Annotated in this window: 116 protein-coding genes (2 of these 116 cut by a window edge); 76 read left to right on the forward strand and 40 right to left on the reverse strand. The window is 45.7% G+C overall.

The window, feature by feature from the left end:
• The 3 genes from OO774_RS03485 to OO774_RS03495 all read right to left on the reverse strand — a co-directional run.
• A protein-coding gene (locus tag OO774_RS03485; protein ID WP_263837333.1) for a DJ-1 family glyoxalase III crosses the window boundary here: on the reverse strand, positions 1–430 show its 5' portion. Its footprint begins 170 nt before the window's first position; 430 of the gene's 600 nt are visible here — the first part of the coding sequence; it begins with the start codon at positions 428–430; its stop codon lies beyond the left edge, outside the window.
• Positions 427–1,317 carry a 2-dehydropantoate 2-reductase gene (gene panE / locus OO774_RS03490; protein WP_264904717.1) on the reverse strand — a complete coding sequence of 297 codons (891 nt, stop codon included), beginning with the start codon at positions 1,315–1,317 and terminating at the stop codon, positions 427–429. The genes OO774_RS03485 and panE overlap by 4 nt, the downstream gene beginning before the upstream one ends.
• A gap of 109 nt (positions 1,318–1,426) precedes the next feature.
• On the reverse strand, positions 1,427–2,218 hold the full coding sequence (locus tag OO774_RS03495; protein WP_264904719.1) for an outer membrane protein OmpK: 792 nt from the start codon (positions 2,216–2,218) through the stop codon (positions 1,427–1,429).
• 323 nt (positions 2,219–2,541) lie between these two features.
• On the opposite strand from OO774_RS03495, the gene OO774_RS03500 reads away from it, so the two are divergent.
• From OO774_RS03500 to OO774_RS03515, 4 genes are read left to right on the forward strand one after another with little or no spacing between them, the layout of a single operon-like run.
• A complete protein-coding gene (locus OO774_RS03500; protein ID WP_264904721.1) occupies positions 2,542–3,138 on the forward strand; it encodes an LON peptidase substrate-binding domain-containing protein in 597 nt (198 codons plus the stop codon).
• Positions 3,135–4,493 carry a DUF4397 domain-containing protein gene (locus tag OO774_RS03505; RefSeq protein WP_264904723.1) on the forward strand — a complete coding sequence of 453 codons (1,359 nt, stop codon included), beginning with the start codon at positions 3,135–3,137 and terminating at the stop codon, positions 4,491–4,493. Before OO774_RS03500 ends, OO774_RS03505 begins: the two co-directional genes overlap by 4 nt.
• Positions 4,494–4,537: 44 nt before the next feature.
• Positions 4,538–5,122 carry an RNA polymerase sigma factor gene (locus OO774_RS03510; RefSeq protein WP_264904725.1) on the forward strand — a complete coding sequence of 195 codons (585 nt, stop codon included), beginning with the start codon at positions 4,538–4,540 and terminating at the stop codon, positions 5,120–5,122.
• On the forward strand, positions 5,119–5,778 hold the full coding sequence (locus OO774_RS03515) for a ChrR family anti-sigma-E factor (RefSeq protein WP_264904726.1): 660 nt from the start codon (positions 5,119–5,121) through the stop codon (positions 5,776–5,778). Before OO774_RS03510 ends, OO774_RS03515 begins: the two co-directional genes overlap by 4 nt.
• Before the next feature lie 74 nt (positions 5,779–5,852).
• Here OO774_RS03515 and OO774_RS03520 read toward each other — a convergent pair whose 3' ends face one another.
• From OO774_RS03520 to OO774_RS03535, 4 genes are all read right to left on the reverse strand, one after another.
• Complete coding sequence (locus OO774_RS03520; protein ID WP_264904727.1) at positions 5,853–7,205, reverse strand: MFS transporter; 1,353 nt, start codon at positions 7,203–7,205, stop codon at positions 5,853–5,855.
• A gap of 70 nt (positions 7,206–7,275) precedes the next feature.
• Positions 7,276–7,821 (reverse strand): peptidylprolyl isomerase, encoded by a 546-nt coding sequence (locus OO774_RS03525; protein ID WP_264904728.1) that lies wholly within the window; start codon positions 7,819–7,821, stop codon positions 7,276–7,278.
• Positions 7,821–8,390: a YajG family lipoprotein gene (locus OO774_RS03530; protein WP_264904729.1), complete on the reverse strand. Its 570-nt coding sequence runs from the start codon at positions 8,388–8,390 to the stop codon at positions 7,821–7,823. Before OO774_RS03530 ends, OO774_RS03525 begins: the two co-directional genes overlap by 1 nt.
• 43 nt (positions 8,391–8,433) lie before the next feature.
• Positions 8,434–9,588, reverse strand: coding sequence for a methyltransferase (locus tag OO774_RS03535; RefSeq protein ID WP_264904731.1), 1,155 nt, complete (start codon positions 9,586–9,588; stop codon positions 8,434–8,436).
• Positions 9,589–9,854: 266 nt separating this feature from the next.
• Here OO774_RS03535 and bolA point away from each other — a divergent pair, with 266 nt between their 5' ends.
• The 11 genes from bolA (at position 9,855) to dinB (ending at position 19,424) form a co-directional block, all read left to right on the forward strand.
• Positions 9,855–10,163: a transcriptional regulator BolA gene (bolA, locus tag OO774_RS03540; protein ID WP_264904733.1), complete on the forward strand. Its 309-nt coding sequence runs from the start codon at positions 9,855–9,857 to the stop codon at positions 10,161–10,163.
• A 471-nt stretch (positions 10,164–10,634) separates the two neighbouring features.
• Positions 10,635–11,975: a Na(+)-translocating NADH-quinone reductase subunit A gene (locus OO774_RS03545; RefSeq protein ID WP_264904735.1), complete on the forward strand. Its 1,341-nt coding sequence runs from the start codon at positions 10,635–10,637 to the stop codon at positions 11,973–11,975.
• Positions 11,976–11,980: 5 nt separating this feature from the next.
• On the forward strand, positions 11,981–13,225 hold the full coding sequence (locus OO774_RS03550) for an NADH:ubiquinone reductase (Na(+)-transporting) subunit B (RefSeq protein WP_014232793.1): 1,245 nt from the start codon (positions 11,981–11,983) through the stop codon (positions 13,223–13,225).
• Entirely contained in the window at positions 13,215–13,985 is a 771-nt protein-coding gene (locus tag OO774_RS03555; RefSeq protein ID WP_264904738.1) for a Na(+)-translocating NADH-quinone reductase subunit C, read from the forward strand. The genes OO774_RS03550 and OO774_RS03555 overlap by 11 nt, the downstream gene beginning before the upstream one ends.
• Positions 13,985–14,617, forward strand: a complete 633-nt coding sequence (locus OO774_RS03560; protein WP_014232791.1) for an NADH:ubiquinone reductase (Na(+)-transporting) subunit D — start codon at positions 13,985–13,987, stop codon at positions 14,615–14,617. Before OO774_RS03555 ends, OO774_RS03560 begins: the two co-directional genes overlap by 1 nt.
• A 7-nt stretch (positions 14,618–14,624) precedes the next feature.
• On the forward strand, positions 14,625–15,221 hold the full coding sequence (gene nqrE, locus OO774_RS03565; protein ID WP_014232790.1) for an NADH:ubiquinone reductase (Na(+)-transporting) subunit E: 597 nt from the start codon (positions 14,625–14,627) through the stop codon (positions 15,219–15,221).
• A 33-nt stretch (positions 15,222–15,254) separates the two neighbouring features.
• A complete protein-coding gene (gene nqrF / locus OO774_RS03570; RefSeq protein WP_264904742.1) occupies positions 15,255–16,478 on the forward strand; it encodes an NADH:ubiquinone reductase (Na(+)-transporting) subunit F in 1,224 nt (407 codons plus the stop codon).
• Between the two features lie 143 nt (positions 16,479–16,621).
• Positions 16,622–17,626 carry an FAD:protein FMN transferase gene (locus OO774_RS03575; protein WP_264904744.1) on the forward strand — a complete coding sequence of 335 codons (1,005 nt, stop codon included), beginning with the start codon at positions 16,622–16,624 and terminating at the stop codon, positions 17,624–17,626.
• A 22-nt stretch (positions 17,627–17,648) separates the two neighbouring features.
• Positions 17,649–17,882, forward strand: coding sequence for a (Na+)-NQR maturation NqrM (gene nqrM / locus OO774_RS03580; protein ID WP_014232787.1), 234 nt, complete (start codon positions 17,649–17,651; stop codon positions 17,880–17,882).
• Positions 17,883–17,993: 111 nt separating this feature from the next.
• Entirely contained in the window at positions 17,994–18,227 is a 234-nt protein-coding gene (locus OO774_RS03585; protein ID WP_014232786.1) for a DUF2789 domain-containing protein, read from the forward strand.
• 132 nt (positions 18,228–18,359) lie between these two features.
• Positions 18,360–19,424, forward strand: a complete 1,065-nt coding sequence (gene dinB / locus OO774_RS03590; RefSeq protein ID WP_264904746.1) for a DNA polymerase IV — start codon at positions 18,360–18,362, stop codon at positions 19,422–19,424.
• Here the strand turns inward: dinB and OO774_RS03595 are convergent.
• Positions 19,421–21,364, reverse strand: a complete 1,944-nt coding sequence (locus OO774_RS03595; RefSeq protein ID WP_264904747.1) for a RecQ family ATP-dependent DNA helicase — start codon at positions 21,362–21,364, stop codon at positions 19,421–19,423. The genes dinB and OO774_RS03595 overlap by 4 nt on opposite strands.
• A gap of 76 nt (positions 21,365–21,440) precedes the next feature.
• On the opposite strand from OO774_RS03595, the gene OO774_RS03600 reads away from it, so the two are divergent.
• From OO774_RS03600 to OO774_RS03610, 3 genes are all read left to right on the forward strand, one after another.
• The gene (locus tag OO774_RS03600; protein WP_264904749.1) at positions 21,441–21,920 is read left to right on the forward strand and encodes a GreA/GreB family elongation factor; all 480 of its coding nucleotides are present in this window, start codon (positions 21,441–21,443) and stop codon (positions 21,918–21,920) included.
• Positions 21,921–21,981: 61 nt separating this feature from the next.
• Positions 21,982–22,725, forward strand: coding sequence for a YggN family protein (locus OO774_RS03605; RefSeq protein ID WP_264904751.1), 744 nt, complete (start codon positions 21,982–21,984; stop codon positions 22,723–22,725).
• Positions 22,726–23,006: 281 nt separating this feature from the next.
• On the forward strand, positions 23,007–24,371 hold the full coding sequence (locus OO774_RS03610) for a sodium-dependent transporter (protein WP_264904752.1): 1,365 nt from the start codon (positions 23,007–23,009) through the stop codon (positions 24,369–24,371).
• Positions 24,372–24,623: 252 nt separating this feature from the next.
• Here the strand turns inward: OO774_RS03610 and OO774_RS03615 are convergent, their stop codons facing one another.
• The 4 genes from OO774_RS03615 to tsaA form a co-directional block, all read right to left on the reverse strand.
• The gene (locus OO774_RS03615) at positions 24,624–24,815 is read right to left on the reverse strand and encodes a DUF4250 domain-containing protein (protein ID WP_264904754.1); all 192 of its coding nucleotides are present in this window, start codon (positions 24,813–24,815) and stop codon (positions 24,624–24,626) included.
• Positions 24,815–25,021 (reverse strand): YaeP family protein, encoded by a 207-nt coding sequence (locus OO774_RS03620; protein WP_014232780.1) that lies wholly within the window; start codon positions 25,019–25,021, stop codon positions 24,815–24,817. Before OO774_RS03620 ends, OO774_RS03615 begins: the two co-directional genes overlap by 1 nt.
• A 398-nt stretch (positions 25,022–25,419) precedes the next feature.
• Positions 25,420–27,135 (reverse strand): proline--tRNA ligase, encoded by a 1,716-nt coding sequence (locus tag OO774_RS03625; RefSeq protein WP_264904755.1) that lies wholly within the window; start codon positions 27,133–27,135, stop codon positions 25,420–25,422.
• A gap of 111 nt (positions 27,136–27,246) precedes the next feature.
• Complete coding sequence (gene tsaA / locus OO774_RS03630) at positions 27,247–27,957, reverse strand: tRNA (N6-threonylcarbamoyladenosine(37)-N6)-methyltransferase TrmO (RefSeq protein WP_264906060.1); 711 nt, start codon at positions 27,955–27,957, stop codon at positions 27,247–27,249.
• 123 nt (positions 27,958–28,080) lie between these two features.
• On the opposite strand from tsaA, the gene OO774_RS03635 reads away from it, so the two are divergent.
• The 3 genes from OO774_RS03635 to OO774_RS03645 all read left to right on the forward strand — a co-directional run bounded on the left by OO774_RS03635 (position 28,081) and on the right by OO774_RS03645 (position 30,287).
• Positions 28,081–28,335, forward strand: a complete 255-nt coding sequence (locus tag OO774_RS03635) for a type B 50S ribosomal protein L31 (protein ID WP_020335158.1) — start codon at positions 28,081–28,083, stop codon at positions 28,333–28,335.
• Positions 28,336–28,345: 10 nt separating this feature from the next.
• Positions 28,346–28,471 carry a type B 50S ribosomal protein L36 gene (gene ykgO / locus OO774_RS03640; protein ID WP_005380299.1) on the forward strand — a complete coding sequence of 42 codons (126 nt, stop codon included), beginning with the start codon at positions 28,346–28,348 and terminating at the stop codon, positions 28,469–28,471.
• A gap of 229 nt (positions 28,472–28,700) precedes the next feature.
• Positions 28,701–30,287: an AbgT family transporter gene (locus OO774_RS03645; protein ID WP_264904807.1), complete on the forward strand. Its 1,587-nt coding sequence runs from the start codon at positions 28,701–28,703 to the stop codon at positions 30,285–30,287.
• Between the two features lie 81 nt (positions 30,288–30,368).
• On the opposite strand, the gene OO774_RS03650 is transcribed toward OO774_RS03645, so the two are convergent.
• Both OO774_RS03650 and OO774_RS03655 read right to left on the reverse strand, forming a co-directional pair.
• Positions 30,369–30,812, reverse strand: coding sequence for a YaiI/YqxD family protein (locus OO774_RS03650; RefSeq protein ID WP_264904809.1), 444 nt, complete (start codon positions 30,810–30,812; stop codon positions 30,369–30,371).
• The gene (locus tag OO774_RS03655) at positions 30,809–31,102 is read right to left on the reverse strand and encodes a hypothetical protein (RefSeq protein ID WP_264904810.1); all 294 of its coding nucleotides are present in this window, start codon (positions 31,100–31,102) and stop codon (positions 30,809–30,811) included. Before OO774_RS03655 ends, OO774_RS03650 begins: the two co-directional genes overlap by 4 nt.
• Before the next feature lie 1,044 nt (positions 31,103–32,146).
• Here OO774_RS03655 and OO774_RS03660 point away from each other — a divergent pair.
• Complete coding sequence (locus tag OO774_RS03660) at positions 32,147–32,632, forward strand: GNAT family N-acetyltransferase (RefSeq protein WP_264906061.1); 486 nt, start codon at positions 32,147–32,149, stop codon at positions 32,630–32,632.
• Here OO774_RS03660 and OO774_RS03665 read toward each other — a convergent pair.
• Both OO774_RS03665 and OO774_RS03670 read right to left on the reverse strand, forming a co-directional pair.
• Positions 32,592–32,891, reverse strand: coding sequence for a DUF3301 domain-containing protein (locus OO774_RS03665; protein ID WP_264904812.1), 300 nt, complete (start codon positions 32,889–32,891; stop codon positions 32,592–32,594). The genes OO774_RS03660 and OO774_RS03665 overlap by 41 nt on opposite strands.
• Positions 32,892–32,904: 13 nt before the next feature.
• Positions 32,905–33,942, reverse strand: coding sequence for a DUF3549 family protein (locus tag OO774_RS03670; protein WP_264904814.1), 1,038 nt, complete (start codon positions 33,940–33,942; stop codon positions 32,905–32,907).
• Positions 33,943–34,021: 79 nt separating this feature from the next.
• Here OO774_RS03670 and OO774_RS03675 point away from each other — a divergent pair, with 79 nt between their 5' ends.
• Together OO774_RS03675 and truC are read left to right on the forward strand one after the other, a co-directional pair.
• Complete coding sequence (locus tag OO774_RS03675; RefSeq protein ID WP_264904816.1) at positions 34,022–34,336, forward strand: YqcC family protein; 315 nt, start codon at positions 34,022–34,024, stop codon at positions 34,334–34,336.
• A 5-nt stretch (positions 34,337–34,341) separates the two neighbouring features.
• The gene (truC, locus tag OO774_RS03680) at positions 34,342–35,118 is read left to right on the forward strand and encodes a tRNA pseudouridine(65) synthase TruC (RefSeq protein WP_264904817.1); all 777 of its coding nucleotides are present in this window, start codon (positions 34,342–34,344) and stop codon (positions 35,116–35,118) included.
• A gap of 84 nt (positions 35,119–35,202) precedes the next feature.
• Here truC and OO774_RS03685 read toward each other — a convergent pair whose 3' ends face one another.
• The 3 genes from OO774_RS03685 to map form a co-directional block, all read right to left on the reverse strand.
• Positions 35,203–35,586, reverse strand: coding sequence for a DUF3461 family protein (locus OO774_RS03685; protein WP_264904819.1), 384 nt, complete (start codon positions 35,584–35,586; stop codon positions 35,203–35,205).
• Positions 35,587–35,727: 141 nt separating this feature from the next.
• Complete coding sequence (gene glnD / locus OO774_RS03690) at positions 35,728–38,352, reverse strand: bifunctional uridylyltransferase/uridylyl-removing protein GlnD (RefSeq protein ID WP_264904821.1); 2,625 nt, start codon at positions 38,350–38,352, stop codon at positions 35,728–35,730.
• A 99-nt stretch (positions 38,353–38,451) separates the two neighbouring features.
• Entirely contained in the window at positions 38,452–39,330 is an 879-nt protein-coding gene (gene map / locus OO774_RS03695) for a type I methionyl aminopeptidase (RefSeq protein ID WP_264904823.1), read from the reverse strand.
• Between the two features lie 396 nt (positions 39,331–39,726).
• Between map and rpsB the strand changes: the two genes are divergently transcribed.
• The 21 genes from rpsB (at position 39,727) to OO774_RS03800 (ending at position 62,488) form a co-directional block, all read left to right on the forward strand.
• On the forward strand, positions 39,727–40,455 hold the full coding sequence (rpsB, locus tag OO774_RS03700; RefSeq protein WP_264904824.1) for a 30S ribosomal protein S2: 729 nt from the start codon (positions 39,727–39,729) through the stop codon (positions 40,453–40,455).
• Positions 40,456–40,586: 131 nt separating this feature from the next.
• Positions 40,587–41,432 carry a translation elongation factor Ts gene (gene tsf, locus OO774_RS03705; protein WP_264904826.1) on the forward strand — a complete coding sequence of 282 codons (846 nt, stop codon included), beginning with the start codon at positions 40,587–40,589 and terminating at the stop codon, positions 41,430–41,432.
• 147 nt (positions 41,433–41,579) lie between these two features.
• Positions 41,580–42,314: a UMP kinase gene (gene pyrH / locus OO774_RS03710; RefSeq protein WP_264904827.1), complete on the forward strand. Its 735-nt coding sequence runs from the start codon at positions 41,580–41,582 to the stop codon at positions 42,312–42,314.
• Positions 42,315–42,409: 95 nt separating this feature from the next.
• Positions 42,410–42,967 (forward strand): ribosome recycling factor, encoded by a 558-nt coding sequence (gene frr / locus OO774_RS03715; protein ID WP_237315141.1) that lies wholly within the window; start codon positions 42,410–42,412, stop codon positions 42,965–42,967.
• A 96-nt stretch (positions 42,968–43,063) separates the two neighbouring features.
• Positions 43,064–43,819, forward strand: coding sequence for an isoprenyl transferase (locus tag OO774_RS03720; RefSeq protein ID WP_176291742.1), 756 nt, complete (start codon positions 43,064–43,066; stop codon positions 43,817–43,819).
• Positions 43,820–43,831: 12 nt separating this feature from the next.
• Positions 43,832–44,674, forward strand: coding sequence for a phosphatidate cytidylyltransferase (locus OO774_RS03725; protein WP_264904830.1), 843 nt, complete (start codon positions 43,832–43,834; stop codon positions 44,672–44,674).
• A 50-nt stretch (positions 44,675–44,724) separates the two neighbouring features.
• Positions 44,725–45,930: a 1-deoxy-D-xylulose-5-phosphate reductoisomerase gene (gene ispC, locus OO774_RS03730; protein ID WP_264904832.1), complete on the forward strand. Its 1,206-nt coding sequence runs from the start codon at positions 44,725–44,727 to the stop codon at positions 45,928–45,930.
• Positions 45,930–47,288, forward strand: a complete 1,359-nt coding sequence (gene rseP, locus OO774_RS03735; RefSeq protein ID WP_264906063.1) for a sigma E protease regulator RseP — start codon at positions 45,930–45,932, stop codon at positions 47,286–47,288. The genes ispC and rseP overlap by 1 nt, the downstream gene beginning before the upstream one ends.
• A gap of 43 nt (positions 47,289–47,331) precedes the next feature.
• Complete coding sequence (gene bamA / locus OO774_RS03740) at positions 47,332–49,746, forward strand: outer membrane protein assembly factor BamA (protein ID WP_264904834.1); 2,415 nt, start codon at positions 47,332–47,334, stop codon at positions 49,744–49,746.
• A gap of 13 nt (positions 49,747–49,759) precedes the next feature.
• A complete protein-coding gene (locus OO774_RS03745) occupies positions 49,760–50,269 on the forward strand; it encodes an OmpH family outer membrane protein (protein WP_264904836.1) in 510 nt (169 codons plus the stop codon).
• Positions 50,270–50,275: 6 nt separating this feature from the next.
• A complete protein-coding gene (gene lpxD / locus OO774_RS03750; protein ID WP_264904838.1) occupies positions 50,276–51,307 on the forward strand; it encodes a UDP-3-O-(3-hydroxymyristoyl)glucosamine N-acyltransferase in 1,032 nt (343 codons plus the stop codon).
• 248 nt (positions 51,308–51,555) lie between these two features.
• Entirely contained in the window at positions 51,556–52,008 is a 453-nt protein-coding gene (fabZ, locus tag OO774_RS03755) for a 3-hydroxyacyl-ACP dehydratase FabZ (protein ID WP_264904840.1), read from the forward strand.
• A gap of 1 nt (position 52,009) precedes the next feature.
• Positions 52,010–52,798: an acyl-ACP--UDP-N-acetylglucosamine O-acyltransferase gene (gene lpxA / locus OO774_RS03760; RefSeq protein ID WP_264904842.1), complete on the forward strand. Its 789-nt coding sequence runs from the start codon at positions 52,010–52,012 to the stop codon at positions 52,796–52,798.
• A gap of 111 nt (positions 52,799–52,909) precedes the next feature.
• Positions 52,910–54,049: a lipid-A-disaccharide synthase gene (gene lpxB / locus OO774_RS03765; protein WP_264904843.1), complete on the forward strand. Its 1,140-nt coding sequence runs from the start codon at positions 52,910–52,912 to the stop codon at positions 54,047–54,049.
• An 8-nt stretch (positions 54,050–54,057) separates the two neighbouring features.
• Positions 54,058–54,708 (forward strand): ribonuclease HII, encoded by a 651-nt coding sequence (rnhB, locus tag OO774_RS03770; RefSeq protein ID WP_264904845.1) that lies wholly within the window; start codon positions 54,058–54,060, stop codon positions 54,706–54,708.
• An 80-nt stretch (positions 54,709–54,788) separates the two neighbouring features.
• Positions 54,789–58,268, forward strand: coding sequence for a DNA polymerase III subunit alpha (gene dnaE, locus OO774_RS03775; protein WP_264904847.1), 3,480 nt, complete (start codon positions 54,789–54,791; stop codon positions 58,266–58,268).
• A 47-nt stretch (positions 58,269–58,315) separates the two neighbouring features.
• Complete coding sequence (gene accA, locus OO774_RS03780) at positions 58,316–59,275, forward strand: acetyl-CoA carboxylase carboxyl transferase subunit alpha (RefSeq protein WP_264904848.1); 960 nt, start codon at positions 58,316–58,318, stop codon at positions 59,273–59,275.
• Between the two features lie 76 nt (positions 59,276–59,351).
• Positions 59,352–60,692, forward strand: coding sequence for a tRNA lysidine(34) synthetase TilS (gene tilS, locus OO774_RS03785; protein ID WP_264904849.1), 1,341 nt, complete (start codon positions 59,352–59,354; stop codon positions 60,690–60,692).
• A gap of 35 nt (positions 60,693–60,727) precedes the next feature.
• Positions 60,728–61,039, forward strand: coding sequence for a cytochrome c (locus OO774_RS03790; protein WP_264904851.1), 312 nt, complete (start codon positions 60,728–60,730; stop codon positions 61,037–61,039).
• A 175-nt stretch (positions 61,040–61,214) separates the two neighbouring features.
• Positions 61,215–61,553, forward strand: a complete 339-nt coding sequence (gene glnB / locus OO774_RS03795) for a nitrogen regulatory protein P-II (RefSeq protein ID WP_014232746.1) — start codon at positions 61,215–61,217, stop codon at positions 61,551–61,553.
• 89 nt (positions 61,554–61,642) lie between these two features.
• The gene (locus tag OO774_RS03800) at positions 61,643–62,488 is read left to right on the forward strand and encodes an endonuclease/exonuclease/phosphatase family protein (RefSeq protein WP_264904853.1); all 846 of its coding nucleotides are present in this window, start codon (positions 61,643–61,645) and stop codon (positions 62,486–62,488) included.
• Positions 62,489–62,502: 14 nt separating this feature from the next.
• Here the strand turns inward: OO774_RS03800 and OO774_RS03805 are convergent, their stop codons facing one another.
• From OO774_RS03805 to gloB, 3 genes are all read right to left on the reverse strand, one after another.
• Positions 62,503–63,189 carry a YIP1 family protein gene (locus OO774_RS03805; RefSeq protein ID WP_264904854.1) on the reverse strand — a complete coding sequence of 229 codons (687 nt, stop codon included), beginning with the start codon at positions 63,187–63,189 and terminating at the stop codon, positions 62,503–62,505.
• Positions 63,186–64,766, reverse strand: a complete 1,581-nt coding sequence (locus tag OO774_RS03810; RefSeq protein WP_264904856.1) for a LysM peptidoglycan-binding domain-containing protein — start codon at positions 64,764–64,766, stop codon at positions 63,186–63,188. The genes OO774_RS03805 and OO774_RS03810 overlap by 4 nt, the downstream gene beginning before the upstream one ends.
• Before the next feature lie 250 nt (positions 64,767–65,016).
• The gene (gloB, locus tag OO774_RS03815; protein ID WP_264904858.1) at positions 65,017–65,775 is read right to left on the reverse strand and encodes a hydroxyacylglutathione hydrolase; all 759 of its coding nucleotides are present in this window, start codon (positions 65,773–65,775) and stop codon (positions 65,017–65,019) included.
• 37 nt (positions 65,776–65,812) lie between these two features.
• On the opposite strand from gloB, the gene OO774_RS03820 reads away from it, so the two are divergent.
• Entirely contained in the window at positions 65,813–66,568 is a 756-nt protein-coding gene (locus OO774_RS03820) for a class I SAM-dependent methyltransferase (protein ID WP_264904859.1), read from the forward strand.
• On the opposite strand, the gene rnhA is transcribed toward OO774_RS03820, so the two are convergent.
• Complete coding sequence (gene rnhA, locus OO774_RS03825) at positions 66,565–67,029, reverse strand: ribonuclease HI (protein ID WP_264904860.1); 465 nt, start codon at positions 67,027–67,029, stop codon at positions 66,565–66,567. The two genes, OO774_RS03820 and rnhA, sit on opposite strands and share 4 nt — an antisense overlap.
• 58 nt (positions 67,030–67,087) lie before the next feature.
• Here rnhA and dnaQ point away from each other — a divergent pair, with 58 nt between their 5' ends.
• Positions 67,088–67,810, forward strand: a complete 723-nt coding sequence (gene dnaQ, locus OO774_RS03830; protein ID WP_264904861.1) for a DNA polymerase III subunit epsilon — start codon at positions 67,088–67,090, stop codon at positions 67,808–67,810.
• 8 nt (positions 67,811–67,818) lie between these two features.
• Entirely contained in the window at positions 67,819–69,069 is a 1,251-nt protein-coding gene (locus tag OO774_RS03835; protein ID WP_264904863.1) for a TIGR03503 family protein, read from the forward strand.
• A gap of 252 nt (positions 69,070–69,321) precedes the next feature.
• On the opposite strand, the gene OO774_RS03840 is transcribed toward OO774_RS03835, so the two are convergent.
• Together OO774_RS03840 and fadE are read right to left on the reverse strand one after the other, a co-directional pair.
• On the reverse strand, positions 69,322–71,085 hold the full coding sequence (locus OO774_RS03840) for a SulP family inorganic anion transporter (RefSeq protein WP_264904864.1): 1,764 nt from the start codon (positions 71,083–71,085) through the stop codon (positions 69,322–69,324).
• Positions 71,086–71,268: 183 nt separating this feature from the next.
• Complete coding sequence (gene fadE / locus OO774_RS03845) at positions 71,269–73,713, reverse strand: acyl-CoA dehydrogenase FadE (protein ID WP_264904865.1); 2,445 nt, start codon at positions 73,711–73,713, stop codon at positions 71,269–71,271.
• A gap of 355 nt (positions 73,714–74,068) precedes the next feature.
• Here fadE and lpcA point away from each other — a divergent pair, with 355 nt between their 5' ends.
• Both lpcA and OO774_RS03855 read left to right on the forward strand, forming a co-directional pair.
• Positions 74,069–74,644 carry a D-sedoheptulose 7-phosphate isomerase gene (lpcA, locus tag OO774_RS03850; protein WP_264904867.1) on the forward strand — a complete coding sequence of 192 codons (576 nt, stop codon included), beginning with the start codon at positions 74,069–74,071 and terminating at the stop codon, positions 74,642–74,644.
• Between the two features lie 57 nt (positions 74,645–74,701).
• On the forward strand, positions 74,702–75,547 hold the full coding sequence (locus OO774_RS03855) for a class II glutamine amidotransferase (protein ID WP_264904869.1): 846 nt from the start codon (positions 74,702–74,704) through the stop codon (positions 75,545–75,547).
• 82 nt (positions 75,548–75,629) lie between these two features.
• Here the strand turns inward: OO774_RS03855 and purN are convergent, their stop codons facing one another.
• Entirely contained in the window at positions 75,630–76,277 is a 648-nt protein-coding gene (gene purN / locus OO774_RS03860; RefSeq protein WP_264904871.1) for a phosphoribosylglycinamide formyltransferase, read from the reverse strand.
• A gap of 174 nt (positions 76,278–76,451) precedes the next feature.
• Positions 76,452–77,492, reverse strand: coding sequence for a phosphoribosylformylglycinamidine cyclo-ligase (gene purM / locus OO774_RS03865; RefSeq protein ID WP_264904873.1), 1,041 nt, complete (start codon positions 77,490–77,492; stop codon positions 76,452–76,454).
• Positions 77,493–77,672: 180 nt separating this feature from the next.
• Here purM and upp point away from each other — a divergent pair, with 180 nt between their 5' ends.
• Positions 77,673–78,299, forward strand: a complete 627-nt coding sequence (gene upp, locus OO774_RS03870) for a uracil phosphoribosyltransferase (RefSeq protein ID WP_264904875.1) — start codon at positions 77,673–77,675, stop codon at positions 78,297–78,299.
• 93 nt (positions 78,300–78,392) lie between these two features.
• Here the strand turns inward: upp and OO774_RS03875 are convergent, their stop codons facing one another.
• Complete coding sequence (locus OO774_RS03875) at positions 78,393–79,646, reverse strand: uracil-xanthine permease family protein (RefSeq protein WP_264904877.1); 1,254 nt, start codon at positions 79,644–79,646, stop codon at positions 78,393–78,395.
• Positions 79,647–80,101: 455 nt separating this feature from the next.
• Here OO774_RS03875 and OO774_RS03880 point away from each other — a divergent pair, with 455 nt between their 5' ends.
• Entirely contained in the window at positions 80,102–81,301 is a 1,200-nt protein-coding gene (locus OO774_RS03880; RefSeq protein ID WP_264904878.1) for a DUF2066 domain-containing protein, read from the forward strand.
• A 69-nt stretch (positions 81,302–81,370) separates the two neighbouring features.
• Here the strand turns inward: OO774_RS03880 and OO774_RS03885 are convergent, their stop codons facing one another.
• The 4 genes from OO774_RS03885 to OO774_RS03900 are packed head-to-tail and all read right to left on the reverse strand — an operon-like array spanning position 81,371 to position 84,222.
• A complete protein-coding gene (locus OO774_RS03885) occupies positions 81,371–81,811 on the reverse strand; it encodes a DUF2069 domain-containing protein (protein ID WP_014232728.1) in 441 nt (146 codons plus the stop codon).
• A gap of 19 nt (positions 81,812–81,830) precedes the next feature.
• On the reverse strand, positions 81,831–82,403 hold the full coding sequence (wrbA, locus tag OO774_RS03890; protein WP_264904880.1) for an NAD(P)H:quinone oxidoreductase: 573 nt from the start codon (positions 82,401–82,403) through the stop codon (positions 81,831–81,833).
• The gene (arsC, locus tag OO774_RS03895; protein WP_264904882.1) at positions 82,404–82,754 is read right to left on the reverse strand and encodes an arsenate reductase (glutaredoxin); all 351 of its coding nucleotides are present in this window, start codon (positions 82,752–82,754) and stop codon (positions 82,404–82,406) included.
• Positions 82,755–82,770: 16 nt separating this feature from the next.
• On the reverse strand, positions 82,771–84,222 hold the full coding sequence (locus OO774_RS03900) for a M48 family metallopeptidase (protein ID WP_264904884.1): 1,452 nt from the start codon (positions 84,220–84,222) through the stop codon (positions 82,771–82,773).
• Positions 84,223–84,537: 315 nt separating this feature from the next.
• Here OO774_RS03900 and OO774_RS03905 point away from each other — a divergent pair, with 315 nt between their 5' ends.
• Positions 84,538–84,774, forward strand: a complete 237-nt coding sequence (locus OO774_RS03905) for a sulfurtransferase TusA family protein (RefSeq protein ID WP_264906064.1) — start codon at positions 84,538–84,540, stop codon at positions 84,772–84,774.
• Positions 84,775–85,848, forward strand: coding sequence for an AI-2E family transporter (locus OO774_RS03910; RefSeq protein WP_264904886.1), 1,074 nt, complete (start codon positions 84,775–84,777; stop codon positions 85,846–85,848). It begins immediately after the preceding gene.
• 103 nt (positions 85,849–85,951) lie between these two features.
• Here the strand turns inward: OO774_RS03910 and bcp are convergent, their stop codons facing one another.
• Both bcp and OO774_RS03920 read right to left on the reverse strand, forming a co-directional pair.
• A complete protein-coding gene (bcp, locus tag OO774_RS03915; RefSeq protein WP_264904888.1) occupies positions 85,952–86,422 on the reverse strand; it encodes a thioredoxin-dependent thiol peroxidase in 471 nt (156 codons plus the stop codon).
• A 16-nt stretch (positions 86,423–86,438) separates the two neighbouring features.
• Positions 86,439–86,981 carry a glycine cleavage system protein R gene (locus OO774_RS03920; protein WP_264904889.1) on the reverse strand — a complete coding sequence of 181 codons (543 nt, stop codon included), beginning with the start codon at positions 86,979–86,981 and terminating at the stop codon, positions 86,439–86,441.
• Positions 86,982–87,365: 384 nt separating this feature from the next.
• Between OO774_RS03920 and dapA the strand changes: the two genes are divergently transcribed.
• Both dapA and bamC read left to right on the forward strand, forming a co-directional pair.
• Complete coding sequence (dapA, locus tag OO774_RS03925) at positions 87,366–88,250, forward strand: 4-hydroxy-tetrahydrodipicolinate synthase (RefSeq protein WP_264904891.1); 885 nt, start codon at positions 87,366–87,368, stop codon at positions 88,248–88,250.
• 56 nt (positions 88,251–88,306) lie between these two features.
• Positions 88,307–89,326: an outer membrane protein assembly factor BamC gene (gene bamC / locus OO774_RS03930; RefSeq protein ID WP_264904893.1), complete on the forward strand. Its 1,020-nt coding sequence runs from the start codon at positions 88,307–88,309 to the stop codon at positions 89,324–89,326.
• Between the two features lie 63 nt (positions 89,327–89,389).
• Here the strand turns inward: bamC and OO774_RS03935 are convergent, their stop codons facing one another.
• Genes OO774_RS03935 through OO774_RS03950 form a run of 4 tightly spaced genes read right to left on the reverse strand, consistent with a single transcriptional unit; the run spans position 89,390 to position 91,829 of the window.
• Positions 89,390–89,593 (reverse strand): DUF2897 family protein, encoded by a 204-nt coding sequence (locus OO774_RS03935; RefSeq protein ID WP_264904895.1) that lies wholly within the window; start codon positions 89,591–89,593, stop codon positions 89,390–89,392.
• On the reverse strand, positions 89,590–90,291 hold the full coding sequence (locus tag OO774_RS03940; protein WP_264904897.1) for a M15 family metallopeptidase: 702 nt from the start codon (positions 90,289–90,291) through the stop codon (positions 89,590–89,592). Before OO774_RS03940 ends, OO774_RS03935 begins: the two co-directional genes overlap by 4 nt.
• 32 nt (positions 90,292–90,323) lie before the next feature.
• On the reverse strand, positions 90,324–91,460 hold the full coding sequence (dapE, locus tag OO774_RS03945; protein WP_264904899.1) for a succinyl-diaminopimelate desuccinylase: 1,137 nt from the start codon (positions 91,458–91,460) through the stop codon (positions 90,324–90,326).
• A gap of 18 nt (positions 91,461–91,478) precedes the next feature.
• Entirely contained in the window at positions 91,479–91,829 is a 351-nt protein-coding gene (locus tag OO774_RS03950) for an ArsC family reductase (protein ID WP_264904901.1), read from the reverse strand.
• Positions 91,830–92,157: 328 nt separating this feature from the next.
• On the opposite strand from OO774_RS03950, the gene OO774_RS03955 reads away from it, so the two are divergent.
• Positions 92,158–92,445 (forward strand): helix-turn-helix domain-containing protein, encoded by a 288-nt coding sequence (locus tag OO774_RS03955; protein ID WP_014232685.1) that lies wholly within the window; start codon positions 92,158–92,160, stop codon positions 92,443–92,445.
• A gap of 49 nt (positions 92,446–92,494) precedes the next feature.
• Here the strand turns inward: OO774_RS03955 and OO774_RS03960 are convergent, their stop codons facing one another.
• The gene (locus OO774_RS03960) at positions 92,495–92,824 is read right to left on the reverse strand and encodes a DUF4156 domain-containing protein (protein WP_264904904.1); all 330 of its coding nucleotides are present in this window, start codon (positions 92,822–92,824) and stop codon (positions 92,495–92,497) included.
• A 1-nt stretch (position 92,825) separates the two neighbouring features.
• Complete coding sequence (locus tag OO774_RS03965) at positions 92,826–93,182, reverse strand: DUF2956 domain-containing protein (RefSeq protein ID WP_264904906.1); 357 nt, start codon at positions 93,180–93,182, stop codon at positions 92,826–92,828.
• 220 nt (positions 93,183–93,402) lie between these two features.
• Here OO774_RS03965 and OO774_RS03970 point away from each other — a divergent pair, with 220 nt between their 5' ends.
• From OO774_RS03970 to OO774_RS04060, 19 genes are all read left to right on the forward strand, one after another.
• On the forward strand, positions 93,403–93,888 hold the full coding sequence (locus tag OO774_RS03970) for a DUF2919 domain-containing protein (protein ID WP_264904908.1): 486 nt from the start codon (positions 93,403–93,405) through the stop codon (positions 93,886–93,888).
• A gap of 50 nt (positions 93,889–93,938) precedes the next feature.
• Complete coding sequence (locus tag OO774_RS03975) at positions 93,939–94,841, forward strand: Dyp-type peroxidase (RefSeq protein ID WP_264904910.1); 903 nt, start codon at positions 93,939–93,941, stop codon at positions 94,839–94,841.
• 374 nt (positions 94,842–95,215) lie between these two features.
• Positions 95,216–96,349, forward strand: coding sequence for a flagellin (locus tag OO774_RS03980; RefSeq protein WP_264904912.1), 1,134 nt, complete (start codon positions 95,216–95,218; stop codon positions 96,347–96,349).
• A 262-nt stretch (positions 96,350–96,611) separates the two neighbouring features.
• Positions 96,612–97,745 carry a flagellin gene (locus OO774_RS03985; protein ID WP_264904914.1) on the forward strand — a complete coding sequence of 378 codons (1,134 nt, stop codon included), beginning with the start codon at positions 96,612–96,614 and terminating at the stop codon, positions 97,743–97,745.
• Between the two features lie 299 nt (positions 97,746–98,044).
• Complete coding sequence (locus OO774_RS03990; RefSeq protein WP_264904916.1) at positions 98,045–99,175, forward strand: flagellin; 1,131 nt, start codon at positions 98,045–98,047, stop codon at positions 99,173–99,175.
• 63 nt (positions 99,176–99,238) lie between these two features.
• Entirely contained in the window at positions 99,239–99,673 is a 435-nt protein-coding gene (flaG, locus tag OO774_RS03995; protein ID WP_264904918.1) for a flagellar protein FlaG, read from the forward strand.
• 20 nt (positions 99,674–99,693) lie between these two features.
• Positions 99,694–101,703, forward strand: coding sequence for a flagellar filament capping protein FliD (gene fliD / locus OO774_RS04000; protein ID WP_264904920.1), 2,010 nt, complete (start codon positions 99,694–99,696; stop codon positions 101,701–101,703).
• 3 nt (positions 101,704–101,706) lie between these two features.
• Entirely contained in the window at positions 101,707–102,012 is a 306-nt protein-coding gene (locus OO774_RS04005; RefSeq protein WP_264904922.1) for a flagellar protein FliT, read from the forward strand.
• A gap of 13 nt (positions 102,013–102,025) precedes the next feature.
• Entirely contained in the window at positions 102,026–102,436 is a 411-nt protein-coding gene (fliS, locus tag OO774_RS04010; RefSeq protein WP_264904924.1) for a flagellar export chaperone FliS, read from the forward strand.
• Positions 102,437–102,722: 286 nt separating this feature from the next.
• Positions 102,723–104,186: a sigma-54 dependent transcriptional regulator gene (locus OO774_RS04015; RefSeq protein ID WP_264904926.1), complete on the forward strand. Its 1,464-nt coding sequence runs from the start codon at positions 102,723–102,725 to the stop codon at positions 104,184–104,186.
• 394 nt (positions 104,187–104,580) lie between these two features.
• Positions 104,581–105,612, forward strand: coding sequence for an ATP-binding protein (locus OO774_RS04020; protein WP_264904928.1), 1,032 nt, complete (start codon positions 104,581–104,583; stop codon positions 105,610–105,612).
• Positions 105,613–105,640: 28 nt separating this feature from the next.
• The gene (locus OO774_RS04025; protein WP_264904930.1) at positions 105,641–107,050 is read left to right on the forward strand and encodes a sigma-54 dependent transcriptional regulator; all 1,410 of its coding nucleotides are present in this window, start codon (positions 105,641–105,643) and stop codon (positions 107,048–107,050) included.
• Positions 107,051–107,195: 145 nt separating this feature from the next.
• Positions 107,196–107,507 carry a flagellar hook-basal body complex protein FliE gene (gene fliE, locus OO774_RS04030; protein ID WP_264906065.1) on the forward strand — a complete coding sequence of 104 codons (312 nt, stop codon included), beginning with the start codon at positions 107,196–107,198 and terminating at the stop codon, positions 107,505–107,507.
• A 14-nt stretch (positions 107,508–107,521) separates the two neighbouring features.
• Complete coding sequence (fliF, locus tag OO774_RS04035) at positions 107,522–109,264, forward strand: flagellar basal-body MS-ring/collar protein FliF (protein WP_264904931.1); 1,743 nt, start codon at positions 107,522–107,524, stop codon at positions 109,262–109,264.
• Positions 109,257–110,312: a flagellar motor switch protein FliG gene (gene fliG / locus OO774_RS04040; protein WP_014232667.1), complete on the forward strand. Its 1,056-nt coding sequence runs from the start codon at positions 109,257–109,259 to the stop codon at positions 110,310–110,312. The genes fliF and fliG overlap by 8 nt, the downstream gene beginning before the upstream one ends.
• Before the next feature lie 69 nt (positions 110,313–110,381).
• On the forward strand, positions 110,382–111,182 hold the full coding sequence (gene fliH / locus OO774_RS04045) for a flagellar assembly protein FliH (protein WP_264904934.1): 801 nt from the start codon (positions 110,382–110,384) through the stop codon (positions 111,180–111,182).
• 3 nt (positions 111,183–111,185) lie between these two features.
• A complete protein-coding gene (gene fliI, locus OO774_RS04050) occupies positions 111,186–112,505 on the forward strand; it encodes a flagellar protein export ATPase FliI (protein WP_264904935.1) in 1,320 nt (439 codons plus the stop codon).
• Between the two features lie 5 nt (positions 112,506–112,510).
• Positions 112,511–112,954 carry a flagellar export protein FliJ gene (gene fliJ, locus OO774_RS04055; RefSeq protein ID WP_264904936.1) on the forward strand — a complete coding sequence of 148 codons (444 nt, stop codon included), beginning with the start codon at positions 112,511–112,513 and terminating at the stop codon, positions 112,952–112,954.
• Between the two features lie 171 nt (positions 112,955–113,125).
• On the forward strand, positions 113,126–114,694 hold the 5' portion of the coding sequence (locus OO774_RS04060; RefSeq protein ID WP_264904937.1) for a flagellar hook-length control protein FliK. The gene runs 459 nt beyond the window's last position; the window shows 1,569 of its 2,028 coding nt (coding positions 1–1,569); the start codon lies at positions 113,126–113,128; its stop codon lies off the right edge, out of view.

Consider the following 114,694-nt stretch of genomic DNA (forward strand, 5'->3'; position numbering starts at 1 on the left):
CGCGTTTGCTTCGCCAGTTCGCTTCAGGAATGTGTGACTGGAAACTTGGGTGACAGGTCATTAGCGCTTTCGGGAATAGATCATGATGTTGTAGCACCAACGCTGGAGCTGCACAGATAGCCGCAACCAGTTTTCCTTCATAAATATGTTGTTTGAGGATTTCTATCATGACCGTGCTGTCGCGAAACACTTCCGAACCGCCGACACCGCCCGGCAGGGCAATGACATCAAACTCGTCATCGGCGATATCGACCAGTTTGCAATCCGCGGTTAGCGTGACGCCACGAGAAGCTTTCATCGTTAAAGCCCCATCGAATGCTGCACTGGCTACAGTCACGTCATATCCAGCTCGAACCATCATATCGATGATGGTCACGGCTTCCATTTCTTCGGTACCTGGAGCGATAGGTACTAAGATTTTTACACTCATTGTTCTGTCCAGCTTTTTTCTATCTGTTTAATGCGTTGGTAAAGACTGAGATTCTCAGGTATCTCGATGTGGTGTTTCTCTGCAGTTTGCAATAAATAACCAGTAATAAAGTCGATTTCGGTGCGTCGCTGGTGGTAAACATCCTGTCTCATCGAAGAGTAATTCTCAGCGGTAGCATTGACGACTTGCATGATAACCCCAAACAAATTGTCGAACTCAGTATCGAGCCCTTCTTTATTCATTACCTCAACCAATTCACGCGTAATGTTTCTCAGCGTATCCTGAAACTCCTGCTGTGCAAGCGCGCCATTTTTGTATTGATGGATAGCGGTTAATGGATTAATTGCACAGTTGATAGCGAGTTTAGTCCACAATGCTGCATTGATATTTGGGTTCCATCCCACTTCAGGTAGGGCGTGATGCATTACTTCCTGCAAAAACTGACACTGTTCGCCCAAATTATTGAAGCCGCCTAACTGTGTGTTGCCATGACCTGTATGCAACACTTTTTGTTTGCAAGGTTTGTAGGCACCGTGAGTCGTGGTCGCTAAAACGATCGGATTGTTCTTAAGCGTTTCTGAAACGCGTTGTGCGGTTCCCATGCCGTTATGCATGAGCATCACGATTGTGTCGGGATGAAGATGTTCAAGCAGAGGAGAAATGGCTTCTTCGACTTGCCACGCTTTGACGGTCACCACAATCAAGTCAGCACTTTTTACACAAAGAAGGTGATTATTTAGGAAAGTGTCACTGACTGAGTCATCAAGTTGCAACGAAAGCTGAGTTTCCGAACTTCTGCTCCAAAGAGACACATTATGTCCTGCTTGCTTTAATTTTGTTGCCCAGAGTGAGCCGATAGCTCCGGGACCTAAGATGACAATATTCACCAAACGCTCTCAATAAAAAGGTTTGCTGCAAGGATAATGAGGGGAAAAAGGAAAGCAAATAAAAAATGGCGCCAATCGGCGCCATTTCTGAAGAAACTTGTTGGTTCTATTAGAACTTGTAAGTTACCGCTACGTAGTGACCGAAACCAGTAGAGTCTACGCCGCTAGTATCTTTGATACCGTAGATGTTTTTGAAACCTTTCAGACCGTAACCAACTGCAAAGCGGTCAGAGTGCCAGTATAGGCCGTTGAACATTGCGCCGCCGTAGCTAGAGCTTGCGTACTCATCTTTCATACCAAATTGCCAGTCGATGTAACCTTGGTAAGAGATGAATGAACCGTTCTCGAAGAAGTAGAATGGTTTGAACCAGTTGGTTGCAAAGTGGTAACCGTTCCAGTCTTTATCGTTGCCGCTGTAGGTTCCGTATAGGTTTACACCTACTTTACCAAGCCATGGAACCATAACATCAGAACCTAGACCGATTTTCTGATTGTTTACACCAGAGTTACCACCCCACTCGATAAGAGATGCAACGTAAAGCTCTTGAACTGGACCGAAAGAAAGATCTTTACCAGTTAGTGCGTCAAGAGACATACGTGGCGCGAACTTCATGAACATCTTTTCAGCGCCAGCTTTATCACTGCCTGGATCTGACGTTAGGTTGAATACGTCAACGTAACCGTAAAGATCGAAGATACCAGAGCGACCGCCAAATTCCATTTCTAGGTAGTCATGGTTTGAGCCATCAGGAAAACCAGGAAGTTCGTTAAATGCACCCATAAGGTTGAACTGCATCCACTTGTAATCGTTTTTGTGGATATCGCCGTCAGAGTAATCAGCTGCCATAACTGGAGCTGAAGTAGCCGCTAGAAGGCCAAGAGCTAAAAGTGATTTACGCATAAGGGGACTCTCTATGTTTGTAATATTTCAGAATAAGCAATCTGTGCTGCGTTTTCCTAGTGGCGGGAATAATAGCGATAATAATCCCAAAAGAAAGTGATAAGAGGTGCAAAATAAAACCTTTTTAGTGATCAATGTCACAAAGGTGTTCTTATTTACGGAACTTTTTGTTTATTGCATTTTATTGCATTAAATGTGTGATTTGGATCGTTTGCGTGGCGATTTTCGCGACTTTTTAAGCCAGTCGATTAACCAACACAAACCGTTAGTGATCGGAGTGAGCAGAGTTTCGTAATAATCATTGAACCAAAGAGGACTTATTGATGAACGAAGTTATGTTATTTCCACTTACTTCAGTTGTACTTCCTGAAGGCAAGATGAATCTACGTATTTTTGAGCCTCGTTACATACGCATGGTGAAAGAATGCTGTTCAAAAAATATGGGATTTGGCGTCTGTCTGGTAGGTAACGGCGGCGATCCAAAAGAAGTTGGAAATGTTTCTTCGATAGGTTCGCTAGTTCGTATTGTTGATTTTGAAACATTAAGTGATGGGCTTCTAGGAATCACGGTGGTTGGTGAAAAGCGCTTTAAAGTACAGCGCCTTAGAGCAGATGATGATGGTTTACGACATGCAGAAGTCGAGTGGATGGCTAATTGGGCTGATAACGGTGAGCTGCACAGCTTTGAAGGTTTAAGTCAACAGTTGGCTTGCATTTATGAGGAGTTTCCTCAACTTGGGTCACTTTATGAGCATCGCTTTTATGATGACCCGGCTTGGGTTACCCAGCGCTGGCTCGAGTTATTGCCGTTGGATTGTCGTCTGTTCGAACAGTTGGTGGGAGCAGAGGATTGTCTGCCAGCATTGCAGTTTTTACATCAAGCACTTGAAGCCCCTACAAGCAAAGAGGCACGGTTATGAAACAAACAAAAAAAGCGTTTCTGGTCATGGTAGCATCTGTGGGATTGGCTGCGTGTGATTCAGATAGTGACTCCATAGAGTACTCCAATGTTCAGGCTGTACATGCATCATCTGATGCGCCATTGGCGAATATTTGGATAAACGACAAAGCAACGCTCACAGGTGTTGATTATGGTATTGGGTCTGGATACTTGAAGGTTCGCGAGGGCAGTAACTCAGTGCAAGTCGATGTGCAGTTGCCGGGAAGTGAAGTCGCAACCGTCGTGCCAAGAACCGTGCTGGATCTCGATTCCGATCTTAAATACAGTATTTTTGTCGTGGGGGATGCCGATGGGAATCCAAATCCTGTGGAGCCACTTATTGTGACACGTAGTACTGAGTCAATGGCGGATGAAAGCAGCTTAGACGTTCAAGTTGTACACGCCGCTTCTGATGTTCCAGCGGTGGACCTTTATGTTACTGAGCCTGGGGCTGATTTATCTACAGCAATGCCTGTGACAAACCTTGCCTATAAAGCTTCAACGGACGTGCTTAATATTCCTGCTGGTGATTATCAAGTCAGGTTAGCGGTTGGGGACGATGTTGTGTTTGATTCTGGAACGCTGTCATTAGCGGGAAATACTAACTTAACTGTCGCTGCTATTAAAACAGGAGACTCCAATAGTTCTTCGCCGGTCAAATTGCTCGTTTTAGACGGTTCGGGATCTTCTATAATTCAGGATACAGGCAGTCAGGCTGAAGTTCGGGTTGGACACCTCGTCGACGGTGCACCAGTTGTTGATGTGAACGTAGATGGTGCTCCGTTTGCACCGCTTGCTGATTTAGCCTTTAAAGAAATCCGAGGATATCTGGATCTTGCTCCTCAGTCGTACGATGTAGATGTTTTTGTCGATGGCACGACCACAGACCCCCTTTTTAGTGTTGACGATTTAGCTGTGGAAGGTGGTATGGATTACAGTATCTATGCGGTAGGTGTGGTAAGTCCTGCTATAGCTATTGAGCCGTTAGTCGTTGAGGATATGAGAAGAGCAGTGGCGACCAGTGCTACATTAAATCTGACTCATTCGGCGGCAAATCCGATTGCTGAAAAGGTCGATGTTTATCTAACGACCACTGCCGGAATAGATGGCAGTGATCCAACTATTTCCAATTTTACGTATAAAGAGAGTCTGCAAGGACTTTACGTGGAGGAAGGAACCTACTATGTCACCGTAACTGTAGCGGGGGACCCTAACACTGTTGCAATAGATTCGTTACCTGTGGATCTGATGAATGGTGTGGTCTACCAAGTCGTTGCGATAGACGATGGCAATAATGGTGGTTTCAACCTGTTAGTCAATGACATCACAGACTAGGACAGAGTGGGAGGAGGCAACTCCTCCCAACAATAAGGCCGATTATGATGAGTGATAGCCAACAAAAACTGGGACGGCAGGAATGGAACGCGTATATGGACCAAATCAAAGCGCGAGACAAAGACGCCTTTGCTTTTGTTTTCCAATTTTATGCACCCAAATTAAAGCAATTCGCCTATAAGCACGTTGGGAACGAGCAAGTCGCGATGGAAATGGTTCAAGAAACCATGGCGACAGTTTGGCACAAAGCTCACCTGTACGATGGAAAGAAGAGTGCTTTATCAACGTGGATTTACACAATTATTCGCAACTTGTGTTTTGACTTACTGCGGAAACAAAGGGGCAAAGAGTTACATATTCATTCTGATGACATTTGGCCTTCTGAATACTACCCACCAGATCTCGTTGATCACTATTCTCCAGAGCAAGATATGTTGAAAGATCAGGTGGTGAAATTTTTAGATACATTACCAAAAAATCAAAGAGACGTGTTGCAAGCGGTCTATCTTGAAGAGTTACCACATCAACAAGTGGCAGAGCTATTTGATATCCCTCTTGGTACGGTGAAATCGCGTCTGAGACTTGCAGTAGAAAAATTAAGACATTCAATGCATACGGAGCAATTATGAACAAACATCCAGATAACAAATTGTTAGAAGCGTACGCTTCTGGCAGCATTGATGCGGTTTCTGGTCTTGTCGTCGCGACGCACTTAGAAACATGCTCCAAATGCCGGGACTTTGTCAATCGGGTAGAAGCAGAGCAAGCAAATGTCGTCAGTGATCTCCCTTGTGGTTATATTCCTGAGTTTGATGAAATGTTCAATAACATCGTAACAGCCCCTTCAATGACAGATAGTGTCATTATCAGAGACTCAGCAAAAGTGTCAGTGGCGGGTAAAAGCTTTGAACTACCGAAAACCTTGAGCCGCTTTTCCGATCTGGTTGGCTCATGGAGAAGTTACGGTGGCAAAGTATACAGTGCTCAGATAGATTTTGGTGAAGATGCCAGAGTAAATCTAATGTACATCAGTGAAAATGTGCAAATTCCTCAGCATACGCACAAAGGCATAGAGTCAACCTTAATACTTCATGGCGGCTTTAGTGATGAAGATGGTGAATATGAGGAAGGCGATTTAATGATACGTGATGGCTCTGTTAAGCACAGTCCGTACACAAAAGTAGGGGAAGACTGCTTGTGTCTTACCGTGCTCACTGAACCGATGATATTTACTCAAGGTGTGGCAAGGATCTTCAATATGTTCGGTAAGGGCCTTTACCCCTAAGGTCGCTGAGATTGCTAACCATGCTGTATTTAAAAGAACCACCGATATGCGGTGGTTCTTTTGTTTGTTGTTGTTTAGTGTTTGTGGCGCGCTTTTTCCAACAGGTCATCAAAGTAGTGACGTAAGGAATACAGCATGATCAAGCTTGGTATCACCATAACCGCTGTCAGGATGAAGAATGTACTCCAGTCATTAAGGTAATCTACTAACTCGCCACTGAATGAGGCCAGTGTGGTTCGTCCAAAGTTACCCAGAGACGCCAGTAAAGCATATTGTGTCGCTGAAAATGCTTGCCCGGTCAGTAAGGTTAAGAACGAGACAAACGCCACGGTAGAGAACGCAGTGGTAAAGTTATCGACAATAATAGTGGCTAAATATAGGTGCTCATTGGGGCCCACGGAAGCAATCCATGCAAACATCAGGTTGCTTGCTGACATGGCGATACCCCCAATCATCAGGCCACGAACCAGGCCAAATCTTACATTGAACATACTGCCTACTAAGGTAAAGAATATCGTCGCACCCCAACCGATTAACTTGGAGTAGTAGCCAATTTGTTCGTTACTAAAGCCGATATCTTTGTAGAACGCAATCGACATCCGGCCTAAGAAGGCTTCGCCAATTTTGAACAAGAACACGAATAACAATAAGGTTATCGCGACGCGCACCCCATTTCGGTTGAAGAAATCAAGAAACGGTTCGATAACGGTCACCGTAATCCAAGCGACTAACCTTGACCCTACCACCTCTTTGTGACGTTGTTCGGCTTCAGACTGTAGCTGATCACGTTGTGTTTTTGGCTCACCGACTAATAGCGTAAACACCATTAAAATAACTACGATAAGTGCCATACCGTAGTAAACGCCATTCCAGCCGATACTATCGGCATTAATAAACGCTAAATAGCCCGGTAAGGAGTAGCCAGTCCACCATCCAATCACTGCCATCGCCGATGCCTGAGGCAGTTTAGAAGCTTCTGATTTTGGAAAGGTATCAATACGAAAAGCGTCGATGGCGATATCTTGTGTTGCCGATGCTGTCGCAATACACAGGGCCAAAAGTGAGGCAAAAGCCAGATTTTGTGCAGGATTTACATCTGCAATTAGAATAGTGGCGACAAGCACGATACTTTGGCAAAAGAAAATCCAACTGCGTCGCTGCCCAAGCAAACGGTACAACAGTGGTAGCTTTAGTCGGTCGACAAGAGGCGCCCAGAGAAAGTTAATCGCATATACCGCAAAGACGCTACCAAAATAACCAATCGCAGACAGAGTTAAGCCTGCATCTTTAAGCCACCCAGACATATTAGAGCCGATCAATACCCACGGGAAACCGCTTGAGCATCCCAGCATAAAGACCCATAACAAACGTTTATCGAGGTAACTTTTTACCGTTTCCAACCAAGTGATGGAAGGCAATGAAGACATAGATTAATCCAATAAATGACGCCGTTGAAAGAGAAAACCCTTCGAATATTCAAAGGGTTTACGATTGTGGCTATTTGAGTAATGTTGCTTTATTAATGACGATTTGAGTTTCTGGTACGTCACGCATTCGGCCCGATGAAGAGGTTGGCTGTTTTGCCATGTTCTGGATGACTTCGAAGCCTTCGGTCACCTGCCCAAAGACCGCATAACCCGGTGGTCGAGCCGCGTAGTTGAGAAAATCGTTATCCACCAAGTTAATGTAGAATTGGCGAGTCGCAGAGTCAGGAGCATTGGTTCGAGCCATCGCGATGGTCGCCTGGTCGTTCTTTAAGCCGTTATTACCTTCATTTTTGATAGGCTCGTAGGTATTAACCTTTTGCATTTGTTGGTTGAAACCGCCGCCTTGTGCCATAAAACCCGGTATTACGCGATGGAAAATAGTGCCTTCGTAGCTGCCATCTTCGACATATTTAAGGAAGTTAGCCACCGATATCGGCGCTTTATCTTCATTTAACTCAACCGTAAATGAGCCTAATGTTGTTTCAAATGAGACTTTAGGACCGGCCCAAACGCTACAACTGAGTAGTGCCAGAGAAAGAATAGCTTTGCGTATCATTAGAATCGCTCCTGCATATAATTGCGAAGTTCAGGGTCGTTGGCGATTTCTTTCAGAGTCAGGTCAATAACATCATTTAATGTTTGTTCGATATCAGAGTCTGAAGCGCTGAACGTACCGGATCGCTTTGCACTACCTGTGTACGTTTTTACTAGTCGGCCTTGTGGGTTTTCTGCGGTAATTTCTAACACAACTTTAGCACTCATTTCCTTTTCCATGACCGAATGCTTCACGTTGACGAGGGCTTCTTGAACTTTAAGCTCAACCGCATTGTTACTGTTGAGGTCTGAATGAAACCCTTGAGATGAGAACTGTTGCTCTAAAGCTTGTTCCAGAGTGATGCGTAAGTTCTGCTTCGCGTGGAGAGGAAGAATATTTGAGCGACCATTGTCTACCAATGCAACGTATTGAGCAGCACGTACATCTTTACTGGTCAAGCTATAGGTTTTGCCTTGTACAATAGGATTGGTGCTGAGTGTGCTTTCAGGCATCAGGTTTAGTTGTACCTGTTGAGGGGCTGAACAGGCAGCCAAAAACGCAACTGAAGCCGCGAGTAGCAATTTTTTCATTTGAATATTCCTTGTAAAAATTTTTGCTCAGTACGGAGCTTTATTATTTTGCGTTCAATTTAGCAGGATTTTTTGTTGCCTGTAAAATCACGAACTTATTGTTAGACGCGACAAGTTTCACATTGTTGGCACCAAATAGACGTTTGAGCTTCGCATCGTAGCCGAGGTGTCGATTACCTATGACAAGTAACTGTCCACCTTTGTTCAATACTTGTTTTGAATCGCAGAACATCTGCCATGCGATGTGATCAGTGATGGCTTGCTGTTGATGAAATGGCGGGTTACACATAATTAAAGAGCAACTATCGTGTTCAAAGCCATCTAAGCAGTTGTTCGCGATGCATTGGATATCACGCCCTTCGCCTAGGTTATCCAACAGGTTCTGCCTGGCTGACTCCAGCGCCATAAAGCTTTCATCGACACAAGTCAGGCGAGCATTCCGGTTTAGCTGACCTGCTTTCACGGAGAGTACGCCGTTACCACAACCTAGATCGATAATATGAGTGATAGAAGCATCTTGAGGAAGATGCTGCAGCATAAATCGGGCACCTAAGTCTAAACTTTCGCCTGAATATACATTTGGCATGTTTTTGAGCTGAATAGTCTCACCATCTACATTCCATACAGTAATAGGATCAACGTCGACAATGGGTTGTGCATTAGCTTGGGAGAAAACCAGACGGTGCTTTTTCCAGGCGAGAGAAGTTTTCGTTGCGCCTAAATGCTTTTCGAAAAGTTTGAGCGTCGAAGTATGAATCTCTTTGACTTTATTGACGGCAATAACAGGGCATGATTCAGGGAGCCCTTTTCTTAGCTGACTGAGTATCCAAGTCAGGTGACGATTGCTTTTGGGAAGTTGCAGCAGAACCAAGTCAGCATCTGCTGGTATTTCGTCCATCGTGTTAAGAAACGTCACTCCTTTACATTGATTGTCTTCAAGATTCTGCTGAGCGCCTTTATGTGAAATAAAGGAGTCACTCATTGACGTCACATAATGTTTTTCTGAAAACCAGCAAGCCAACGCGCCAAAGCTGTCGTTGATAATCACAATGTGTTGCTTATCGGCTAGTGCCAGCTCTTCCACATGATTAATCAGATACTCATCACCTGCGTCCCAAGCTTGCAGTGTTTCGTTGGAGCGCAAAGGGTAGCGATGAAGCGTTAGGCTTCTGCCATGGAGGTTCAATTCGGTTTTCATAAGTAAAGGTAGGTTGATTCAATAAACTAGGGATTATTGTCGCAAATGATGGCAAGCGTAGATACAAAAAGCTGTTAAATTTTGAGTTTACTTGTATTTGCATGACTCATAGGCTCAGTCTGGAATCAACTCTGAGTTTTAAACTATTGCGTCGATTAAGGTTAAAATTTAATTTTAGACTTATACTTCAACATCGAGAGTTGGGTGCTGCAAGTTACCGTGAGTTGGGTATATACTTATGAAATTCGAATCGATGAGGAACGAATATGATCCAAGAAGTCATAGAGAAAAAGCTGCATAGTGAGTTGCAACCCAGCTACTTAAAGGTGATCAATGAAAGCTACATGCACAATGTGCCGCCGGGCTCAGAAAGCCACTTTAAAGTCATTGTTGTTAGCGACTCGTTTGCTGGTCATAGACTGATTGGCAGACACAGACAGGTTCATCAAATTCTTGCGGATGAGTTAGATAATCACATTCACGCCTTAGCGATTCATACTTACACCGATGAAGAGTGGAAGAGTGAGCAAAACGGCGCGCCTGACAGCCCTATGTGTGTCGGTAGTGGTCGTTAAAGCCGTTTAAAATAGAGTTTAGAAAGATGGTTTAAACCATCTTTTTTTTCGTTTTTCCAAGCGTAAGACTAAAGAATAGAGCAAGGTCGGTGAAAGAAATTACGTTAACAGTGTTTCAACATATGAATGAAAATCAAAGATTGTTTCAGCCGGTGAATGTTGTTTCACCATACGATATATGTGGAATATTGTATTTGTGCGATTGGTCAAAGTTATGAGTATTCTTTGACCTTTTAGACCTTATTCCACCTAAATAACCGCTCTATTCTTAGGATTGGTCATGGCATCAAGTTCCTAAAAAATGCTAGAATATTGCACCTGAGAAATCTCGGCCATTTCCTGTAACGAGATTTTTAATAGGATGTTGCGATTTTAGTGTTTAAAACAACACTGAAACCGGACACTAATGTCGTGTCTAAAAGTTACGCAATCAAAAGAATCTTTTTCCCGATAAAAGTAGTGCAAGTGCGTATGATTACAATAAAGAAGGGCTTGGATCTTCCTATCGCAGGAACTCCATCCCAGGTGATTAATGATGGTAAGACCATCAAAAAAGTCGCCTTGCTTGGCGAAGAGTACGTTGGCATGCGTCCAACCATGCATGTCCGCGTTGGTGATGAAGTGAAAAAAGCGCAAGTTCTTTTTGAAGACAAGAAGAACCCTGGCGTGAAATTCACTGCACCAGCAGCCGGTAAAGTGATCGAAGTTAACCGTGGCGCTAAACGTGTCCTTCAATCTGTAGTGATTGAAGTGGCAGGTGAAGAGCAGGTGATATTCGATAAGTTCGAAGCCGCTCAACTTTCAGGTCTGGATCGTGAAGTGATCAAGACTCAACTGGTTGAATCTGGCCTATGGACCGCTTTACGTACTCGTCCGTTTAGCAAGGTTCCAGCAATCGAGTCTTCAACTAAAGCGATTTTCGTAACTGCAATGGATACTAATCCACTCGCAGCTAATCCTGAGTTGATAATTAACGAGCAACAAGAAGCATTCGTTGCTGGTCTAGACATTCTTTCAGCCCTGACAGAAGGCAAGGTTTACGTATGTAAATCTGGCACCAGCTTGCCACGCTCTTCCCAGTCAAACATTGAAGAACACGTCTTCGATGGCCCTCACCCAGCAGGTCTTGCTGGCACCCACATGCATTTCCTATACCCAGTAAATGCTGAAAACGTGGCGTGGAGCATCAACTACCAAGACGTTATTGCGTTCGGTAAGTTGTTCCTCACAGGTGAACTTTACACTGACCGTGTTATTTCTCTGGCTGGTCCAGTAGTAAATAACCCTCGTTTAGTTCGTACGACACTAGGTGCTAGCCTAGACGACGTGACAGACAACGAGTTAATGCCAGGTGAAGTTCGTGTGATTTCTGGTTCTGTACTAACTGGTACTCATGCAACTGGTCCTCACGCATACCTAGGTCGTTACAACGTTCAAGTGTCTGTTCTACGTGAAGGTTATGAAAAAGAGCTTTTCGGCTGGGCGATGCCTGGTAAGAACAAGTTCTCAGTAACTCGCTCATTCCTTGGTCACCTATTCAAAGGTCAGTTGTTCAATATGACAACCACGACCAATGGTAGTGATCGTTCAATGGTTCCAATTGGCAACTACGAGCGCGTATTGCCGCTAGATATGGAACCTACTCTGCTACTTCGTGATCTATGTGCAGGCGATACCGACAGTGCAGCAGCACTTGGCGCGCTAGAGCTAGACGAAGAAGACGTAGCATTGTGTACCTTTGTTTGTCCTGGTAAGTACGAGTACGGTCAGCTACTTCGTGAATGCCTAGATAAGATCGAGAAGGAAGGGTAATTTTCATGTCTCTTAAAAAATTTATTGAAGACATCGAGCATCACTTTGAGCCTGGTGGTAAACATGAGAAGTGGTTTGCCCTTTATGAAGCAGCAGCAACGCTGTTTTATACTCCGGGTCTTGTAACAAAGAGAAGCTCACACGTTCGTGATAGCGTTGACCTAAAACGTATCATGATCATGGTTTGGTTCGCTGTATTCCCAGCAATGTTCTGGGGTATGTACAACGCGGGTGGCCAAGCTATCGCAGCACTGACTCACATGCACGCTGGTGATCAACTAGCGACAGTAGTAGCAGGCAACTGGCATTACTGGCTAACCGAAATGTTTGGCGGAACCATATCCGCTGATGCAGGGGTTGGCAGTAAGATGCTACTTGGTGCGACTTACTTCCTACCTATCTACGCAACAGTGTTTATTGTTGGTGGTTTCTGGGAAGTTCTGTTCTGTATGGTGCGTAAGCACGAAGTTAACGAAGGTTTCTTTGTAACTTCTATCCTGTTCGCACTTATCGTTCCGCCAACACTTCCTCTATGGCAAGCAGCGCTAGGTATTACCTTCGGTGTAGTTGTAGCGAAAGAGATCTTCGGTGGTACAGGTCGTAACTTCCTAAACCCTGCACTAGCAGGCCGTGCATTCCTATTCTTCGCTTACCCAGCGCAAATCTCGGGTGACGTAGTGTGGACAGCAGCTGACGGTTTCTCTGGTGCGACTGCGCTTAGCCAATGGGCTCAAGGTGGTAACGGTGCTCTAGTAAACACAGTTTCTGGTGCTCCTATCACTTGGATGGACGCTTTCATCGGTAACATCCCTGGTTCAATTGGTGAAGTATCGACGCTTGCTCTGATGATCGGTGCAGCGATGATCGTGTACATGCGAATCGCTTCATGGCGCATTATTGCGGGTGTAATGATCGGTATGATCGCGACAGCAACGCTGTTCAACGTTATCGGTTCTGATACTAACCCTATGTTCAACATGCCATGGCACTGGCACCTAGTTCTGGGTGGTTTTGCATTCGGTATGTTCTTTATGGCGACAGACCCTGTATCAGCTTCATTTACCAACAAAGGTAAATGGTGGTACGGCGCTCTAATCGGTGTAATGTGTGTTCTTATCCGTGTAGTTAACCCAGCGTACCCAGAAGGTATGATGCTGGCGATTCTATTCGCGAACCTGTTTGCACCTCTGTTCGACCACTTAGTTATTGAGAAGAACATCAAGCGGAGACAAGCACGCTATGGCAAGTAATAACGACAGCATTAAAAAGACGCTGGGTGTTGTTGTCGGGTTGAGCCTTGTTTGTTCAATCATCGTATCAACAGCAGCCGTAGGTCTACGCGATAAGCAAAAAGCTAACGCTGTACTAGATAAGCAATCTAAGATCGTTGAAGTTGCGGGCATTGATGCTGCAGGTAAGAAAGTGCCTGAGCTATTTGCACAATACATTGAACCACGTCTGGTTGACTTTAATACTGGTGACTTTGTAGAAGGTAACGCTGCAACTTACGATCAGCGTAAAGCCGCAAAAGATCCTGCTGAGTCTATCAAGCTTCCAGCTGAAGATGACAAAGCGAAGATCCTTCGTCGTGCTAATACAGGTGTTGTATACCTAGTTAAAGACGGCGACGCAGTATCTAAAGTTATCATACCGGTTCACGGTAATGGTCTTTGGTCTATGATGTACGCATTTGTTGCTGTTGAAACTGATGGCAACACAGTATCGGGTATCACTTACTACGAGCAGGGTGAAACTCCTGGACTTGGTGGTGAAGTTGAGAACCCAAGCTGGCGCGCACAATTCGTAGGCAAGAAACTGTTTGACGAAAACCACAAACCAGCTATCAAGGTTGTTAAAGGTGGTGCGCCAGCAGGTTCTGAGCACGGTGTTGACGGCCTGTCAGGTGCGACACTAACTAGTAACGGTGTTCAACACACATTTGACTTCTGGTTAGGTGACATGGGCTTTGGTCCATTCCTAGCAAAAGTTCGTGACGGAGGTCTGAACTAATGTCTAGTGCACAAAATGTTAAAAAGAGCATTCTAGCGCCAGTATTGGACAACAACCCAATCGCGCTACAGGTTCTTGGTGTATGTTCTGCTCTGGCAGTAACAACTAAACTAGAAACTGCGTTTGTTATGACGCTGGCAGTAACGTTTGTAACTGCTTTGTCTAACTTCTCGGTATCTCTAATCCGTAACCACATTCCTAACAGCGTACGTATCATCGTTCAGATGGCTATCATCGCATCGCTAGTAATCGTGGTAGACCAGGTGCTTAAAGCTTACCTTTACGATATCTCTAAACAGCTATCGGTATTCGTAGGCCTTATCATCACGAACTGTATCGTAATGGGTCGTGCTGAAGCATTCGCAATGAAATCTGCGCCAATCCCATCTCTTATCGATGGTATCGGTAACGGTCTTGGTTATGGTTTCGTTCTTATCACTGTTGGTTTCTTCCGTGAGCTATTCGGTTCAGGCAAACTATTTGGTATGGAAATCCTACCTCTAGTGAGCAACGGTGGTTGGTATCAGCCAAACGGCCTAATGCTTTTAGCGCCATCAGCATTCTTCCTAATCGGCTTCCTAATCTGGGCAATCCGTATTCTGAAACCAGAACAAGTAGAAGCGAAGGAGTAAGGACGTCATGGAACATTACATTAGTCTGTTAGTTAAATCGATTTTCATCGAAAACATGGCTTTGTCTTTCTTCTTAGGTATGTGTACGTTTCTTGCGGTATCTAAGAAAGTTAAGACCTCTTTTGGTCTAGGTGTTGCGGTTGTAGTAGTACTTACTATCGCTGTTCCAGTAAACAACCTGGTTTACAACCTAGTATTGAGAGAAAACGCTTTAGTGGAAGGTGTCGATCTTAGCTTCCTAAACTTCATCACCTTTATCGGGGTAATCGCTGCACTTGTACAGATCCTAGAAATGGTGCTAGACCGTTTCTTCCCACCTCTGTACAACGCACTAGGCATCTTCCTACCGTTGATCACAGTAAACTGTGCGATCTTCGGTGGTGTATCTTTCATGGTACAACGTGACTACAACTTTGCTGAATCTGTTGTTTACGGTTTCGGTTCTGGTGTGGGCTGGATGTTAGCCATCGTTGCTCTTGCAGGTATCCGTGAGAAGATGAAGTACTCTGACGTACCTCCAGGTCTACGTGGTCTAGGCATCACGTTCATCACTGTAGGTCTAATGGCGTTAGGCTTTATGTCTTTCTCTGGTGTTCAACTGTAAGTCGGGTAAACCGCAACAATTAAGGAATAGTCAATGGACATTATTCTTGGTGTAGTGATGTTTACTCTGATCGTACTTGCTCTAGTACTAGTGATTCTTTTCGCTAAGTCTAAGCTTGTACCAACAGGTGACATTACAATTTCTGTGAACGACGACCCTAATCTGGCGATCGTTACACAACCAGGTGGTAAACTACTTAGCGCTCTTGCTGGCGCTGGTGTATTCGTTTCTTCTGCCTGTGGTGGCGGTGGCTCATGTGGTCAGTGTCGCGTAAAAGTTAAATCTGGTGGTGGTGATATTCTACCTACCGAGCTTGACCACATTACTAAAGGTGAAGCACGTGAAGGCGAACGTCTGGCATGTCAAGTTGCAATGAAAACGGACATGGACATCGAACTTCCAGAAGAAATCTTCGGCGTTAAGAAGTGGGAATGTACGGTTATCTCTAACGATAACAAAGCGACATTCATCAAAGAGCTTAAGCTACAAATTCCAGATGGCGAATCAGTACCTTTCCGTGCTGGTGGTTACATCCAGATTGAAGCGCCTGCTCACCACGTGAAATACGCTGACTTCGATGTACCAGATGAGTACCGCGAAGACTGGGACAAATTTAACCTGTTCCGCTACGAGTCTAAAGTAAACGAGGAGACAATCCGCGCTTACTCAATGGCTAACTACCCAGAAGAAGAAGGTATTATTATGCTAAACGTGCGTATCGCTACGCCGCCGCCTAATAATCCTGATGTACCACCTGGTATCATGTCTTCATACATCTGGTCTCTTAAAGAAGGTGACAAGTGTACGATTTCTGGTCCATTTGGTGAGTTCTTCGCTAAAGATACGGATGCTGAAATGGTATTCGTTGGTGGTGGTGCTGGTATGGCTCCAATGCGTTCGCACATCTTCGACCAACTTAAGCGTCTGCACTCTAAGCGTAAGATGTCTTTCTGGTACGGTGCACGTTCTAAGCGTGAAATGTTCTACGTAGAAGATTTCGATGGCCTACAAGCAGAAAACGACAACTTCGTATGGCACTGTGCTCTATCTGACCCAATGCCAGAAGATAACTGGGATGGTTACACTGGTTTCATCCACAACGTACTGTACGAAAACTACCTGAAGGATCACGAAGCTCCTGAAGATTGTGAATACTACATGTGTGGTCCACCGATGATGAACGCGGCTGTTATCGGCATGCTGAAAGATCTAGGTGTAGAAGATGAAAACATCCTTCTAGATGACTTCGGTGGTTAATCCATCTAAGTAATTGAAATTTGTGGCTGACTCTTACGGGTCAGCCATTGTTTTTTCTGAATATTAATTGATATAGAAAATCGGTTTATATCGACACAACTTATTCTCTATATCCATTTCAATTTTCCATAGGAGTTAAACAAGTGAAAAAGTGGCTTGTTGCTTTTGCTTCTCTCTTAGTTCTTGCAGGTTGTGAACAGCCAGCAGAGCAAGTACATCTAACTGGCCCTACAATGGGGACGACTTACAACATTAAATACATTGCTGCGGAAGGTATTCCGGCTGCGACTGAACTACAAAAAGAAGTCGACCGTTTACTCGAAGAAGTGAACGATCAAATGTCGACTTATCGTAAAGATTCAGAGTTAAGTCGTTTTAACCAATACACAGAGTCTGATGCGTTTGAAGTCTCTCCTCAAACTGCGACCGTAGTGAAAGAAGCGATTCGCCTCAACGGCCTTACTTTAGGCGCATTGGATGTGACTGTAGGACCTTTGGTTAACTTATGGGGATTTGGCCCGGAAGCTCGCCCTGAAGTCGTGCCAAGTGATGAAGAACTAGCGTCACGTCGCGCTATGACAGGTATCGAACACCTAGAAGTGGCAGGCAACACACTGAAGAAAGACATTCCAAACCTTTACGTAGATTTGTCTACCATCGCAAAAGGGTGGGGCGTTGATGTTGTGGCAGATTACATCCAATCTCAAGGCATCATGAACTACATGGTGGAAGTGGGGGGTGAGATGCGCGTGAAAGGTATTAACCGTGAAGGTGTAGCTTGGCGTATCGCGATTGAGAAGCCGTCTGTTGAAGAGCGAGCTATCCAAGAGATCATCGAGCCGGGTGAGATGGCTATTGCGACCTCTGGCGATTACCGTAACTATTTTGAGCGTGATGGCGTTCGTTATTCGCACATCATTAACCCAGAAACAGGCAAACCGATCAACCACAAAGTGGTCTCAGTAACGGTACTGGACAAATCGTCGATGACTGCAGATGGTCTAGCGACTGGCCTGATGGTGATGGGTGAAGTAAAAGGGATGCAAGTAGCACAAGAAAACAATATTCCGGTGCTAATGATTGTTAAGACCGAAGATGGCTTTAAAGAGCTGGCATCTGATGCCTACAAGCCATACGTAAGCCAATAATTACATAAGTGAGCATGTCTTTATGAGTACATTTCTAATTACATTTGCCGTGTTTGTCGCTGTAATTGCGGCAATGTCGATCGGCTATATCATCCAGAAAAAAGTCGTAAAAGGTAGCTGTGGCGGCCTTGGTGCGGTAGGCATTGAAAAAGTATGCAACTGTCCTGAGCCTTGTGATGCTCGTAAAAAGCGAGAAGCTCGTGAAGCTGCACGCGCAGAGAAGCTGGCGGCTTGGGAAAAAGACCGTATCGCATAACACTGTGAAGAGTTTAGACATTAATAACCCAGCTTTATGCTGGGTTATTTTTTATCGTCTGTCTGACAGGGTATATACTCTTGGTTAGTGATCCTGTTTGAGGAGGTAGATATGGAAATGCATCAACACGGAATGACGGAATTGTTTGAACAGCTTGGCTTGGGCAGTTCACCAAGGGAAATTAAAGACTTCGTGAATAACCATCGACATAAACGTGATTCTGCGCCGATATATGAAGCGAGCTTTTGGACACGCTCACAGTCAGCTTTCTTGAAGCAGGCTATTGAGCAAGATGCGGATTGGGCAGAGCTGGTCGATCAACTGGACGTTATGTTGCGGGATTAACTGACACAATCATAGAACAGTCAATGGGTTATCGAATCGTATGGATTTGGCGGTCAGTTAACCAATTAAACTTTCATTTTCTTCAGGCATGAATTTAACTATACTGGTTTTTTAAACAGTGTAATCTAGGTTATGTCAGAGCGAATCAGAAAAATTATTCATGTCGATATGGATTGTTTTTATGCTGCCGTAGAGATGAGAGATAACCCAAACTACCGAAACATTGCACTTGCTGTAGGCGGCCATGAGAAACAGCGTGGGGTGATTAGTACCTGTAATTATGAAGCCCGCAAGTATGGCGTGCGCAGTGCGATGCCGACTGCAAGGGCGTTACAGCTGTGTCCTAACCTTGTGGTTGTACCAGGCCGTATGCATATTTACAAACAGGTTTCTCAGCAAATTAGAGCGATCTTTGAACGCTACACTCCTATTATTGAACCCCTCTCTTTAGATGAAGCGTATTTAGACGTGACTGATGCAACAGCATGTCACGGCTCCGCAACATTAATCGCTGAAGCTATTCGAAGAGATATCTGGAATGAGCTTGGCTTGACCGCTTCAGCCGGTGTGGCACCAATCAAGTTTCTCGCCAAAGTCGCCTCAGATATGAACAAGCCCAATGGCCAGTTTGTAATTCCTCCAGACAAAGTTCAGCAAGTCGTGGACAAATTACCATTGGAGAAAATTCCGGGTGTGGGCAAAGTCAGCCTGGAAAAACTGCATCAAGCGGGTTTTTACCTTTGTGAAGACATTAAAAACAGTGATTACCGAGAACTGCTGCGTCAGTTTGGCCGCCAAGGTGCCTCATTATGGAAGCGGAGTCAGGGAATTGATGACAGAGAAGTGGTCGTTGAACGAGAGAGAAAGTCTGTCGGTGTAGAGCGCACGTTTAGCCAGAATATCTCCACTTATGACGAATGTTGGCAGGTAATAGAAAGTAAGCTTTATCCCGAGCTTGAGAAACGATTAGAGCGCGCTAGCCCTGATAAGTCGATCATCAAGCAAGGCATAAAAGTGAAGTTCGCCGATTTTCAGCTGACAACCATAGAACATATTCACCCTCAGCTTGAGCTAAATGATTTCAAGGTATTGCTGAGAGACATTCTCAAGCGTCAGCAGGGACGAGAAATTCGCCTTTTAGGCCTGAGTGTGATGCTCAAGCCGGAAACACAAGCTCGTCAGCTGAGTTTTTTCTAAGTTCGGGCTTTACTCACCTGCTCGATAACTTTATCGAAGGATACATTCGCCATTGCGCCATAGCCGGACTTTTTTGTCGCTTTTAGCTGGCTGATAAGCGGTGTACTGATCCCACATAAGAACCGGGCAACCGCCTCATTACTGATGGTTGTCGGAGATAATTGCACAAACTCATTCACCCAAGACACGACCTGTTCGTGCTCGGGCAGTTGATTTTCCTGAGCCGGAAACGTAGCTACTTGGCCTCGACAAACCGAGCAATGACCACATTGAGTCGGTGCGTTGTGGTCCGCAAAGTAGTGTGCCAGTTGGTGGCTTAAGCACTCTGAAGATTGAAATAAGCCCAACATCGTATGAATACGCTCGATATCTTTGTGCTCTTTAGATTGAAACAGCTCGTAAAGATGTTGTTCCAGCGTCTCAGCGCCTTGTTGAGTTGGAAGCACAGTGTAAACGTCGGTTAATTGCTTACTCTCCAGTTCAATCCAGCCGTTTTGATGAAAGTAATCCAGTGCCGCTACCACGCGGCTTCTCTCTGATTGATAATGCATCCAGAGTGCGTCTAAATCTACCTGACACCATACTTTGGCTTTTGTCGAGCAAGTGAAGATGGCTTCTACAAACTGGCGTCGTTCGCCTTGAAACTGGTTGAGGATAAAGTGCTGATCTTGGAGAAACTTAAAGCGATACTCGGCAAAATAGCTGTATTTCGCCTCGATGACTTTCTCCAACTCCAAATACACCAGCAGGGTTTTAAGTGGTAACTGACGTATATTACTGTCACGAGACAGGCGCAGCGGCACGATTTCCCACTGTGGAGCATGTTCACGAGCTTGCTCTAAAACATACTTGATAGAGGTACGTTCTGGCGTATCTCCATAAACAAAGTTCTCCAGTACGGTTAAGCCAGACGTATTGCCGAGAAGAATACATTCAGAGCGTTGACCGTCACGTCCGGATCGACCAATTTCCTGTGCGTAGTTCTCAATAGATTTCGGTAGGTCGAAGTGAATCACTCGGCGAATATCTGACTTGTCAACACCCATACCAAACGCGATCGTCGCTACGATGCAGTCAATTTGGCTATCCATAAACTGCTGCTGAATTTGTTCTCGAACGTCACTCTTCATCCCTGCATGATACGCATGGGCGTTAATGCCGATGTGGATAAGCGATTTTGCCACCTGCTCGGCAGTTTGTTGTTGAGTCACATACACAATGGTTGGCAGAGTAGGTTGTGCAGCAACGATGTTGTTAAGCTGAGTCTGTTTCTCCGATTCCTTGCAAGGAATGACTGAGATATCCAGATTTGGGCGATAGAAACCCGTAACGGTAATATTCTCACTGGCGATATTGAATTTCTGCTGCATATCATCAATAACGGCGGGTGTTGCTGTAGCAGTAAGCAGCAAGGATTGAGGTATGTTCAGCTCGCGCTGGTATTGTGGCAGTTTCAGGTAATCGGGACGAAAGTTATGTCCCCATTCAGAAATACAGTGTGCTTCGTCCACGACCATTAATGATATTGGGATCTGACGTATAAACTCACGGAATCGTTCGTTCTTGAGCCGTTCGACTGAAATCATCAGAATCTTTATCTGGCCGTTTTTCACCCCCGCCATCACTTGCTGAGATTCTTCCCGACTTTGGCTGCTGTCAATTGATGCCGCCGCAATGCCTTTACTTTGTAAAAAGCTAAGCTGGTCTTTCATTAACGCAAGGAGTGGCGAAATCACCAAAGTCAGGTTTGGCAGTTGCGTTGCGGGCAACTGATAACAAAGTGATTTTCCTGATCCGGTTGGAAAGATTGCCGCTGCAGAGTCACCATTCATCACAGCTTCAATGACGGGTTGTTGACCTGAGCGTAATGAGTCAAAACCAAATATCGACTGAAGTGTTTTCTGCAACTGGGCACTTTTCTGCAACTGAATGGTTTGCATAATAGGGAAACCTTTCTTTAATGATAAACTAGATCACAATACCATAATCTGTTTGCTAAAAGTGCCTTTTAAAAGTATGAACAAAGCAGAGTTAGTCCAAATAATCATTCAGCAATTGGAAGAAAAACTTCAGATTGCGCACGCTGCTACCCAGAGAGCCATCGATGCAGCGACAGATGAAGAGACGGTTCCTGAACACAAGTATGACACGCTGGCGTTAGAGGCCTCTTACCTTGCTCACGGTCAGGCAATGCGAGTTCAGGAGAGTGAAGAAGAGTTACAGCAGTACCGTTCGTTGGTCATTCGAGACTTTACGGATATGCCGATTGGTGTCGGAGCTTTTGTCTTGCTGGAAGACGATGATTTGCATGAAAAGTGCTTTTTTATCGGCCCTTGCTCAGGTGGCTTAACAGTTGAGTGGCAAGAGAGGCAAGTCTTTGTCTTAACGGCGAAATCTCCGCTTGGTCGAGCATTGGTGGGAAAAGAAGAAGGGGAGGATGTTGATATTAAAATTGGCGATAAAACAATTGGTTATTCGGTGGTGACGGTTTTCTGACATCAAATGTATAACCCAGTGTTATGTTTAACGGTAGTAAAGTTGGATAAAAGAGAAAGACATGAAGAAACTGCTTACACTTTCATTGCTGGTAGTGAGTGCTTCTGGCTATACAGCGCAGTGTCGTGTGGACATCAATAATGAAGTTCGTCTGGATGGACAGAGTTTGGAAATTCATCAATCTACTGGTGATACGGCGGTTGTCGATGAACAAAACAACCTGTTCATTAAAGGGGAGCAAGTCGAACTCGATGCTGATCAGCAAGCAGCGATTGAAGGCTACCGAGAGAAAATGAACGCTTACATCCCTCAGGCTAAACAATTGGCGAGTGATGGTTTAGATCTGGCGAATGCCATCATCGATGATGTCGCGGCGAGTCTGGATGCACCTGACGCTTTTGACAATGTAAAAGCATCGGTCAAAACATTTTTTGAAGACGTAGAATCGCGCTACTACAAAGACGGTGACTTTATTTTGCCTGCTGAAAGTTTTGAATCGATGACTCAAAGCTGGACGGACGATTTTGCTAAAGCTCAGGAAATCTTCAACAAAGAGTTTTTGGCAAGTGCGTTTGAAGCGTTGTCGAAAAAGATGCAAGAAGAAGACGGGCTTAATCTGACGGCGCTGTCTGAAAGTATGACGGAGTTGAGTGCAAAAGTTGAACAACGTATCAATGAGCATTCGCAAGGTATAGAGCAAAAAGCGGAAGAGTTGTGTGACTCACTCGATGATATGGCCGTTCAGGAGGATAACGTCCTGAAGAAAATTCCAGAGCTGAAAGACTATCGCGTCTTTACGATTTAACCTCTGAACATAACCAAAGAGAGCGCCATTGTGCGCTCTCTTGCTATATGGGCATTTAAACCATCACATGAAGCTGAAGTTTTATTAAGCGTTCTGCTAGGTAAGCTCTGGTCAAGAAATGCATCACTACGACGAAACTTGAGATGTACGTAATATTTTACAAACTGAATGTCTGCTGATCGTTGTTGTTGTCGAGTATTTAACCTACTTGCTCTTGCTGATTAGTTGATATTTCTATAATGTACTAGCCAACTAGTTCATTGGTGTATTGTGTGAGTGGTATGACACAACAAAATTCTTCTCAGCCTCGTGAGCATTTTGGCTCTCGCCTCGGATTCATTTTAGCCGCAGCAGGTGCGGCAGTGGGTCTGGGCAATATTTGGGGCTTCCCTACGCAAGCTGCCAGTAATGGTGGTGGTGCATTCTTGTTAGTTTACTTAGTGATGATTCTTATCGTCGCGTTTCCTATGCTTGTGGTTGAAATGGCGATTGGCCGTCATGGTCAGGCAAACCCTGTCGACAGTATGCGAGCGCTGACTCATAATCCTGTCGCTAAAAAGTTTGGCGGCCTGGTCGGTTGGATCGGTCTGAGTGTACCAAGTGCGGTATTAGCGTTTTATTCCATTGTTGGTGGTTGGTTGATCTGCTTTTTATTAGGTGCGATTACCGACATCATGGGCTTGGAAGCTGTTACCGCTTGGTTCAAAGGATTCAGTGTCGAGCGCAATCTGTTTGGTACGATTACTTTTTATGTTCTCACGGTTTTAATCGTACAAGGTGGCGTTAAACAAGGTATCGAAAAATGGTCAACACGCTTGATGCCAGCACTTTTCGTTTTATTTGCGTTGCTGTTTGTTTACATCATGACGCAAAACGGCGCAATGGAAGGTCTTAAGCACTACCTTGTACCGGATTTTGAAAAGATTTGGGACCGAAAACTCATCTTAGCTGCAATGGGACAGGGTTTCTTCTCGCTGACCATTGGTGGCTGTTCGATGCTGATTTACGGTTCTTACTTAAGCAAGAAAGAGAACTTGCCTAAAATGGCGATGAACGTGACTCTAGTGGATACCGCAGTGGCATTTATTGCTGGTCTGGTTGTGATGCCAGCGATGTTTGTCGCGATGCAGAAAGGCGTTCAGATTTACGCGGAAGATGGTTCCCTGCTAAGCTCAGATACGCTGGTATTTACTGTTCTGCCGTTGATGTTTGATAGCTTGGGCTTACTTGGCCAATTGTTCGCTATCGTGTTCTTCTTACTACTTACGATTGCTGCCCTGACATCATCTATCTCGATGCTTGAGTGTCCGGTGGCTCTGGTCAGTGAGCGTTTTAATACTCCACGTAGCGGAACCAGCTGGGTTCTAGGTGGTTTGATTGCTCTGTTCAGTGTCGTGATCGTATATAACTTTGGTGCGATGTTTGGTTTGGTAGCAACTGTGGCGACTCAGTACCTGCAACCAACGGCGGCTTTACTGTTCTGTCTGTTTGGTGGCTGGGTATGGAGTCGTAACTCGAAGATTAAAGAGCTTGAGCAAGGCTTCCCAGAGTTTACTCAAGGCTGGTTTGGCAAATTATGGCCTGTGTACGTGAAGTTTGTTTGCCCTGTGCTGGTGGCGACGGTTATCTGGGCTTCATTTGGCTAATTAATACCAACCTAAGTAAGAAAGTGGTCATACTTAATGATAGAGAAGCAGAAAACAGGCATCGAGAACAAACACGCATGAACCCATCCATGGGGCTTCTATTTGCCATCCACGGTAAATAGAGTTGGTTTATCGACCCCTGTTCCCTGATCAGTTAATTTTTCAGATTGGTATAACTAATTAACTAATAAAAGAAAAGGGCTTGATGATCGATCATCAAGCCCTTTTTGTATTCTGCCCAGAGGAGACGTATTAACGGAACTGACCGGCTTCCGGAAGGAAATCAAAACCCGCCGTTGCCAGTTTCGCTTCCAGCGCTGCACGGTCGATATCAAAGAAAGCCACGAGCTTATCCAAATCGCCGCCAAAGTCATCACGCAGCTTCATGTTGACGATGCTCATTAGCATCACAGGATCCATAGATGCAAAATTCGCCAGATTCATTACTTATCCTCAAAATCAGAAATCAGTAAGTTTGCCGCGGCAAATGCTGCCGCTTCACGAGTTTCTTGCGGTAGTGACTCGTTTGCAGCAACGTCATTCAACGCTTTTACTGCACAAGAAATTGCTTGTGGCACATAAGCTTGATCGCCACTGCCAATTTGAGCGTAAAGCTCACGAACTAGTTCACAACAGCCGTATACTTGCATTGTATAATCCTTAAAAGTGATAACTGCTGTCAAATATACACATAGCCGATTTGAAACTCAAAGCAGAGACTTGTCTTGCCTCAATTTGTTGTTCGCATTGAGCACGGTTTAATCACATCAGAAGTGATAGGTTGTACCTGACTTAATTTTACTTACTAATGTCATTCCGAGGAGCCTTGGCGACATCAGGAATCTAATAGCAGCGAGCTGAGAAATTTTGGCGTTTTCCTTCGCAACATAAAACTTAGAAAGTAGATTCTGAATCACGCTCGTTCCTCGCTGTCCAGAATGACGAGTGGTTTGAGTATGTCGCTTTCTGTTATGTGATTGGTATTTAATAGGTATAAAAAAGGGCTGACCGAAGCCAACCCTTTCTAACAATAAGATAGGTAGAGAACTTATTGTAGCTGAGTTTTAATGTGCTCAACGATATCAGCCATTGCTACGGCTGTTTTCTCACCAGAACGACGGTTCTTGTACTCGAAGTTACCTTCTTTCATTGAACGATCGCCGATGATGATCGTATGCGGTACGCCTAGTAGCTCCATATCAGAGAACATTACGCCCGGACGCTCTTTACGGTCATCAAACAGGACTTCGATACCCATCGCAGTCAGTTCTGCGTACAGCTTCTCAGCCGCCTCTTTCACTTCTTCTGACTTGTGCATGTTCATTGGTACGATTGCTACCTGGAACGGTGCTAGCGCGTCTGGCCAGATGATACCGTATTTATCGTGGTTCTGTTCAATTGCTGCTGCAACAACGCGAGAAACACCAATACCGTAACAGCCCATCTCCAGAATAACGTTTTTACCGTCTGGACCAAGTACGCCACAGTTCATCTTCTCTGAGTAGTTCTTACCTAACTGGAAGATGTGGCCGACTTCGATACCACGCTTAAGCTGAATAGTACCTTTACCACATGGGCTAGGATCACCTTCAACCACGTTACGTAGATCTTCAACTTGGTCAAGTTCAACGTCACGGCCCCAGTTAATCCCGAAGTAGTGTTTGTCGTCGATGTTAGCACCACCGCCGAAGTCACTCATTACCGCTACGCTGCGATCAACGATGAACGGCAGTTTAAGGCCAACCGGGCCAAGTGAACCTGGACCTGCGCCGACAAGTGCACGAATTTCTTCTTCTGTCGCCATTTCTAATGGAGCAGCAACTTGTGGAAGGTTCTCTGCTTTTACTTCGTTCAGTTCATGATCGCCACGAACAAGCAGCGCAATGATCGGTGCATCAACTTCATCAGACGCTTTGACAAACAGTGTCTTGATGGTTTTCTCAATTGGCAGACCGTGTTGCTCAACCAACTCTGCGATGGTTTTCGCATTAGGTGTATCGACTAGCGTCATCTCTTGAGTTGGTGCTGGAGCAGAATCGGTTGGTGCTAATGCTTCTGCTTTTTCAAGGTTCGCTGCGTAGTCGGATTCAGTAGAGAAGGCGATAAGGTCTTCACCACTTTCTGCCAGTACATGGAACTCTTGAGAGCCGCTACCACCAATTGCGCCGCTATCAGCAAGCACAGGACGGTAATCCAGACCCATACGGTCGAATGCTTTACAGTAAGCATCGTGCATTGCGTCGTATGACTTTTGCAGACCTTCTTTGTCGATGTCGAAGCTGTACGCATCCATCATCGAGAACTCACGAGAACGCATGACACCAAAGCGTGGACGGCGTTCGTCACGGAATTTAGTCTGGATTTGGTACAGGTTCAGAGGAAGTTGTTTGTAAGAGTTTACCTCGTTACGCACCAAGCTGGTGATCACTTCTTCAGCGGTTGGGCTAAGAACAAACGGACGTTCATGACGGTCAGTAAAGCGAAGTAGCTCAGGTCCCATTTTCTCGCTGCGGCCTGTCTCTTCCCAAAGTTCAAACGGCTGAACAACGGGCATCAAAGTTTCGATTGCACCTGCATTGTCGATCTCTTGACGAACGATGTTTTCGACTTTACGCAGCACACGTAGACCAGTAGGTAGCCAGGTGTATAGACCTGAAGCCAGCTTACGGATCATACCTGCACGTAGCATGAGCTGGTGGCTCACTACTTCTGCGTCGTTTGGAGTCTCCTTCAGAGTAGAAAGAAGATAATTACTGGTACGCATTAAATTTATCCGTTTATTTAAGTTAATTACTCATGTCACTGCTGACGAGAGTATGGAAGTCCCACAATGGGAAATTTATTAGCCGCTTATAATATCAGCCAATTGGCTTTGTCAAAAGCTTTCGATCGCAGTAACCGTTATTAAGTTGTCCTTCACGGTAAACTTGACGTTTAAATCGAACAAATTTACCGCATATTCTTTGTTGTCTGGCTTGTTTCTCTTGTACGCGGGACGGGGATCTTGCGCTAAGACTTGTTCGATCACCGACAGTAAATGATCAGTATCGTATTGCTTTTGTACCACCGCCAATGCTTGTGATGACAGTGCTTGCGAAGAAAAAGTGACTTGCGATTTTTCTGGTTCTTCCCCCGCATAACCACCTTGTGCATCTGGAATCGAATCCGAGTAGGGAATGTAAGGTTTAATGTCGACAATCGGGGTGCCATCAACCAAGTCAACGCTGCCTAGTTCTAGGTATATTTGTTCACCTTGCTTGATTACGCCTTTGACTTCTACAGCTGACATACCAATACCATTTGGCCGAAAAGTGGAGCGAGAGGCAAACACACCGATTCTCTCATTCCCGCCTAAACGTGGAGGCCTGACAGTGGGCTTCCAGCCTGCCGCTAAATTTTGATCAAACAGAAACAGTAACCACACATGAGAAAACTGTTCTAAACCTCTGACTGCTTCAGGGCTGTTTGCCTCGCCTAAAAGTTTCACTCTTGCTGTAGCTGCAGGTACTAAACGTGGTTGGCGAGGGACCGCGAACTTTTCTTTGTAAGGCGTTTCAATGACGCCAATTGGCTCAATGGAATACATAGTGACCATATTTAACAATTCGTTTAACACAAAAAGTATCACAAATTTCTCTTGCGATTTCTCTTGATAATAATTATCATTTAAGATGTTATAACATAACAATATGACTGAGAGGAAAATACGATGAAACCAGGTATTCACCCTGAATATCGCCCTGTGGTATTTCACGACACCAGCGTAGATAAATATTTTGTTGTTGGTTCAACGCTTAAAACCGACCGAACTATCGAGTGGGAAGACGGTAAAACATACCCTTACATGACTTTAGATGTGTCGTCAGCATCTCATCCGTATTACACAGGTAAACAGCGAGTGGTGCAGGCAGAAGGACGCATTGCTAACTTCAATCGTCGTTTTGGGCAATTTACTAAAGAATAAGGAGAAAGACATGAAAGTGGTTAAATCATTAAAGAGCGCGAAAAGTCGCCACCCTGACTGCCAAATAGTGAAGAGAAGAGGGCGTCTGTACGTTATTTGCAAAACGAATCCTAGATTCAAGGCCGTACAGAAGTAGCAATATATTATCTCGGTTGATTATGGTTTTGTTTAATTGATAGTGTTGATTTATGCATTTTATATGGATGAAATATCTACATATTTGCAAATAACTGGTTAAATGTTTGTCTGTTGGTTACACTTTGTAACGTTTTTGACTTTGAATTGACTCTTTACTCAAGTACCCTTCGCTCGCTTTTTGACAACTTTGTCACATTTGCATAGGAATAAAAACAAGGAGGGAACAGATGAGTTCATCTGCTTCAATTAAACAAAACACGCCTAAAAAGCCGCTGTTTACGCGCTTTTTGGATACTGTCGAATATTTGGGGAACCTTTTACCCCATCCGATTACACTATTTGCCATTTTCTGTTTAGCCATTTTGGTGATGTCGGGTATAGCTGGTTACTTCGAAGTATCCGTTATGGACCCTCGTCCAGAGGGGGCAAGTGGTCGTTCCGCAGACGGTATGATCCACGTTGTCAGCTTACTTAACGCTGATGGTTTACAACTTATCGTTACTAACCTAGTGAAGAACTTTGTTGGTTTTGCCCCGCTAGGTACGGTACTTGTAGCAATGCTTGGTGTTGCTATCGCAGAGTACTCTGGTCTACTTTCAGCAGCGATGCGTGGTCTGGTAATGGGTGCGTCTCAGCGCATGGTTACAGTAACAGTCGTTTTTGCGGGTATCATTTCAAATACGGCATCTGAGCTTGGCTATGTGGTACTGATTCCACTAGCAGCAATGCTTTTCCACTCGTTAGGTCGTCATCCTCTTGCTGGTCTTGCTGCTGCATTTGCTGGTGTATCTGGTGGTTACTCTGCAAACCTACTTATCGGTACGGTTGATCCACTGCTTTCAGGTATTACTGAAACTGCAGCACAAATGATCGACCCAACCTACACGGTAGGTCCAGAAGTAAACTGGTACTTCATGTTTGTATCTACTTTCTTCATTGCGATTACTGGTGCGTTTGTTACTGAGAAAATCGTTGAGCCAAAACTTGGTAAGTACAATGAAGAAGAAGCCTCAGAAGATCTGTCTAAAGACAAAATGGGCGGTCTAACAGACCTGGAGAAGAAAGGTCTAAAACTGGCAGGTATTGCTATTCTGGCGGTATCAGCGTTGTTGGCTTGGACAATCGTTCCAGAAAATGGCGTTCTACGTTCTGATGCTGGTACTATCGCAGGTTCACCATTCCTGAAAAGTATCGTTGCTTTCATCTTCGTATTCTTTGCTATCCCTGGTTTTGTATACGGTAAAGTTGTAGGCACAATGAAAACTGACCGTGATGTTATCGATGCGATGTCTAAATCTATGTCTTCTATGGGCATGTACATCGTACTGGTATTCTTCGCAGCTCAGTTCGTTGCTTTCTTTAAATGGACGAATTTTGGTCAGGTATTCGCAGTTGCGGGTGCGGATTTCCTACAAAACATCGGTCTAACAGGCCCTATGTTGTTCTTTGCCTTCATTCTAATGTGTGGCTTCATCAACCTGATGATCGGTTCTGCATCGGCGCAGTGGGCAGTAACTGCACCAATCTTCGTACCAATGCTAATGCTGGTAGGTTACGCGCCTGAAACTATTCAGGCGGCTTACCGTATCGGTGACTCGACAACCAACATCATCACACCAATGATGAGCTACTTTGGTCTAATCCTAGCGGTTGCAACTCGCTACATGAAGAACCTGGGTATCGGTACGCTAATCGCGACCATGCTACCTTACTCAATCTGCTTCATCATAGGTTGGAGTGTGCTGTTCTATCTATGGGTATTCGTATTTGGTCTACCAGTAGGTCCTGGCGCGGCAACTTACTACACGCCGTAATAAAAAAGCACCTCACACAGCTCTAAAAAAGCCTGCGAATCTCGCAGGCTTTTTTTAGTTTTGGACGTTTTGGACGTTTGGTTAACGTTTGGCGAGAATCCTGTCTAAGTGATTGGCAAACTCTCGACGCTCTGTTTGCGATAGGGAAGCGGGACCACCGGTTTGAATACCGCTAGCACGCATGGTATCCATAAAGTCACGAATGTTAAGGCGCGCTTTGATGGTGTCTTTGGTGTAAAGTTCACCACGAGAACTTAATGCCAGCGCACCTTTGTCGATCACTTCATCAGCAAGTGGAATATCAGAGGTAATGACCAAGTCATTGGCTTCCACGCGTCGAACAATTTCGTTATCGGCAATATCAAAGCCTGCCGGTACCTGAAGCGAATGAATGTTGGCTCTTTTCGGAACCGGCACAATATGGTTGGCAACGAAAGTACATTCAACACCAGTTCGTTCTGCTGCACGAACAATGGTCTCTCGAATGACCTTCGGGCAAGCGTCTGCATCTACCCAAAGCTTCATGACTTTTTCTCGCTCAGTTTTGCTTCTAGTTCTTCTATGCGAGCGGTCAGTTGTGCGACCGTATTCTCAAGCGTAGTCAGGCGATCTTCTTGCGACGCTTTCTGGGCGGCAACTTCAATTTTTGGCACACGATTCGCGCTCCTCCAGCTCTTGATCGTCGCGATTAATGCTGGCATAGGTACAGGCGTTCTCATTCGTGCTTTAACTAGAGCCACACTCGGTTCTTTCCCTTCTTGCTGAAGCTGCTCCAAAACCGCTTCCAGTTCTTTAGTGACGTCTTGGGTTAACATTTTCAATCCTTAACAACGATATTATTATCATCATACGTTGAGCGGCTAGATTTAGCGAATAGCAATTTGGATTGCGTCTTGTGAGAGATCTCTTACAAGGGGTGTGAGAGAAAACGATTTCTTTAGCAGATAAACAGAAATAGCTCGTTGTAATTCATTGATATATTTGGGTTTAACTTTTTATTAACAATTAAACCCTGAAAAAATGTTAGTGGGCATAATTGTGATTGCAAAAGAAAAGAGTAAATTAAACCTTGTCGGCAGGAAGCGGACACGGAACAGGAAAGCACCACGGAATTGGTCATCGTCAGGAAGACGATTTGGTCACTCAGGATGAGTGAACAAGCAAGGAGCACTGGACATTGTAAGGACACAATCATCAATAGGATGTTGATGACTAAGGATAGACAATGGACCCCTCATAGGATTGAGGCAGGACAGCATCAGGACGATGCCATGGACACCGCTCAAGGAACAAGTGAAGTGCGCTAACGGGGAATGTTGGCTATCAGGATTGATAAGGACACCGCTAGGACGGCGACGTAAGGACAGGACTGATGGATTCAGTCACTATTATGGATGATGCATGGAGCATTATTTTGTAGCCGGACTGCTGCGAGTAAGATCATGACCCCGATACACTTGTGTCGGGGTTTTTCTTATTTTAAGTCCATGCATTAAATTTGGTCGGTAAAAATGTTATTTGCCAAAAGAGGCGATGAATTAAGCTCGAATGGCTGACACGACCAGAAGTAAGGAAATCGTTAAAATCTGACAATATTGTCCGACTTTTCTTACGTAGCAATTTAGTGACTTTAATAAAATTAATATCATAAGATGAATAAAAGATTAAACTGCAACTTAACAGTTTGTTAGTAAGGCAGTTTAAAACATTACCCTTTCCTATCAGTTGGTTTAACTTTTGGCTTTTCTACAAGGTTTTATGCCCCGCAGTTGATGAATCGTATCGTTCGAATACGCGATATGCGGGTACGTTTGGTTTGTTGTAATCAAGGAAAAGATGTGGCCATAGTGACCAGAAGAATGCTTCTTCTACCCTACGATGAGTCGTTACAACTTGAGTTCGTAATGCTTAACTGCTGTGCGAAAAACCGCGCTGAAATGAACGGTCCGCATACTGTAGCGTCTGCTAAACAGCTATTTGAAAAAATACTCGATGATAGAAATATTTATAGTCTGGCGGTACTTGAAAGCACCAGCCGTGATTATATGGGGCATATTTTTATTTCTCAGCTCGATTCGGAGCCTGAGTTAGGATTTATCTTTGATAAAGCGTATTGGGGGAAAGGGTTGGCGACAGAAGCGTTGAAGGCTTTCTTCCCTAAAGCTTGTCGGGAGTTTGGGTTGAGTGAAGTCACTGCTAACGTTAACAGCAGTCATCACGCTTCATTGGCGCTACTGAAAAAACTAGGCTTTGTTGTCACCCGTGAAAGTAAGGACTTATACGGCCCTTACTTTGAAATGACCTTTACAAGCGATGCGGTGGTAGGTGAAAGCTCAGCGGCCTAAAACCAACCATCGTTAATTCCCCCTGGTAACAGTCGTCGCCAAGGGATGAAAACTCAAATTGATACAACGTATGCCAACGCCAGATTCCATCTGGCGTTTTTAGTTTATGCGCACCAAAAGCGATGCTCACCAATTGGAGATCCAACTGATCACATTTGCGTGTTATTGCTGCTTTTGCCAGTTCAGATTGACGTCGCTGTTGCCAAAATAGGAAGCAGAAAAAACACAGTCCCAATATTGCCAGTAGATCTCCTATCATCTCTAATCCTTTATTAACCCTTTGTCGCTTGCTGTAAATTGACCAGAGCTCGCGTCAACTCTTCGGATGGACTGGAGTGCAGCAATGGCAGCAATACCATTCTGAGCTCTGGCAGCATGACTAAATCTGCGAATAGTTGATTAAACAGAGTTTGGTTGCCAGTTTGAGCAAGACGCAGTAAGAATTGTTCTGCGATTTCTGCGTCGGCTAGCAAATGCCAAGTACGTCCTGCAATACCAATTAGTACTTCTTGGTGGCTGAGACGAGGGCTTTGCAGAATCGCTTTTAATACAGGAAGGGCGATGTTTGTAGGCGCTCCTGCTAATGCTCGAATGAGTGCAGACAACAAAAATAGGTCGGGTTCGTTACTCTCTATCTCTTTGTGTGCTTTCTCAGCGATGCGTTCTGCCAGGCGTTCTTGAAGGTCTACGTGTTCTAGTGCCCCTAACAGCGCATACAAAGGCTCGTTTGGTAAATGGTGAATGGCTTTGCGTAGTGCTACGGCATTTTGTTCTTTGCCTAAGCGAGCTGCCATGTCGGTAATACCTTGCAAGCCGACAGTCTGCCAGTTTTCCCATCCAAGACCACCAGAGAAATAGTGCTGGGTATGTTCGTAATACTGGCTGGTGGGCAGATCTAAACTAGAGCGAATTAAGCTATGGAATACCGCCATTTTGTCTTCAGAAGGTTTGAAGGTGTATGGGTTATTGGACAGCTTTTGTTGCTGTTCTTCAGACATATCGTCACTCAGACGCGTCCCCATCGCTTCAACCACGTATTTAATGAAGTTTCCGATATCAGACTGCTTCAGTAGGCCGCGCTCATCGAGATCAAACTTAAGAAACCAAATCCAGGGTTGCTTTTGCTCATTCCAGTAAGCGATGGCCAGGTGTGCTTTGCGCTGCATCGGGAAAGGGTAAGGGCACTGTCCTTTTTCCACATCGGCAAATATTTTTGGATCAATGGCCTTGATGCGACGACCAAGGTCGAAGATTTGATAATCACAGTTGCTGTTGTTGAGCAATTGCGTGAGGGTCTGAATGTTTTCCATTAAATACGACGTCCTAACGTTCTTTTCACAAGAGATGGTATCATTCTCGGCTAATTCAAGGTTCGATATGTAAAAGTTAATGACTACAAGCACAAAACTGGCGGAATTACTTCACCAACTTGAAGCGCAGCTGCACAAGCACCAACTTTGGCAACAAACGATGCCATCGCCACAAGCCCTGCAAAGTGTAGAGCCGTTTGCGATAGATACCCTTCATCCGCATGAGTGGCTGCAGTGGATATTTATTTCCCGAATGCGCGTTTTGGTTGAAAGTAACCAGCCTTTGCCACGTGGCTTTTCAATTGAACCCTATTTTTCAGAGGTGTGGAAACAAGAGCCGCAATACGCTGAGCTATTGGTCACCATCCGAACTATCGACGAACTATGTAAGTAACCTCAATGTCAGAACAAGAAACATCACAACCCGTTTCTCCAGTGGAATTGGAGATTGTTTATCAAGATGAATACTTTGTCGCGGTGAACAAGCCTGCCGGTATGCTGGTACATCGTAGTTGGTTAGACAAACACGAAACCCAGTTCGTCATGCAAACATTACGTGATCAAATTGGTCAGCACGTTTTTCCTCTGCACCGTTTAGATCGACCAACGTCTGGGGTATTGGTGTTTGCGCTTTCCAGTGAGGTCGCATCTCAAGTAATGCCGATGTTTGCTGAGCATAAAATGGAAAAAACTTATCATGCCATCGTGCGCGGTTGGATTGAGGAAGAGGGCGTTTTAGATTACGCGCTTAAAGTCGAATTAGACAAAATCGCGGACAAGTTCGCTTCTCAGGAAAAAGAAGCGCAAGAAGCTGTCACAGCTTATAAACCTCTGGCGAAAGTTGAAGTGCCGTACTCCACCGGGAAGTTTCCAACCACACGTTATTGTCTAGTGGAAATGCATCCTAAAACTGGGCGTAAACATCAGCTTCGTCGTCATATGGCCCACCTACGCCACCCAATCGTAGGTGATACTTCTCATGGTGATGGTAAGCACAACAAACTGTATCGAACTGAATTTGATTCTCACCGTTTGTTATTGCATGCATCAGAGCTTCGTTTTGTTCATCCGTTTACTAATCAAGAGATAGTGATGAAAGCGAATATCGATGAAACTTGGCAGCAGTTGTTTGCCCGATTTGAATGGGATGAAGCACTGGTTAAGTCAATAAGTTAACGTATTCTTGCGAAAGCAAAGAACAAAAAATAAAGGGGTTGATGTATATACCAACCCTTTTTTTGATTTTACGTATTTTAACTATTACTTGAGTTTTTCTAGATCTGCCTCGATCTCTGAGATCTTGCTTGATACGACTTTTTCTAAATGGCGAAGGTCAGACAATATTTTTTGTTTGACGTCGACTTCAGCCACTTTGGTTGGTTTAGTGATTTTATTTAGCTCATCGATAACTAACGTCAGGTTGCGATTGATTTCGGTGACTTCTTTGTATTTATGACTGCCACTGTCCACAAGTACATTTTTGATTTGGCGTGGGTATTTAAATTTGACACTTTTGGCGAAGAGCTCGCCTTTTTGTTTTTGGAAGTAGATTTTCAGCACATCTTTATGTGCCTCTTGGCGAAGGGAGTAACGTTCAATCTGTTTTGGGTCTTGGATGCCCAAACCAGTGAGGTGTGGAAACATAGGCTACCTCTATATACTGAAATGATATCAGTTCTACTTTAGCAGCCTATGTACGTGCTAGATAGTTGATAATTGGTTCAATTGCTCAACTTGTGGGCAAGATCGCTATCGTTCTTGCCCACGCTACGGGAGTTCCTCCGCTTAAGCCGTTGCCTCTTCCGAAAGCGTCTTAATGAGCTGTTCTCGCAACGCACTTTGCTGCTCTTCACTGAGCCTGCCACCGGAACCACTGGTGAGAATGAACAAGTCTTCTGCTCGTTCTCCAATGGTGGTGATCTTCGCACCATGAAGGTTGATATGTAAGTCCGCAAAAGTACGACCAACTTTGGCTAGCAAGCCCGGGGTATCTAGTGCAACAAACTCCATCAAAGTGTGTTTCTTACCTCGTGTCGGTAAGAAATCCACTTTGGTTTTGACATTAAAATGCTGGAGTTTATGTGGGGTACGGCGGGTTTTAATCTTGGTTGGTCGACCGTCTTCTAACACATGAGTTAAATGTTTGATAACCGCAGCATGTCGAGACTCATCGATCGCTTCACCGTGCTGATCAAGAACAATGAACGTATCGATGACATGTCCGTCTTTACTCGTCATGATCTGCGCGTCATGCACGTTGAAGTTGCGTCTGTCGAGCTCCGCTACGACGGTAGCAAATAACGCAGGTTGGTCTTTGCTATAAACAAAAACTTCCGTACCGCCACGAGTGGCCTTTTTGCTGATCAATACCAATGGCTTGCTCAGATCGTCCATGCGCAGCAAATGCTCACAGTGCCATGCAATCTGAGTATGGGTATGGCGCAGGAAGTAATCGGCCTTGAAGCGTTGCCACAATACTTCTATCTCACGCGCTGAAAACCCTTCCTTGCGCAACATCGCTGATGCCATTTGTTGGTTGTGACGAATGCGTTCACGCACATCAACCGGGTTTTCCAAACCACGACGCAGGGCTCTTTGCGTAGAGTAAAAAAGCTCCGCAAGTAGAGTACGTTTCCAGGCGTTCCAGAGCTCTGGGTTGGTCGCGCTGATATCCGCGACTGTCAGACAAACCAAATATTCAAGCGACTCTTCATCACGAACCTTTTTGGCAAATTCAGTGATTACATCCGGATCGTAGATGTCTCTTCGTTGAGCTGTCACGGACATCAGCAAGTGGTGCCTCACCAGCCAGCTGACGAGTTTCGCCTCTGGTTTCGATAACCCATGCTCTATACAGAAATCATACGCTTCACCCTCACCAATCACCGAGTGATCGCCACCTCTTCCTTTACCAATATCATGGAAAATTGCCGCAATGATTAACAGTTCTTTCTTTTGCATGCGAGGGTAGATATCGCAACAAATTGGATGTTTCTCATGATTCGCTGGATCGTTAAACGTATGAATGTGCTTAAGTAAGCGGATGCTGTGCTCATCGACTGTGTAAGCATGGAAAAGGTCAAACTGCATCTGGCCAACAATTTGGCTCCATTGCGGCAGATAAGCGGCCATCACGCCAAGGCGGTGCATCAAACTGAATGCTTTGTGCAATGCATTTGGGTGTCTGCACAACGCCAAGAATTTTTCACGCGCAGCGGGAATAGTATGCAGAAACTTGTTCAATCGGCGGCGAGCGGTTCGCAACTGACGTAAAGTCGGAGGGCTGACCCCTTCAATGGTAGAGTCATTCGCGATGTGTAAGAACATGTCGAGAATGGTTTCTGGCCGAGCTTGGAACAAAGCGGGCTTGCGGGCTTCAATTAATGCGCCACGTCGCTGAAAGTCGCCATCTATAATTTCAGCATTCTCTGTAATGCCGCCGTTGATGATGGCTTGGTCAAACAGCTTGAGCAACATTTTGTTTAGCTCTGCCACTCGACGAAGGGTGCGGTAAAACTCTTTCATCATCATTTCGACACCGCGATTGCCTTCACCCACGTAGCCAAGGCTCTCTGCAACTTGTGCTTGGTGAGCGAAAGTCAAACGGTTGTCGTAGCGACGCAACTCTAAGTGCAGAGCAAAGCGAACTCGCCATAAGAAGTCCTGACACTCGACCAGCTCTCGGTACTCTGCATCAGTCAAAAAGCCATAACGACTCATCTCAAGTAAAGAAGTGGCGCCAAAGTGTCGCCGAGCAACCCAACTGAGAGTATGAATATCGCGTAAGCCACCGGGCGTTGATTTGATGTCAGGTTCTAGGTTGTAAGTAGTGTCGTGATAACGAGCATGACGCTCTCGCTGTTCTTGAATTTTGGCGCGATAAAAGGTTTCGCTTGGCCAGAATGAGTCGGATAACACGACTTTTTTCAGTGCCTCGAAGGTGTCTTCGCTACCAGCTAAAAGTCGCGCCTCCTGAAGGTTGGTGGCGACAGTCAGGTCATTGCGGCCAATTTCAGCACACTCACTAACGGTTCGGACGGAATGTCCAACTTCGAGTTTGAGGTCCCATAAAAGCGTAATGAACTCGCTGATTTTTGCTTCCAACGAGCTCGGCAGCTTTTTATTAGACAAAATCAGGATATCAATGTCGGATAATGGATGGAGCTCTCCGCGACCATAACCACCTACGGCAACCAGAGAAATATTGTAAATATCGTTAAAGCCAAAGTGTTGCCACAAACGCTTTAAAAGTAAATCCATGTACTCCGCTCGGGCGAGAACCAAGCTCGTAACAGGATGGTGATTAAGAAATTCTTGTTTTTGTTCTGAGCCAAATCTCTCTAGCTCTTGTTTTAGTTCCCCGATATTGATTTGTTCATCGGTAAACGTAAGAGGGGACTGAAGTGACATATTTGCTATCCGTGCAAGCTAAAACTATTAGCAATCTAACAAATTTGATGCAGATAAAAAATATCCCCGCATGAGCGGGGATAGTATTGAGTGAAATTATTACGCGTTTTTCATCAGGCGAGGAATGGTATCGTCGCTGCGAAGTGTCAGGACTTCACAACCTTCTTTCGTTACCACAATGGTGTGCTCGTATTGCGCTGAATTTTTGCCATCACCTGTGTATACCGTCCAGTCGTCTTGTGCATCGACACTGCAACCAAATTTACCTGCGTTAATCATTGGCTCGATAGTGAAACACATGCCTTCTTTCAGAACACGACGGTCTTTGTTCTTGTAGTGAACCACTTGTGGCTCTTCATGGAATTCATCACCAATGCCGTGACCACAGAAATCCTTCACAATAGAGAACTTGTTGCGTGGATTGTTCTTATTGTTTTCTTTGATGTACTTTTCAATCGCCGTACCGATGTCGCCCACGGTTGAGCCCGGTTTTACGGTGCGCATGCCAACGTAAAGCGCTTCTTGAGTTACCATGCATAGACGTTTATTCGCTGGTGATACTTCACCAACCAGGAACATCTTCGACGTGTCACCGTGGTAACCTTGAGGGCGAACGCTCAGGTCTGCATTTTCATCGTTCGGAACGATAACGGTAATGTCGACGTTAAGAATGTCGCCATCTTTTAGTACCGCTGGTTTTAGCTGACCGTTGCTACCAACCTCATCTTGTTCGGCTGGAATACCGTGACAAACGATGTGGTTGATAGAGGTACAAATCGACTTAGGAAAACCATGGTAATCAAGTGGTGCAGAGTACGCGCCTCTTTCTAGCGCGTATTCGTGACAAATTTTGTTAAGTTCTTCTGTCGTCACGCCGACCTTGATGTGCGGTTCTATCATTTCTAGAACGTCTGCGGCAAGCTTGCCCGCAATGCGCATGCGTTCGATTTCTTCAGCAGTTTTAATCTTGATTGACATTGGCTTTCTCTACTTATTCGTAAGCACGTAAACGTGCGAATGGCCGCATTCTAACAGACATCAGGTGATGAACCCAAGCCAGTTAAGAATATGAGTCATTCTTAACTGAACTCTAGTCATAGAATTCAGGACACAGTTGGAGCGTAGCGTCACCAGCGTGAGATGTATAAGAAACAATTTTTACTAGCCATATTGGGCTAAAATATGATATAAAGCGCGCCGGAATAGAGGTCTGTTCTCTCTGCATAGTGAAAGCTAAAGCAGCGAAGCAGGTTTCATCCGATAAACTTTTATCTTTAAATCACACACATTCCGTCACATATTCCGGGGTGCTGAGCAGAAGCTTGGTCGGAGTTATGGGGGATGTGGAGGCCTAACCCCATAGAGGATTTTAAAATGGCAACTGTATCAATGCGCGATATGCTAAAAGCTGGTGTTCACTTCGGTCACCAAACTCGTTACTGGAACCCAAAAATGAAGCCGTTCATCTTTGGCGCTCGTAACAAAGTTCATATCATCAACCTAGAAAAAACTGTACCAATGTTCAACGAAGCTTTAGCTGAACTAGCTAAAGTTGGCGAGAAAAAAGGTAAAGTTCTATTCGTAGGTACTAAGCGCGCTGCATCTGAAGCTGTTAAAGAAGCTGCTATCGCAAGCAACCAGTTCTACGTGAACAACCGTTGGTTGGGTGGTATGCTAACTAACTACAAAACTGTTCGTCAGTCTATCAAGCGTCTAAAAGATCTTGAAGCACAGTCTCAAGACGGTACTTTCGATAAACTAACTAAGAAAGAAGCTCTAATGCGCACTCGTGAAATGGAGAAGCTAGAGAAGTCTCTTGGTGGTATCAAAGACATGGGCGGCCTACCAGACGCTCTATTCGTAATCGACGCTGATCACGAACACATCGCAATTAAAGAAGCTAACAACCTAGGTATTCCAGTATACGCTGTGGTAGATACTAACTCTAACCCAGACGGCGTTGACTACGTTATCCCAGGTAACGACGACGCGATCCGTGCAGTACAGCTATACCTAAACGCTGCTGGTACAGCAGTGTCTGAAGGTCGTAACAAAGACGTAGCTGCAGTTGCTGAAAAAGACGGTTTCGTAGAAGCTGAATAATAGCGGCTCTGGTCACACTTGGTCTATGTGAAACCTTTGTGTAGCATAAACTAAGTTATAGTTAGTAATGGGGGCCAACAATGTTCGGCCCCTGTTTTTTACCTTATTTCGAATCAAACGAGGAATACAGAATGGCAACTGTAACTGCTGCTCTAGTTAAAGAACTTCGCGAGCGCACAGGCGCTGGCATGATGGAATGTAAGAAAGCGCTTGTAGAAGCAAACGCAGACATCGAACTAGCAATTGAAAACATGCGTAAATCAGGCGCAGCGAAAGCAGCTAAGAAAGCTGGTAACGTTGCAGCTGAAGGCGCAATCATCATCAAAGAAGAAAACGGCGTTGCTGTTCTTCTTGAAGTTAACTGCCAAACTGACTTCGTTGCTAAAGACGGTAACTTCACTGCATTCGCAGAGAAAGTAGCTGCAGACGCTCTAGCTTCTAAAGCTTCTGTTGAAGAGCTAGTCGCTAAATTTGAAGAAGAGCGTGTTGCTCTAGTTGCTAAGATCGGCGAAAACATCAACATCCGTCGCGTTCAGTACGTTGAAGGCGCAGCAATCGCTTCTTACCGTCACGGTGAGAAAATCGGTGTAGTTGTTGCTGGTGAAGGCGACGCTGAAACTCTTAAGCACGTTGCAATGCACGTTGCTGCATCTAAGCCAGAGTACGTAAACCCAGAAGACGTACCAGCTGACGTAGTTGCTAAAGAGAAAGAAGTTCAAGTTGAAATCGCTATGAACGAAGGCAAGCCTGCTGAGATCGCAGAGAAGATGGTTGTTGGCCGCATGAAGAAATTCACTGGCGAAATCTCTCTAACTGGTCAAGCATTCATCATGGAGCCTAAGAAAACTGTAGGCGAAATGCTGAAAGAAAAAGGCGCTTCAGTTGCTACATTCGTTCGCCTAGAAGTAGGTGAAGGTATCGAGAAAGCAGCTGAAATGAGCTTCGCTGAAGAAGTTGCTGCGGCTCAAAAAGGTTAATCCTTAGAGACTGCATAAAGATTAGACCGTAGCCAAGGCTACGGTCTTTTTATGAGCGGTAGACGATTAGCCGTGATGAATAGCTATAAATAAATTTGTGTCTATTCATGACTGTTAATCAACAACTCTCTTTGGAAGGTAAACTCCATGACTACGAACCCTAAACCAGCGTATCAACGTATTCTATTAAAACTGAGTGGTGAAGCTCTTCAAGGTGAAGACGGTTTTGGTATTGATCCAGCGGTCCTAGATCGCATGGCCCAAGAAGTTAAAGAACTGGTTGAACTCGGTGTTCAGGTGGGTGTAGTTATCGGTGGCGGTAACTTGTTCCGTGGTGCAGGCCTGGCAGCTGCTGGTATGAACCGTGTTGTCGGTGACCACATGGGTATGCTTGCAACAGTAATGAATGGTTTAGCAATGCGTGACGCTCTTCACCGCGCTTATGTTAACGCTCGTGTAATGTCTGCTATTCCACTAAACGGTGTATGTGATGATTACAACTGGGCAGATGCTATCAGCCAATTACGTGGTGGCCGAGTGGTGATTTTCTCAGCGGGTACGGGTAACCCATTCTTTACCACTGACTCTGCAGCATGTTTACGCGGTATTGAAATTGAAGCAGATATCGTTCTAAAAGCAACGAAAGTTGATGGTGTATTTACTGCTGACCCAGTAGCAAACCCTGACGCAGAGCTGTATGATAAGCTAACTTACTCAGAGGTTCTGGATAAAGAGCTTAAAGTAATGGATTTGGCTGCGTTCACACTTGCTCGTGACCACAAAATGCCTATCCGCGTATTTAACATGAACAAGCCAGGCGCACTACGTCGCGTGGTGATGGGTGAAGCAGAAGGCACGCTGATCAACTCTGACGACGCATAATTCTAGACACCATCCAAGAGGCGTTGGATGGTGTTTCGCTTTGCTCAACCCTTTTAAGCTTTCTTCAGGAAAGATGATATTTTTAAGGTGAAACCGTGATTAACGAAATTAAAAAAGACGCTCAAGAGCGCATGGATAAAAGCGTTGAAGCGCTAAAGAACAACCTTGCAAAAGTTCGTACTGGTCGTGCACACCCAAGCCTACTTTCTGGTATCTCAGTAGAATACTACGGTGCTGCTACTCCTCTAAACCAAGTAGCGAACGTTGTTGCTGAAGACGCACGTACTCTAGCAATCACAGTTTTCGACAAAGAACTCACTCAAAAAGTTGAAAAAGCGATCATGATGTCTGACCTTGGTCTAAACCCAATGTCTGCAGGTACTATCATCCGTGTTCCACTTCCACCGCTAACAGAAGAGCGTCGTAAGGACCTGGTTAAGATCGTTCGTGGTGAAGCGGAAGGTGGCCGTGTTGCAGTACGTAACATCCGTCGTGACGCAAACAACGATCTAAAAGCGCTTCTAAAAGATAAAGAAATCTCAGAAGACGAAGATCGTAAAGCACAAGACGAGATCCAAAAGCTGACTGATGTGGCAGTTAAAAAGATCGACGAAGTTCTTGCTGCAAAAGAAAAAGAGTTGATGGAAGTTTAATACTCCCACCTACATCACTGTTGGAAAACGCTGTGCTCACAGCTCAGCGTTTTTTTATGTTAGTCTGTCCAACTGATGGAACTCAATAAACTCCTTATGCAAAATTCTCAAGCCTTCTCTGACTCCCTTCCTAAACATATTGCCATCATAATGGACGGTAATGGTCGTTGGGCTAAGTCCAAAGGAAAACCTCGTGTATTCGGCCACAAAAAAGGCGTGAGTGCAGTTCGCAAGACGGTCGCAGCAGCTTCTCGGCTTGGTATCAAATCGATGACATTATTCGCTTTCAGCAGTGAAAACTGGCGTCGTCCCGAGGAAGAAGTTGGCCTTTTGATGGAGCTGTTTATTTCAGTTCTGTCCAGTGAAGTAAAAAAACTACATAAAAACAACTTACAGTTGCGAGTGATCGGTGATACCAGCCGATTTAGCGAGCGTCTGCAAAAGAAGATTATCGAAGCAGAAAAGCTAACGGCGGAAAATACAGGCATGGTGATCAACATTGCAGCCAATTATGGCGGCAAATGGGATATCACACAGGCAACCAAAGCGTTAGCACTAAAAGCACGTAATGGTGAAATACGTGTAGAGGATATAAATGAGCAATTAATCACCGAGCATTTGACCATGGCAGACTTACCTGAGGTGGATCTTCTCATCCGCACCAGTGGTGAGTGCCGCATTAGCAACTTCATGTTGTGGCAAATGGCATATGCTGAGATGTACTTTACACCAGAATACTGGCCAGAATTCGACGAAGACAGTCTGGTAGAAGCAGTAACCTGGTTTATTAACCGAGAGCGTCGTTTTGGCTGCACAGGTGAACAAGTAAAGGCATTGATGGCAGCTCAATAAGGACTAATTAGTTTGAAACAGAGAATAATAACGGCACTAATTTTAGCTCCCCTGGTTATTTTAGGCATTTTTAAGTTGCCCCTGATGGGCTTTATCATCGCATTGACAGCGGTAACCTTGTTAGGATTTTGGGAGTGGACCCAGTTTACTGGCAGTCGTTCTCGAATTGCTGCCCTTATTCCGGCAGTAATTGTCACCGGACTTAGCTTTTTATACATCTCACCTGAGGCGAATAGTCTCAACCACTTATCGACGCCTCATTATGTGATGCTTGGTGTTGGATTTGTATGGTGGATCATTGCCAGTTTAATGGCGATTACCTACCCAAAGTCCACGAAGTCTTGGCAGAGTAGCCCTCTTCTAAGGCACCTTTTTGGGTTTCTGACGTTACTTCCCTTTCTTTGGAGCGTCATCATCCTGAGAGCTACAGATATCACGGTAGATCCATACCACGGCGCAAAGCTGGTTCTTTTCGTTTGTTTCTTGGTATGGGCTGCAGACAGTGGCGCTTACTTTGCTGGTAAAAGTATGGGTAAGCGCAAAATGGCCCCAAATGTAAGTCCAAATAAGACCATTGAGGGCTTGCTCGGAGGTATCATCGCTGCGTTGATCGTTGGTTGGTTGTTCGCTGACTGGTTCGATATTCAATTTACGAGCTCAGTTCATATGGTAGTCATTACGCTTGTCACGGTGGTCATTTCAGTGCTTGGCGATTTGGTTGAAAGTATGTTCAAGCGTATCTCAGGCATTAAAGACAGCAGTAATATCATTCCAGGACACGGCGGTGTGCTTGATCGAATTGATAGCCTAACCGCAGCATTTCCCGTCTTTGCTCTTCTTTACTACCTATTCTAATTTATCGGGAGCGGCTTTACGCTCCTGAGTTTTTATAACGGTCATACAACATGCAAAAGTTAACGATTCTTGGTGCAACAGGCTCAATTGGTGCAAGTACACTTAAAGTGGTCGAACAGAATCCAGAGCTATTTTCTGTTGTTGCGCTTGCAGCAGGCACTAACGTTGAAAAGATGGCGGCACTTTGTCGTCAATGGCAACCTAAATACGCGGTAATGGCGGATAAGTCTGCAGCAGTTGCACTGAAATCTGAACTTTGTTCATGCGCACCAGATACAGAAGTGCTGGGTGGTGTTGACGCCCTTTGCCATGTTGCGTCATTAGACGAAGTTGATAGCGTCATGGCAGCAATTGTTGGTGCTGCTGGTTTATTACCTACGATGGCAGCGGTAAAAGCAGGTAAACGAGTGTTACTGGCCAACAAAGAAGCACTGGTCATGTCAGGGCAGCTATTTATTGATGCCGTTGAGAAGTACGGTGCCGAGTTACTTCCTGTCGATAGCGAACATAATGCGATTTTCCAGTGTTTACCAGAGCAAGTTCAAACCAGTCTGGGTCGATGTCATTTAGACGAGCATGGGATTTCTCATATTTTGCTGACAGGCTCTGGTGGACCATTCCGTTACACTGATATTGCTGAATTAGAACACGTGACGCCAGCACAAGCTATTGCTCACCCGAATTGGTCTATGGGGCCAAAAATCTCAGTTGACTCTGCAACAATGATGAATAAAGGCTTGGAGTACATTGAGGCTAAATGGCTATTTAACGCGACACGTGAGCAGCTTAAAGTGATTATTCATCCGCAGTCAGTGATTCATTCCATGGTGCAGTATCGTGATGGCTCAGTATTAGCCCAAATGGGTGAACCCGACATGGCAACGCCAATTGCCTTGACCATGTCATACCCGTCTCGAGTCAATGCCGGGGTTAAACCACTTGACTTTACACAGGTTGGAGAGCTGACTTTCTTGCAGCCTGACTTTGCACGCTACCCATGTCTGAAACTGGCGATTGACGCTTGCTACGAAGGCCAACATGCGACAACGACTCTTAATGCTGCGAATGAAGTTGCTGTTGATGCGTTTCTAAATAATCGTCTAGGTTTTACTGACATAGCTCGCATCAATGCGTCGGTGTTGAATAAAATCGGTGCGAGCTGCAAAGCTGATAGTGTGAATAGCTTGGAAAGCTTGTTAGAGCTAGATAGAATGGCAAGAACTATCGCCCTTGAATTGATATGCGAGCGTGGCTAATGACTGGTATTTTGTGGAATCTCGTTTCTTTTATCGTTGCACTTGGCATTCTTGTGGCTGTGCACGAGTTTGGTCACTTTTGGGTTGCGCGTCGTTGCGGCGTTAAAGTTGAAAAGTTCTCAATCGGTTTTGGTAAGTCGATCTGGAACAAGATGGGCAAAGACGGAACCGAGTACAGCATCTCGATGATTCCTCTTGGTGGCTATGTCAAAATGGTGGATAGCCGTGTAGATGATGTTCCCCCACAGGAAAAGCACTTAGCTTTTGACCAAAAACCACTTTGGAAGCGCACCTCAATCGTTGCTGCTGGCCCCATCTTTAACTTCTTATTTGCTATCTTCGCTTATTGGTTGGTTTTCCTCATTGGTGTGCCTGCTGTTAAGCCTGTGGTTGGTGACATTACGCCCAACTCGATTGTTGCCGAGGCAGGAATTGAATCTGGGATGGAACTAAAAGCGATCTCAGGTATCAAAACTCCGGACTGGGAATCCGTCAATATGGGATTGATTTCTCACATTGGTGATGATTTGATGACGGTAACCGTAGCATCAAACGATGAAATCGGCTCTGAGGTGACAAAAACGCTCGACCTTCGAGACTGGCAGTTTGACCCGGAAACTGAGTCTGCGATGCACTCGCTGGGTTTTAAACCTTACACTCCTGAGATTTATACAACTATCCAGCAAGTTACGGAAGGCGGAGCTGCTGAGAATGCTGGTGTATTGCCAGGAGACGAAATTGTTGAGATTGCTGGTAAAGCGGTGGCCGTTTGGGATGATGTGGTAGAGGCTGTTCGCTCTAATCCAAATACTCCAATCGAGTTGACCGTACTACGTGACGGTTATCACCAGTCATTAACATTGACCCCGGGTAGTCGTGAGTTGGCTAACAAAGAAGTGATTGGCTTCGCGGGCATTGCCCCTGAAGTCGCAGAATGGCCAGAAAGTTATCGCTTCGATTTACAGTTTGGTGTATTCGAATCAATTGGCAAAGCAATTGATAAAACGGGTCAAGTTGTCGGACTTACCGTCAGCATGCTTAAAAAGCTGATAGTAGGTGACGTTGGCCTGAACAATCTCAGTGGCCCTATTTCGATTGCGAAAGGGGCTGGGGCGACAGCAGACTATGGTCTGGTCTATTTTTTAGGTTTTCTCGCTCTAATTAGTGTTAACCTAGGTATTATTAATCTCGTACCTTTACCAATGTTGGATGGTGGTCATTTGTTGTTTTTTGCAATTGAAGCCGTTATTCGACGCCCAGTTCCAGAGAGAATACAGGAAATGGGGTACCGAATTGGTGGTGCGATCATCTTCTCGCTCATGGCGTTAGCGCTATTTAATGATTTTACTCGTCTGTGAGAGTTCAGAGACAAAGCAGTAGCAAGGAATAATTAGAACAAGTATGGCGATTAAGCGAATTCTATTTGCAAGTTTACTGGCGACCAGTGTGTCTGCAAATGGAGCAGAGAACTTCGTAGTTCAAGATATTGAAATCGATGGATTGCAGCGTGTTGCACTAGGTGCTGCGTTGCTGAAAATGCCTGTGCGCGTCGGTGATACCATTGGCCAAGGCGATGTTGCAGAAATTATCCGCGCACTGTACGCATCTGGTAACTTTGAAGATGTGAGAGTACTGCGTGATGGTGAGGTGCTTGTTGTTCAAGTCAAAGAGCGTCCGACCATTGCAAGCATCTCATTTTCAGGTAACAAAGCGATCAAGGACGAGCAGCTACAAGAAAACCTGAACGCATCAGGTATTCGTGAAGGTGAAGCGCTTGACCGTACAACCCTGAGCAATATTGAGAAAGGCTTGGAAGACTTTTACTACAGCGTGGGTAAATATAACGCGACAGTGAAAGCCGTAGTGACTCCTTTGCCGCGTAACCGTTCCGATCTGAAGTTTGTCTTTACCGAAGGTGTGTCGGCAAAAATTCAGCAAATCAACTTTATTGGTAATGAAGTCTTTTCTGACGAAGAGCTATTGTCTCGTTTCAACTTGAATGTTGACGTGCCTTGGTGGAACTTCCTCGCGGATGAAAAGTACCAAAAGCAAGTACTTGCTGGTGATATTGAAGCACTGAAGTCTTTCTATCTCGATCGTGGTTATCTGAAATTTAACGTTGATTCAACACAGGTTGCAATCTCTCCTGACAAGAAAGGGGTATATATTACTCTTGGTTTGGAAGAGGGAGAGGTGTACACCGTTAAGGACGTAAAATTCCGTGGTGATCTTGTTGGAGAGCAAGACGCGTTCGAAGACATGGTGCCATTTGAAAGCAGTGAAACTTATAATGGTTCGCTGGTAACATCGATGGAAGAGGGGATTAAACGCGTTCTGGGTGAATCAGGTTACGCTTATCCTCAGGTAAATACCATTCCTGAATTTGACGATGAAAACAACCAAGTATCGTTAGTGGTTAATGTTGATCCAGGTAATCGAATTTACGTGCGTGATATTCGCTTCACGGGTAACAACTCGACCAAAGATGAAGTGCTTCGTCGCGAGATGCGTCAGATGGAAGGCAGCTGGTTGAACTCGAAATCGATTGAAACGGGTAAAACTCGTCTGAACCGTCTTGGTTACTTTGAAAACGTTGAAGTACAAACTGTTCGTGTACCAGGCAGTGATGACCAGGTTGATCTGGTTTACTCTGTGAAAGAGGCGAACTCCGGTAGCGTGAACTTTGGTGTCGGCTACGGTACAGAATCTGGTGTAAGCTTCCAGGTTGGTTTACAACAAGACAACTTCTTAGGTAGTGGTAATCGAGTTGGTATTAACGCCATGATGAACGACTACCAAAAGAATATCAGCTTGGACTACCGAGACCCATACTGGAACCTCGATGGAGTAAGTTTGGGTGGCAAGATCTTCTATGATGAATTTGAAGCATCTGAAGCAGGTATTGTTGACTACACCAACCAAAGTTACGGCGGTAGCCTGACATGGGGTTTCCCGTTCGATGAGCTAAACCGCTTTGAGTTCGGTGTTGGTTACACGCACAACAAGATTGGTAACTTATCTCCTTACTTACAGGTAGAGCAATTCTTGCGTGCACAAGCTGACAATATTGATTCAGATGGTTCATTGAACACCAACGATTTTGATATCAATATCTCTTGGACACGTAACAACCTGAACCGTGGTTACTTCCCGACGGCGGGTAATCACCAACGCGCGTTTTACAAGATGACGGTACCTGGCTCTGACGTTCAGTATTTCAAAATGCAGTACGATGTTCGTCAATACATGCCACTGACTGAAAAACATGAATTCACGCTCTTGTTCCGTGGTCGTTTAGGGTACGGTAACGGCTATGGCGAAACGAATGGTAACGATAACTTGTTCCCATTCTACGAAAACTACTACGCGGGTGGCTTTACATCGCTACGTGGTTTTGGCTCTAACTCAGTAGGTCCAAAAGCGGTGTACCGTGATTACTCGGGCTCGAACAATGGTGCAGATACTGCAACAGACGATGCCGTAGGTGGTAACGCTGTCGCATTAGCAAGCCTTGAGCTGATCGTTCCGACCCCGTTCGCATCGGATGAAGTTAGAAACCAAATTCGTACCAGTATCTTCTTTGATATGGCAAGTGTCTGGGATACAGAATTTGACTACCGCAGTTCAGGCGCGGAATATGGTGATAAATACTATTACGACTACTCAGATCCAACCAATTACCGCTCGTCTTACGGTGCGGCGTTGCAATGGATGTCTCCAATGGGGCCTCTAGTATTCTCACTAGCGAAACCAGTTAAGAAATATGATGGCGATGATGAAGAGTTCTTCACATTCACTATCGGTCGAACCTTCTAAAGAGGAAAATATTTTGAATAAAATGATCAAAGCGGCTGGGATTGGCCTTCTTGTACTTGGCTCATCAATGTTTGCAAACGCTGCAGAAGCGGCGCAAAAAATTGCTTACGTAAACACTGGTCAAGTTTTTCAAGCACTTCCTCAGCGTGAAGTTGTTTTGCAAAAAATGCAGAAAGATTTTAAAGGTAAAGCCGACGAGCTTAAGAAAATTCAATCTCAAGCGAAAACAAAAATTGAGAAGCTACAACGTGATGGTGAGCTTCTAAGTCAAGATGAAATTGAAAAACTACGTATCGATATTGCAAAGCTAGACAGCGAGTACAAAGTGAAAGCTCAGGCTTTAGACAAAGCAAGCGCTCGTCGTGAAGCGGAAGAAAAAGCTAAGCTATTTAAAACGATTCAAGACGCTGTGGCAAAAGTCGCTAAGAACAAAGGTTACGATATGGTAATTGATAGCTCTATGCTTCAATTTGCTAAGCCAGAATACAACATCTCTGAAGACGTAATTAAAGCTTTAAAATAAGAAGTTATGAAAACATTAACATTAGCCGAGTTGGCAACCATTACTGGTGGCGAATTATTTGGTGATGACACACTTGTTGTTAACCGTGTTGCTCCAATGGATAAAGCACAAGAAGGTGATGTGACCTTCTTGTCTAACCCAAAGTACGCAAAGCATCTGTCTGACTGCAAAGCCACTGTCGTGATGGTGAAAGCTGAACATAAAGATAAGTGCGTAGGCAATGCGCTAGTAGTTGCGGATCCTTATGTTGCTTTTGCACATGTTGTCCAGGCAATGGACACAACACCAAAACCAGCACAAGACATTGCACCAAGTGCCGTGATTGCAGCCAATGTTAAGATGGGTAAGCACGTTGCAGTTGGAGCAAACGCCGTGATTGAAACGGGCGTAGAACTTGGCGACAACGTGATGGTTGGTGCAGGTTGCTTTATCGGTAAAAACGCTAAGCTGGGTAATAACACCAAGCTTTGGGCTAATGTAACTATCTATCATGAAGTTTCGCTGGGCGATGATTGTTTGGTCCAGTCTGGCACTGTGATCGGCTCTGACGGTTTTGGTTACGCAAATGACAAAGGCGAGTGGATTAAAATCCCTCAGCTTGGTTCTGTGCGTATCGGGAACCGTGTTGAGATCGGCGCATGTACGACCATTGACCGTGGTGCATTAGAAGATACGGTTATTGAAGACAACGTGATTCTGGATAACCAGCTTCAAATCGCTCACAACGTTCACATCGGATATGGTACCGTGATGCCAGGTGGTACTATTGTGGCGGGCAGTACTACAATTGGTAAGTACTGTCAGATCGGCGGTGCGTCGGTTCTTAACGGCCACATCACCATTGCAGATGGTGTTGCTATCACCGGTATGAGCATGGTAATGCGCGGTATCGAAGAAAAAGGCATTTACTCATCGGGTATTCCACTACAGACGAACAAGGAATGGCGTAAAACCGTGACCCGAGTTCACCGTATTGACGAGATGAATAAACGTTTGAAAGCCGTTGAGAAACTGCTGGAACCAAAAGAAGAATCTTAGTTCCACATTCTGAACAAAGACTCGCGAAATGCGAGTCTTTTTCTTCTATAATGACGCGCTATGAGTATATTAAATACCAATCACAGTAAGTAAGTGATCGAGCGTTTTGGCAAGCGAGAATAAGCACTTATTTACTACGATTGGTATAACATCAAGCTGGTATACACTTTGCCGGAATTTTCCGATTTTGCGGCTATTATCGTAGCCTGACCACCTTGGTTATAAAGAATTTATATAGGAATACGACTTTGACTACTGAAAAGAAAACGATGAACATCTCTGAGATTCAAGAGCTTTTACCTCATCGCTACCCATTCTTATTGATCGACCGTGTGACGGACTTCCAAGAAGAGAAGTACCTTCATGCGATTAAAAATGTGTCGGTTAACGAACCTCAGTTCACAGGTCATTTTCCTCAACTACCCGTATTCCCTGGTGTTTTGATTCTGGAAGCGATGGCTCAGGCTACCGGACTATTGGCATTTAAATCATTTGGTGCACCAACAGAGAATGAACTGTACTACTTTGCTAGCGTTGACGGCGCAAAATTTCGTAAACCCGTCGTACCTGGTGACCAACTGGTCATTGAAGTTGAATTTCTGAAAGAGCGTCGTGGTATTGCTGCATTTCGGGGTGTGGCAAAAGTTGACGGCGAAGTAGTATGTTCAGCAGAACTGAAGTGTGCTCGTCGAGAGTTTTAATATGATTCATGAAACCGCGAAAATCCACCCTGCCGCGGTGGTAGAAGAAGGTGCCAAAATTGGCGCTAATGTGACTGTTGGTCCATTCACTTACATTACCTCAACGGTTGAAATCGGTGAAGGTACAGAAGTCATGTCTCACGTTGTCATTAAAGGCCATACTACCATTGGTAAAGATAACCGTATTTTTCCACATGCTGTGATTGGTGAAGAAAACCAAGACAAGAAGTATGGCGGCGAAGATACCACGGTGGTGATTGGTGACCGCAATGTGATTCGCGAAGCGGTTCAGGTTCATCGTGGCACAGTCCAAGATAAAGCAACCACGGTTATCGGTGACGACAACCTGTTGTGTGTGAATGCTCATATCGCGCACGACGTGGTGGTGGGCAATCACACTCACATCGGTAACAACTCGATTTTGGGTGGTCACGTGACGGTTGATGACTACGCTGGTGTTATGGCGCTTTCGGCAATTCACCCGTTCTGTACTGTCGGTGCATACGCTTATGTTGGTGGCTGTTCTGCTGTTGTACAGGACGTTCCAGCTTATGTGCTTGCACAAGGTAACCACGCTACACCATTTGGTTTGAACTTAGTTGGCCTGAAGCGCAACGGTTTCGAAAAGCCAGAAATTCGTGCACTGCAAAAAGCGTACAAAGAAATTTACCGTTCTGGTAAAACGCTGGAAGAAGTGAAACCTGTGTTGGCTGAAATGGCACAAGAGTTTCCAGCTGTGAAACGTTTCTGTGACCTTCTGGAAACCACGGAACGTGGTATCATTCGTTAATTCACGGATGTTCAAATAAATTGAAAAGATCGCGCCTGAATTAGGCTGCGATCTTTTTGTGTTTTATGGATAGGGAATTACCTTATCCATAGTACATAGGGCGGGAACGATATGGAAAAACCATTACGTATTGGCATCATTGCCGGAGAACTTTCCGGTGATACTCTGGGTGAAGGCTTTATCAAAGCAGTTAAAGATCAATATCCAAACGCGGAGTTTGTCGGTATTGGCGGCCCTAAAATGATCGCTCAAGGCTGTGAATCACTCTTCGATATGGAAGAGCTGGCGGTAATGGGCCTGGTTGAAGTTCTGGGACGCCTACCTCGCTTGCTAAAAGTCAAAGCAGAGTTAGTTAAGTACTTCACTCAAAATCCACCCGATGTCTTTGTCGGTATTGATGCGCCGGATTTCAATTTACGACTGGAGTTGGACCTAAAGCAAGCCGGGATCAAAACGGTTCATTATGTCAGTCCTTCTGTCTGGGCATGGCGTCAAAAGCGTATTTTTAAGATCGAAGCCGCGACGAATCTGGTTTTGGCCTTTCTTCCGTTCGAAAAAGCGTTTTACGATAAGTTTAATGTGCCATGTGAATTTATTGGTCACACGTTGGCCGATGCTATTTCACTTAGTTCCGAGCAAGCACCAGCAAGAGAACTGCTGGGTTTAGAGCAAGATAAAAAATGGTTAGCTGTACTGCCTGGCAGTCGTGGTAGTGAATTGAAAATGCTATCGCAGCCGTTTATTGAAACCTGTAAATTACTGCATCAGAAATACCCGGCTTTGGGTTTTGTGGTTGCACTTGTGAATCAGAAGCGTCGTGAGCAATTTGAGCAAGCGTGGAAACAACATGCGCCCGAATTGGACTTTAAGCTGGTGGATGATACTGCACGTAACGTGATTACTGCCTCTGATGCGGTCATGCTGGCATCTGGTACGGTTGCACTGGAATGTATGCTGCTAAAACGTCCTATGGTTGTCGGTTATCGTGTTAATGCATTAACGGCATTTTTGGCTAAACGTCTGCTGAAGACCAAATACGTATCACTACCCAACATTCTTGCCGATGACGAGCTGGTAAAAGAATATTTACAGGACGAATGTACAGCAGAAAACCTTTTTGAAGAAGTGTCTCGTCTACTGGAAAGCGATAACAGCGAGATGATCGACAAGTTTACCGAAATGCATCACTGGATACGCAAAGATGCGGACCAACAAGCCGCAAGTGCGGTATTAAAACTGATTGAAAAATAGAGAACCACATGGTTACCAAAGCTAAGTCTACCAAAACCAAGATGACCAAGACAAAGGTCGAACTTCCACCGTTTGAAACGCCACAAGGCTACCAGATTATCGCTGGTGTTGACGAAGTTGGACGTGGCCCTTTGGTCGGGGATGTTGTGACCGCTGCGGTTATTTTAGATCCAAACAACCCGATCGAGGGTTTAAATGACTCGAAAAAGCTCAGCGAAAAAAAACGTTTAGCTTTGCTGCCGGAAATCAAACAAAAAGCACTCGCTTGGGCGGTGGGGCGTTGTTCGCCACAAGAAATTGATGAGCTTAATATTCTTCAAGCGACCATGGTGGCAATGCAACGTGCGATTGCTGGCTTAAATGTTCAGCCAGATCTTGTGCTTATTGATGGCAACCGTTGTCCTGAGCTACCGATGGATTCTCAAGCTGTGGTTAAAGGTGACTTGCGTGTGGCCGAGATCAGCGCAGCGTCTATCATTGCTAAAGTAGTACGTGATACCGAAATGGAAGAGCTGGATAAGCAATATCCTCAATTTGGATTTGCAAAGCACAAAGGCTATCCAACCAAAGTGCACTTTGAAGCGATTGAGCAACATGGCGTGATCGCCGAACACCGTAAGAGCTTTAAACCAGTCAAGAAAGCCTTAGGCATAGAGTAATAAATTGGGTGAATTGGTGTTATATCCCCAGTCCTTTAGGTTAAAATTCAAAACAAAATAGAGTTACACGGTACCTGTTAATGTCAGATCCCAAGTTCGTTCATCTTCGAGTTCACAGTGATTTTTCGATGGTGGATGGTATCAACAAAGTTCCACCGATCGTTAAAAAAGTCGCAGAGCTTGGCATGCCTGCGATGGCATTGACCGATTTCACTAACCTGTGTGGTTTGGTGAAGTTTTATGGCACAGCGCATGGCTGCGGTGTTAAACCGATCATCGGCGCAGATTTCAAAATGCAATCTGATGAGTTCGGTGAGGAGCTGACACAGCTAACGGTACTGGCTGCAGATAACGTAGGTTACAAAAACCTGACGCTGCTGATCTCCAAAGCGTACCTACGCGGTCATATCCAGCATCAGCCAGTGATTGATAAGGCCTGGTTGGCTGAAATGTCAGAAGGTTTAATCGTTCTTTCTGGTGGTAAAAGTGGTGATATCGGCAAAGCCTTGCTTAAAGGTAACCGGAATTTAGTACAGCGTTGTGTCGAGTTTTACAAACAGCACTTTCCAGACCGTTATTATCTAGAATTGCTGCGTACTGGTCGTCCGGATGAAGAAACCTATTTGCACTTCGCGGTGGAACTTGCGGAGCAAGTTGATCTGCCCGTTGTGGCAACCAACGAGGTGGTCTTTCTCAGCGCTGATCGTTTTGATGCTCATGAAATTCGAGTAGCGATTCATGACGGTTATACACTAGAAGACCCGCGCCGACCAAAAAACTACAGCCCACAGCAGTATCTTCGCACTGAAGAAGAAATGTGTGAGCTGTTTGCGGATATTCCTGAAGCGCTAGAAAACAGTGTAGAGATTGCTAAGCGCTGTAACGTAACTGTGCGTCTTAATGAATACTTCCTGCCCGCCTTCCCAACTGAGGGCATGAAAGAGACCGAATTCCTGGTGATGAAATCACGCGAAGGTCTGGAAGAGCGTCTGGAGTTCCTGTTCCCAGATGAAGAAGAACGCAAAAAGCGTCGTCCAGAATACGATGAGCGTTTGCAAATTGAGTTGGATGTTATCAACCAGATGGGCTTCCCAGGATACTTCCTGATCGTAATGGAGTTCATCCAGTGGTCGAAAGACAACGATATTCCTGTAGGCCCAGGTCGTGGTTCGGGTGCGGGCTCTCTGGTGGCATACGCACTGAAAATCACTGACCTTGATCCACTGGAATACGATCTTCTGTTCGAACGTTTCTTGAACCCTGAACGTGTATCCATGCCCGATTTCGATGTCGACTTCTGTATGGATAAACGCGACCAGGTCATTGATCACGTAGCTGAAATGTACGGACGTGATGCGGTATCTCAGATCATTACCTTTGGTACCATGGCAGCCAAAGCGGTAATCCGCGATGTGGGGCGTGTTCTTGGTCATCCGTTTGGTTTTGTCGACCGAATCTCGAAGCTTATCCCACCAGATCCTGGCATGACGCTGGATAAAGCATTCAAAGCTGAGCCAGCACTACCTGAGCTTTATGAGGCAGATGAAGAAGTTAAAGAACTCATCGACATGTGCCACATCTTGGAAGGTTGTACACGAAACGCGGGTAAGCACGCGGGTGGTGTTGTTATTTCACCCACCACGATCACCGACTTCGCGCCGATCTATGCGGATGCGGAAGGTCACTTCCCGGTTACCCAGTTTGATAAGAACGACGTAGAAACTGCTGGTCTGGTTAAGTTCGACTTCCTTGGTCTGCGTACACTAACCATTATTGACTGGGCGCTTGGTTTGATTAACCCGCGTTTAGAGCGCGAAGGTAAAGAGCCGGTTCGCATAGAATCTATCCCACTCGACGATCAGGCGTCGTTCCGTTTGTTACAAAACTCAGAAACCACCGCCGTATTCCAGTTGGAATCGCGTGGTATGAAAGAGTTGATCAAGCGACTTCAGCCAGACTGTTTCGAAGACATCATCGCACTAGTAGCGCTCTTCCGTCCGGGTCCACTACAGTCGGGCATGGTAGATAACTTTATCGACCGTAAACACGGCCGTGAAGCGGTCTCTTACCCAGATGAAAAGTGGCAACACGAGTCACTAAAAGAGATATTAGACCCAACGTACGGAATCATCCTGTATCAGGAGCAGGTAATGCAGATTGCGCAGGTCTTGTCTGGTTACACCTTGGGTGGCGCCGACATGTTGCGTCGTGCGATGGGTAAGAAAAAGCCGGAAGAGATGGCCAAACAACGTGCTACTTTCGAAGAAGGGGCGGTGAAGAACGGCATCGACGGCGAGCTGGCGATGAAAATCTTCGACTTGGTAGAAAAATTCGCTGGCTACGGCTTTAACAAATCGCACTCTGCTGCATATGCCTTGGTTTCGTACCAAACGCTATGGCTGAAAATGCATTATCCAGCTGAGTTTATGGCTGCGGTAATGACCGCCGATATGGATAACACTGAAAAAGTGGTTGGTCTGGTCGACGAATGTTTCCGTATGAAGCTTACCGTATTGCCTCCGGACATTAACTCAGGGTTGTATCGCTTTAATGTTGATGAAAACGGCGCTATTGTTTACGGTATCGGTGCGATCAAAGGTGTTGGTGAAGGCCCGATTGATGCGATACTGGAAGCGAGAAACAAAGGCGGTCACTTCAAAGATTTGTTTGATTTCTGTGCGCGTATCGATCTAAAACGTGTTAACAAGCGTGTAATTGAAAAGCTGATCTACGCCGGTGCATTAGACCGACTTGGACCTCATCGTGCAGCTATGATGGCGTCATTGAGTGATGCAGTGAAAGCCGCGAGTCAGCACCATCAGGCAGAAGCGTTTGGTCAGGCGGATATGTTCGGTGTATTAACCGATGCGCCTGAAGAAGTGGAGCATAAATACATTCAAGTTCCAGCTTGGCCTGAAAAGGTTTGGCTGGAGGGTGAACGCGACACTCTTGGCTTATATTTGACTGGGCACCCCATTAACGCGTATTTAAAGGAACTAAATAAATACACCAGTTGTCGACTAAAAGACGCAACGCCAACACGTCGTGACCAATCAGTGACGGTAGCAGGTTTGGTGATAGCTGCTCGCGTGATGACGACCAAGCGAGGAACACGTATTGGTATCATGACATTAGATGACCGAAGTGGTCGAATGGAGGTCATGCTATTTTCAGATGCGCTTGATCGGTATGCTGAACTTCTCGAAAAAGACAGAATTTTGGTCGTTTCAGGACAGGTCAGCTTTGATGACTTCAATGGTGGCCTTAAAATGTCGGCGCGTGAAGTTATGGATCTCGGCAGCGCGCGTGAAAAATACGCTCGTGGTCTGTCGGTATCGATTGATGCAAATCAGATCAATGATCAATTCTTTGAGCAGTTCAGTCGTATTTTAGAACCGCACAAAGCCGGAACCGTACCCGTCAATGTATACTACCAGCGTGCCGACGCCAGAGCGCGGTTAACATTGGGCACCGAGTGGCGAGTAACGCCAAGTGATACATTAATAGACGATTTAAAACAGTTACTTGGAACAAACCAGGTAGAACTTGAATTTAACTAAAAAATTCAGCGTATTATCTTAGACGCTGAGTAAACAAGGATTCATAGATGAGCCTAAACTTTCTTGAATTTGAAAAGCCAATTGCAGAACTTGAAGCAAAAATTGAAGCCCTGCGCGATGTATCTCGCCATGGTGGTGATGCTGCGGTTGACCTGGATAAAGAAATCGAACAGCTTGAGAAGAAAAGCCTAGAACTGAAGAAAAAGACATTCAGCAACTTAGGCGCTTGGGAAACAGCTCAACTGGCTCGTCACCCATTACGTCCATACACCTTGGACTACATTCAGCATGCATTTGAAGAGTTTGATGAACTAGCGGGTGACCGTGCGTTTGCTGATGACAAAGCCATTGTCGGTGGTATTGCTCGTCTGGAAGGTCGACCTGTGATGATCATTGGTCACCAAAAAGGCCGTGAGACCAAAGAAAAAGTGAAACGTAACTTTGGTATGCCAAAGCCTGAGGGTTACCGTAAAGCTTTACGCTTAATGGAAATGGCAGAGCGTTTTAACATGCCAATCATCACATTCATCGATACCGCGGGTGCATATCCAGGTGTTGGTGCAGAAGAGCGTGGTCAGTCTGAAGCGATCGCGACAAACCTAAAAGTGATGTCTGGCCTAAAAGTACCAGTAATCTGTAACGTTGTCGGTGAAGGCGGTTCAGGTGGTGCACTTGCGATTGGTGTGGGTGACTACGTAAACATGCTTCAGTACTCAACTTACTCAGTGATTTCTCCTGAAGGCTGTGCTTCTATCCTATGGCGTGATTCAGATAAAGCACCTCAGGCAGCAGAAGCAATGGGTCTGACAGCGCCACGTCTTAAAGAGCTTGAGCTTATCGATGAGATCATCGAAGAGCCGCTAGGCGGCGCGCACCGTAACCACGTTGAAATGGCTGCAAACATGAAAGCAACATTGCTTCGTCAGTTGGAAGATCTAGAACAGCTAGACGAAGAGTCGCTACGTGAGCGTCGTTACCAGCGTCTGATGAGCTACGGTTACTGCTGATATCTGGTTAGATAACGGATAAAATAGCAAGGGTTGGATGTGAGTCCAGCCCTTTTTTGTATCTATTGGATTGTTTATGGAATCGCTTTATCAGCATTTTGCACAATTACTGACTGCACATTACCAACCTCAGACGAAAGTTGTCTTAGCGTTTAGCGGAGGTGTGGACTCGCGTTTATTGTTGGCGCTACTGAGTCGCTATCAGCGTGAGCACGCAATACCATGCAAAGCGGTATACGTTCACCATGGATTAAGCAGTAATGCGGACGACTGGGCTGAGAAATGTAAAGCGTGGGCTAAGCAAGCGGATATTTCCTGTTCGATAGAACACGTCGCCTTAGATGTTCATAGTGGGGAAAGTATCGAATTACTCGCTCGTGAAGCGCGCTATCAAGCGTTAGCAAAATATATTGAGAGCGGCGACCTTCTTCTCACCGGCCAACATGCTGATGACCAGCTGGAAACCTTCCTCCTTGCACTTAAACGTGGCAGTGGCCCGAAAGGATTGTCATGCATGGCAGAAAGTGCGCCTTTTTCGGTTGGCACTTTGGTTCGCCCATTGCTGACAACCCGACGAGAACAAATAGAGGTTATTGCTCAGTCTTTACAACTTGAGTGGGTGGAGGATGAAAGTAATCAGGATACGCGCTATGACCGAAATTTTTTGCGTCACCACGTGGTGCCTGAATTGTCGCAACGCTGGCCGAGTATTCACCAGGCCGTACAACGCAGTGCGTCTCTCTGTGCTCAGCAAGAAACGTTGTTAGACGAACTACTTAACGACGTTTTTTATCGTGCGTTGCAAACCGATCTCAGTCTCGATATTGCGGAATTAGCCTCTCACGGTGAGCTTGCCCGCGCTCGATTGATCCGTATGTGGTTAGCTAAGCAGAACGCGCAAATGCCAACTCAAGTGCAACTCGGCCTGATTTGGAAAGAAGTCGCGTTAGCTCAACAAGATGCCAACCCAAAGATTAAGTTAAAACAAGGCGAGGTTCGTCGATTCCAGAATAAGCTCTACTGGGTCTGCGACAAAGCAGATGTTTCCGGTTGGCAGGTTAACCTTCAAGTTGATTGTGCACTTGTTCTACCAGAAGGTTTGGGCGAACTAATGTTAAGTACGACCACAGAACAAGCGACCATTGCTTTGCCGCCGCAGCCGGAGTTGTTGAGCGTCACGTTTAACCCTGAAGGGTTATCTGCGCATCCAGCAACACGTAATCACAGTCGTAAATTAAAAAAACTGTTTCAAGAGTACCATGTGCCGAGCTGGCGACGTCGCCAGATACCGATTGTTATGTATCAAGATCAGGTGGTTGCGGTAGCCGATTTGTTTGTGGATAAAGCATTTAGTGGTCAAGACTGTGAGCTGATTTGGCGTAAGCCTTTGTCATTCGTGACACAATATCGAACATAAATTGTACTTATAAATAAAAACGATTAGGTGAAGCAATGAAGAAAGTAATAATGGGCGCAATGATGGCGCTAACCATGTTATCGGGGCAAGCATTAGCGTCTGGCGATGTCGCTGCTGGGCAGGCAAAATCGGCAGTATGTGCCGCTTGTCATGGTGCAGATGGTATTGCGACCATCCCTGGGTACCCAAACCTCAAGGGGCAGAATGCTCAGTACATCATGAGTTCAATCAAAGCTTATAAAAATAAAGAGCGTAACGGTGGACTTGCTGCTGTTATGCAGGCACAAGCATCACTGCTTTCTGATGATGATATCGCGAACTTAGCGGCTTACTACTCCAGCTTATAGTCGCTCACCGATGACTCGGTTAACTTAGGCCAGAGCAGCACTCTGGCTTTGTAATTTTAGCCTAAATAAACTTCATCAAACTCAATATTTTACGATACCAAACCGAGACAAAGATTGAATGTTGTAAGACGGTAAACGATAATATCCGCATACGATTAAAGCTTAAGGGATGAACATGAAGAAGATTGAAGCGATTATCAAGCCATTTAAACTGGATGATGTTCGAGAAGCATTAGCTGAAGTTGGCATCACAGGGATGACCGTTTCTGAAGTCAAAGGTTTTGGTCGTCAGAAAGGTCACACGGAATTATACCGTGGCGCAGAATACATGGTGGACTTTCTACCGAAGGTTAAACTGGAAATCGTAGTGACCGAAGATGTCGCAGATAAATGCGTAGAGACCATTATCGAAACCGCACAAACTGGCAAAATCGGTGACGGTAAGATATTCGTCACGGATGTTGAGCGTGTTATCCGTATTCGTACCGGCGAAGAAGACGAAGACGCGATTTAAATTTTTGATTAAGCTAAAAGGGAGCCGAGTATGGCTCCCTTTTTTATTCCGTAACCTCACTCAGGTTAAACACATTCAGGTACGCCTTTATGCTTAAGCGTTTTTTTCTGTCAATAGTCTTTTTCTTCATGGCTGTAGTACTGGGTTTTCAAATTATCTTCACGGTTCCTGAGCAACCGCAAATTATTACCCAGACAGGTGAAGAGATTACTGAAGATATTCAATGCATTGAGTTTAACGGTTCACAAGTACTAGATGTTGACGGAGAACTCAATGTGTTGATTTGGAATATTTACAAGCAGGGTAAAGATAATTGGCAAAGTGCGCTTGATTCACTTTCAACTGACAAGCAATTGTTACTACTGCAAGAGGCGAGTATGACGGAGGCATTCAAGCAGTGGCTGGTGGACGGGAGCTGGATGAGCAACCAGGTAAGCGCTTTTAAAGCATTGGGTAGTGGGGCTGGCGTTATTAATATTGCACAAAATCTGCCTGAGAAAGCGTGTGCTTATACCTCGACAGAGCCTTGGCTACGTTTACCAAAATCCGCACTCTTCAGCCAATATCGGCTGAGTAACGGTAGTACGCTTGCTGTTGTAAATATACACGCGATTAATTTCACTGTTGGGACGGATGAGTACCACTCACAAATCGCAGCTTTGGAGGCGCTACTAACGCAACACTCCGGGCCTATTATATTTGCTGGCGATTTTAATAGTTGGAATGAATATCGTCTGGAAGCCATGAAGCAAGCGTTAAAGAAGGCAAACTTACAAGAAGTGTCGTTTTCACCGGATCATCGAACCCAGTTTATTACCGGACAGCGACTCGACCATGTGTTTTATCGTGGCCTTGTGCTCAAAAACGCGAAAGCGCCGCAGAGCGACGCTTCCGATCATAATCCGTTAGTGGTGTCATTTACGCTAAGCGATTAGCGTTGTCTAGGTGGTTAAGCAATAACGATGTAAAGCGCCCAAATGACGTAAAATATCACCCATGGCAGGCTGGCGATAACCAAAGCCTGTCCACGTTCAAACTCAGTCCAGGTCAAGACAACACCGTAACCTAAAACGATGTACCATGGCAGCAATAACGGCAGTGAACTTGCAAAGTGAGACCATTCGTTGGTGAGTGGTAGCTTCAGTAAGCCATTGAGGCTGTTGAGATCTGCAGCGTATGTCATCACTTCACCATGGTTGAGTATTAAGCTTGCGTAGCTTGCAACATCACCAAGCACGGCTGGGAACAGAACCGCACACGAAGCGGCGAACCACTTCCAATAGCCGTACTGTTGTTTACTGGCTTTGGTTGCAAGAAAGAACCAAAACGCCAGCAGAAGCAGTGTCGCAAAGCGGTTGATGACATCATTAATGATTGCACTCGCCATTAACGTGTTTGGCTCCAACAAATCGATCTGTTGAGGATTGATTTGTTGTAATTGTGGTGTCAGCTGTTCACTGAGCCAAGCAAAATCCACGTTAGAGAAATACGCGCCCCAAAACAAGAACGGGCTGACTATCAATAGGATAAATGGTTGCCATCCCCAGCCACCACGCTGATATAACGCCAAAAAGCATGAGGTTGGTGAACGAAATATATCCAACAACATTACAAGCGGATTGCTTGATGGGATCATACACTTACCTTAGTGACGTCAACGTACAGCTTAAGTTTTTGACCGGGTTGTAGGTACTTCTTCTTTTGAAGAGAATTCCATTTCACAATGTCAGCGCTCTTCACTTTGAACTTACTCGCGATGCCGCTGATAGTGTCTCCAGAACGTACATTGTAGAACACAGTACGAATGACAGAGTCACCAGCTGCTTTTTTCCAAATGACGATCTTTTGACCTTTTCTCAATGTGTCTTTTGGTCCCATGCCGTTCCATTTAGCAAGAGATTTGTACGACACGTTATTGTCACGGGCAATTGACCATAAGCTCTCACCTGACTGCACAATATGTGTCAGCTTAAGCTGGCCGCGTGCGGTAGATTGTGTCTTATTTAAGCGGTTGCTCGACGATAATGCGTATTTCGAGTCATCTTTAGTTGATGTCGGGATCAGCAGATGTTGACCAATACGAATATTGTCATTCGACAAGCCATTAGCTCGGCGAATCACCTTCGTCGTTGTGCCATATTTCCGAGCCAATACACCGAGTGAGTCGCCCGATTTTACTTTGTAGCGAGCCACTTTGACGCCTTTACCGCGGTTATCTGCTACCTGAGCAAGGAACGCATCCTTCTTTTCTACAGGAATCAGCAATTTGTGTGGACCGTTTGGTGACGTAGACCATTGGTTGTAAGCCGGGTTGTAGCTTTGTAGCTCTTTGACACCAATGCCTGCATAATCAGCTGCAATTGCAAGATCGAGTTGCTCTTTAGGGTCAACAAGCGCTAATACCGGTTTATTCGGGATAGCAGGAATGTTAAGACCATATTTATCCTGATTCGCAACCACATCAGCAAGTGCTAACAGTTTAGGCAAATAGCTGCTGGTTTCTTTAGGCAAATCCAAAGAGAAAAAGTCAATTGGCTTACCGAGTTTCTTGTTTTTGCGAATCGCTCTGGATACACGACCACCACCGCTGTTGTAGGCCGCAATAGCATGTTCCCAGCTACCATCAAATTGTTTGTTAAGCTGCACAAGGTAATCTAGTGCCGCTTCAGTAGAGGCTGCCACGTCGCGACGCCCGTCATACCAGTAATTTTGTTCAAGGCCCATCATTTTTCCGGTACCTGGAACAAACTGCCAAAGACCTGCTGCACTGCCATGTGAGTAGGCAAAGGCATCAAACGAGCTTTCAACTACTGGCAACAAAGCCAGTTCCATTGGTAAGTCTCGTTTTTCAATTTGCTCAGCGATCATGTACAGAAACGGTTCTGCACGTTGTGACACTGTTTTAAGATGGTTTGGGTGTTTTAGATACCAGGTACGGTAGTAATCCACCTTTTTATTGTGTGGGATGTCCATTTCAAGTTGCATAGCAATACGTTGCCATACATCTTCTTGTTCCTGAGGAGAAAGCACTTTCGGCATTTCTTTGACAGTCTTTGTCAAAGATTGCTTACTTTTTGCTTGTTCCTTAGCTGCTTTTTGTTTAGCAGCTAGCTCTGACTTGTTGGTCTCTGGTGTTGACGTTGTTGAATCTGGAGAAGTCATCTGACAACCAGAAAGCAATAACGCCAAAGCCAAACTGTACTTCAAACGCATGGATTCAGCCTATTTAGGGCCTTTTTATCTTCTCCAGCCTGTCGCGTAGCAAGCGCTACGTGGCAATCGCAAGATAATAGACATATTTCTTTAAACACTAATAAAAGAGGTTAAACCTCTAAATATGCAATGGGTGGACATAAAAATAGATTTATATTCTTCCCAAAACGCAGAGAAGCGCCGGAAGCGCTTCTCTGAAAAACAATCCATGATGATACTGGGGTCTTGTAAACTTACAAGTAAAAATTGGTTAAAATTCGTTCTTCCACACTCTTAATGCCGTAAAAACTGAGCATGGATCGTTATCTTTTATGCGACTCGTCACAGACTTAACGACTTCTGGGTGGTCGGTACGCAAAAATGGATTGATCAATTTCTCTTGACCTAACGTGGTTGGAAGGGTAGGGATATTTAACGCACGTAGTCTATTTACATCATCACGGTACTGACGAAGCTTCTCGTTGTCTGGTTCGACAGCAAGGGCAAATGCTACGTTACTAGCGGTGTACTCGTGTGCGCAATAGACTTGGGTTTCATCCGGCAATGCTGCGATTTTGCTCAAGGAGTCAAACATTTGTTCTGCTGAGCCTTCAAATATGCGACCGCATCCTGCAGAAAATAGCACATCACCGCAAAACAATTTGCTATCACCAAGGTAGCCAATATGGCCCAGCGTATGACCTGGCAATCCCATCACCATGAAGAGTTCACCGAACAGCTCTAATTTGTCACCTTCTTCCATTGGAGCGGTTAGGGTTGGGATTGGCTCCGCTTTTGGGCCGACAACGGCAACATTAGGAAATGCGCGAACTAAATCTGGAACGCCACCAATGTGATCATTGTGGTGGTGTGTAATCATGATCGCTTCTAAAGTTAACTCGTTAGCTTGTAAATATTCTAATACAGGCTTTGCATCACCCGGATCAACAACGGCACAGCGTTTATCGTTATTTTGAATTAGCCAGATGTAATTATCATTAAATGCGGGTATGCTTTTGATCTCTAACACGATTCGTTCTCCGTCACCCATTATAGTCAGGTGGTTAATGAAACCAGCACTCAGCAACAAAACTATACCACACCCGTCTACTTGGTCTGATCTGAATAATGGACCTTGGGTGCTTGAGTCAATCCAAACTCGGTTTGATGAGTGGTGTCCGAAACTCTTCGGTTACCACATGCTCAAACTGGGCGGGTTGAGCTGTGAGCTAACCAGCAGTAATTGTAACATTCAACACCAAGTCAACGTAGATATCCAGAACCCGTTGCATAATGTCGTTGCGGATGGTTACGAATTGCCCTTTTTGGAAAAAAGCTTTGATGTGGCAATTCTGGCTCATCAGTTAGACTACGCCAGTGATCCTCACCGTCTGCTCAGGGAAGTGGACAGAGTGATGATGGATGACGGTTACCTGATCATTACTGGCTTCAACCCATTTAGTTTTACTGGCTTAGCGAGTCTGTTCCCATGGCGAAAAAACAACCTGCCATGGAGTGGTCGAATGTTCTCGTCTAGCCGTGTTCAGGACTGGCTTGGACTGCTTAACTATCAGGTGATTCATCGTGAACGCTATGCGCTTTTCCCAATGACACGCTACCGCACGATGTGGACCTGGCTTGAAAATAGTTTAGGGGAGTGGGCATCGCCAGCGGGCAGCCTGTATTACATCGTTGCCCGTAAACGAACCTACCCTCTCAAGCCAATCAAGCCGCACTGGCGTTTAAAGAAAAGACTCACACCACTTGGGGTAATGAACCGAGAGGGTGCCGGAGTGAAAAAAATATCAAGCGACAAGCGCTAGGAAGCCTGGTAGCCGGTATCCTCTTCAGTGGGTTTTTCAGCCGCTGTTCGGGCTAATTCGTCACAGATTTCGTTTTCTCTGTGGCCCGCATGACCTTTGACCCAATGCCATTCGACTTGGTGGCGGGCGGTTTCTTTATCCAGAGCCTGCCATAAATCGGCATTCTTTACCGGTTTTTTATCCGCGGTTTTCCAACCCCGTTTTTTCCAGTTATGAATCCACTGGGTAATGCCTTGTCGAACATATTGGCTATCGGTTGTTAATGTCACTTTGCAAGGCTCTTTCAGTGTTTGCAAGGCAATCACTGCAGCGAGCATTTCCATACGGTTATTGGTCGTTAGGGAATAACCTTTGGAGAGTGTTTTTTCCACATCTCTGTAGCGTAAAACGATGCCGTAACCACCGGGTCCTGGGTTACCTAAACAAGATCCGTCAGTGAAAATCTCAACGTGTTTGGTCATATTTTTGGTACTATTAGCCGAAACATTTATTAAAGCATAGTCTGACATATATAAGCTTATGAATACCAGCAGCAATTCTGAATATAGTCGCATTGTAGTTCTCGATACCGAAACCACGGGTATGAACCGAGAAGGCGGCCCTCACTACATGGGACACCGCATTATTGAAATCGGTGCTGTAGAAATCATAAACCGCAAGTTGACTGGCCGTCACTTCCACGTTTATTTAAAACCTGATCGCGAAATTCAGTCAGAAGCGGTTGAGGTTCACGGTATTACCGATGAATTCTTAGTCGATAAACCAGAATATTCCAGTGTGCATCAAGAGTTTGTCGATTTTATCAAAGGGGCTGAGCTGGTTGCCCACAACGCGCCCTTCGATACTGGATTTATGGATTATGAGTTTGAAATGCTCGATCCAACTATCGGTAAAACAGAAGATTTCTGTAAGGTGACCGATACTCTTGCCATGGCGAAGAAAATCTTCCCGGGTAAGAGAAATAACCTCGATATCTTATGTGAACGTTACGGTATTGATAACTCGCACCGTACACTCCACGGCGCTTTGCTCGATGCGGAGATTCTGGCTGACGTTTTCCTCCTGATGACTGGTGGTCAAACAAACCTTGAATTTAATGCCAACAAGCAAGAGGGGGGCGTAGAAAGTGTTCGCCGGGTTGAAGGAAGAAAAGCGCTAAAGGTTTTGCGCGCCAGTGCCGATGAATTAGATGCGCACCAGAAAAGATTAGAGCTGGTGAAAGACTGTATTTGGCATCAGTAGGAGAAACTATGTTGAGGGCTTTGTCGGTTGCTATTCTGGCGATCTGGAGTTGTCTTGCGAGTGCTGCGAGCGAATCTAGCATGTCTCTGCTAGATAATCGCTTTCGTGTTGATCCGAGCATCGAGCAAATCACTTTTCTGGTCCATCGCGAGCAAAGCTCTCAGCCTGTGGTGTTAGTTCGCCCTGACGGTAAAAAATACTATGCCTGGGGTTCCTACGACAATATTCGTTGGTATCAGGAACCTGCACTCGATATTGTCTCTATCGATCAGCCGATGCCGGGCCCATGGCAAGCGGTGGGGAAAGTCACGCCTAAGAACAACATTCGTTTAATTTCTCATTTGAAGTTAAGCACTGACGCTTTTCCGAATCATTTGTATTACGGCGAAGCGCTCAAATTTACCGCCCGACTCACTTCAGATGATAAACCGCTTGTTTTAAGAGACTTTCGCGATCGTGTTAACCTCCAGGTTACCTTTACTAAGTTTATTGAAAACGAAGATGAACTGATTAACGAGGGGCGACCAGTTCCATTAGTGATTGGTGATTTCCAGGATGATGGTAGAGATTTGGATGAGCAAGCTGGAGACGGTGTATTTACTGTTCAGTTACCGATCGAAGTTCAACCGGGAAAATATCGTGCACGTATTGTCTCGGGGAATGGCGTCTTCTTGCGTGCTGAAGAGCAGGTAGTACTGGTATATCCGAATCCTATTTCGCGTACTTTTATTCAATCACGTGAACAAAACCAGCCACATCAGCTGGTGGTCAGCGGCGAGCAGGGCATGATTGCCCCAGGTTCCTTGGCAGTGAGTGTTGAACAAAATGCGCCAGATGGTTTTAAAAGTTTTAGCCAGAGTCAAGTTTCTCAAGATGGCCTGAAAGCGACATTGAATCTGAATAACGACACTGGTTTAGGTAAATACTCATGGCAGGGCAGTATCTTTGCGACTGATTTTGCCACCAAACGTCCCCTGGTTTTTCCAATTCAGGAGCAGACATTCAGTGTGGTTGATGACGTAGATTTGCAGGCGGCGCGGAAAGTTAAACAAGCCGAACTTGCCGAGCAGCACAGAATCGAGATGGAAAAGCACATCCTTGTTGAACGAGAAGCAGAACGTAAGCGCAGCATGATTATTATTGCTGTCGGTAACGTGGTAGTGTTACTCATCGGACTCTTATTTTGGCTGATATGGCGCAAGCTAAAAGCAAAAAGGCAAGCGATACCGGAAATGCAGCTGCAAATGCCGAAGAACTAGAAATAAGAAAGGGTGACTGTCGCGAAAAGGCGCTTATCCGGTCATTCCGGCGAGCCATAGCGAGACTAGGAATCTAATATCAGCGTGCTGAGAAGATATAAGAATATCTTTGACAACCAAATGCTCGGATAGAAGACCCTGAATCACGCTCCTTCGTCGCTGTTCTGGGTGACGCTAGACTTGGATATGCTAATTACTGTTCAGCGAATGGCATTAAGCCAATTAGTTCCGGTTTAACAGCAATATTGACTATTAAGCCACATCGGGAATCGGTCTTGGCGTTGGCTCCAAATCGGGTTCTTTTTGTACGGTTGGAACTTGCCCTTCGCCAACAGCACTGATGTAGCATCCACTGAGTTTGATGGCGAGATACATATCGGCACGCAGTAAGATCCCGCCATCGCTGGTGCTAATACCCGTTAGATCACACCATTGCCGTAAGCGGCGTTTTCGGCCAGAAAGAATTAATCGTATTCCTCGTTTCTTAAGCATTTCATGCAGATCCGACAGGGTTGCCATCACGCTTAAATCAAGGTGAGTAAAGCTGGATACGGCGTCTACCACGACACAACTGACGTCTTTGGTATGTTCAGCTTGTTCCAATACTCGGCGTTTAAAGTAAGGGGCGTTAAAATACGTCAGTGGCGAGTTAAACCGGTAAATCACCATACCCGGTATTGGGGTGGCTTTGCCTGAGTTATCGAGCGTTCGTATTGTGCCTTTCTCATCCAAACCAAGGATTTGATCGCTTGGGCGCATAACGATCCGCAAAAATTGAAACAGTCCCAAAAGTACCGCTAAGGTAATTCCCGGAATCACGCCAATTACTAACACGGATACGAAGGTGATACCTGCAAGGTTGAAGGCATCTTTATCGCGTTGGCGTAATTTCCATATCGCTTTGAGGTCGAGCAGCGACAATGAAGCGATGATCAATACCACGCCAAGTGAAGCAATAGGGATAAACTGTAGCGGCTCATAAATAAAGACCGCGATGACAGCAATAGTGAGGGCCGCAATAATAGAGACTAGCTGTGATTTTCCGCCGTTCGCATCATTAACCGCTGTACGAGAATCTGCACCACTGATAGCAAAACCCTGTGAAAAAGCCGAAGCGATATTGGCAAAGCCTAACGCTCTGAATTCTTTGTTTGCATCAATGTCGTAGCCATTCTTAGCTGCGAAGCTGCGTGCGGTGAGCATCATGCTAACAAAGCTGACAATAGCAAGGTTCAACGCTGGAACCACCAGTTCACGAACCTCTCCCAGTTCAAACGTTGGGGCTTGAATTTGAGGGAATCCGCCTTGGGTAATACCCACAACCGAAACGCCCATCTCTTGTAAGTGGAGCAGCCAAACGGAGGTCGTCGTGACGAGTATGGCGAGCATCGCTGCTGGCCAAGCAGGACGAAAGCGTTTGGTCACCAGATAAACCAGTACAGTGGCAATACTTAACGTGACGGTAGGCCAGTGAACTTCGGTTAGGCGTTGAGGCGCTTCCCATAAGCGTTCCAATAGGTAACGTTGCTCGTATCTCCAGCCAACGACTTTGGCAAACTGGCTGACAATAATAGTAAGTGCAACGCCGTTAAGTAAGCCGAGAAGAATTGGTCGGGAGAGAAAGTCCGCAAAAATGCCTAAATTAAAGCGGCTCGCCACGACACACCAAATGCCAGTCATTGCTGTCATGGTCATCACTAATTGCCAATGCTTGGTAGGGTCGCCAGCCGCAAGCGGAGTGACAACGGCGGCAATCACCGCACAAGTTGCCGCATCGGGGCCAACAATGAGTTGTCGTGATGTGCCCATTAAGGCATAAACCAGCATCGGGAGCACACATGAGTAGAGGCCGACAATGGCAGAAACGCCGGTTAATTGCGCGTACGCGATGGCAACAGGCAAGGCAACGGCTACGACAGAAAAAGCGGCCCGAAAATCATTAGTGAACCATTCGCGCTGATAATGCTTAAGCTGAACGAGACCAGGGAACCACTGCGAGAATAATTTTTTGGCCACAGATGCACCCCTAAAAATGGTTTATTTACAGTAAAGTATACATCGTTCTGTTATTTCGTCCGTGAGCCATTTATCACTCAAAAGCGTATGAGCTGTATATCACTATCAATCTAGGAACCGTACAAACAAAAAAACGAGAGCCATTTGGCTCCCGGTTTTCTTATTAACCACGGCTTTATTTTCTTAGGCGACACTGTCCATCTGGACGCAACTCGGCTTTGCTGCCAGTTGTTCTGGCTCAAAGTCATCAACGTTGATGGTATCTAAACGGTGCTGCTCTGCTTCTCTGAGAAGTTCCGCTTCTTCCTCAGTGATAATGCCTTGAACTAGTCCTTCCTCAGCAAGGATATCCAGACACAAGAACGGACGACGTTTACCTTGCGCTTTGCATACTTTGTCGAACACCGGTTCCGCTTGCAGAATCACAGACAGTGCCAGTTCAATTTTACCTGCAGGGTTGTGCTCTGTTGGCTCCAGGTACTGTCCGCGACCAATGCGGGAACGTGTTGCACTTGGTGTTTGCAGAATACGCGCGACTTTACTGTCAAGTTTGTCGTTTGGCGCTTTACGTACACGACCAAACGGCATGATCATCACGCGAAGTGCACGACCAATAACTTTGTTCGGGAAGTTAGTCAAAAACTCATCAACGGCGATTTCTGCTTGCTTCAAGCTATCTTGCAGAGCCCAATGAACCAGAGGTAAATCTTCTACCTGGCGGCCGTCTTGTTCAAAACGTTTTAGCGCCGCTGAACTTAAGTAAAGTTGACTTAGAATGTCACCAAGCCGAGCCGATAGTCGCTCTTTACGTTTCAGTGAGCCGCCAAGCACTGCCATCGAAATATCAGACAGAAGCGCTAGGTTAGCACTGTAACGGTTAAGTTGTTGGTAGTAACGTTTGGTCGCATCTTTAGTTGGTGCAGATGAACCAAGGCCATCGCTCAAACCAAACCAGATGCTGCGTACCAAATTACTCATGGTGAAGCTCACATGACCTGCGAGTGCTTTATCAAACTTCTCAACAGCGTCACTTGCGTCAGAGTGCGCCGCGTTCATTTCTTGCAGAACGTATGGATGGCAACGAATCGCGCCCTGACCGAAGATGATCATCGAACGGGTCAGAATGTTCGCGCCTTCTACAGTCACTGCAATTGGTGAGCCTTGGTAGCCACGAGCGAGGAAGTTCGATGGACCAATACAGATGCCTTTACCACCTACAATGTCCATGGCATCAATGATGCTCTGTTGACCACGGTGGGTACAGTGGTACTTCACGATTGCAGAAATCACAGACGGTTTCTCACCAAGGTCGATACCAGCCACGGTTAAGTTGCTCGCAGCGTCCATCACATAAGCATTACCGCCAATGCGTGCCAAAGGCTCTTCAATGCCTTCCATGTGCCCGATAGGCTGTTTGAACTGACGACGAATACGAGAGTATGCACCGGTTGCCAGAGCTGCCGTTTTAATACCACCGGTTGAGTTTGAAGGAAGCGTGATACCACGACCAACCGATAGACACTCAACCAGCATTCGCCATCCTTGGCCTGCCATTTTCTCACCACCGATAATGAAATCGATAGGAACGAAGATATCTTTGCCGCGTGTTGGGCCATTCTGGAAAGGGACGTTGAGAGGGAAGTGGCGATTGCCGATTTCAACGCCTTTTACATTGGTTGGGATCAGCGCACAGGTGATACCGAGATCTTCTTTGTCACCAAGTAAGCCTTCAGGGTCACGCAGTTTAAAGGCAAGACCAAGCACGGTTGCCACAGGAGCCAGCGTGATGTAACGCTTGTTCCATGTCAGGCGCATGCCGAGTACTTCTTTACCTTCCCATTGACCTTTACACACCACGCCATAATCAGGGATAGAGCCCGCATCGGAACCTGCTTCTGGGCTGGTTAAAGCAAAGCATGGGATCTCTTTACCTTCGGCCAGACGTGGGAGGTAGTAATCCTTTTGCTCTTCTGTACCGTAGTGCTGAAGCAGTTCACCAGGACCTAAAGAGTTAGGTACGCCAACAGTAGAAGAGAGAACGCCAGAAACCCCCGTCAGTTTTTGCAATACCAGTGATTGCGCGTAAGCAGAAAACTCCAGACCACCGTATTTCTTCTTGATGATCATGGCGAAGAATTTGTTGTCTTTCAGGTATTGCCAGACTTCAGGAGATAAGTCGGCCAGTTCATGGGTCACCTGAAAGTCGTTAACCATGGCACAGACTTCATTAACTGGGCCATCAAGGAATGCCTGTTCTTCCGTACTCAGCTTAGGTGCTTTAATAGCATGCAGCTTTTGCCACTCAGGTTTACCCTTAAAGAGCTCAGCTTCCCACCAGACCGTACCTGCATCTAAGGCTTCTTTCTCAGTTTGAGACATGGCCGGAAGGACTTTTTTGAAGGCAGCTAACGCCTTACCACTGAACAGAGATTGACGAATACTAGATACGGCAAATATAGCGATGGCAAGGATGTAAACCGCCCAGCCCCAAAAGCCTGCAGAACCAGCGATAGTCAGCACTAACATGGTAGCAGTTAGAAAGCTGACAGATTTTACGAGTGGCATTCGATGATAGAGCGTAAAGCCTAAGACGATTGTCATCGCAATGATTGAAAGCAAGATGTCCATATGTATTTTCCTTTTCAGACTTTGTAAGTGTTGTATGTCTGTCTTCTGATAAGAGGTCTAACCAGTCCTGAAATTGTAATCAATATATTAATAAAATGTAAAACATAAGGTTGGGTAAAAAGTGATCTAAGTAGAGTAAAAATTCTAAAAATGAGATTTTGATGCTGATTTATTAAGCAGGTTGCGATGTTTATTCCTGCTGGTTGTCCAAATCTGTTGGTTCACTATCGACACTAATTCTCGTTTATGGGTAAACTCTCTGTAACGAAATGTCTGATGCCCGCTTGGCATTAGAACCATTTGCCAAGGTAATGTGAAAGCATACTGAGGGCCGAGATAATAAAGAGAACGTCTTATGTACCAAGATCTGATTAAAAGTGAATTGAACGAAGCTGCTGAAGTGCTCAACAAATTTTTAAGCGATGACCACAATATCGCTCAAATCGAAGCGGCTGCGAAAATGATTGCGGATTCTTTTAAGCAAGAGGGCAAGGTGCTTTCATGCGGTAACGGTGGTTCACACTGTGATGCAATGCATTTCGCTGAAGAATTGACGGGTCGTTACCGTGATAATCGACCGGGTTATGCAGGCATTGCAATTTCTGACCCAAGCCACCTTTCTTGTGTGAGTAACGATTTTGGTTACGATTTTGTTTTCTCTCGTTATGTTGAAGCAGTAGGCCGTAAAGGCGATGTACTGTTTGGTTTATCGACATCGGGTAACTCAGGTAACATTCTTAAAGCCATTGAAGCCGCGAAAGCAAAAGGCATTAAGACCATTGCACTGACAGGTAAAGACGGTGGTAAAATTGCAGGTCTGGCAGACGTTGAGATTCGTGTGCCTCATTTTGGCTACGCTGATCGTATCCAGGAAGTCCATATTAAAATTATTCACATTGTTATTCAGTTGATCGAAAAAGAGATGGAATAATTAAGGCGGCCGTTCCGGTTTTAAGGTTGGCATTTTAGGTAAGGAGTTCTTTAAACCATGTGTGAATTGCTCGGCATGAGCGCCAATGTTCCAACGGATATTTGTTTCAGTTTTACCGGCCTGATGCAGCGCGGAGGTCGAACTGGTCCGCACCGTGATGGTTGGGGAATCACTTTCTATGAAGGTAAAGGATTTCGGACGTTTAAAGATCCGAAGCCAAGCTGCGATTCAAAAATAGCAGAACTGGTTCAGAACTACCCGATCAAAAGCCGCGCTGTTGTCAGCCATATTCGACAGGCTAATCGTGGCGGGGTCAATTTAGAAAATACGCACCCATTTACACGTGAGTTGTGGGGTAAGTACTGGACATTTGCTCACAATGGTCAGCTAACAGGCTACCAGGACCTGCATACGGGGCGACACCGCCCGGTAGGTCAAACGGATAGTGAACTGGCGTTTTGTTGGTTATTGAAACAGATGGAAGATAGATACCCAGAGCCTCCGGAGGATATGGCATCGGTTTTTGTCTACGTCGCAAAATGTTGTGATCAACTGAAAGAAAAGGGCGTATTTAACATGCTGCTGAGTGACGGTGAGTTTGTCATGACGTATTGCACCAATCACCTGTATTGGATTACGCGACGAGCGCCTTTTGGTAAAGCGGCACTACTGGATGAAGATGTTGAAATTAACTTCCAGGAAGAAACAACACCAAATGACGTTGTTTCTGTTATTGCGACTCAACCGCTTACCGGTAATGAGGCATGGCAGAGAATGAAGCCAGGTGAGTATGGTCTGTTTCATTTAGGTGAGTTGGTTGATGATAATGCAGCAGCGCTGAAAGACGTTGCATTCGCGCCAAAGAAAGTCGCCAGCCAGGCACCGACGGAACCTCTTGAGTAACTAACACTTTCCAGCAATTAAAAAGGCAGCCAGTGTGATAAGGCTGCCTTTTTGATTTGGTTTTGAGTTTACCCGAAGAGTGCTACTCTTCCTCAGCGGCAGCATAGCCGTGAGCGCCAAGCTCTTTGCCGTCTAACCACGCTTTGCCGTCTTGCATCTTTAATCTGTCTTCAACAAGCCATTTGGTGACAATCGGGTAGATTTTGTGCTCTTGGGTTTGAACACGAGCGGCAAGGGTGCTCGCATCATCATCTTCAAATACCGGTACTTTTGCTTGCAGAACAACCGGACCACCGTCTAGCTCTTCTGTTACGAAGTGCACACTGGTGCCGTGCTCTTTATCTTGAGCGTCAATCGCACGTTGGTGAGTGTGTAAGCCTGGGTACTTTGGCAGTAGCGAAGGGTGAATGTTGATCATCTTACCCATGTAATGTTGAACAAATTCGCTGCTGAGGATACGCATGTAACCAGCCAATACCACTGCATCTGGTTGATATTGGTCGATTTGATTCATCAATTCTGCATCAAATGCGTCACGTGACTCAAATGCCTTTGGGTCGATAAAATGGCCTGCAACATTAAATTGTTTCGCGCGCTCTAATCCGTAAGCGTCCGCTTTATTTGAGAAAACGGCAGCGACTTGTGCGTCAGGCATATTCGCTTCACACGCTTCCAGTATCGCTTGTAGGTTACTGCCACTACCAGAAATGAGGACCACTATATTTTTCATGATGTTGAGACTGCCTTACTACTGTAGGTTTTTAAATTATACCAATGTCAGCAAGAATGATTCTCTTATTGCTAGCTTGGTATCACCTACTATTTAAATGGTTTTCGAGTTCCAGATAGCAAAATGAGGACATAGCGTCCTCATTCTTTTTACTTTTTGAGCAAGAATCGCAAGTTAGTTAATTTCAACTTGTTCTTCATTTGCTTCTGCTTGAGCGATTTCACCAATCACCCATGCGTTTTCGCCTTCTTGTTGCAGAAGTGCAACCGCTGCTTCCGCTTGATCTTTAGGCAGGGCAACGATTAGACCAACACCACAGTTGAATGTACGGTACATTTCGTGTGTTTCTACGTTACCTTTCTCTTGTAGCCATTGGAAAATCACTGGCCATTCCCAGCTGTTACCGTCGATCACTGCTTTAGTGCCTTCAGGAAGAACGCGCGGGATGTTTTCCCAGAAACCACCACCAGTGATGTGAGAAATAGCATGAATGTCGTGCTTCTCAATCATTTTAAGTGCTGATTTGATGTAAATCTTAGTTGGTTCCAGAAGGTGCTCACCGATAGTACGACCTTCTAGCATTTCGTTTTTGTCTGCGCCAGATACTTCAAGGATCTTACGAACCAGAGAGTAACCGTTTGAGTGGGGGCCGCTTGAGCCTACTGCGATAAGAGCATCACCCGCCGCTACTTTTGTACCGTCGATCACTTCTTCTTTTTCTACAACGCCTACACAGAAGCCAGCTACGTCGTAGTCTTCACCTTCGTACATGCCTGGCATTTCAGCAGTTTCGCCACCGATTAGGGCACAACCCGCTTGCAAACAGCCATCTGCGATTCCAGAAACAACGTCTGCTGCGGTATCGACATCTAGCTTGCCTGTTGCGTAGTAATCAAGGAAGAACAATGGTTCAGCGCCTTGTACGATCAGGTCGTTTACACACATTGCAACCAGGTCAACACCGATAGTGTCGTGCTTGTTCATATCCAGTGCCAGGCGAAGTTTTGTACCTACGCCGTCAGTACCAGAAACCAATACAGGTTGTTTGTATTTTGTCGGCAATTCGCATAAAGCGCCAAAACCACCGATACCACCCATCACTTCAGGGCGACGAGTACGTTTTACCGCACCTTTAATACGATCTACAAGCGCGTTGCCTGCATCAATATCAACACCAGCGTCTTTATAGCTAAGAGAAGAGTTATTACCACTCACAGGGAAGTCCTCGGTATTTAAGTTGGATATGAAAACGGCGCTATTCTACCAGTGCTTAAATACAGATAGCAAACGTTTGCGCGAGTTTTTTTCTTCAGTGATATATCCTGCTTTCCCCGTGGAAATCATGTATAATCTGAAGGTTTGTTTAAATATTGCCTATTATAGCCGGAGATGGACATGAAAGTTGTTGAAGTAAAACACCCTCTAGTAAAACATAAAATTGGTCTAATGAGAGAAGGTGACATCAGCACAAAACGTTTTCGTGAGTTAGCGACTGAAGTCGGTAGCCTACTTACTTACGAAGCGACAGCAGACTTTGAAACAGAGAAAGTTACTATCGATGGTTGGAATGGTCCAGTAGAAGTTGACCAGATTAAAGGTAAGAAAGTAACCGTTGTGCCAATCCTGCGTGCTGGTCTGGGCATGATGGATGGTGTTCTTGAGCATATGCCAAGTGCACGTATCAGTGTGGTAGGTATCTACCGTGATGAAGAAACGCTTGAGCCAGTACCATACTTTAACAAGCTTGCTTCTAACATTGATGAGCGTATCGCACTGGTTGTTGACCCAATGCTAGCAACTGGCGGTTCTATGATCGCGACTATTGACCTTCTGAAAGAGAAAGGTTGTAACCAGATTAAAGTACTTGTTCTGGTAGCAGCGCCTGAAGGTATCGAAGCGCTAGAAAAAGCACACCCAGATGTTGAGCTATACACTGCGGCGATCGACGAGAAACTAAACGACAAAGGTTACATCGTTCCTGGTCTAGGTGATGCGGGTGACAAGATTTTCGGTACTAAATAAGCGTAAAACAAAACGCAGATTCAGTTCTGAACAAAAAACAAAGGCTTGGTTATTACCAAGCCTTTTTTGTACGTGTCGAATTGAACTTACGATTTAGTTCGCTTTGTCTTCTTCGATCTGAGCGTTATCAACTACATGGTTTTCACCCAAGTCATGAGGAAGAACCAGGTTAAGAATGATTGCCACGATACCGCACAAGCTAACGCCTTGTAGGCTGAATTCACCAATGCCGAAAGCCATGCCACCAATACCAAATACTAGCGTAACAGCAACGATAACCAGGTTACGAGATTTGTGTAGATCAACGTGGTTTTTGATCAGCGTGTTCAGGCCCACGGTAGCAATAGAACCAAACAGTAGGATCATGATGCCACCCATTACCGGTACAGGGATGGTTTGCAGGATAGCGCCTAACTTTCCAACTAAAGCCAGAACAATTGCAGTCACGGCTGCCCATGTCATGATTTTTGGGTTGAATGCCTTGGTTAGCATGACTGCGCCAGTGACTTCACTGTAGGTTGTATTTGGTGGCGCGCCGACCATAGCAGCAGCCATAGTTGCTACCCCGTCACCCGCGATTGTGCGGTGCAGACCAGGTTTTTTAAGGTAATCTTTGCCTGTCACATTTGAAATAGCCAGCATATCACCAACGTGTTCCACTGCGGGTGCGATAGCCACTGGGATCATAAATAGGATGGCATTGATGTTGAATTCAGGCGTAGTGAAGTTTGGCATCGCCAGCCAAGCTGCTTGAGCAACAGGGGTAAAATCAACCACTCCGTAGGCAAGAGAGACAGAGTAACCCGCTAAGATACCACCAACAATTGGTACTAGCTTCAAGAAGCCTTTCGCAAACACGCTCAGTGCAATAGTTGTTAATAGTGAAACGGCAGAGATCATGACCGCTGCATCACCATTGACCAATTGAGCAGCACCGTCACCTGTTTTACCAATCGCCATATTCACAGCGGTTGGAGCCAAGCCCAGGCCGATAACCATAATCACTGGGCCAACAACCACTGGTGGCAGAATCTTATGAATAAAGCCTACGCCACGAACTTTAATCGCCGCGCCCAGGGCAATATAAACCATACCTGCTGCCATTAAGCCACCCATAGTTGCACCGATACCCCATGTTTGGATACCGAACATAATAGGAGCAATAAACGCAAAAGAAGAAGCAAGGAAAATTGGGACAGAACGTTTAGTGATTAATTGGAAGAGGAGGGTACCAACACCAGCGCCGAAGAGTGCTACGTTTGGATCAAGGCCAGTCAGAAGAGGCACGAGTACCAAAGCACCAAAAGCGACAAAGAGCATCTGAGCGCCTTGTAACGCATTTTTCATAATCATTTCCTATTTAAAGATATGCAGACAAATCCGGCGAATAGTACCACTCAGCAAACGTTTGCGACAATGGTCAGATCAAACTTTTCGATGATTTTAAGTGGATAAAATAGGCCTTTAGAGCGATTTTCTTACAAAAGTGCCTGTTTTGTGGACCAAAGTTCATGTTTTGTTAGATGAGGCGCAAAGTAAAGGATGTAATAACGTGTCGCGCATAGCGCAAGGTGTCATGTTGGAAACGGGTATTTTCCTTTATCTCGAGCTCTGGGGAATTCACTTTTTGGATACGCAGATGGATTGATAACAAAAAAGGCCCACTTGTTTATCCGTTCTAAACACTGTGCCGCAAATGACGTAAGTTGGTCAAATTCCAAGCTATTTACCCATGAGTTGCCTTGCTCAAGGTTTGATAGTTGCTTATTATGCTTTCTCTTATTTAAAGGAAAATGAAAACTATGCGCTATTTAGCTCTTATACTGATAGGTTGGTTGTCCCTGCCCGTGTATGCACTTACGCAGGTAGATATCTATCGTGCTGAAGTGGTTATCGACAGCGAGCAAAACAACGGTGAGTCTTTGGCTCGTGAACAAGGTATGAAAGAGGTGATTGTTCGAGCGACTGGTTCTCAAGCTTCTTTAAGCAATCCGGTTATTCAAAAGGCATTGAGCTCAAGTTCTCGCTACATTTCTCAACTCGGTTACGGGCAGGTTGAAGGCAAACCAAGTTTGAAAATGCGCTTCAGTAGTAGTCAGATTCATTCTCTTCTGACTCAGGCGCAGTTGCCATCTTGGTCGGCTCACCGTGCCAATATTCTCGTCTGGGCGATTGAAGAGCATGCTTATGAGCGTACCATTGCCTGGGAGCACTCAGACTCGCCGAAGGTTTCTGCATTGCACGCCGCAGCCGAAGCTCGAGGGTTACCGATTACTTTTCCAGTCGGTGACTTTGATGATGTGACCGGTGTTAGTGTTTCAGACCTATGGGGTGGTTTTGCTGATCCGATAGCAAAGGCTAGCCAACGTTACCCGGCAGATGCCGTGCTGGTGGTAAAAGCTCAGGGCGATCAAGTTCGCTGGACGTTATATGACCAATCACCATCGGCTATTCTTGTCTCTCAACGTTCTCCTCGTAGTGGGGCTGCATCTGGATCGAATGCGATGAATGAAATGGTTGATGGGATTACCGATTATTACGCAGGTAAGAGCGCCGTGATTGTGTCTGGTGAAGCTTCTGATGGGATCACGATGAAAGTGGTCAACATTTATTCCGCGAAAGACTTTTTCCGTTTAGAAAGCGCGTTAAACAAGCTTAACTCTGTTGCTGGAACTGAAGTCAAGCGTGTTCAAGGTAACGAGCTAACTCTTAAACTTCATTTATTGGCTTCTAAAGAAACGTTTGAAAAAGAAGCGTCATCGATCTCGCAACTGGGTGAGTACCAAGAGCCAATAAAGCCAGTGGAAGAAGTTGCGCCTTTACAACCAGCTCAAGATTCAGTGCAAACAGAATTGGTCACGCAAGAAGCGCAATTGGGGTCAGATGTTGTGACCGCTGACGCCTCAGTTGAAGAAGTAAAACAATCAGAGCCTGTTGTAATTAAGCCGGTGCAAGAGCAGTATGACGTAATTTATGAATGGACCTCTAGTCAACGTTCATAGAATGCTAACATTTTGAAAGTAATAAAAAAGAGTCACAAATCGCGACTCTTTTTAGTTTCATCGTTGGCCTTATTTGTTGAACTTCGCTTTTTCCTCTTTCTCTACTTGGGATAAGCGTTTGAGTTTGAGGCCCAACTCTTTGCCTCTTGCTCTCGCAAATAGAATGTTGCCAAAAAAGCCTAGCGTCGTTAGCAAAAGCTCGACCGCTGCGAGCCAACGTTCTCCGCCATCGACATATAAAATGGTTAACGCGTGCAAAAAGTACAGCATTAACACAAAGTTTGCCCAAGCGTGAGTATAGGGTTTGCCCGCCAATATACCCGGCAACGGAAGCAATAATGGAATACACCATGCAATCGCAAGCGTTGTGCTACTCAAGTGAGGGTGAGGAGACAGCGCGAGTTGCCAAATTGCTACCCAAGCCAGTAAAGCCAAGTTGCCAAACAAAGCTAAATAACGATAGCTTTTCGTTTGTGCACTGAGTGCAGGTTGGTCAAAAGATTCAGACATCGATTTACTATCCTTGAATTTACTCGCTAGCTTTCAGCTTGAGTGCTGCTGTTGCTAGTCGTTTACCCAACTTCTGTGCCAGGCGGGCTTCGTCATTGGTGAGCGTTGGCTTTTTGCCGACACTGCTCGCGCCATATGGCGTACCACCCGACTGAGTTAAGTGCAGCTCTGGTTCTGCATAAGGAATTCCCAATAACATCATCCCGTGATGCAACAATGGCGTCATCATGCTTTGTAGTGTGGTTTCCTGACCACCATGCATCGAAGAGGATGAGGTAAATACACACGCTGGTTTATCGATTAAGTCTCCACTTACCCACAAAGGTGTGGTTTGATCCCAGAAGTGCTTTAAAGGCGCTGCCATGTTGCCAAACCAGACGGGACTACCAAATGCAAGACCATCGCATTTTTTCAGCTCTTCTAGAGTAACAATTGGATCGGAAGGGGGATGTGAGTGAGGTGACAATTCTTCAACTGTACGCAAAATTGCTTCGCATTGAGGAGTCGATTCAACTCCTCTTGCTATCTGTCTTGCCAGTTGTTTTGTTGCGCCGTGACGGCTGAAGTACAAAATAAGGATCTGGCAATCCATTTATAGAATATCCAACACTTGCTCTGGAGGGCGACCGATCTTCGCTTTGCCGTTTGCGACAACAACAGGGCGCTCAAACAGTTTTGGATTTTGTGCCATGGCTTCGAACAGTTGTTCATCACTGACTGACGCATCACCTAAGCTCAGTTCTTTGTAGTCGGCTTCTTTGGTACGCATCATGTCGCGAACAGCAGAGAACCCTAGTTGAGTATAGAGTGCTTTTAGTTCTTCCACGCTAAGTGGGTTATCCAAATATTTTACGACTTCTGGTGTAACACCATTTTTTTCCAGCAGCTCGAGAGTTTGACGGCTCTTTGAGCAACGAGGGTTGTGATAAATCACGACTGACATGGTTTTCTCCATTTCGTTATTGTAATGCCATGAATCGATCTCTTTGGATCATGAGTTGGTCAATACGAGCATCGTATCGTGCTTGCTCTAAACTGCCCAACTTAGCCATTTTACTTGCTTCACTATAATATTGAATCGCTTTATTCCAATTCGCGCGTAATGCCAAGATTTCGGCGCGCGCAGCCAACTCTTCATCGTTACGTCCCAACTCGTGATAAGTCTTCGACAATAGCTGCCAACCATTGGTATCTTCAGGGTTGTCATGGGTGTATCGTTGCAAAATACGCACTGCTTGATCATATATATTGGCTTCTAGCAGGGCATTCGCATAGTTAATCGTCAGAACTTTATTCTGTGGATTACGCGTCAATGCTTTACTCAGCATTTCCACCGCTTTATCTGGCTGTTTTTGCCCAATATACAGATCGGTCATCGCATCAAGATAAAACGGATTTCCTGGGTCTTGTGTCAGCAGTTTGTTCAGTATTGGCTCTGCTTGTGAGAACCGCTTACTGTCCAAGTGAACCAGAGCACGACCATAATCAAACGCTGGCATGATATCGGCGGTGGCTTTCTTCTGTGTTTGTTCAAACCAACCTAATGCCGCTTGTCCGTCAATACCTGCGAAACGGGCAACAATACGTGCACGTGCGAGATGGTAATCAATGGAAGGAAGTATACGTAGAGGTGGGTAAGCCTGCGCCCTCTGCCGACTGTCCGTGATCCTGTCTTCAGGGAGCGGGTGAGTAAGCAGCATCGGAGGCGGCTTACTCGCGTAACGATACTCATCTGCTAGTCGACCAAAGAAGCGAGGCATAGCTTGTACATCAAACCCTGCTTTTGCCAGTGTTGAGATGCCAAAGCGGTCAGCTTCTTTCTCGTTAGCGCGCGTATAGTTTATCTGACTTTGCATATTACCAGCCGTTGCGGCAGTAATGGCGGCAATACCGGCTTCTGGTGCTGCAATAGAAAGTAGTAGAGCACCAGCTAATGCAGCCAATGATGCTGGTGAGCGTCTTGCTTGCTCTTCCATGCTACGTGCAAGGTGACGTTGCGTAACGTGTGCGATTTCGTGAGCAACCACTGAGGCGAGTTCACTCTCAGATTGAGCGTGTAGAAACAAACCTGAGTGCAAAGCGACATAGCCACCAAAAAACGCAAAAGCGTTGATGTTGCGGTCACGTATCATGAAAAAATGGAACGGTGTTTTTACATCATTTGCATTGGCCACCAAACGGTGACCGAGAGAATCAATATACTCATTAATCACAGGATCGTTGACCAGTGGCTTGCTCGCTCTGAGCATGCGCATGTAGGCATCACCATAAATCAACTCTTGGTCTATCGATAGAGTGCTCCCAGCGGCGGTTCCAATATCTGGTAAGTCGATACTATTGGCGTAGGTTGTTGGCGAACTAATTGCAGTAGCAATACATAAGCAAACTAGCGATCGAGTGCGTTTTAACATACGTTTTAAAGGTTCTCCCAAATACCTGAGTATGTGGCAGGAGGTCGCGTACCTCACAACGTCACCACTATACTTTACGGCCATCCTGTTATTAGTATGCCCAAATAACCTCGAGAAACTCGCGTTATTATGCTCCTTGAAATCATTTGGGTATATGCTAGCAATAAGACCAAGAATAAACGAATTGGTTTCGTAAATTGTGTATATCTGAGTGATTTCAGGATCTGGTTAAATCATGTCAGAAGTGCTAGCACCAACTTGAAAAGCCGTTACAATACAACCCTATCATAAGTGCAGAGCAATACAATGGAATCCATGCTACTTGATTTGCGTAAGCAACGCTGCCCCTTGGCACTGTTACTTGCAAAGCGTCACACTGTTGAGGCATTTAAAGGAGAAAATCCGCAATATCAAAATCTTGTCATTCAAGTTACGGATAACAGCTCTAAACAAGATATTGTGAAATACCTAAATGCTCAAGGGTACGTGGTTGATTGCCAACCAACATCAGATCACTACACATTGACTGTTTTCAATAAGGAATCCGCTTAGATGTTCGAAATGGTAAGTCGTTGGTATCAACGTCGATTCTCAGATCCACATGCAGTGAGCCTGGTAGCGATTTTGCTGTTTGGTTTTATCACTATTTACTTCTTCGGTCATCTCATTGCCCCACTATTGGTGGCGATTGTACTCGCTTACCTGCTGGAGTGGCCGGTAGTGCAAATGTGCCGTATGGGGGTGCCGCGCACGCTCGCAGTAATCATTGTATTGCTGATCTTCATTAGTTTGATGTTGATTGCTTTGTTTGGTTTAGTACCAACCATTTGGACTCAGGTTGGTAACTTAATCAACGATATCCCCAATATGTACAATGGCTTACAGAAGTTTATTGTTACGTTGCCAGAGCGCCATCCGGAGCTCGCGAACCTGGAGATTGTGGAAACTATCGTAACCAATGCGAAAAACCAAGCTTTAGGTCTTGGGGAAAGCGTGGTTAAAGGCTCTTTGGCATCTTTAGTCAGTCTCGCAACATTAGCGGTGTATTTAATTCTGGTTCCTTTGCTGATCTTCTTTTTGCTGAAAGACAAAGAAGTGATGCTCGGTATGGCCAGTGGTATTTTGCCTAAAAACCGCAAGTTAGCAAACAAAGTCTGGCACGAGATGAACGAACAAATCTCAAACTATATTCGCGGTAAAGTGCTGGAAATTTTGATTGTTGGCGGGGTTAGCTACGTTACTTTTGCGATTCTGGATTTACGTTATTCCGCATTGTTAGCCGTCGCAGTCGGATTGTCCGTTCTTATCCCATATATCGGCGCAGCAGCAGTTACTGTTCCTGTGGCGATCGTAGGGCTGTTCCAGTGGGGGCTTACACCGCCGTTCTATTGGCTACTGCTCGCGTACGGGATTATTCAGGCATTGGACGGGAACGTGTTGGTGCCAGTGCTGTTTTCTGAAGCAGTAAACCTCCATCCAGTCGCCATCATTATTGCTGTGTTGGTATTTGGCGGGTTATGGGGATTTTGGGGTGTGTTCTTCGCTATCCCATTGGCTACGTTAGTCAAAGCCGTTTGGAATGCGCTACCGAGTACAGAAGAGACTGAACCTGCGGAGCAGGAATAACTACACTAATCTGAGTGAATCAATTCTCACTGCCTGAGAAAAAAAGAAAGCCCAGCATGTACTGGGCTTTGTTGTATTTAGGTGCTCGGCTCAATCCGACGGTTTACGCGTTTTCGTTGAGATAATTTAAAACCACTTCATGGTGGTCTTTGGTTTTAAACTTATTGAACACGTGCTCAATCACGCCTTCTTCGTTGATAAGAAAGCTAATGCGATGTAGACCATCGTAGATCTTACCCATGAATTTCTTTTCACCCCAAACACCAAACTGGTCTGCGACCGCGTGGTCTTCGTCAGACAGTAGTGTGAAGTTAAGCTCATCGCGCTCGATAAACTTGCCCAGACGTTTTACCGGGTCGATACTTACGCCAAGCACAACCACATTGTGTGTGTCGAGTTCTGCTTTAATGTCACGCAGGCCTTTTGCTTGCGTTGTACAGCCCGGAGTCATCGCTTTCGGGTAAAAGTAGAAAAGTACTTTCTTGCCTTTAAAATCACCAAGTGTCACTGTGTTGCCGTCTTGGTCGAGCAAAGAGAAGGCTGGCGCTGGCGAGCCTGCTGTCAGCGTATTCATTATGATTTCCTTTACTTTATAGTGTGTTTTTAATGAAATTCAGAGAACCTTGTACGTTGAGCGACTGACAAAGTTCATCGAAATCTTCTTGTAATTGCATCAGGTTGCAATCGGCACTCACCGATGCAGTAATGGCAATGTGGAATTGATCGACATCGGCCTGAATCTTTGATTTGCTGATGGTTCGTGCGCTTAGCGAGTCGAGTCCAATCTGTTGGTCAGCAAAGAATTGAGTGAATTTCTCGGTGAGCCCCGGGCGGTCTTCTGACTCGATAAACACTTCCATGGTGTAACTGTTGTCGATTAACTCATGAGCGGCGGTACGCTTCATTATTGTGATCAGATCGTGTTCTTGCCCCAGTAAAGGCATCTGTGTTTCGACACGAGTGATATTACTGGTGCTACCTGTCAGCAGCATAATTAGGGTAAATTCATTGCCAAAAATAGCGATTCGGCTATCGACAATGTTACAGCCAGCTTGCGTAACGAGCTTTACGACTTGGTTACAGATACCTGGACGATCCGTTCCAACTGCTGTAAGTACCAGATGTTGCTTCATAAATGAGCTTCTTGTCCTTTCTTCAATAGAAAGATGTTAGCACAGATACACCAGAGAAAGATCGAGTCAGTCCGCTTTTGTTTACAACATGGTTTTTTTATTCACTCACGTCTGACTTGATTAAGTTCTCTAGAGAGTATATTTCTGAGCTTAGTAAAAATGAGGTCTTGGTTTGGCTCACGTCTTGTTCTTCAAAATTGAATCAGTTAACGAACACAACTATCGAATTTAGTAGGAACCAGACCAAAGTGAGCATTTAAGTTGCGAGATCTCTAACATCTGATAATTATTCACTCATTTGTACTTTGTAAGCGAGTTTACGCTCTTGTGTTTTTCAATCGCATTAAAGTACCATGCAGAAAGAACTAAATAAGGGAGATAAACATGTTTTCAGGAAGTATCGTAGCGCTGATTACGCCATTCAAAGCGGATGGTGAAGTAGACTTTGACAGTTTACAGAAGCTAGTGGAATACCATATCGAATCTGGTTCGGATGGTATTGTGGCGGTAGGCACAACCGGAGAGTCGGCGACACTGACGATTGAAGAGCATGTAAAGGTCGTAAATAAGGCGGTAGAGTTTGCTGACGGTCGCATCCCGGTGATCGCGGGCACGGGGGCAAATGCTACCCACGAAGCCGTGACATTTAGCAAATTGCTAGCGGATTCTGGCATTGCTGGTTTCCTAAGTGTTACGCCGTACTACAACAAACCAACACAAGAAGGTTTGTACCTGCACTATAAAGCCATCGCAGAAGCGAGTGATGTGCCACTCATTCTTTACAATGTACCGGGTCGTACAGCTGTTGATATGCAGCCAGAGACAGTGGCACGCTTGTCAAAGCTTGATAATATAGTCGGTATCAAAGATGCGACTGGCGATTTGGATAGAGTTGCAATTCATCGTGAACTTTGTGGCGAAGATTTTATCTTACTAAGTGGTGATGATGCGACGGGTTTAGATTTCGTTAAGCTTGGTGGCAATGGGGTTATCTCGGTAACCAACAACATCGCAGCGAAAGATATGGCAGACATGTTCCATTTGGCAAGTGAAGGTAAGTACGAAGAAGCAGAAGCGATAAACGAGCGCTTAATGACTCTGCATAAGAATCTGTTCGTTGAAGCAAGCCCGATCCCAGTAAAATGGGCAGCAGAAAAGCTGGGTTTGATCGACGATGGTAGCTTGCGTCTTCCTCTAACCACGCTTTCTGAAAAAATGCAGCCGATCGTGGAACAGGCGTTAACCGACGCCCGTATTTATAAAGATTGAGTTACTAGGATTGACGTTCTGGGGGCCTATGCGCCCTCAGTGTTTTAGGAGTATAAATGAAGCTTTCAAGTCAGTTAGTGTTAAGTTCATTAGCTGTATTCGTATTGACTGCCTGTACAGGTGGTGCTACCCAGCGTCGTCAGGCAAAGGACGATTTCGAGTATTTAAACACCCCTACGTTGGGTGAATGGAATACGCCGCAAGGTGTTCAACCGCAACTCTACCCGAACTACGAAATCCCTCAGGGTACGTATGCTGGTGGTGTGGGTAAAAACGTTGATATTCGTCCACCACAACAAGTGCTCGAACTGATTCCTGGTGCTCGCTTGGATCGCAGTCAAGATGGTGAAGTGACGCTGTGGTTACTCCGTAAAGACGAGTTAGACAAGGTTTGGCAAACGGTACAAGGCATGGTTGAAGCCAGAAGAATTCCGGTTGAGAGCCAAACCGATTCGCGTATTGAAACGGGTTGGGTAACTTGGGATTCTGCTGATGAAGACATGGAGATTGGCAGCCGATACGAGATACTGCGTACACAGGCTGGTAGTCGTTATGGATTCAAAGTCAGTCTTATTGATTGGCGTGAAGGTGGTCAAATTAAAGAAGTCACTCCGACTAACCGTGAACGTTACAATGTGTTCATGACTAACCTGGTAACCGCTCGCTACGATCAACTAGTTCGTGAAGATGCGCAGCGTAAAGCTCAGGAGCTGGTAAAACAGATCCCTGTTACGATGGGCACAGACCGAAGTGGTCTTCCTGTCATCATCGCTCGTGCTCAATATGACGTATTGTGGCCGCGTCTGCCAGTTATTCTGCCGAAGATGGGTTTCACTATTGAAGATCGTACTCAATCTCAGGGTACAGTAGAAGCGAAATACGCATCACCGGATGATGAATTCTGGAATGAGATTGGCGTTAAACCCGTTGATTTGGATGCGGGTAAATACACCTTCCTATTTGGCGACTTGGGTAACCGAACATCAATCAATATTACCGACTCTTCAGGTAAGCCGGTTGAAGAAGCATTCCTTAAATCACTGGCGCCAGTTTTGGCCGCAGTGGTGAAGCAGTAATTGAAAAGCACTGGCTATTATTAGAAAAAAGGGACCGTTTGGTCCCTTTTTAGTTGGTATTCATTAACGAGAAGGATCGTCTTTTTTGTCTTTTTCCCCGTAGCGTTCCTGATCGAGCTCGTTCAATTTATCTAAATCGTTCTTACGACTTTTATCCATTTGATCAAACTTCATTTTGGCGGTGTATTTCAATGCGGCAATATTACCGATGATGACACTTAACACGACAATGATGATAACCCATGGGTTAGTGAGCAGTTCTATCATAGCGCCTCCGGCGGTGGCGTAATGTTACGAATAAACGTAGACACAATCTTATCTAAATTATTTAGTATTGAATCTATTCCCGCAATATTATGCTGCTGATTTTGTTTCATCAGTTCACTTCTCAGCAGCTCGGGCGTTACCTGTGAGCAACATTCCTGACCAACAGCTTTATGACTAATATGCCACGGTTCCATCGCAACGCCACCAAGATCTTCTTTATAAGGGAAGAAAAAACCAAATTTATCGAGATGTGCTTTCAACCACAGATAGAACTCATGTTGGTGGCCGTCTAGATACTCCCAAGGCTCCAGTTGCAGAGCGGTACCTTCAGGTAACAAGTTACGCGCATAGACATCAAAATCACATCCCCAGTGGTGACGACTACCCCCGGGTAGAGCAGACCAGCGCAGAATTGCCATTAACTTCTCTTCATCACTCAAAGCAGACTTATTCAGTGGCTTCGAGTCTGAATCAAGAATGGGCAACTCACCAGAAAACTTTCCGTTCCAGATTGAGCGCTGACGCGAAAAATCTCTAAAGCCGCTGGCAATCTCCATTTTAAAACCAGCATCCGTTGCAGCCTCAATCATTCTGAGCAGGTCATGAGCCACTTCTGGATGAAGCAAAAAGGCTTTCTGACCAATCATGGTTGATTGAAGATGAGAATCGGTGGTTCCTGTTAGTTGCGATGGTGTCATGTTGTTCTCGTTAACTGGCTGTTAGCGGCCGATTACTTCGCCAATAAATGCTTAAGCGTATTTTGGTACATGTCCGTTAACTTTTCTAAGTCGTCAACTTTCACGCACTCATTCACTTTGTGAATGGTGGCGTTTACTGGTCCAAGCTCCACTACCTGGCCACCCATACGAGCGATAAAACGACCATCCGAAGTACCGCCTGTTGTCAGCAGTGCTGGTTTAGTATGGTTTACTTCGTCAACGGCAGCTACAACGGCATCCAGTAATGCGCCAGTATCGGTTAGGAACGGGTCACCGTTGAAAGTCCAGTCTAGCTCGTAGTTCAGGTCGTACTTATTCAGTGTCTCAGTGATACGTTCAACAATGATCTCATTGCTGAGCTCGGTGCTGAAACGCAGGTTAAACTGAACGTTGAATTCACCCGGAATGACGTTTGAAGCACCAGTACCAGCCGACACGTTCGGAATCTGGAAGCTGGTTGGCGGGAAGTAGTCGTTGCCTTTATCCCATTCCGTTGTCGCTAATTCGTGAATCGCTAACAGAGAAGAGTGAACAGGGTTATTGGCGAGATGTGGATACGCCACGTGTCCCTGAGTACCTTTAACCGTAAGATCACCTGTGATTGAACCACGGCGACCATTTTTTACGACATCACCAACGATCTCGGTACTTGAAGGCTCACCAACGATACACATATCTATGTTTTCACCACGTTCCATCAGCGCTTCTACCACGCGAACGGTACCATTGATGAAAGGCCCTTCTTCATCTGAAGTAATCAAAAAGCCGATAGAGCCTTTGTGGTCCGGGTTTTCTTCGATAAAGCGTTCAACAGCGACAATCATTGCTGCCAGAGAGCCTTTCATATCCGCCGCACCGCGACCATGCAGGTAGCCATCGATTATTGTTGGCTCAAATGGATGAGTATCCCATTGTTCAAGCTTGCCCGCAGGTACTACGTCAGTGTGGCCAGCAAAGGCAAATAGCGGTGCTTCGGTACCACGGCGAGCCCAAAAGTTGGTTGTATCTTCAAACACCATGACTTCGATTTCAAAACCAAGCGCTTTTAGTCGCTCGATCATTAAGTCCTGGCAGCCCGCGTCTTCAGGCGTTACGGATTGTCTGCTGATTAGGTCTTTCGCAAGAGCCAGTACTGGACTGTCTGTCATCCTTGAGTGTTCCTTAATTTATGAGTTAAAAATCGTTGTGTATTGATCAGCTTTAAAACCAATATGGAGTTGATCATCTACTTTTAAAATTGGGCGCTTAATCATCGCTGGGTTTTCCACTAGCAGTTTGATAGCATTTTCTTCATTCAGAGAATCTTTCTGTTCCTGAGTCAACTGGCGGAAAGTGGTACCACGTTTGTTGAGCACGATTTCCCAGCCTAGCGCATCACAAAATTCTGTCACCAATGCTTCATCTACGCCTTGTTTGCGGTAGTCATGAAATTCATACGCGATATCTTCTGCTTCTAACCATTTCTTGGCTTTTTTAATTGTGTCGCAGTTTGGGATACCAAACATGGTAATCGTCATAATGTTTCCTTTTCTCTTTACTTTGTTCTTATGCACTGAGACCGTGATTCTCAGGTGCTCAAGCTATTTTGAGCTATTTATCGCATCCTACCAAGAAGCAAACAAACTGACAAAATGCGATAGAGAATAATTTATGTCTTCTAACCAAACCAAATTGCCGAGTTGTAAACGTTGGTAACTTACAGAATGAGTCAAATTGGGAATTAACTTGTAGGAATTTGAGTAAAAAGACACCAAAAAAGGGTGGATAAGTCGAGTTATTGATCAAACGCAACATCTCGCTGTGCAAAAACGAAATAATGATTCAGCACAAGTTTAGGAGGTGTCAATGGAGTTGAGTCCTGTTTTTGCAAGGCGGTTATATTTGGCCTTGTTGGTCGAAAGCCTGGAAAGGCCAAATGTACCAAAATTAATCGAACAAACGGGGTGGCCTCGACGTACAATTCAAGATGTACTAAAGGCATTACCGGGTATCGGCATCGAGCTTATATTTGTTCAAGATGGTCGACGTCATAATGATGGCTATTACCAACTTTCGGATTGGGGACCTTTTGATAGTCAATGGGTTCTGGAGCGAGAGCGAGATATCGCTAGTAGCCTTGGATTTCGTGCATAAGCCAGCAATCGCTGGCTTTTTTTATCTATCGCTGAATAGACAGAACGAATTACTTACAGCGGTATGCAGCCCCAAGTACTGTGAATGACGTTACAAAATACTGTGGAGAAACCATAAATACCGTATCTGCACCGATAGCCATTGCGTTGTTTTTTAAGTCGTTAGTCGCGCCTTTGATCATGTCATCGTTAGTATAGAACAGGTAGCTATACCAATGTCCTTCACTGCCAGTTACTTCACCGAGGTACTCGCATTGGGCTGGATCAAACTGGCCATCTATCCGTATTTCGACCTGCTGGTTTTTATCGTCCGAATGAAGAGGTGTCAATGAGCAACCAGAGAGCATGAGGGTTGAAATAACAAGGATGAGGCGAAGCATATTATTTCCCCATGAAAATAGTGGCGGCGAAACCAATCCAACTGAGAACAAGTAGCACCCATGGTAGCACGGATGATTTTTTCGTCGCGGGTTCGACGGCAGTTTGAGGCTCGTGTTGTGTTTGTTCTTCGGTCTGACGTTGTTTTTCTCTTTGCTGTTTCTTTTTGGCTTTGTCTGCTTGTCGGCTTCGTTCCTTCTGTTGCTTTTTATACAGTGCGATACCTTTCTCGATGCCTTGCGCAATCAGTTTGGTTTGTTCTTTCGTTTGCCCTGGCTTCTGCGTGGCTTTGGCAATGCTCATGGCTTCATTCTGGGTTTCTTGGGAAGGGACGGGAGCTGCGGTATTTTTCTTTTTCATGTCTTTATTTACTCGGCAGTAAGAGCCTGCATCTTGAAATTACTTAAGCCTAGTCTACTCGTCAAGCGGGTTGAAATGAACCGTCTAGCGCAAGTTCTGAATAAGCTTTCTCTTGTTTTAGTTGGGGGGGATACTTTACTGATGCCAGTAGGGGCTTGCGTTGCAGTTTCTCTGTGATCAGGTAAAGTGACCGCAGTAAGTTATTAAAGAAGAAGATATTGTGCGCTACACATTTGATCAATATGACGCTCATGGATTTTTGAAAGCGCCGATTTTTGTTTGGCTAGGGTGGATGTTTCTTGCCCGATCTTGGGTGGTGTTTGCCATGGCAGGTGTCAGCCGGGAGAGTGGAAGTAAACTGCTGTCGATTGTCTATCCAGACTCGAGCACACTATATTTAGGTTTATCGATGGGTATTCCCAGTCTGCTATTGATGTGGTTGATGGGGTTACGTCAACCTGATCGAAGATGGGTGAATAAAATAACGAGCTATGGCCGAGAGGTGACTTTGATCTTGTGCGCTATTCAACTTGCTCAGACCCTGTATCATGTGTATCTAGAGCATGGTGTATTCAATTGGGCAAACGCGCTGACCATCACCTTACTCACCTGGTTTATGATCTACTTTCTGAATGGAAGGTGGGTGAAAGACTGTTTTAATGTGCCTCATTTTGAGCATAATAAAGAGCAGCCTTCAAATAATTAAATAAAAATCAATAGATTCCCGCACAGGGGCAAAGTATAGAGGATACCTCAATGTTACAAGCTCAAACGGCTATCGTGCCAGAAGCAGGACCATTTGCACTGTTTACTCAACTGAAAGTAAACCAAAACCGTGACCACGTATTGGCGAAACTTAAAGCGCTTCCAAAGCTGGTTGAGGAGCTAAATAACAGCCAGCCAGGTGCTGATCTCACACTGTCTATCGCATTCACAAAAGCATTCTGGCAGCACCTAAATGTTGATGTACCTGAAGAGTTAATTGACTTCCCACAGCTAGGGGAAGGGGACATTGTTGCTCCAGCAAGCGATGTCGATGTACTCATTCACTGTCACTCCACTCGTCACGATTTACATTTTTACGTACTGCGTAAGTTTCTGACAGAGACAGTAGAAGATGTCACCGTTGTTGATGAAACGTATAGCTACCGTTATCTGGATGCCCGTGATATGACTGACTTTATCGATGGCACAGAGAACCCAGAAGGCGAAGCACGAGCTGAGGTAGCCTTGATCAAAGAAGGCCCATTTGCTGGTGGTAGCTACGTAATGGCTCAGCGTTTTGAACACAACCTCCCGGCATGGAACCGTTTGAACGTAAAAGCACAAGAGAAAGTCATTGGCCGTACTAAGCCAGACTCGATTGAGCTGGATGATGTGCCAGCAGCGTCTCACGTTGGCCGTGTAGACATCAAAGAAGAAGGTAAAGGCTTGAAGATCGTTCGTCACAGCTTGCCATACGGTACAGTGACGGGGGCTCACGGCCTGTTGTTTATCTGCTACTGTCATACTCTGCATAACATCAAAGTGATGCTGGAGAGCATGTACGGTGTGACGGATGGCAAAACTGACCAACTACTGCGTTTTACTAAAGCAGTAACTGGCGCATACTTCTTTGCTCCATCACAGGAAATGCTGGCGGAACTAGCTATCAAATAAGTTTAAGTTGCTACTTTTCCAAACCCTCCAGATTGATAAGGCCGTTCGTTTAACCGCGAGCGGCTATCCCAGTCTGCCGTCATCCTGAAAAGCGACGAAGGAGCGTGATTCAGGATCTTCTATCCGAGTACTTTGTAGTCAAAGAATTATCTATCTATTCTCTGCACGCTGATATTAGATTCCTAGTCTCGCTAGGGCTCGCTGGAATGACCCAATAAGAATCAAAAAGCGAAAGGCATTGTCCACACTCGAAGTGTTTGTCTCTGCTGTGTTATTTTTCTTTCGCTTCCTATCTTGTTGCCTAAAAGCACTAAACCTTCCAAGAATCCGGCCGATAAATATCCAATACCTTCATCTTATTGGAGCACATATTTGTGGCTATCACCGTTAATACCAATATTTCAGCTCTGGTGGCACAGCGTCATTTGACCAACGCAACTGACATGTTGAACCAATCTATGGAGCGTTTGTCTTCAGGGAAGCGTATTAACAGCGCAAAAGATGATGCTGCAGGTTTGCAGATATCTAATCGCTTACAAGCGCAGATGCGTGGCTTAGATGTTGCGGTTCGCAATGCTAACGATGGTATTTCGATCATGCAGACCGCAGAAGGCGCAATGAATGAAGTTAGCAATATCATGCAGCGTATGCGTGATCTCTCCTTACAGTCTGCGAATGGTTCAAACAGCAATGCAGAACGAAGTGCACTGCAAGAAGAAGTCAGTGCGCTGAATGATGAGTTGAGTCGTATTGCTGAAACTACCGCGTTTGGCGGACGTAAATTACTTAATGGCACCTTCGGTAAATCAGCCTTTCAGATTGGCGCAGCGTCAGGAGAAGCGGTACAAGTCGAATTAAAGTCTATGCGCACCGATGGGTTAGATATGGGTGGGTTCAGTTATATCTCACAGGGAAGAGCTGGGACAGATTGGAAAGTTAAGGGGGGTGTAAACGAACTTAACATGTCTTTTATTAACCGCTTGGGTGAAACGGAACACATCCAAATTAACGCTAAAGCCGGTGATGATATTGAAACCTTAGCCACCTACATTAATGGTCAAACTGACAAAGTGTCCGCCTCTGTCAATGAAAGAGGTCAATTACAGCTTTTCATGGCAGGCAAAGAAACGTCTGGCACGATTTCGTTTTCTGGCAAGCTGGCGAACGAGTTAGGTTTGGAGCTTAAAGAGTATCAAGCGGTCGACAACATCGATGTCTCCAGCGTTGGTGGGGCTCAGCAAGCGGTGGCGATTCTGGATACGGCGATGAAATATGTAGATAGTCACCGTGCCGAGCTCGGTGCTTATCAAAATCGTTTTAATCATGCGATAAACAACTTAGACAATATTCATGAGAATCTCTCTGCTTCTAATAGTCGAATCTTAGACACAGACTATGCCAAAGAAACCACGCAGATGGTCAAACAGCAGATCTTGCAACAGGTCAGTACCTCTATTCTTGCGCAAGCGAAACAAGCGCCAAATCTTGTTTTATCTTTACTGGGCTAATGCCATCTTCCTTAAAATTTATAAAAAAAACAGCCTGTATCGACAGGGACAAAAGAAGCTTTAGTTAAAATTTGACGTTTTTTTGCTTTTTTATCTATTTCGTCACGATCGCCCCTAAAAATGAACTTTTTTCTAAAAAATCGAAGATTTTTCCTAAAGAAATCAGATTTTGCGTCGTTAATAAAAGTAACTTTGAGAGAACTACTTGGTTTTCCGAGACGTCGGAAACCGCTACACCGGAAAATCAATTGGAGAAATCACCATGGCAGTGACTGTAAACACAAACGTATCAGCGATGACCGCTCAGCGTTACCTAAACAATGCAAACTCATCTCAACAAGCGTCTATGGAGCGTCTGTCTTCAGGCTTTAAGATCAATAGCGCAAAAGATGATGCTGCTGGCTTGCAAATCTCGAACCGTTTGAATGTACAAAGCCGTGGTCTGGATGTGGCTGTTCGCAACGCGAATGACGGTATTTCCGTTGCACAAACTGCTGAAGGAGCGATGAACGAAACCACCAATATTCTGCAACGTATGCGTGACCTTTCGCTTCAGTCTTCGAACGGTTCTAACTCAAAAGCAGAACGTGTTGCGATTCAGGAAGAAGTGACTGCACTGAACGACGAGCTGAATCGTATTGCAGAAACCACCTCTTTTGGCGGTAACAAGCTTCTTAACGGCACGTATGGCACCAAATCATTCCAAATTGGCGCAGATAATGGCGAAGCAGTGATGCTTGAGCTGAAAGATATGCGTTCTGACAACAGTATGATGGGTGGTCTTAGCTACCAAGCTGAAAATGGCAAAAGTAAAGACTGGAATGTGTCTGCGGATAAATCAGACATGAAAATCAGTCTGACAGACAGCTTTGGTCAAGAGCAAGAAATCTCGATTAATGCAAAAGCTGGCGATGATATTGAAGAGCTGGCAACCTACATCAACGGTCAGACTGACTTGGTAAAAGCATCAGTTAATGAAGATGGCAAGTTACAAGTCTTTGCTGGTAACAACAAAGTGGATGGTGAGCTGTCATTCTCTGGTGGCCTATCTGGTGAATTAGGCCTGGGTGAAGGTAATAAAGTAACAGTTGATTCTATTGATGTAACGTCAGTGGGCGGAGCGCAAGAATCCGTAGCTATCATTGATGCTGCTCTGAAATACGTAGACAGCCATCGCGCAGAGTTAGGTGCATTCCAAAACCGTTTCGACCATGCAATCAACAACTTGGATAACATTAACGAGAACGTGAATGCGTCGAAGAGCCGTATTAAAGATACCGACTTCGCCAAAGAAACGACACAAATGACCAAGTCTCAAATTCTATCGCAAGCGTCAAGTTCAATCCTTGCGCAAGCGAAACAAGCGCCGAACTCAGCGCTAAGTCTGCTAGGTTAAGCGTTATACCAACATTAACCTCAGGCAAGAACCTCATTGGCTCGTGGTGAGAGATGAGCGAGTAAACCCAGCTTCGGCTGGGTTTTTTTCTATCTGACGAAAATACACCGATGGGTTATTTGGCCACATTGAATGGAGGTCACACTTCGCTAAGTCGAAGAAAGTAAGCGCAAAAAAATGGAAAATTCTCCTAAAGGATAGGTATTGATCGCCGTTAAAGGGATTGAGAGAAATGAGATGTACCTAAGTGAGGTGAGAGACACGAAGGTACATTCACAAAAGCCTTAAGGAGATCAATTATGGCGATTAACGTTAATACCAACGTTTCTGCAATGACCGCACAGCGTTACCTGAATCAGGCCGCGGATGGTCAACAAAAATCAATGGAGCGCTTGTCTTCGGGTTATAAAATCAATAGCGCGAAAGACGATGCGGCGGGTCTACAGATTTCAAACCGTTTGAATGCACAAAGTCGTGGCCTGGACATGGCGGTGAAAAACGCTAACGACGGTATTTCTGTTGCACAGGTTGCTGAAGGTGCAATGGATGAATCGACTAATATCTTACAACGTATGCGTGACCTTTCACTTCAGTCTTCGAACGGTTCTAACTCAAAAGCAGAACGTGTCGCGATTCAGGAAGAAGTGACCGCACTAAACGACGAACTAAACCGTATTGCGGAAACCACCTCTTTTGGTGGTAACAAGTTACTTAACGGTACTTACGGTACTCAATCTTTCCAAATCGGAGCGGACTCAGGTGAAGCAGTGATGCTTTCTCTGGATAGTCTGCGTTCGGACACTTCTGCTATGGGTGGTAAGAGCTACGCCGCAGAAGAAGGTAAAGATGCATCCTGGGCAGTGGGTGAAAAAACTAAGCTTCAAATGAATTACACCAACGCGCAAGGTGAAGAGCAAAAGCTGACCATCAATGCAAAACAAGGTGATGATCTTGAGCAACTAGCCACTTATATCAACGGTCAAAGCGATGACGTAAAAGCATCAGTTGGCGAAGATGGTAAGCTGCAAGTGTTTGCTTCGTCGCAAAAAGTGACTGGCGACGTTGAATTCTCTGGCAACCTGGCTGGTGAAATTGGTTTCGGTGATGCAAAAGATGTCACGGTTCAAGACATCGATGTTACTTCAGTCGCGGGCTCTCAAGAAGCTGTAGCTGTTATCGATGGTGCACTTAAGTCAGTGGACAGCCAGCGTGCGTCACTTGGTGCGTTCCAAAACCGCTTTAACCATGCGATCAGCAACTTAGATAACATTAATGAAAACGTTAATGCGTCTAAGAGCCGTATTAAAGATACCGACTACGCGAAGGAAACAACGGCAATGACTAAGTCGCAAATCCTTCAGCAAGCGAGTACTTCAATCCTGGCACAAGCGAAGCAGTCACCATCTGCAGCGCTAAGCTTGTTGGGCTAACACGGCTGGTTCAGTAAAGCGATGGACCCTATCGTTAGCTCATAAGTTGGAAGGGAGATTGTAATGGAAATAGCCTCCTACACATCGAACATCCAGTCTTACGGTGCAGAGGATGGCACCAAAGTTGCTAGTAAAAATGGCTATGGCATAGGTATGCCGGACCCAGCAAGTTCAGTCGGTGATATTTCTCAGCCACAAGTGAAAAACACCGAGCACGATCTCTCTGTTCAAACTGTGATGAAAATGGCGGAAAGCCGTCAGGAGCTGAACAGAGAAGAACGTGAAAAAATGGTCGCACAAATGAATGAGTTTGTGACATCCATAAACAAGGGAGTGGCGTTTCGCGTGGATGAGGAATCTGGCCGAGACGTTGTGACGATTTACGAAGCCAATACTGGCGACGTGATTCGTCAAATTCCTGATGAAGACATGCTGGTTGTTTTGCGTCGCCTAGCTGAGCACACAGCTAATAGCGGTTTGTTAGTTGAAAAAGTGTAGTCATTTTTAGAGGTGATTTAATGAGTTTAGGCCCATTGGGGATGTCTGGCGGCATGGATATTAACACCATGGTCAGCAAAATTGTCGATGCCGAGCGTGTACCAAAGCAGCAACGTATTAACAATGAACGCACGACGATAGATGCCAGCATCAGTGCCTATGGGCGACTCAGAGAATCGTTGGATACGATGAAAAACCTTATGGTGAACTTCCGTCAGGAAAAAGCTTTTGCTGCCAGGACGGTTGAGACCACGGACGATAAGATCGTATCTGCCACCGCAACTACCGATGCTATAGCTGGTAAGTATGCTATCGATGTGTTGCAGCTTGCACAAAGCCATAAAGTTGCGTCTGATGTTTTACCAGAAGACGCAAAGTTTGGCCCGGGTAAGCTGCATATTTCGCTTGGTGAAGACAGTTTTAACATCAGTGTCCGTTCAAGATCTAAGCTCGCTGATGTCGTTCGTAACATTAATGGTGCGAGAGATAACACAGGAGTTCGTGCCTCTCTTATTAACGATGCGGATGGCCCTCGACTTATCCTTGCCTCCAACCACTCCGGTGAGGATCACCAAATTACCGTCACAGTGGACGCCGAACAAGGTAACCCACTAAACAAGTTCGCTTACCAAACACTTGAAGAGCGAGTACGAGCTGTGGAAGCAGCACGTGCTGCAGCCGAAGAGGTGTTAGGGCCTTTGCAGGCTCAAGAACCATCAGCTAAACCAGTTTTACTGGATGAAAGCGGCAACCCTCTACCTCCTGAAATGCAATCCTCGCAAGAGGAATTAGCAACTCAACAAGGGAGTATAGTTGGTGAGCCTGTTTCTGCTGCCGGCGCAGCAGCTGCCAAAGCGGGACAAGATGCGCTCGATAAAGCGCAACAGCGTGCAAGTTGGCGTCCTGAGGATCGTATTCCTGGTTGGACGGAAACCGCTTCAGGCACCTTACTTGATTCTTACCAAGAACCAGAACTGGAGTTGGATGAAAAAGCGATTGAAAAAGCGCCCGATGTTCCGGGCTGGAGTAATGCCGCATCTGGTACGTTGACCGACTCTTATGTCACCACCAAAGAAGCAAAACAACAGCTGGATCAAGAAAAAGCACAAATCGAGCAGAAAATTGCCGATGAAAAACAGGATCTTGATGACAGAGTAAAGCGTGGTGAATTGACGCAAGAGCAAGCGAAGCAGATCCACCGCTCTAAGCTCGATCCTGAAGAGCGTGAGCGACTGGAAAAAATAGACGCTGCCGAAGCGAAAATTGCTCAGGCCCAATCAATGTTTGAAGGCTATAGTGGCATGACCGAAGTTCAGGCTGGCCAGGACTCGGTCGTATTACTAGATGGCGTTGCCAAACTTTCCAGTCACAACAACGTTATAGAAGACGCCATAGAAGGTGTTGACCTCACATTGAAGGGGAAGTCTGGACCGAATCAAACGCCTGCTGAAATAGGCGTTGAATATGACCGTCAGGGCGTGCGCAGCGATATTGAAAACTTTGTTGCGGCTTACAACTCGTTCTATCAAACCTCCCAGGCATTGGCGAGCGTCGATCCACTGACCGGACAAAAAGGTCCGTTATCTGGAGACAGCACAGTACGAAGCGCCGACGCCAGACTTAAATCGGTATTTTCCTCCCAAATCGATAAAGCGCCAGAAAACCTCAAGTCACTCACAGAGTTTGGTATCACCACGACTCGTCAGGGGACGCTAGAAATTAACTACGACATGCTAGATCGTCAGTTGAACAATAACTTCAATGAACTGGAAACGTTCTTTGGCGGTAATACCGGCTTCGCAAAACGCATCGAAGATGCCATTCACGGCATTACTGGTATTACCGGTAGCATTCGTACTCGAGAAAAAAGCCTTACAGAACAGAATTATCGCTTGAGCGATGATCAAGCAGCGCTCGATCGCCGCATGGAGAGCTTAGAAAAACGTACCCATGCCAAATTTTCTGCCATGCAAGATGCAACCGGTAAGATGCAAGGTCAGTTAGGCGCTTTAATGAGTGCGCTGGGTTAATCGATGCGAAGCGAACTTATCGAAATTAATGCTCTGGATCAATGCATTAGCCAAGAACTGCAAAAAGTCGATATTAATACTGAAGAAATTCTTCGCTTGGTCGATATCAGAGAAAGCTTATTGCAAAATTTGCTGTCAACGGTTCGGCAAAATCCATTGCTTAAGCAAGAAGTCGAGTGGCAAGACTTGCTTGCTCGTACCCAAAATATTGTTGAGCTGATGCAATCAGAGACGTCAAAGGCAGGAAAAGAGCTGCACAAATTGCGCTATGGTCAACGATCGCTTCAGCAATACAAAAAGTTTATTTAGAAAGAGGATTACTATGCGCGGATCTTTGCAAGCATATAAAAAGGTATCAGTCGACAGCCAGTTGAGCGCGGCTTCTCCGCACAAAGTCATTCAAATGCTAATGGCGGGAGCGGTTGAGCGCCTGATTCAAGGCAAAGCAGCGATGCAAGCTGGTAACATTCCAGTAAAAGGTGAGCGTCTAGGTAAGGCATTAGACATTATCATTGCGCTGAGAAGTTGCTTGTCAATGGACGATGGCGGGGATATTGCCTCAAACTTAGATTCACTTTATGAATTTATGATTACGCAAATTTCTGCAGCCAATCACCAAAATGATCCGCAACTAATTGATGATGTTATTGATATTATTCGAGAGATAAAATCAGCGTGGGATCAGATCCCAACAGAGTTCCATAACCTAACAGCCGAAGAAGTCGGTATTTAATAATTAAAACAAATTGTTATACTGATTGAATACATATTGCTTGGTTGTGCAATGGGTTGCTTATTTGGGTCACATTCACACTTAGAGCTCTCGATTGCTTGGTTGCCTTATTTTTATATTTAAATAAAATAAGCGCCATTAGTAGCCCTAATGGCTTTTTTTGTTGCTGATTTCCCCTATGTCTCTCGGTCATTGAGTGTGGCGTTTCCGCTTTTCTTAACACTCATTCGAGCTAATCAAGGTTTAGCCGCAACACATCCAAAAATAAAGGCAATCATTCTTAGTTATGCAAGGTTTGGCAAAACTGCTTGTAATTGATGACGACGCTTCAAGTCGTTCAAATTTAAGCAATATATTGGAATTTGTTGGAGAAAGTTGCGAAGCGGTCAGTTCTGATCAGCTAGGTGATGTTGATTGGTCTGAACTCTGGTCTGGTTGCATTATAGGTAATATTTCTTCAGGTTCAGCATCAAAAGTTGTGGCTCATCTTAGTGATGCCTACCACATTCCACTGCTCGTCATGGGACGCTTATCGCTACCTGTGGATGATTTACCAAGCTATGTTGGTGAGTTAGAACTGCCTTTAAATTACCCACAACTTAGTAACGCCTTGCGTCATTGCAATGACTTCTTGGGAAGAAAGGGTGTGAATGTGATCGCAAGTGAACGAAAAAACACGCTTTTCCGTAGTTTAGTGGGTCAGAGCCGTGGCATTCAGGAAGTTCGCCATCTTATTGAGCAGGTCGCTAAAACCGAAGCTAACGTTTTAATCCTGGGTGAGTCGGGCACGGGCAAAGAAGTGGTTGCGCGTAATATCCACTATCATTCCTCGTATTCTAGCGGCCCATTTGTACCGATTAACTGTGGTGCGATTCCCCCAGAGCTTTTGGAGAGTGAGCTGTTTGGTCATGAAAAAGGCGCGTTTACCGGGGCATTGACTTCGCGTAAAGGTCGTTTTGAGCTGGCCGATGGCGGAACGCTGTTTCTGGACGAAATTGGTGATATGCCAATGCCAATGCAGGTAAAGTTGTTACGCGTGTTGCAAGAGCGTTGTTTTGAGCGAGTGGGTGGCAACAATACGATTAAAGTGAACGTTCGCATCGTAGCTGCTACGCACCGCAACCTCGAGAGTATGATTGAAGGCGATACCTTCCGTGAAGACTTGTTCTATCGTCTCAACGTATTCCCTATTGAAATGCCCGCGCTGAAAGAGCGCAAGCGAGATATCCCTCTATTGCTGCAAGAATTGATGGCTCGTTTGGAAGCAGAAGGTGGGCAGCCAATCTGCTTTACTTCGCGCGCTATTAACTCTTTGATGGAACATGACTGGCCGGGGAACGTACGTGAGTTGGCAAACCTGATCGAGCGCATGGTGATTCTCTATCCAAACAGTCTGATCGATGTGAATCACTTGCCAACGAAATACCGTTACAGTGATATTCCGGAATTCCAGCCTGAAGGTAACCCTTTTGTCTCAGTCGAAGAGCAAGAGCGTGATGTCTTTCAAGACATCTTCTCGGGAGATTTCAGCTTTGATGAATTCGATGAATTGGAGAGCAATGCAAACGCGCCGCAAGAGCTTCCTCCTGAAGGGGTCAACCTAAAAGAACTGCTGGCTGATCTTGAAATCAACATGATCAGTCAAGCGCTTGAAGCCCAAGGTGGTGTAGTAGCACGAGCCGCCGATATGCTGGGAATGCGCCGTACGACTTTGGTTGAGAAGATGCGTAAGTACAACTTACAACGCTAACTCTGCACTCCGGTGTAATGCCGTTCTTTTAACTGCAAACAGATTATTCTGGCTTTCCGTCATCCTGGACAGCGACGAAGGAGCGTGATTCAGGAACTTCTATCCGAGCGCTTTGTTGCCAAAGAGTTTTCTATAGATTCTCAGAGCGCTGAATTTAGATTCCTAGTCTCGCTAAGGCTCGCTGGAATGACCCTATAAAAGCCGTTGAGCGGCTGGCATTTGCACTCCGGTGGGCTGTTTTGTGAAACACAATCCGTAAAAAACCTTATGTCAATTTAGTGTCAACTTATTGTCACTCCATTAACTTGTTGATAAATAAAAGTTAATGATTTGGTATGCTTATTGCTTACTAAGTTGTTTTACTATTTAGTGGCGATATTTCGACAGGCAGTTAATGGAAGATACCACCAACCAATCCCATTTAGACTCAGTAGAAAATCAGGTCGAACGTTATAAGCAGGTCCTGGATGTTATGCCTGCGGGAGTCATCCTACTCGATACGTTCGGTGTTGTGCGTGAAGCGAACCCGGAAGCGCATCGTATTCTTGAAATACCCTTGGTTAATGAAAAGTGGTTCAACGTCATTCAGGCGGTATTTGACCCGCGAGAAGATGACGGCCATGAAGTCTCACTGCGCAATGGCCGCAAAGTGCGTTTGGCGATTTCTGCTTCTGAAACGGGTCAGCTCATCCTAATTACTGACCTGACCGAAACGCGCTTACTGCAATCCCGAGTCAGTGACTTACAGCGTTTATCGTCTTTGGGGCGTATGGTGGCTTCTCTGGCTCATCAAGTCAGAACGCCTTTATCCAGCGCTATGCTGTATGCGTCCAATCTAGCTGCGCCCAACCTTCCGTCGAATACGAGAGAGCGGTTTCAAAGTAAATTGATGGATCGACTGCACGATTTGGAAAAGCAGGTTAACGACATGCTGCTTTTTGCCAAAGGTGGTGACAATAAAGTCATTAAGCCATTTACGATTGCTCAGCTGGTTTCGGAATATCAACCCATGGTTGAAACTGCCTTAAAAAACAACAATATTGACTACTTTCTTGAAGTAGAGGAAGAGCAAACAGGCTTACTTGGAAATGCCAATGCTATTGCATCTGCCTTGAGTAACTTAGTCATGAATGCGATTCAGATGTCAGGCAAAGAGTCGCAAATTGATATCTTCTTTCGCCCGGTCAACGGTGAGCTGCGTATTTCTGTGCAGGACAATGGACCGGGTGTACCTAAAGAGCTACAGAGCAAAATCTTAGAGCCATTTTTTACTACCCGTTCTCAGGGAACTGGGCTAGGTCTTGCGGTCGTTCAAATGGTTTGCCGTGCCCATGACGGTCGATTGGAACTTATTTCAGAGCAGGGTGATGGAGCCTGCTTCACCATGTGCATTCCGCTAGAACGAGTGCAAGCTGAAGCGCAATAAGCGTCTTCTGCCAATAAGGAGAATCATAATGGCGCAAAGCAAAGTGCTGATCGTAGAAGATGACGAAGGTCTTCGTGAGGCCCTGGTGGATACTCTGGCTCTAGCAGGCTATGAGTGGTTAGAAGCGGGCTGTGCAGAAGAAGCACTGGTCAAGCTGAAATCAAACACGGTAGATATTGTTGTCTCTGATGTGCAAATGGCTGGTATGGGCGGTTTAGCCCTGCTAAAAAACATCAAACAGAACTGGCCAAACCTACCTGTTTTGCTGATGACAGCGTACGCCAATATTGAAGATGCGGTCTCAGCGATGAAAGACGGTGCGATAGATTACATGGCAAAACCATTCGCACCTGAAGTGTTACTTAATATGGTCAGTCGCTACGCGCCGATCAAAAGCGACGATAGTGGCGATGCTGTGGTCGCCGACGAAAAAAGCCTGCGACTGTTAGCTCTGGCAGACCGAGTGGCGCGTACCGACGCCAACGTGATGATCCTCGGCCCAAGTGGCTCAGGTAAAGAAGTCATGTCGCGCTACATCCATAATGCCTCAAGCCGTAAGGATGGTCCTTTTGTTGCCATCAACTGCGCTGCCATTCCAGATAACATGCTTGAAGCCACGCTATTTGGCTACGAAAAAGGCGCTTTTACTGGGGCTGTTCAAGCGTGTCCGGGTAAATTCGAACAAGCGCAAGGCGGGACGATTTTGTTGGATGAAATCAGCGAAATGGACCTGAACCTTCAGGCCAAATTGCTGCGTGTGCTGCAAGAGCGTGAAGTCGAGCGTTTAGGCAGCCGCAAAAGCATCAAGCTGGATGTTCGTGTTTTGGCGACCAGTAACCGCGATCTCAAACAATATGTGTCGGAAGGTAACTTCCGTGAAGATTTATATTACCGCCTTAACGTTTTCCCAATTGCATGGCCGGCGCTGTGTGAGCGTAAAGGGGATATTGAGCCACTAGCCAAACATCTTGCGGAGCGCCATTGCGGAAAGATGGGGATGCCAGTTCCGAAGCTTTCGGCGTCTGCGGTCGATAAACTGCTTAATTATCCTTGGCCGGGTAACGTTCGCGAGTTAGATAACGTCGTTCAGCGCGCTCTGATTCTGAGTGAAAATGGCGACATTGATGGTGAACATATTTTGCTCGAAGGAGTCGATTGGCAAGATGCGAATAGCTTGCAGCGTGTGGTGCAAAATGCACAAACCTTGGTGCCGGACGTGAAGCCTGTTGCTCAGGCTGAGAGCATAAGCCGCATTGCGTCTGGCGGTGAAGGTTTGGGGAGTGAGTTACGCGACCAAGAGTATGCGATCATTCTCGATACTTTGGTTGAGTGTAATGGTCGTCGAAAAGACATGGCAGACAAACTCGGTATCAGTCCACGCACGTTACGCTACAAACTGGCTAAGATGCGCGATGCTGGCATCGACATTCCCAATTAATTTTTCTCAATGTAGTGGTGATTTTTGTGCAAAAAGTCACCATGTTTGGATGAATCTAAGTAAAACGTTATCACCTTGTGGCATGTTAATTGCTTTGATAATGAACAGTTTTAGTAATAGTCAAACATTTGGCTCTGAGGTGGTAATGAAAATTGATGGTATTCAGGCAGATATGCGCGCCATGATGGTAGAAGCAACGAACACAGCTCCTACGGCGACTGGTGCGAAAGTTGGGGCCGATTTTGGTGATCTCCTCACCAACGCCATCAATAACGTAAACTCACTTCAAAAAGCGTCGGGTGATCTTCAGACTCGTTTTGATCGAGGTGACGCTGATGTCTCCCTTTCAGACGTTATGATTGCCCGTAACAAATCCAGTGTGGCATTTGATGCTACTGTCCAAATCCGCAACAAGCTCGTCGAGGCCTATAAAGACCTCATGAATATGCCCGTGTAATTTAGGTAATCATTGTGGCAGACAAGTCTACAGATTTAACCGTCACTGATGGCGGTGCAGATGGTGCTCTTATCGCTAACTCCGAGCTGGATGTGGAAAGTCAAAACCCAGATTTGGAAGAGCGCAGTGCGTCAAAACTAGATATGGCGGTAGGCGATCTTGACTTACTTCGTCAGGTCGTACTGGTGCTGTCCATTTCCATCTGTGTTGCGTTGATCGTGATGCTGTTTTTCTGGGTGAAAGAGCCAGAGATGCGTCCGCTTGGCGCGTACCAGACCGAAGAATTGATCCCGGTTCTGGACTATCTTGATCAGCAAAAAATTGACTACAAACTGGATGGTAATACCGTTTCGGTTGAGGCGAGTGACTACAACTCGATCAAACTTGGTATGGTGCGAGCGGGTGTCAATCAGGCTACAGAAGCTGGCGATGACATTTTGCTGCAAGACATGGGTTTTGGGGTTTCTCAGCGTCTGGAGCAAGAGCGTCTGAAACTCAGTCGTGAGCGACAACTTGCTCAGGCAATTGAAGAAATGAAGCAGGTTCGCAAAGCTCGGGTGTTACTGGCATTGCCTAAACACAGTGTTTTTGTTCGCCATAATCAAGACGCTTCGGCCTCCGTTTTTCTGACTTTATCGACAGGGGCTAACCTCAAGCAGCAGGAAGTGGATTCCATCGTCGACATGGTGGCCAGCGCGGTTCCAGGAATGAAAACCTCCCGTATCACCGTAACGGATCAGCACGGTCGTTTATTGAGTTCAGGCTCTGAAGATCCAGCGTCGGCTGCTCGTCGAAAAGAGCAAGAGTTGGAGCGAAATCAAGAACAAGCGCTACGTGAAAAAATTGATTCCGTGCTACTGCCAATTTTGGGTATCGGCAATTACACCGCGCAGGTTGATATCAAAATGGACTTCAGCGCGGTAGAACAAACCCGAAAACGCTTTGATCCAAATACGCCAGCGACACGCAGTGAATATGCACTGGAAGATTACAACAACAGTAACACAGTAGCTGGGATTCCAGGCGCTCTGAGTAACCAACCGCCAGCCGATGCGTCGATCCCACAAGATATTGCTCAGATGAAAGATGGGTCGTTATCAGGGCAAGGTTCCGTGCGTAAAGAATCGACACGTAACTTTGAATTGGACACCACCATTAGCCATGAACGCAAACAGACAGGTACCGTTGCGCGTCAAACGGTTTCAGTGGCAATCAAAGATCGCCGAGAAGTCAACCCAGACACAGGTGAAGTCACTTACACGCCAATGTCTGAACCCGAAATTAATGCGATTCGTCAGGTGTTAATTGGCACCGTCGGTTTTGATCAGTCACGTGGTGATTTACTCAATGTATTGAGTGTCAAGTTTGCCGAGCCAGAAGCGGAGCTGCTTGTCGACCAACCGATTTGGGAACATCCAAACTTTAACGATTGGGTTCGCTGGTTTGCCAGCGCCTTGGTGATCATCGTGGTTGTGTTGGTTTTGGTTCGCCCTGCGATGAAGAAACTGCTTAACCCAACCAGCGATAACGAAAATGAAATGTACGGTCCAGATGGCATACCTATTGGTGCGGACGGAGAAACCAGCCTACTTGGCAGTGACATTGAGAGTAGCGAGCTGTTTGAGTTTGGTTCAAGTATCGACTTGCCGAATTTACACAAAGATGAAGATGTACTGAAAGCGGTTCGTGCGCTGGTGGCAAACGAACCAGAACTGGCAGCTCAGGTTGTGAAAAACTGGATGAATGAAAATGGCTAACGATATCGTACCTCAAGGTGAAAATGGCGCAGGCATGCCAGTGGAGTTTGATGCATCAACCATCAGCGGTGAAGATAAAGCCGCCATTTTGTTGTTGAGCCTCAATGAGCAGGATGCGGCGGGCATCATTCGCCACCTGGAACCAAAACAGGTACAGCGTGTTGGTGGTGCGATGGCTCGCGCAAAAGATCTGAGTCAGGAAAAAGTGTCTTCTGTACACCGTGCTTTTTTGGAAGATATCCAGAAATACACCAATATCGGTATGGGCAGTGAAGACTTCATGCGTAATGCGTTGGTAGCCGCGCTGGGTGAAGACAAAGCGAATAATCTGGTTGACCAAATTCTGCTTGGTACGGGTTCTAAAGGTCTGGATTCATTGAAATGGATGGACCCGCGCCAGGTGGCGAGCATCATCGTCAATGAGCACCCACAAATCCAAACTATTGTTCTGTCGTATTTAGAAGCGGATCAGTCTGCAGAAATTCTGTCACAGTTCCCGGAACGTGTACGTCTGGACTTGATGATGCGTATTGCCAACCTTGAGGAAGTGCAGCCATCGGCATTGGCAGAGCTGAACGAAATCATGGAGAAACAGTTTGCCGGTCAGGCTGGCGCGCAAGCTGCCAAGATTGGTGGCCTGAAGGCTGCAGCCGAAATCATGAACTATCTGGATAACAATGTCGAAGGCATCCTGATGGACCAAATCCGAGATCAGGACGAAGACATGGCGACGCAAATTCAGGATCTGATGTTCGTGTTCGAGAACTTGGCGGAAGTCGACGATCAGGGTATTCAGAAATTACTGCGTGACGTCCCACAAGATGTTCTGCAGAGAGCGCTGAAAGGTGCCGACGACTCTCTGCGTGAGAAAGTATTTAAGAATATGTCAAAACGTGCTGCTGAGATGATGCGTGACGATATTGAAGCGATGCCGCCAGTGCGTGTCGCTGATGTAGAGTCGGCGCAGAAAGAAATTCTTGCGATTGCACGTCGTATGGCGGATGCGGGCGAACTTATGTTGTCTGGCGGCGCCGACGAATTCTTGTAATCTCTCTTACCCTGCTATTTTCCAAGCGCAGGGCAACTTCAACACACATCAAATATGCATAGGTAACCCATGGTTAGCGATAGAAAACGTGGATTTATTCGTCCTGATGAAGATGATGCGATGATCGAACCGCAACGCTGGGGGCTGCCTGACTACGGCGAGCCAAAAGCCAAGCAAGCCAGACAGACGGCGTTTAATTACGATCCGGGCTGGGTTCCAAACCTTGACGATCCAGAAGAAGAGCAAGTTCTTGAATTGACCGAAGAGCAGATTGAGCTGATCAAGCAAGGCGCTTATCAGGAAGGTTTGTACCAAGGTCAGGAAGCGGGCTTTAAACAAGGTTACGATAAAGGCAAAGAAGAAGGTTTGCAGGCGGGTCATGCTGAAGGTTTAGAACTCGGTAAAGCAGAAGGTGTGAGTGCCGGACAAGAGTTCATCCAGCAGCAGGTGGAAGTCTTCATGAACCTTGCCAACCAGTTTGCTCAGCCACTGGAGTTAATGAACGCTCAGGTTGAAAAACAGCTGGTGGACATGGTGCTGTGCCTTGTCAAAGAAGTGGTTCACATCGAAGCCCAGACCAACCCACAAATTATTCTCGATACGGTCAAGCAGTCGGTTGAAGCTCTGCCTGTCTCTGGTCATCCCATTACGTTACAACTCAACCCGGAAGACGTGTCTATCATTCGCTCTGCATACGGTGAGCAGGAATTAGATTGTCGTAACTGGACGCTGGTCGCTGAGCCTTCACTCAATCGTGGAGATGTGCAGATTGCAGCAGGTGAATCGAGCATTAACTATCGTATGGAAGAGCGGATTAAAAATGTGCTGCAGAGTTTTTGTGGCGCAAACCGTCACCAAGAGGGTGAGTAACCTATGTTAGCGCTGGCGGACCGTCTTAAAAACTACAAAGTCGAAGGGTTGACCACAAGAGCTGTGGCATCTGGAAAACTGGTTCGTGTGGTCGGTTTGACCTTAGAAGCGACAGGATGCCGGGCTCCGATTGGCAGTTTATGTCTGGTCGAGACCATGTCCGGGCACATGGAAGCCGAGGTGGTGGGCTTTTCTGGCGACAACCTGTTTTTGATGCCGAGTGAACAAATCACCGGTATTTTGCCTGGCGCGAAAGTAACGCCATTGACCTCTGATGCAGGCTTACCCGTAGGAATGGAGTTGCTTGGACGAGTCATTGACGGGGTTGGAAATCCACTTGATGGCCTTGGCCCTATCTATACCGATCACCGTGCTTCATTCAATGCTGAGCCCATCAACCCACTGGCGCGTAAACCGATTTCAGAACCTCTCGATGTGGGGTTAAAAGCGATTAACGGATTGCTGACGGTTGGTAAAGGTCAGCGGATTGGTTTGTTCGCTGGCTCTGGTGTGGGTAAATCGGTCACGCTGGGCATGATGACCAGAGGCACCACCGCTCAAGTTGTGGTTGTTGGGCTGATTGGTGAGCGTGGACGCGAAGTTAAAGAATTCATCGAAGAGATACTGGGTGAAGAAGGGCGTCGTCGCTCTGTTGTGGTTGCCGCGCCTGCCGATGCTTCTCCGCTGATGCGTTTAAAAGGCTGTCAAACCGCGCTGACCATTGCAGAGTACTTTCGCGATCAAGGGTTGGACGTGCTGTTGCTCATGGACTCTTTGACCCGTTTTGCTCAGGCGCAGCGTGAAATCGCCTTATCTGTCGGCGAACCGCCTGCAACCAAAGGTTATCCGCCATCGGTGTTTGCCAAACTGCCAGCACTGGTCGAGCGTGCGGGTAACGGCGGCGCAGAGCAGGGCTCAATCACTGCATTTTTTACCGTTCTAACCGAAGGTGACGATCTGCAAGACCCGATCGCTGATGCATCTCGCGCGATTCTTGACGGTCACATTGTGCTGTCTCGTGAAATGGCTGATGCAGGTCACTACCCGGCGATTGATGTTGAGAAATCAGTCAGCCGCGTAATGCCGCAGATCACCACTGAAGAACACGTACTGATGTCGAAAGCCGTTCGTCAGGTGTTGTCGATTTGCCGCAAAAATCAGGACTTGGTTTCCATTGGTGCTTACAAACCGGGTACCGACCCTGCTATCGATAGTGCATTTACGCTTAAGCCGAAGTTAGACGAATACTTGCAACAGCGTATGAAAGAATCCGTTCCATACGACATGTGCGTCAACATGCTGAGAAGTATTTTAGGTGGGTAATCGCTATGAATAACGCTATGGAATTTTTGTTTGATCAAGCAAAAGAGCGGGAAGAGCAAGCCGTATTAGCTTTGAATAAAGCGCGTGCTGAGTTAGAGGATTACTACCGTCAAGTTGAACAAATTGAAAAGTATCGGCTCGATTACTGCCAGCAGTTGGTGGACCGGGGACAGGCTGGATTAACGGCAAGTCAGTATGGTCATTTGAATCGATTTCTTACTCAGCTGGATGAAACCTTGTCTAAGCAGAAGCAAGCGGAAAGCCACTTTAGAGAGCAAGTCGAAAACGGCAAAGAGTACTGGCTGAAAATGCGTCAAGAGCGCATGTCTTATGAGTGGATGATTGAGAAGCGAGCTAAAGAGAAACAAGCCGCAGAAGCCAAGCGTGAGCAAAAGCAAATGGATGAGTTCTCGACGTTACTCTACAGCCGTAAGGTCAAGCTGTTCTGACCATGACTCAGAGAGCTTTTGCAGGATCACTTCGACGTACTTTCAGCGTCAGGAAAATTACGTTTTGTATTGGCGTGATTTTTGCAAATTCACCTTCTAATAATTCAACTTACCTCTGACATGTGATTTGGCCGAGCAAAGTGGCTCAATGCCAAAAACGAGAATGTTACTATGAATGTGAATTTGACTAATGTTGCTGCGACCAACAAGATCTCGGTTTCCGAGTCTGGCGCAACAACATCCACAGAAAATTCAGAAAACGAAGGTTTTTTTGCAACCTTAGCTGGCGTATTCGCAGATTCACACAAAGTCGAAGTGATTGATGAAAAATTGACGCCAGAAGTGACTGAAGCTGCAGAAAAGAGTGATGAAGTGAGTACTTCTTCAGTGCAGCCTGCTGAGCCAGAAAGTGAAATTCAAGAAACCATCGCTGTTGATGGAAAAAGCGAAAACCAGTCACCTAAGGCATTGTTAGAAAAAGACAATGTACAGGCAGAGCCTGAAGAGCAGCTAATGCCGTCGGTAGCGCGAGAGAGTGGAAGTCAGGGGAAAACAACGAGCAGTCAGGTCGCACCCAAAAAGCAAGCTCTTCCTGAACTTGAGCAGGAAGTCGTTGAGACACGCAAACCCGAGCTGAACATTGCCAAAAGTGATGAAGTTGTCGAGCTTGATGTCACTCGTTCTATGAACGAAGGGCAGCAACTATTGGGGCGAATTGTGCAAGCGAACCAAGCCTTGAACCCTGTCAATCAAGAGGTCGAACGCGGCAAGGTTTTGCCTCCTGAGATCACTGGAGTTTCGCATCACACTGACATTAAGAGCGTTTATCATTCTGATAATTTAGAAAACGTTGATGAGGTTGATAACGTTGACACTGCTGGTAACGTAGCAAGTGTTGAAAGTGTTGAAAGTGTTGAAAGTGTTGAAAGTGTTGAAAGTGTTGAAAGTGTTGAAAGTGTTGAAAGTGTTGAAAGTGTTGGGAACTTTGTCGCTGCTGAGGAACTAGAGCAAGCCGTCATTGAACCACCACAGCACGGTTTTGAATTGACAGAGAAGCAAGAAAATGCGCCTCAGAAAGTTCAAACTGCGCCAACGCTGGAACAAAGTGGCGTAAATCTCGAGGCTGCAACGTACGCAGCGAATGCGATTAGCATTGATGAGTCAGATGGCGGCGGCATGACGACAAGTGTGGTTCAGCGCGTTTCTATAGATGAACTTGAAGTAATCGATACCAAGTTGGCTCAGGGTAAACCATTGACGAACCAAGAAGTTGAAATTATCGACGGATTGAAAACTGGTGACGTTATCGCGGAATTACCAGAGGAAGAGCTCGCTCAGTTGGTTGCTTTGCCAAGTGATGTGAAAATAGTGCTTTCAGAGCCACAAACGGCGCAACACAACACGGCACGCCAAATGGTAACGACGACTCCGACACCGCAAGTGACTGCTCAAGATCTGAAAAGCGCAACTGGACCAGTCACAACGCAGACGATTGATAAAACCGTTTTACCCGCCATGCCGGAAGGGCTAGCGACGGCTGCTGTCAATCCTGCGATTGGGCAGACGCTGGCAAATACAGAAGTTAGCCACAAAGCGATGAACTCAGCATTAGCGACTGGAATCCTCAAAGCTACGACGGATAAGCAGGATAAAACCGAGCCACAGCAGGGGTTAGCTGGTCAGCTACAAGCTGCTGTCAGTCAGCAAGGCGTCACAACGCCACCGCAGACCAGGGTGGAT

The sequence above is a fragment of the Vibrio sp. STUT-A11 genome (genome assembly GCF_026000435.1).
Lineage (GTDB): Bacteria > Pseudomonadota > Gammaproteobacteria > Enterobacterales > Vibrionaceae > Vibrio.

What these genes read in the sequence shown, in the direction of transcription:
- tsaA (WP_264906060.1), bottom strand. Translation starts at nt 27,957, where the DNA reads ATGTATTCCATTGAGCCAATTGGCGTCATTGAAACGCCTTACAAAGAA.
- OO774_RS03885 (WP_014232728.1), bottom strand. Translation starts at nt 81,811, where the DNA reads ATGTCTGAATCTTTTGACCAACCTGCACTCAGTGCACAAACGAAAAGC.
- OO774_RS03525 (WP_264904728.1), bottom strand. Translation starts at nt 7,821, where the DNA reads ATGATACGCAAAGCTATTCTTTCTCTGGCACTACTCAGTTGTAGCGTT.
- OO774_RS03985 (WP_264904914.1), top strand. Translation starts at nt 96,612, where the DNA reads ATGGCAGTGACTGTAAACACAAACGTATCAGCGATGACCGCTCAGCGT.
- OO774_RS03610 (WP_264904752.1), top strand. Translation starts at nt 23,007, where the DNA reads ATGACACAACAAAATTCTTCTCAGCCTCGTGAGCATTTTGGCTCTCGC.
- tilS (WP_264904849.1), top strand. Translation starts at nt 59,352, where the DNA reads ATGGAATCGCTTTATCAGCATTTTGCACAATTACTGACTGCACATTAC.
- OO774_RS03820 (WP_264904859.1), top strand. Translation starts at nt 65,813, where the DNA reads ATGAAACCAGCACTCAGCAACAAAACTATACCACACCCGTCTACTTGG.
- OO774_RS03665 (WP_264904812.1), bottom strand. Translation starts at nt 32,891, where the DNA reads ATGATAGGAGATCTACTGGCAATATTGGGACTGTGTTTTTTCTGCTTC.
- dapE (WP_264904899.1), bottom strand. Translation starts at nt 91,460, where the DNA reads ATGACAGACAGTCCAGTACTGGCTCTTGCGAAAGACCTAATCAGCAGA.
- OO774_RS03560 (WP_014232791.1), top strand. Translation starts at nt 13,985, where the DNA reads ATGTCTAGTGCACAAAATGTTAAAAAGAGCATTCTAGCGCCAGTATTG.
- OO774_RS03675 (WP_264904816.1), top strand. Translation starts at nt 34,022, where the DNA reads ATGACTACAAGCACAAAACTGGCGGAATTACTTCACCAACTTGAAGCG.
- rnhB (WP_264904845.1), top strand. Translation starts at nt 54,058, where the DNA reads ATGGTTACCAAAGCTAAGTCTACCAAAACCAAGATGACCAAGACAAAG.
- OO774_RS03935 (WP_264904895.1), bottom strand. Translation starts at nt 89,593, where the DNA reads ATGATAGAACTGCTCACTAACCCATGGGTTATCATCATTGTCGTGTTA.
- lpxB (WP_264904843.1), top strand. Translation starts at nt 52,910, where the DNA reads ATGGAAAAACCATTACGTATTGGCATCATTGCCGGAGAACTTTCCGGT.
- OO774_RS03880 (WP_264904878.1), top strand. Translation starts at nt 80,102, where the DNA reads ATGCGCTATTTAGCTCTTATACTGATAGGTTGGTTGTCCCTGCCCGTG.
- dapA (WP_264904891.1), top strand. Translation starts at nt 87,366, where the DNA reads ATGTTTTCAGGAAGTATCGTAGCGCTGATTACGCCATTCAAAGCGGAT.
- OO774_RS03650 (WP_264904809.1), bottom strand. Translation starts at nt 30,812, where the DNA reads ATGAAGCTTTGGGTAGATGCAGACGCTTGCCCGAAGGTCATTCGAGAG.
- fliI (WP_264904935.1), top strand. Translation starts at nt 111,186, where the DNA reads ATGTTAGCGCTGGCGGACCGTCTTAAAAACTACAAAGTCGAAGGGTTG.
- OO774_RS03910 (WP_264904886.1), top strand. Translation starts at nt 84,775, where the DNA reads ATGTTCGAAATGGTAAGTCGTTGGTATCAACGTCGATTCTCAGATCCA.
- OO774_RS03800 (WP_264904853.1), top strand. Translation starts at nt 61,643, where the DNA reads ATGCTTAAGCGTTTTTTTCTGTCAATAGTCTTTTTCTTCATGGCTGTA.
- fadE (WP_264904865.1), bottom strand. Translation starts at nt 73,713, where the DNA reads ATGGACATCTTGCTTTCAATCATTGCGATGACAATCGTCTTAGGCTTT.
- OO774_RS03615 (WP_264904754.1), bottom strand. Translation starts at nt 24,815, where the DNA reads ATGAATCTGGCGAATTTTGCATCTATGGATCCTGTGATGCTAATGAGC.
- upp (WP_264904875.1), top strand. Translation starts at nt 77,673, where the DNA reads ATGAAAGTTGTTGAAGTAAAACACCCTCTAGTAAAACATAAAATTGGT.
- arsC (WP_264904882.1), bottom strand. Translation starts at nt 82,754, where the DNA reads ATGTCAGTCGTGATTTATCACAACCCTCGTTGCTCAAAGAGCCGTCAA.
- OO774_RS03585 (WP_014232786.1), top strand. Translation starts at nt 17,994, where the DNA reads ATGGAAATGCATCAACACGGAATGACGGAATTGTTTGAACAGCTTGGC.
- OO774_RS03495 (WP_264904719.1), bottom strand. Translation starts at nt 2,218, where the DNA reads ATGCGTAAATCACTTTTAGCTCTTGGCCTTCTAGCGGCTACTTCAGCT.
- ispC (WP_264904832.1), top strand. Translation starts at nt 44,725, where the DNA reads ATGCAAAAGTTAACGATTCTTGGTGCAACAGGCTCAATTGGTGCAAGT.
- fliG (WP_014232667.1), top strand. Translation starts at nt 109,257, where the DNA reads ATGGCTAACGATATCGTACCTCAAGGTGAAAATGGCGCAGGCATGCCA.
- lpxD (WP_264904838.1), top strand. Translation starts at nt 50,276, where the DNA reads ATGAAAACATTAACATTAGCCGAGTTGGCAACCATTACTGGTGGCGAA.
- OO774_RS03990 (WP_264904916.1), top strand. Translation starts at nt 98,045, where the DNA reads ATGGCGATTAACGTTAATACCAACGTTTCTGCAATGACCGCACAGCGT.
- nqrM (WP_014232787.1), top strand. Translation starts at nt 17,649, where the DNA reads ATGAGTACATTTCTAATTACATTTGCCGTGTTTGTCGCTGTAATTGCG.
- glnD (WP_264904821.1), bottom strand. Translation starts at nt 38,352, where the DNA reads ATGTCACTTCAGTCCCCTCTTACGTTTACCGATGAACAAATCAATATC.
- OO774_RS03720 (WP_176291742.1), top strand. Translation starts at nt 43,064, where the DNA reads ATGCAAAATTCTCAAGCCTTCTCTGACTCCCTTCCTAAACATATTGCC.
- OO774_RS03530 (WP_264904729.1), bottom strand. Translation starts at nt 8,390, where the DNA reads ATGAAAAAATTGCTACTCGCGGCTTCAGTTGCGTTTTTGGCTGCCTGT.
- OO774_RS03955 (WP_014232685.1), top strand. Translation starts at nt 92,158, where the DNA reads ATGGAGTTGAGTCCTGTTTTTGCAAGGCGGTTATATTTGGCCTTGTTG.
- rseP (WP_264906063.1), top strand. Translation starts at nt 45,930, where the DNA reads ATGACTGGTATTTTGTGGAATCTCGTTTCTTTTATCGTTGCACTTGGC.
- OO774_RS03790 (WP_264904851.1), top strand. Translation starts at nt 60,728, where the DNA reads ATGAAGAAAGTAATAATGGGCGCAATGATGGCGCTAACCATGTTATCG.
- OO774_RS04015 (WP_264904926.1), top strand. Translation starts at nt 102,723, where the DNA reads ATGCAAGGTTTGGCAAAACTGCTTGTAATTGATGACGACGCTTCAAGT.
- dnaQ (WP_264904861.1), top strand. Translation starts at nt 67,088, where the DNA reads ATGAATACCAGCAGCAATTCTGAATATAGTCGCATTGTAGTTCTCGAT.
- OO774_RS03685 (WP_264904819.1), bottom strand. Translation starts at nt 35,586, where the DNA reads ATGTTTCCACACCTCACTGGTTTGGGCATCCAAGACCCAAAACAGATT.
- fliD (WP_264904920.1), top strand. Translation starts at nt 99,694, where the DNA reads ATGAGTTTAGGCCCATTGGGGATGTCTGGCGGCATGGATATTAACACC.
- dnaE (WP_264904847.1), top strand. Translation starts at nt 54,789, where the DNA reads ATGTCAGATCCCAAGTTCGTTCATCTTCGAGTTCACAGTGATTTTTCG.
- purN (WP_264904871.1), bottom strand. Translation starts at nt 76,277, where the DNA reads ATGAAAAATATAGTGGTCCTCATTTCTGGTAGTGGCAGTAACCTACAA.
- rnhA (WP_264904860.1), bottom strand. Translation starts at nt 67,029, where the DNA reads ATGACCAAACACGTTGAGATTTTCACTGACGGATCTTGTTTAGGTAAC.
- OO774_RS03960 (WP_264904904.1), bottom strand. Translation starts at nt 92,824, where the DNA reads ATGCTTCGCCTCATCCTTGTTATTTCAACCCTCATGCTCTCTGGTTGC.
- OO774_RS03875 (WP_264904877.1), bottom strand. Translation starts at nt 79,646, where the DNA reads ATGAAAAATGCGTTACAAGGCGCTCAGATGCTCTTTGTCGCTTTTGGT.
- tsf (WP_264904826.1), top strand. Translation starts at nt 40,587, where the DNA reads ATGGCAACTGTAACTGCTGCTCTAGTTAAAGAACTTCGCGAGCGCACA.
- nqrE (WP_014232790.1), top strand. Translation starts at nt 14,625, where the DNA reads ATGGAACATTACATTAGTCTGTTAGTTAAATCGATTTTCATCGAAAAC.
- OO774_RS03600 (WP_264904749.1), top strand. Translation starts at nt 21,441, where the DNA reads ATGAACAAAGCAGAGTTAGTCCAAATAATCATTCAGCAATTGGAAGAA.
- bamC (WP_264904893.1), top strand. Translation starts at nt 88,307, where the DNA reads ATGAAGCTTTCAAGTCAGTTAGTGTTAAGTTCATTAGCTGTATTCGTA.
- OO774_RS03940 (WP_264904897.1), bottom strand. Translation starts at nt 90,291, where the DNA reads ATGACACCATCGCAACTAACAGGAACCACCGATTCTCATCTTCAATCA.
- OO774_RS03950 (WP_264904901.1), bottom strand. Translation starts at nt 91,829, where the DNA reads ATGACGATTACCATGTTTGGTATCCCAAACTGCGACACAATTAAAAAA.
- OO774_RS03975 (WP_264904910.1), top strand. Translation starts at nt 93,939, where the DNA reads ATGTTACAAGCTCAAACGGCTATCGTGCCAGAAGCAGGACCATTTGCA.
- OO774_RS03605 (WP_264904751.1), top strand. Translation starts at nt 21,982, where the DNA reads ATGAAGAAACTGCTTACACTTTCATTGCTGGTAGTGAGTGCTTCTGGC.
- dinB (WP_264904746.1), top strand. Translation starts at nt 18,360, where the DNA reads ATGTCAGAGCGAATCAGAAAAATTATTCATGTCGATATGGATTGTTTT.
- OO774_RS03855 (WP_264904869.1), top strand. Translation starts at nt 74,702, where the DNA reads ATGTGTGAATTGCTCGGCATGAGCGCCAATGTTCCAACGGATATTTGT.
- OO774_RS03620 (WP_014232780.1), bottom strand. Translation starts at nt 25,021, where the DNA reads ATGCAAGTATACGGCTGTTGTGAACTAGTTCGTGAGCTTTACGCTCAA.
- wrbA (WP_264904880.1), bottom strand. Translation starts at nt 82,403, where the DNA reads ATGGATTGCCAGATCCTTATTTTGTACTTCAGCCGTCACGGCGCAACA.
- OO774_RS03920 (WP_264904889.1), bottom strand. Translation starts at nt 86,981, where the DNA reads ATGAAGCAACATCTGGTACTTACAGCAGTTGGAACGGATCGTCCAGGT.
- lpcA (WP_264904867.1), top strand. Translation starts at nt 74,069, where the DNA reads ATGTACCAAGATCTGATTAAAAGTGAATTGAACGAAGCTGCTGAAGTG.
- bamA (WP_264904834.1), top strand. Translation starts at nt 47,332, where the DNA reads ATGGCGATTAAGCGAATTCTATTTGCAAGTTTACTGGCGACCAGTGTG.
- bcp (WP_264904888.1), bottom strand. Translation starts at nt 86,422, where the DNA reads ATGAATACGCTGACAGCAGGCTCGCCAGCGCCAGCCTTCTCTTTGCTC.
- OO774_RS03805 (WP_264904854.1), bottom strand. Translation starts at nt 63,189, where the DNA reads ATGATCCCATCAAGCAATCCGCTTGTAATGTTGTTGGATATATTTCGT.
- flaG (WP_264904918.1), top strand. Translation starts at nt 99,239, where the DNA reads ATGGAAATAGCCTCCTACACATCGAACATCCAGTCTTACGGTGCAGAG.
- OO774_RS03635 (WP_020335158.1), top strand. Translation starts at nt 28,081, where the DNA reads ATGAAACCAGGTATTCACCCTGAATATCGCCCTGTGGTATTTCACGAC.
- fliH (WP_264904934.1), top strand. Translation starts at nt 110,382, where the DNA reads ATGGTTAGCGATAGAAAACGTGGATTTATTCGTCCTGATGAAGATGAT.
- accA (WP_264904848.1), top strand. Translation starts at nt 58,316, where the DNA reads ATGAGCCTAAACTTTCTTGAATTTGAAAAGCCAATTGCAGAACTTGAA.
- OO774_RS03965 (WP_264904906.1), bottom strand. Translation starts at nt 93,182, where the DNA reads ATGAAAAAGAAAAATACCGCAGCTCCCGTCCCTTCCCAAGAAACCCAG.
- OO774_RS03505 (WP_264904723.1), top strand. Translation starts at nt 3,135, where the DNA reads ATGAAACAAACAAAAAAAGCGTTTCTGGTCATGGTAGCATCTGTGGGA.
- glnB (WP_014232746.1), top strand. Translation starts at nt 61,215, where the DNA reads ATGAAGAAGATTGAAGCGATTATCAAGCCATTTAAACTGGATGATGTT.
- OO774_RS04005 (WP_264904922.1), top strand. Translation starts at nt 101,707, where the DNA reads ATGCGAAGCGAACTTATCGAAATTAATGCTCTGGATCAATGCATTAGC.
- OO774_RS03545 (WP_264904735.1), top strand. Translation starts at nt 10,635, where the DNA reads ATGATTACAATAAAGAAGGGCTTGGATCTTCCTATCGCAGGAACTCCA.
- OO774_RS03905 (WP_264906064.1), top strand. Translation starts at nt 84,538, where the DNA reads ATGCTACTTGATTTGCGTAAGCAACGCTGCCCCTTGGCACTGTTACTT.
- OO774_RS03810 (WP_264904856.1), bottom strand. Translation starts at nt 64,766, where the DNA reads ATGCGTTTGAAGTACAGTTTGGCTTTGGCGTTATTGCTTTCTGGTTGT.
- OO774_RS03655 (WP_264904810.1), bottom strand. Translation starts at nt 31,102, where the DNA reads ATGTTAACCCAAGACGTCACTAAAGAACTGGAAGCGGTTTTGGAGCAG.
- OO774_RS03670 (WP_264904814.1), bottom strand. Translation starts at nt 33,942, where the DNA reads ATGGAAAACATTCAGACCCTCACGCAATTGCTCAACAACAGCAACTGT.
- OO774_RS03835 (WP_264904863.1), top strand. Translation starts at nt 67,819, where the DNA reads ATGTTGAGGGCTTTGTCGGTTGCTATTCTGGCGATCTGGAGTTGTCTT.
- OO774_RS03515 (WP_264904726.1), top strand. Translation starts at nt 5,119, where the DNA reads ATGAACAAACATCCAGATAACAAATTGTTAGAAGCGTACGCTTCTGGC.
- OO774_RS03550 (WP_014232793.1), top strand. Translation starts at nt 11,981, where the DNA reads ATGTCTCTTAAAAAATTTATTGAAGACATCGAGCATCACTTTGAGCCT.
- OO774_RS03595 (WP_264904747.1), bottom strand. Translation starts at nt 21,364, where the DNA reads ATGCAAACCATTCAGTTGCAGAAAAGTGCCCAGTTGCAGAAAACACTT.
- OO774_RS04020 (WP_264904928.1), top strand. Translation starts at nt 104,581, where the DNA reads ATGGAAGATACCACCAACCAATCCCATTTAGACTCAGTAGAAAATCAG.
- truC (WP_264904817.1), top strand. Translation starts at nt 34,342, where the DNA reads ATGTCAGAACAAGAAACATCACAACCCGTTTCTCCAGTGGAATTGGAG.
- OO774_RS03535 (WP_264904731.1), bottom strand. Translation starts at nt 9,588, where the DNA reads ATGAAAACCGAATTGAACCTCCATGGCAGAAGCCTAACGCTTCATCGC.
- OO774_RS03625 (WP_264904755.1), bottom strand. Translation starts at nt 27,135, where the DNA reads ATGCGTACCAGTAATTATCTTCTTTCTACTCTGAAGGAGACTCCAAAC.
- OO774_RS04025 (WP_264904930.1), top strand. Translation starts at nt 105,641, where the DNA reads ATGGCGCAAAGCAAAGTGCTGATCGTAGAAGATGACGAAGGTCTTCGT.
- OO774_RS03500 (WP_264904721.1), top strand. Translation starts at nt 2,542, where the DNA reads ATGAACGAAGTTATGTTATTTCCACTTACTTCAGTTGTACTTCCTGAA.
- OO774_RS03900 (WP_264904884.1), bottom strand. Translation starts at nt 84,222, where the DNA reads ATGTTAAAACGCACTCGATCGCTAGTTTGCTTATGTATTGCTACTGCA.
- OO774_RS03510 (WP_264904725.1), top strand. Translation starts at nt 4,538, where the DNA reads ATGATGAGTGATAGCCAACAAAAACTGGGACGGCAGGAATGGAACGCG.
- ykgO (WP_005380299.1), top strand. Translation starts at nt 28,346, where the DNA reads ATGAAAGTGGTTAAATCATTAAAGAGCGCGAAAAGTCGCCACCCTGAC.
- lpxA (WP_264904842.1), top strand. Translation starts at nt 52,010, where the DNA reads ATGATTCATGAAACCGCGAAAATCCACCCTGCCGCGGTGGTAGAAGAA.
- OO774_RS03555 (WP_264904738.1), top strand. Translation starts at nt 13,215, where the DNA reads ATGGCAAGTAATAACGACAGCATTAAAAAGACGCTGGGTGTTGTTGTC.
- nqrF (WP_264904742.1), top strand. Translation starts at nt 15,255, where the DNA reads ATGGACATTATTCTTGGTGTAGTGATGTTTACTCTGATCGTACTTGCT.
- OO774_RS03520 (WP_264904727.1), bottom strand. Translation starts at nt 7,205, where the DNA reads ATGTCTTCATTGCCTTCCATCACTTGGTTGGAAACGGTAAAAAGTTAC.
- pyrH (WP_264904827.1), top strand. Translation starts at nt 41,580, where the DNA reads ATGACTACGAACCCTAAACCAGCGTATCAACGTATTCTATTAAAACTG.
- bolA (WP_264904733.1), top strand. Translation starts at nt 9,855, where the DNA reads ATGATCCAAGAAGTCATAGAGAAAAAGCTGCATAGTGAGTTGCAACCC.
- fliS (WP_264904924.1), top strand. Translation starts at nt 102,026, where the DNA reads ATGCGCGGATCTTTGCAAGCATATAAAAAGGTATCAGTCGACAGCCAG.
- map (WP_264904823.1), bottom strand. Translation starts at nt 39,330, where the DNA reads ATGTCAATCAAGATTAAAACTGCTGAAGAAATCGAACGCATGCGCATT.
- OO774_RS03645 (WP_264904807.1), top strand. Translation starts at nt 28,701, where the DNA reads ATGAGTTCATCTGCTTCAATTAAACAAAACACGCCTAAAAAGCCGCTG.
- OO774_RS03660 (WP_264906061.1), top strand. Translation starts at nt 32,147, where the DNA reads ATGCTTCTTCTACCCTACGATGAGTCGTTACAACTTGAGTTCGTAATG.
- fliJ (WP_264904936.1), top strand. Translation starts at nt 112,511, where the DNA reads ATGAATAACGCTATGGAATTTTTGTTTGATCAAGCAAAAGAGCGGGAA.
- rpsB (WP_264904824.1), top strand. Translation starts at nt 39,727, where the DNA reads ATGGCAACTGTATCAATGCGCGATATGCTAAAAGCTGGTGTTCACTTC.
- fliE (WP_264906065.1), top strand. Translation starts at nt 107,196, where the DNA reads ATGAAAATTGATGGTATTCAGGCAGATATGCGCGCCATGATGGTAGAA.